Source organism: Solwaraspora sp. WMMD1047 (assembly GCF_029626155.1).
In the GTDB taxonomy this organism is placed as follows: domain Bacteria; phylum Actinomycetota; class Actinomycetes; order Mycobacteriales; family Micromonosporaceae; genus WMMD1047.
Genome location: NZ_JARUBL010000001.1, coordinates 5,732,501 through 5,845,665, shown reverse-complemented (window position 1 = coordinate 5,845,665; position 113,165 = coordinate 5,732,501). Strand labels below are relative to the sequence as shown.

General features: G+C 73.1%; 101 protein-coding genes, 2 tRNA genes, 1 pseudogene and 2 riboswitches (1 of these 106 cut by a window edge). Of the genes and pseudogenes, 65 read left to right on the top strand and 39 right to left on the bottom strand.

Annotated features, from left to right (window positions below):
• A protein-coding gene (locus O7627_RS26635) for a glycoside hydrolase family 43 protein (RefSeq protein WP_278096209.1) crosses the window boundary here: on the top strand, positions 1 to 1,619 show its 3' portion. 46 nt of this gene lie to the left of the window's left edge; 1,619 of the gene's 1,665 nt are visible here — the last part of the coding sequence; its start codon lies beyond the left edge, outside the window; the stop codon is at positions 1,617 to 1,619.
• Between the two features lie 46 nt (positions 1,620 to 1,665).
• On the opposite strand, the gene O7627_RS26630 is transcribed toward O7627_RS26635, so the two are convergent.
• Positions 1,666 to 2,265, bottom strand: a complete 600-nt coding sequence (locus O7627_RS26630) for a helix-turn-helix domain-containing protein (protein ID WP_278096208.1) — start codon at positions 2,263 to 2,265, stop codon at positions 1,666 to 1,668.
• Positions 2,266 to 2,344: 79 nt separating this feature from the next.
• Between O7627_RS26630 and O7627_RS26625 the strand changes: the two are divergent.
• From O7627_RS26625 to O7627_RS26610, 4 genes and pseudogenes are all read left to right on the top strand, one after another.
• Positions 2,345 to 3,274: pseudogene (locus tag O7627_RS26625) on the top strand (NAD(P)/FAD-dependent oxidoreductase); the annotation flags it as partial.
• Between the two features lie 27 nt (positions 3,275 to 3,301).
• Positions 3,302 to 3,925: a class I SAM-dependent methyltransferase gene (locus tag O7627_RS26620; protein ID WP_278098444.1), complete on the top strand. Its 624-nt coding sequence runs from the start codon at positions 3,302 to 3,304 to the stop codon at positions 3,923 to 3,925.
• A 131-nt stretch (positions 3,926 to 4,056) separates the two neighbouring features.
• Complete coding sequence (locus O7627_RS26615) at positions 4,057 to 5,763, top strand: integrin alpha (protein WP_278096207.1); 1,707 nt, start codon at positions 4,057 to 4,059, stop codon at positions 5,761 to 5,763.
• A 107-nt stretch (positions 5,764 to 5,870) separates the two neighbouring features.
• Positions 5,871 to 6,713 (top strand): L,D-transpeptidase family protein, encoded by an 843-nt coding sequence (locus O7627_RS26610; protein ID WP_278096206.1) that lies wholly within the window; start codon positions 5,871 to 5,873, stop codon positions 6,711 to 6,713.
• Here the strand turns inward: O7627_RS26610 and cobF are convergent.
• The 3 genes from cobF to cbiE are packed head-to-tail and all read right to left on the bottom strand — an operon-like array spanning position 6,707 to position 9,545.
• Positions 6,707 to 7,468 (bottom strand): precorrin-6A synthase (deacetylating), encoded by a 762-nt coding sequence (gene cobF / locus O7627_RS26605; RefSeq protein ID WP_278096205.1) that lies wholly within the window; start codon positions 7,466 to 7,468, stop codon positions 6,707 to 6,709. The genes O7627_RS26610 and cobF overlap by 7 nt on opposite strands.
• Positions 7,469 to 7,476: 8 nt before the next feature.
• Positions 7,477 to 8,250: a precorrin-4 C(11)-methyltransferase gene (gene cobM, locus O7627_RS26600; RefSeq protein ID WP_278096204.1), complete on the bottom strand. Its 774-nt coding sequence runs from the start codon at positions 8,248 to 8,250 to the stop codon at positions 7,477 to 7,479.
• Positions 8,247 to 9,545 (bottom strand): precorrin-6y C5,15-methyltransferase (decarboxylating) subunit CbiE, encoded by a 1,299-nt coding sequence (cbiE, locus tag O7627_RS26595; RefSeq protein ID WP_278096203.1) that lies wholly within the window; start codon positions 9,543 to 9,545, stop codon positions 8,247 to 8,249. The genes cobM and cbiE overlap by 4 nt, the downstream gene beginning before the upstream one ends.
• Positions 9,546 to 9,812: 267 nt before the next feature.
• Here cbiE and O7627_RS26590 point away from each other — a divergent pair, with 267 nt between their 5' ends.
• The 13 genes from O7627_RS26590 to O7627_RS26530 all read left to right on the top strand — a co-directional run bounded on the left by O7627_RS26590 (position 9,813) and on the right by O7627_RS26530 (position 23,635).
• Positions 9,813 to 12,128 (top strand): magnesium chelatase subunit D family protein, encoded by a 2,316-nt coding sequence (locus O7627_RS26590; RefSeq protein ID WP_278096202.1) that lies wholly within the window; start codon positions 9,813 to 9,815, stop codon positions 12,126 to 12,128.
• A complete protein-coding gene (gene cobO, locus O7627_RS26585; RefSeq protein ID WP_278096201.1) occupies positions 12,128 to 12,742 on the top strand; it encodes a cob(I)yrinic acid a,c-diamide adenosyltransferase in 615 nt (204 codons plus the stop codon). The genes O7627_RS26590 and cobO overlap by 1 nt, the downstream gene beginning before the upstream one ends.
• The gene (locus O7627_RS26580) at positions 12,739 to 14,316 is read left to right on the top strand and encodes a cobyrinate a,c-diamide synthase (protein ID WP_278096200.1); all 1,578 of its coding nucleotides are present in this window, start codon (positions 12,739 to 12,741) and stop codon (positions 14,314 to 14,316) included. Before cobO ends, O7627_RS26580 begins: the two co-directional genes overlap by 4 nt.
• Positions 14,317 to 14,326: 10 nt before the next feature.
• Positions 14,327 to 16,252, top strand: coding sequence for an Rv2231c family pyridoxal phosphate-dependent protein CobC (gene cobC / locus O7627_RS26575; RefSeq protein WP_278096199.1), 1,926 nt, complete (start codon positions 14,327 to 14,329; stop codon positions 16,250 to 16,252).
• 176 nt (positions 16,253 to 16,428) lie between these two features.
• Positions 16,429 to 17,058: a class I SAM-dependent methyltransferase gene (locus O7627_RS26570; protein WP_278096198.1), complete on the top strand. Its 630-nt coding sequence runs from the start codon at positions 16,429 to 16,431 to the stop codon at positions 17,056 to 17,058.
• On the top strand, positions 17,048 to 17,317 hold the full coding sequence (locus O7627_RS26565) for a glutaredoxin domain-containing protein (protein WP_278096197.1): 270 nt from the start codon (positions 17,048 to 17,050) through the stop codon (positions 17,315 to 17,317). Before O7627_RS26570 ends, O7627_RS26565 begins: the two co-directional genes overlap by 11 nt.
• Before the next feature lie 303 nt (positions 17,318 to 17,620).
• Positions 17,621 to 17,995 (top strand): GntR family transcriptional regulator, encoded by a 375-nt coding sequence (locus tag O7627_RS26560; RefSeq protein WP_278096196.1) that lies wholly within the window; start codon positions 17,621 to 17,623, stop codon positions 17,993 to 17,995.
• Positions 17,992 to 18,834: an ABC transporter ATP-binding protein gene (locus O7627_RS26555; RefSeq protein WP_278096195.1), complete on the top strand. Its 843-nt coding sequence runs from the start codon at positions 17,992 to 17,994 to the stop codon at positions 18,832 to 18,834. The genes O7627_RS26560 and O7627_RS26555 overlap by 4 nt, the downstream gene beginning before the upstream one ends.
• Before the next feature lies 1 nt (position 18,835).
• Positions 18,836 to 19,534, top strand: coding sequence for an ABC-2 transporter permease (locus O7627_RS26550; RefSeq protein WP_278096194.1), 699 nt, complete (start codon positions 18,836 to 18,838; stop codon positions 19,532 to 19,534).
• A 166-nt stretch (positions 19,535 to 19,700) separates the two neighbouring features.
• Positions 19,701 to 20,288 carry a carboxymuconolactone decarboxylase family protein gene (locus O7627_RS26545; RefSeq protein ID WP_278096193.1) on the top strand — a complete coding sequence of 196 codons (588 nt, stop codon included), beginning with the start codon at positions 19,701 to 19,703 and terminating at the stop codon, positions 20,286 to 20,288.
• A gap of 66 nt (positions 20,289 to 20,354) precedes the next feature.
• On the top strand, positions 20,355 to 21,038 hold the full coding sequence (locus O7627_RS26540; protein WP_278096192.1) for a DNA alkylation repair protein: 684 nt from the start codon (positions 20,355 to 20,357) through the stop codon (positions 21,036 to 21,038).
• Positions 21,039 to 21,251: 213 nt separating this feature from the next.
• A complete protein-coding gene (locus O7627_RS26535) occupies positions 21,252 to 23,465 on the top strand; it encodes a carbon starvation CstA family protein (protein ID WP_278096191.1) in 2,214 nt (737 codons plus the stop codon).
• Positions 23,462 to 23,635, top strand: coding sequence for a YbdD/YjiX family protein (locus tag O7627_RS26530; RefSeq protein ID WP_278096190.1), 174 nt, complete (start codon positions 23,462 to 23,464; stop codon positions 23,633 to 23,635). Before O7627_RS26535 ends, O7627_RS26530 begins: the two co-directional genes overlap by 4 nt.
• An 18-nt stretch (positions 23,636 to 23,653) precedes the next feature.
• Here O7627_RS26530 and cobN read toward each other — a convergent pair whose 3' ends face one another.
• A complete protein-coding gene (gene cobN, locus O7627_RS26525; protein ID WP_278096189.1) occupies positions 23,654 to 27,334 on the bottom strand; it encodes a cobaltochelatase subunit CobN in 3,681 nt (1,226 codons plus the stop codon).
• Positions 27,335 to 27,413: 79 nt separating this feature from the next.
• Positions 27,414 to 27,539: riboswitch (cobalamin riboswitch) on the bottom strand.
• Between the two features lie 66 nt (positions 27,540 to 27,605).
• On the opposite strand from cobN, the gene O7627_RS26520 reads away from it, so the two are divergent.
• From O7627_RS26520 to O7627_RS26510, 3 genes are read left to right on the top strand one after another with little or no spacing between them, the layout of a single operon-like run.
• On the top strand, positions 27,606 to 28,928 hold the full coding sequence (locus O7627_RS26520) for a precorrin-3B synthase (protein ID WP_278096188.1): 1,323 nt from the start codon (positions 27,606 to 27,608) through the stop codon (positions 28,926 to 28,928).
• Positions 28,925 to 29,578: a precorrin-8X methylmutase gene (locus O7627_RS26515; protein ID WP_278096187.1), complete on the top strand. Its 654-nt coding sequence runs from the start codon at positions 28,925 to 28,927 to the stop codon at positions 29,576 to 29,578. The genes O7627_RS26520 and O7627_RS26515 overlap by 4 nt, the downstream gene beginning before the upstream one ends.
• Positions 29,575 to 31,224, top strand: coding sequence for a precorrin-2 C(20)-methyltransferase (locus O7627_RS26510; protein ID WP_278096186.1), 1,650 nt, complete (start codon positions 29,575 to 29,577; stop codon positions 31,222 to 31,224). The genes O7627_RS26515 and O7627_RS26510 overlap by 4 nt, the downstream gene beginning before the upstream one ends.
• On the opposite strand, the gene O7627_RS26505 is transcribed toward O7627_RS26510, so the two are convergent.
• Entirely contained in the window at positions 31,125 to 31,973 is an 849-nt protein-coding gene (locus tag O7627_RS26505) for a cobalt-precorrin-6A reductase (protein WP_278096185.1), read from the bottom strand. The genes O7627_RS26510 and O7627_RS26505 overlap by 100 nt on opposite strands.
• A 72-nt stretch (positions 31,974 to 32,045) precedes the next feature.
• Positions 32,046 to 32,219: riboswitch (cobalamin riboswitch) on the top strand.
• Between the two features lie 32 nt (positions 32,220 to 32,251).
• Between O7627_RS26505 and O7627_RS26500 the strand changes: the two genes are divergently transcribed.
• The 4 genes from O7627_RS26500 to O7627_RS26485 all read left to right on the top strand — a co-directional run bounded on the left by O7627_RS26500 (position 32,252) and on the right by O7627_RS26485 (position 34,675).
• A complete protein-coding gene (locus tag O7627_RS26500; protein ID WP_278096184.1) occupies positions 32,252 to 32,446 on the top strand; it encodes a CbtB-domain containing protein in 195 nt (64 codons plus the stop codon).
• Positions 32,447 to 32,461: 15 nt separating this feature from the next.
• The gene (locus tag O7627_RS26495) at positions 32,462 to 33,259 is read left to right on the top strand and encodes a CbtA family protein (RefSeq protein WP_278096183.1); all 798 of its coding nucleotides are present in this window, start codon (positions 32,462 to 32,464) and stop codon (positions 33,257 to 33,259) included.
• A gap of 49 nt (positions 33,260 to 33,308) precedes the next feature.
• Entirely contained in the window at positions 33,309 to 33,674 is a 366-nt protein-coding gene (locus O7627_RS26490) for a hypothetical protein (RefSeq protein WP_278098443.1), read from the top strand.
• 143 nt (positions 33,675 to 33,817) lie between these two features.
• Entirely contained in the window at positions 33,818 to 34,675 is an 858-nt protein-coding gene (locus O7627_RS26485) for a helix-hairpin-helix domain-containing protein (RefSeq protein WP_278096182.1), read from the top strand.
• A gap of 49 nt (positions 34,676 to 34,724) precedes the next feature.
• On the opposite strand, the gene O7627_RS26480 is transcribed toward O7627_RS26485, so the two are convergent.
• On the bottom strand, positions 34,725 to 36,122 hold the full coding sequence (locus O7627_RS26480; protein WP_278096181.1) for an acyl-CoA synthetase: 1,398 nt from the start codon (positions 36,120 to 36,122) through the stop codon (positions 34,725 to 34,727).
• Positions 36,123 to 36,243: 121 nt separating this feature from the next.
• Here O7627_RS26480 and O7627_RS26475 point away from each other — a divergent pair, with 121 nt between their 5' ends.
• From O7627_RS26475 to O7627_RS26450, 6 genes are all read left to right on the top strand, one after another.
• Complete coding sequence (locus tag O7627_RS26475) at positions 36,244 to 37,833, top strand: phospholipase D-like domain-containing protein (RefSeq protein WP_278096180.1); 1,590 nt, start codon at positions 36,244 to 36,246, stop codon at positions 37,831 to 37,833.
• A 75-nt stretch (positions 37,834 to 37,908) separates the two neighbouring features.
• Positions 37,909 to 39,174, top strand: a complete 1,266-nt coding sequence (locus O7627_RS26470) for a serine hydrolase (protein ID WP_278096179.1) — start codon at positions 37,909 to 37,911, stop codon at positions 39,172 to 39,174.
• Positions 39,175 to 39,274: 100 nt separating this feature from the next.
• Positions 39,275 to 40,126 (top strand): polyphosphate polymerase domain-containing protein, encoded by an 852-nt coding sequence (locus O7627_RS26465; RefSeq protein ID WP_278096178.1) that lies wholly within the window; start codon positions 39,275 to 39,277, stop codon positions 40,124 to 40,126.
• A 3-nt stretch (positions 40,127 to 40,129) separates the two neighbouring features.
• A complete protein-coding gene (locus O7627_RS26460; protein ID WP_278096177.1) occupies positions 40,130 to 40,807 on the top strand; it encodes a DUF4956 domain-containing protein in 678 nt (225 codons plus the stop codon).
• Entirely contained in the window at positions 40,807 to 42,420 is a 1,614-nt protein-coding gene (locus tag O7627_RS26455) for a CotH kinase family protein (protein WP_278096176.1), read from the top strand. Before O7627_RS26460 ends, O7627_RS26455 begins: the two co-directional genes overlap by 1 nt.
• Before the next feature lie 117 nt (positions 42,421 to 42,537).
• Positions 42,538 to 42,963: a hypothetical protein gene (locus O7627_RS26450; RefSeq protein WP_278096175.1), complete on the top strand. Its 426-nt coding sequence runs from the start codon at positions 42,538 to 42,540 to the stop codon at positions 42,961 to 42,963.
• Between the two features lie 412 nt (positions 42,964 to 43,375).
• Here O7627_RS26450 and O7627_RS26445 read toward each other — a convergent pair whose 3' ends face one another.
• Positions 43,376 to 44,191 (bottom strand): helix-turn-helix transcriptional regulator, encoded by an 816-nt coding sequence (locus O7627_RS26445; protein ID WP_278096174.1) that lies wholly within the window; start codon positions 44,189 to 44,191, stop codon positions 43,376 to 43,378.
• A 108-nt stretch (positions 44,192 to 44,299) separates the two neighbouring features.
• Complete coding sequence (locus O7627_RS26440) at positions 44,300 to 44,749, bottom strand: protein-tyrosine phosphatase family protein (protein ID WP_278096173.1); 450 nt, start codon at positions 44,747 to 44,749, stop codon at positions 44,300 to 44,302.
• Between the two features lie 234 nt (positions 44,750 to 44,983).
• Here O7627_RS26440 and O7627_RS26435 point away from each other — a divergent pair, with 234 nt between their 5' ends.
• The gene (locus O7627_RS26435) at positions 44,984 to 45,400 is read left to right on the top strand and encodes a thioesterase family protein (protein ID WP_278096172.1); all 417 of its coding nucleotides are present in this window, start codon (positions 44,984 to 44,986) and stop codon (positions 45,398 to 45,400) included.
• A gap of 34 nt (positions 45,401 to 45,434) precedes the next feature.
• Here the strand turns inward: O7627_RS26435 and O7627_RS26430 are convergent, their stop codons facing one another.
• Entirely contained in the window at positions 45,435 to 45,971 is a 537-nt protein-coding gene (locus O7627_RS26430) for a DinB family protein (RefSeq protein ID WP_278096171.1), read from the bottom strand.
• 241 nt (positions 45,972 to 46,212) lie between these two features.
• Positions 46,213 to 47,784: a pectate lyase gene (locus O7627_RS26425; RefSeq protein WP_278096170.1), complete on the bottom strand. Its 1,572-nt coding sequence runs from the start codon at positions 47,782 to 47,784 to the stop codon at positions 46,213 to 46,215.
• Between the two features lie 316 nt (positions 47,785 to 48,100).
• Between O7627_RS26425 and O7627_RS26420 the strand changes: the two genes are divergently transcribed.
• On the top strand, positions 48,101 to 49,051 hold the full coding sequence (locus tag O7627_RS26420; RefSeq protein ID WP_278096169.1) for a ribokinase: 951 nt from the start codon (positions 48,101 to 48,103) through the stop codon (positions 49,049 to 49,051).
• On the opposite strand, the gene O7627_RS26415 is transcribed toward O7627_RS26420, so the two are convergent.
• The 3 genes from O7627_RS26415 to O7627_RS26405 form a co-directional block, all read right to left on the bottom strand.
• Positions 49,048 to 50,949 (bottom strand): ABC transporter ATP-binding protein, encoded by a 1,902-nt coding sequence (locus O7627_RS26415; protein WP_278098442.1) that lies wholly within the window; start codon positions 50,947 to 50,949, stop codon positions 49,048 to 49,050. The two genes, O7627_RS26420 and O7627_RS26415, sit on opposite strands and share 4 nt — an antisense overlap.
• A gap of 98 nt (positions 50,950 to 51,047) precedes the next feature.
• The gene (locus tag O7627_RS26410; protein ID WP_278096168.1) at positions 51,048 to 52,799 is read right to left on the bottom strand and encodes an ABC transporter ATP-binding protein; all 1,752 of its coding nucleotides are present in this window, start codon (positions 52,797 to 52,799) and stop codon (positions 51,048 to 51,050) included.
• A 141-nt stretch (positions 52,800 to 52,940) separates the two neighbouring features.
• Positions 52,941 to 53,423: an Hsp20/alpha crystallin family protein gene (locus O7627_RS26405; protein WP_278096167.1), complete on the bottom strand. Its 483-nt coding sequence runs from the start codon at positions 53,421 to 53,423 to the stop codon at positions 52,941 to 52,943.
• Positions 53,424 to 53,634: 211 nt separating this feature from the next.
• Between O7627_RS26405 and O7627_RS26400 the strand changes: the two genes are divergently transcribed.
• Complete coding sequence (locus tag O7627_RS26400) at positions 53,635 to 54,381, top strand: ATP-binding protein (RefSeq protein ID WP_278096166.1); 747 nt, start codon at positions 53,635 to 53,637, stop codon at positions 54,379 to 54,381.
• Here the strand turns inward: O7627_RS26400 and O7627_RS26395 are convergent.
• Positions 54,349 to 55,476 (bottom strand): SigB/SigF/SigG family RNA polymerase sigma factor, encoded by a 1,128-nt coding sequence (locus O7627_RS26395; RefSeq protein ID WP_278096165.1) that lies wholly within the window; start codon positions 55,474 to 55,476, stop codon positions 54,349 to 54,351. The two genes, O7627_RS26400 and O7627_RS26395, sit on opposite strands and share 33 nt — an antisense overlap.
• A 110-nt stretch (positions 55,477 to 55,586) precedes the next feature.
• On the opposite strand from O7627_RS26395, the gene O7627_RS26390 reads away from it, so the two are divergent.
• On the top strand, positions 55,587 to 56,330 hold the full coding sequence (locus O7627_RS26390; RefSeq protein ID WP_278096164.1) for a GAF and ANTAR domain-containing protein: 744 nt from the start codon (positions 55,587 to 55,589) through the stop codon (positions 56,328 to 56,330).
• An 8-nt stretch (positions 56,331 to 56,338) separates the two neighbouring features.
• On the opposite strand, the gene O7627_RS26385 is transcribed toward O7627_RS26390, so the two are convergent.
• Positions 56,339 to 56,707 (bottom strand): STAS domain-containing protein, encoded by a 369-nt coding sequence (locus O7627_RS26385; protein WP_278096163.1) that lies wholly within the window; start codon positions 56,705 to 56,707, stop codon positions 56,339 to 56,341.
• 259 nt (positions 56,708 to 56,966) lie between these two features.
• On the opposite strand from O7627_RS26385, the gene O7627_RS26380 reads away from it, so the two are divergent.
• A complete protein-coding gene (locus tag O7627_RS26380; RefSeq protein WP_278096162.1) occupies positions 56,967 to 58,172 on the top strand; it encodes a glycosyltransferase in 1,206 nt (401 codons plus the stop codon).
• A gap of 9 nt (positions 58,173 to 58,181) precedes the next feature.
• Here the strand turns inward: O7627_RS26380 and O7627_RS26375 are convergent, their stop codons facing one another.
• From O7627_RS26375 to O7627_RS26365, 3 genes are read right to left on the bottom strand one after another with little or no spacing between them, the layout of a single operon-like run.
• Positions 58,182 to 58,931, bottom strand: a complete 750-nt coding sequence (locus tag O7627_RS26375) for an MBL fold metallo-hydrolase (protein WP_278096161.1) — start codon at positions 58,929 to 58,931, stop codon at positions 58,182 to 58,184.
• A 1-nt stretch (position 58,932) separates the two neighbouring features.
• Positions 58,933 to 59,328 carry a Rid family hydrolase gene (locus O7627_RS26370; RefSeq protein ID WP_278096160.1) on the bottom strand — a complete coding sequence of 132 codons (396 nt, stop codon included), beginning with the start codon at positions 59,326 to 59,328 and terminating at the stop codon, positions 58,933 to 58,935.
• A gap of 16 nt (positions 59,329 to 59,344) precedes the next feature.
• Complete coding sequence (locus O7627_RS26365; RefSeq protein WP_278096159.1) at positions 59,345 to 60,064, bottom strand: GntR family transcriptional regulator; 720 nt, start codon at positions 60,062 to 60,064, stop codon at positions 59,345 to 59,347.
• Positions 60,065 to 60,287: 223 nt separating this feature from the next.
• Between O7627_RS26365 and O7627_RS26360 the strand changes: the two genes are divergently transcribed.
• Genes O7627_RS26360 through O7627_RS26315 form a run of 10 tightly spaced genes read left to right on the top strand, consistent with a single transcriptional unit; the run spans position 60,288 to position 71,066 of the window.
• Positions 60,288 to 61,607 carry a sugar ABC transporter substrate-binding protein gene (locus tag O7627_RS26360; protein WP_278096158.1) on the top strand — a complete coding sequence of 440 codons (1,320 nt, stop codon included), beginning with the start codon at positions 60,288 to 60,290 and terminating at the stop codon, positions 61,605 to 61,607.
• On the top strand, positions 61,604 to 62,569 hold the full coding sequence (locus tag O7627_RS26355; RefSeq protein WP_278096157.1) for a sugar ABC transporter permease: 966 nt from the start codon (positions 61,604 to 61,606) through the stop codon (positions 62,567 to 62,569). Before O7627_RS26360 ends, O7627_RS26355 begins: the two co-directional genes overlap by 4 nt.
• Positions 62,566 to 63,396: a carbohydrate ABC transporter permease gene (locus O7627_RS26350; RefSeq protein WP_278096156.1), complete on the top strand. Its 831-nt coding sequence runs from the start codon at positions 62,566 to 62,568 to the stop codon at positions 63,394 to 63,396. The genes O7627_RS26355 and O7627_RS26350 overlap by 4 nt, the downstream gene beginning before the upstream one ends.
• Positions 63,393 to 64,175: an SIS domain-containing protein gene (locus tag O7627_RS26345; RefSeq protein ID WP_278096155.1), complete on the top strand. Its 783-nt coding sequence runs from the start codon at positions 63,393 to 63,395 to the stop codon at positions 64,173 to 64,175. The genes O7627_RS26350 and O7627_RS26345 overlap by 4 nt, the downstream gene beginning before the upstream one ends.
• Before the next feature lie 11 nt (positions 64,176 to 64,186).
• Entirely contained in the window at positions 64,187 to 65,128 is a 942-nt protein-coding gene (locus O7627_RS26340; protein WP_278096154.1) for a sugar phosphate isomerase/epimerase family protein, read from the top strand.
• Positions 65,125 to 66,723, top strand: coding sequence for an FGGY family carbohydrate kinase (locus O7627_RS26335; RefSeq protein ID WP_278096153.1), 1,599 nt, complete (start codon positions 65,125 to 65,127; stop codon positions 66,721 to 66,723). Before O7627_RS26340 ends, O7627_RS26335 begins: the two co-directional genes overlap by 4 nt.
• Positions 66,720 to 67,937: a M20/M25/M40 family metallo-hydrolase gene (locus tag O7627_RS26330; RefSeq protein ID WP_278096152.1), complete on the top strand. Its 1,218-nt coding sequence runs from the start codon at positions 66,720 to 66,722 to the stop codon at positions 67,935 to 67,937. Before O7627_RS26335 ends, O7627_RS26330 begins: the two co-directional genes overlap by 4 nt.
• Positions 67,934 to 68,803 carry an IclR family transcriptional regulator gene (locus O7627_RS26325; RefSeq protein WP_278096151.1) on the top strand — a complete coding sequence of 290 codons (870 nt, stop codon included), beginning with the start codon at positions 67,934 to 67,936 and terminating at the stop codon, positions 68,801 to 68,803. Before O7627_RS26330 ends, O7627_RS26325 begins: the two co-directional genes overlap by 4 nt.
• Complete coding sequence (locus O7627_RS26320; RefSeq protein WP_278096150.1) at positions 68,800 to 70,032, top strand: pyridoxal-phosphate dependent enzyme; 1,233 nt, start codon at positions 68,800 to 68,802, stop codon at positions 70,030 to 70,032. Before O7627_RS26325 ends, O7627_RS26320 begins: the two co-directional genes overlap by 4 nt.
• Entirely contained in the window at positions 70,029 to 71,066 is a 1,038-nt protein-coding gene (locus tag O7627_RS26315) for a Gfo/Idh/MocA family oxidoreductase (protein ID WP_278096149.1), read from the top strand. Before O7627_RS26320 ends, O7627_RS26315 begins: the two co-directional genes overlap by 4 nt.
• 3 nt (positions 71,067 to 71,069) lie before the next feature.
• On the opposite strand, the gene O7627_RS26310 is transcribed toward O7627_RS26315, so the two are convergent.
• The 5 genes from O7627_RS26310 to O7627_RS26290 form a co-directional block, all read right to left on the bottom strand.
• The gene (locus O7627_RS26310; RefSeq protein WP_278096148.1) at positions 71,070 to 72,059 is read right to left on the bottom strand and encodes a hypothetical protein; all 990 of its coding nucleotides are present in this window, start codon (positions 72,057 to 72,059) and stop codon (positions 71,070 to 71,072) included.
• A 114-nt stretch (positions 72,060 to 72,173) separates the two neighbouring features.
• Positions 72,174 to 73,664 carry a fibronectin type III domain-containing protein gene (locus O7627_RS26305; protein WP_278096147.1) on the bottom strand — a complete coding sequence of 497 codons (1,491 nt, stop codon included), beginning with the start codon at positions 73,662 to 73,664 and terminating at the stop codon, positions 72,174 to 72,176.
• A gap of 141 nt (positions 73,665 to 73,805) precedes the next feature.
• Positions 73,806 to 76,433 carry an ABC transporter permease gene (locus O7627_RS26300; RefSeq protein ID WP_278096146.1) on the bottom strand — a complete coding sequence of 876 codons (2,628 nt, stop codon included), beginning with the start codon at positions 76,431 to 76,433 and terminating at the stop codon, positions 73,806 to 73,808.
• Between the two features lie 3 nt (positions 76,434 to 76,436).
• Positions 76,437 to 77,183, bottom strand: coding sequence for an ABC transporter ATP-binding protein (locus O7627_RS26295; RefSeq protein WP_278098441.1), 747 nt, complete (start codon positions 77,181 to 77,183; stop codon positions 76,437 to 76,439).
• A gap of 59 nt (positions 77,184 to 77,242) precedes the next feature.
• Positions 77,243 to 77,473 (bottom strand): hypothetical protein, encoded by a 231-nt coding sequence (locus O7627_RS26290; protein WP_278096145.1) that lies wholly within the window; start codon positions 77,471 to 77,473, stop codon positions 77,243 to 77,245.
• A 187-nt stretch (positions 77,474 to 77,660) separates the two neighbouring features.
• Between O7627_RS26290 and O7627_RS26285 the strand changes: the two genes are divergently transcribed.
• The 6 genes from O7627_RS26285 (at position 77,661) to O7627_RS26260 (ending at position 84,596) form a co-directional block, all read left to right on the top strand.
• Entirely contained in the window at positions 77,661 to 78,920 is a 1,260-nt protein-coding gene (locus O7627_RS26285) for a sensor histidine kinase (protein WP_278096144.1), read from the top strand.
• Positions 78,908 to 79,567 (top strand): response regulator transcription factor, encoded by a 660-nt coding sequence (locus O7627_RS26280; protein WP_278096143.1) that lies wholly within the window; start codon positions 78,908 to 78,910, stop codon positions 79,565 to 79,567. The genes O7627_RS26285 and O7627_RS26280 overlap by 13 nt, the downstream gene beginning before the upstream one ends.
• Positions 79,568 to 79,677: 110 nt before the next feature.
• The gene (locus tag O7627_RS26275; RefSeq protein WP_278096142.1) at positions 79,678 to 80,025 is read left to right on the top strand and encodes a GntR family transcriptional regulator; all 348 of its coding nucleotides are present in this window, start codon (positions 79,678 to 79,680) and stop codon (positions 80,023 to 80,025) included.
• Positions 80,022 to 81,014 carry a DUF1648 domain-containing protein gene (locus O7627_RS26270; protein ID WP_278096141.1) on the top strand — a complete coding sequence of 331 codons (993 nt, stop codon included), beginning with the start codon at positions 80,022 to 80,024 and terminating at the stop codon, positions 81,012 to 81,014. The genes O7627_RS26275 and O7627_RS26270 overlap by 4 nt, the downstream gene beginning before the upstream one ends.
• A 151-nt stretch (positions 81,015 to 81,165) precedes the next feature.
• Positions 81,166 to 82,368 carry a serine hydrolase domain-containing protein gene (locus O7627_RS26265; protein WP_278096140.1) on the top strand — a complete coding sequence of 401 codons (1,203 nt, stop codon included), beginning with the start codon at positions 81,166 to 81,168 and terminating at the stop codon, positions 82,366 to 82,368.
• Positions 82,369 to 82,481: 113 nt separating this feature from the next.
• Positions 82,482 to 84,596: an alpha-glucuronidase gene (locus O7627_RS26260; RefSeq protein ID WP_278096139.1), complete on the top strand. Its 2,115-nt coding sequence runs from the start codon at positions 82,482 to 82,484 to the stop codon at positions 84,594 to 84,596.
• A gap of 4 nt (positions 84,597 to 84,600) precedes the next feature.
• Here O7627_RS26260 and O7627_RS26255 read toward each other — a convergent pair whose 3' ends face one another.
• From O7627_RS26255 to O7627_RS26220, 8 genes are all read right to left on the bottom strand, one after another.
• Positions 84,601 to 85,818 (bottom strand): ROK family transcriptional regulator, encoded by a 1,218-nt coding sequence (locus tag O7627_RS26255; RefSeq protein ID WP_278096138.1) that lies wholly within the window; start codon positions 85,816 to 85,818, stop codon positions 84,601 to 84,603.
• 46 nt (positions 85,819 to 85,864) lie between these two features.
• Positions 85,865 to 87,904, bottom strand: coding sequence for a beta-galactosidase (locus O7627_RS26250; RefSeq protein WP_278096137.1), 2,040 nt, complete (start codon positions 87,902 to 87,904; stop codon positions 85,865 to 85,867).
• Positions 87,901 to 88,578 carry a hypothetical protein gene (locus tag O7627_RS26245; RefSeq protein WP_278096136.1) on the bottom strand — a complete coding sequence of 226 codons (678 nt, stop codon included), beginning with the start codon at positions 88,576 to 88,578 and terminating at the stop codon, positions 87,901 to 87,903. Before O7627_RS26245 ends, O7627_RS26250 begins: the two co-directional genes overlap by 4 nt.
• An 8-nt stretch (positions 88,579 to 88,586) precedes the next feature.
• Complete coding sequence (locus O7627_RS26240; RefSeq protein ID WP_278096135.1) at positions 88,587 to 90,194, bottom strand: xylan 1,4-beta-xylosidase; 1,608 nt, start codon at positions 90,192 to 90,194, stop codon at positions 88,587 to 88,589.
• A 73-nt stretch (positions 90,195 to 90,267) separates the two neighbouring features.
• Complete coding sequence (locus O7627_RS26235) at positions 90,268 to 91,908, bottom strand: extracellular solute-binding protein (RefSeq protein WP_278096134.1); 1,641 nt, start codon at positions 91,906 to 91,908, stop codon at positions 90,268 to 90,270.
• Between the two features lie 44 nt (positions 91,909 to 91,952).
• Positions 91,953 to 92,882, bottom strand: a complete 930-nt coding sequence (locus tag O7627_RS26230; protein ID WP_278096133.1) for a carbohydrate ABC transporter permease — start codon at positions 92,880 to 92,882, stop codon at positions 91,953 to 91,955.
• Positions 92,879 to 93,871 carry an ABC transporter permease subunit gene (locus O7627_RS26225; protein WP_278096132.1) on the bottom strand — a complete coding sequence of 331 codons (993 nt, stop codon included), beginning with the start codon at positions 93,869 to 93,871 and terminating at the stop codon, positions 92,879 to 92,881. Before O7627_RS26225 ends, O7627_RS26230 begins: the two co-directional genes overlap by 4 nt.
• Positions 93,868 to 96,216 carry a glycoside hydrolase family 3 N-terminal domain-containing protein gene (locus tag O7627_RS26220; protein ID WP_278096131.1) on the bottom strand — a complete coding sequence of 783 codons (2,349 nt, stop codon included), beginning with the start codon at positions 96,214 to 96,216 and terminating at the stop codon, positions 93,868 to 93,870. The genes O7627_RS26225 and O7627_RS26220 overlap by 4 nt, the downstream gene beginning before the upstream one ends.
• Positions 96,217 to 96,605: 389 nt before the next feature.
• Here O7627_RS26220 and O7627_RS26215 point away from each other — a divergent pair, with 389 nt between their 5' ends.
• Positions 96,606 to 97,640 (top strand): LacI family DNA-binding transcriptional regulator, encoded by a 1,035-nt coding sequence (locus O7627_RS26215; protein WP_278096130.1) that lies wholly within the window; start codon positions 96,606 to 96,608, stop codon positions 97,638 to 97,640.
• Between the two features lie 36 nt (positions 97,641 to 97,676).
• Here O7627_RS26215 and O7627_RS26210 read toward each other — a convergent pair whose 3' ends face one another.
• The 3 genes from O7627_RS26210 to O7627_RS26200 form a co-directional block, all read right to left on the bottom strand.
• A complete protein-coding gene (locus tag O7627_RS26210) occupies positions 97,677 to 99,977 on the bottom strand; it encodes an FtsX-like permease family protein (RefSeq protein WP_278096129.1) in 2,301 nt (766 codons plus the stop codon).
• Positions 99,974 to 100,675, bottom strand: coding sequence for an ABC transporter ATP-binding protein (locus O7627_RS26205; protein ID WP_278096128.1), 702 nt, complete (start codon positions 100,673 to 100,675; stop codon positions 99,974 to 99,976). Before O7627_RS26205 ends, O7627_RS26210 begins: the two co-directional genes overlap by 4 nt.
• 66 nt (positions 100,676 to 100,741) lie before the next feature.
• Entirely contained in the window at positions 100,742 to 101,305 is a 564-nt protein-coding gene (locus O7627_RS26200; protein ID WP_278096127.1) for a PadR family transcriptional regulator, read from the bottom strand.
• 213 nt (positions 101,306 to 101,518) lie between these two features.
• Between O7627_RS26200 and O7627_RS26195 the strand changes: the two genes are divergently transcribed.
• Positions 101,519 to 102,637 (top strand): hypothetical protein, encoded by a 1,119-nt coding sequence (locus O7627_RS26195; protein WP_278096126.1) that lies wholly within the window; start codon positions 101,519 to 101,521, stop codon positions 102,635 to 102,637.
• Positions 102,638 to 102,778: 141 nt separating this feature from the next.
• Positions 102,779 to 103,144 (top strand): hypothetical protein, encoded by a 366-nt coding sequence (locus tag O7627_RS26190; protein ID WP_278098571.1) that lies wholly within the window; start codon positions 102,779 to 102,781, stop codon positions 103,142 to 103,144.
• Positions 103,145 to 103,174: 30 nt separating this feature from the next.
• Here the strand turns inward: O7627_RS26190 and O7627_RS26185 are convergent, their stop codons facing one another.
• The gene (locus tag O7627_RS26185) at positions 103,175 to 103,651 is read right to left on the bottom strand and encodes a zinc ribbon domain-containing protein (protein WP_278096125.1); all 477 of its coding nucleotides are present in this window, start codon (positions 103,649 to 103,651) and stop codon (positions 103,175 to 103,177) included.
• Positions 103,652 to 103,871: 220 nt separating this feature from the next.
• Between O7627_RS26185 and O7627_RS26180 the strand changes: the two genes are divergently transcribed.
• Both O7627_RS26180 and O7627_RS26175 read left to right on the top strand, forming a co-directional pair.
• Positions 103,872 to 104,711: a helix-turn-helix transcriptional regulator gene (locus tag O7627_RS26180; RefSeq protein ID WP_278096124.1), complete on the top strand. Its 840-nt coding sequence runs from the start codon at positions 103,872 to 103,874 to the stop codon at positions 104,709 to 104,711.
• On the top strand, positions 104,708 to 104,902 hold the full coding sequence (locus O7627_RS26175) for a DUF397 domain-containing protein (RefSeq protein ID WP_278096123.1): 195 nt from the start codon (positions 104,708 to 104,710) through the stop codon (positions 104,900 to 104,902). The genes O7627_RS26180 and O7627_RS26175 overlap by 4 nt, the downstream gene beginning before the upstream one ends.
• Before the next feature lie 440 nt (positions 104,903 to 105,342).
• On the opposite strand, the gene O7627_RS26170 is transcribed toward O7627_RS26175, so the two are convergent.
• The gene (locus O7627_RS26170) at positions 105,343 to 105,747 is read right to left on the bottom strand and encodes a hypothetical protein (protein ID WP_278096122.1); all 405 of its coding nucleotides are present in this window, start codon (positions 105,745 to 105,747) and stop codon (positions 105,343 to 105,345) included.
• A gap of 63 nt (positions 105,748 to 105,810) precedes the next feature.
• Here O7627_RS26170 and O7627_RS26165 point away from each other — a divergent pair, with 63 nt between their 5' ends.
• Together O7627_RS26165 and O7627_RS26160 are read left to right on the top strand one after the other, a co-directional pair.
• The gene (locus O7627_RS26165) at positions 105,811 to 106,005 is read left to right on the top strand and encodes a hypothetical protein (RefSeq protein ID WP_278096121.1); all 195 of its coding nucleotides are present in this window, start codon (positions 105,811 to 105,813) and stop codon (positions 106,003 to 106,005) included.
• Positions 106,006 to 106,219: 214 nt separating this feature from the next.
• Complete coding sequence (locus O7627_RS26160) at positions 106,220 to 106,606, top strand: hypothetical protein (RefSeq protein WP_278096120.1); 387 nt, start codon at positions 106,220 to 106,222, stop codon at positions 106,604 to 106,606.
• Between the two features lie 57 nt (positions 106,607 to 106,663).
• On the opposite strand, the gene O7627_RS26155 is transcribed toward O7627_RS26160, so the two are convergent.
• Positions 106,664 to 106,737, bottom strand: a tRNA-Gly gene (locus O7627_RS26155).
• A 238-nt stretch (positions 106,738 to 106,975) separates the two neighbouring features.
• Between O7627_RS26155 and O7627_RS26150 the strand changes: the two genes are divergently transcribed.
• From O7627_RS26150 to O7627_RS26125, 6 genes are all read left to right on the top strand, one after another.
• Positions 106,976 to 107,049: transfer RNA gene (locus tag O7627_RS26150), tRNA-Pro, on the top strand.
• Positions 107,050 to 107,093: 44 nt separating this feature from the next.
• Entirely contained in the window at positions 107,094 to 108,440 is a 1,347-nt protein-coding gene (gene tig / locus O7627_RS26145; RefSeq protein WP_278096119.1) for a trigger factor, read from the top strand.
• Positions 108,441 to 108,555: 115 nt separating this feature from the next.
• Positions 108,556 to 109,200 (top strand): ATP-dependent Clp protease proteolytic subunit, encoded by a 645-nt coding sequence (locus O7627_RS26140; RefSeq protein WP_278096118.1) that lies wholly within the window; start codon positions 108,556 to 108,558, stop codon positions 109,198 to 109,200.
• An 11-nt stretch (positions 109,201 to 109,211) separates the two neighbouring features.
• The gene (locus O7627_RS26135) at positions 109,212 to 109,874 is read left to right on the top strand and encodes an ATP-dependent Clp protease proteolytic subunit (RefSeq protein ID WP_278096117.1); all 663 of its coding nucleotides are present in this window, start codon (positions 109,212 to 109,214) and stop codon (positions 109,872 to 109,874) included.
• Positions 109,875 to 110,097: 223 nt separating this feature from the next.
• Complete coding sequence (gene clpX / locus O7627_RS26130) at positions 110,098 to 111,393, top strand: ATP-dependent Clp protease ATP-binding subunit ClpX (RefSeq protein ID WP_278096116.1); 1,296 nt, start codon at positions 110,098 to 110,100, stop codon at positions 111,391 to 111,393.
• Positions 111,394 to 111,419: 26 nt separating this feature from the next.
• Complete coding sequence (locus O7627_RS26125) at positions 111,420 to 112,217, top strand: carbon-nitrogen hydrolase family protein (RefSeq protein ID WP_278096115.1); 798 nt, start codon at positions 111,420 to 111,422, stop codon at positions 112,215 to 112,217.
• Positions 112,218 to 112,409: 192 nt separating this feature from the next.
• Here the strand turns inward: O7627_RS26125 and O7627_RS26120 are convergent, their stop codons facing one another.
• Positions 112,410 to 112,652 (bottom strand): hypothetical protein, encoded by a 243-nt coding sequence (locus tag O7627_RS26120; RefSeq protein ID WP_278096114.1) that lies wholly within the window; start codon positions 112,650 to 112,652, stop codon positions 112,410 to 112,412.
• Positions 112,653 to 113,165: the final 513 nt, after the last annotated feature.

Sequence of the window (113,165 nt, the reverse complement as noted above, 5' to 3'; positions counted from 1 at the left end):
GAGTCCGTTTAATCCGTAATCCGGTATTGCCCGGATTCAATCCCGATCCCGTCATCCTGCGCGTCGGTCCGGACTACTACATTGCCACCTCGACCTTCGAGTGGTACCCCGGCGTTCGTCTGCACCATTCGACGGACCTGGTCAACTGGCGTCCGCTCGGCGGCGTGTTGACCGAGCGGCGACTGCTGGACCTGACCGGAGCCGGCGACTCCTGTGGCGTGTGGGCACCCGACCTGAGCTGGGCGGACGGCCTGTTCTACCTGGTGTACGCGGACGTGGCGAGCTTCGCCAGCGGCTACTGGGACCCGCAGAACTACCTGATCACCGCCCCGGACCTCGCCGGCCCCTGGTCCGACCCCGTTCCGCTGCACGCCCGGGGCTTCGACGCCGCGCTCTTTCACGAGGACGGCCGGAGCTGGCTGCTGGCGATGTCCGCCGACTGGCGCCCGGGCCGGGAACGGTTTGCCGGCATCCAGATCCAGGAGTACGACCGGGCCGCCCGGCGCCTGGTGGGCGCCGAGCAGATCATCTACGGGGGCACCGAGACCGGCCTGACCGAAGGCCCGCGGGTCTACCGCCGGGACGGCTGGTACTACCTCGTCACCGCGGAGGGCGGCACCAGCTGGGAACACCAGGTCACCGTGGCCCGCTCGAAGAGCCTCTTCGGCCCGTACGAGTCGGACCCGGCCGGCCCGCTGCTCACCTCGCGCGGCCGCCCGGACCTGCCGCTGCAGAAGGCGGGCCACGGCAGCCTGGTCCAGACCCCGGACGGCGAGTGGTACCTGGCACACCTGGTGGCCCGGCCGTACACGCCGTTGGGCAACTGTGTGCTCGGCCGGGAGACGGCGATCCAACGGGTGAGCTGGCCGGCGGGTGAGTGGCCGCGTGTCGACGGCGGGGTGCCGGCGGAGCTGGTGCCGGCACCGGCCGCCGCCGCGACCGCCGACCCGGACGACGGCGCCGAGAGCGACGGCACCGCGAGCCACGACGACTTCGACGCCGCGACCCTCGGCCCGGACTGGTCCACCCTGCGGCGCCCGGCCACCCCGGACTGGGTCGACCTGAGCGCCCGCCCCTCGCACCTGCGCATCCATGGTGGACAGTCACCGGTCGGGCGGCAGCGACCGAGCCTGGTCGCCCGGCGGGTGACCGCGCCGAGGTTCGAGTTCGAGGCGACGATGGAGTTCCAGCCTGCGTCGTTCCGGCAGCTCGCCGGGGTGACCGCCTACTACAACACCCGCAACTGGCACTTCGCGTACCTGACCGCCAGCGACGACGGCCGGCGGGTGCTGGAACTGCTCTCCTGCGACCGGGGGGTGCGTACCCCGCACCCCGGCTGCCAGGTGGACCTGACCGGCATCGACCGGATCCGGCTGCGGGTCACCTTCGACGGCCCGGTGCTGCGGTTCGCGTACGCGTCGGCCAGCTCCACCGGTTGGCGGCAGCTGCCGGCCGAACTGGACGCCACCATCCTCTCCGACGAGCACGCCGCCCAGTTCGCCACCGGCGAGCCCGAGGCGTGGGGCTTCACCGGCGCCTTCGCCGGCCTCTGGGTCCAGGACCTCGGCGGCGACGGCGGGTACGCCGACTTCGACTCCGCCGCCCACCGCGCCCACTGACCCGACGCCGTCCCGAGCCCGGACCGGGCGCGGGCCGCGACCCGGGTCACGCGGTCGGGGTGCGGGCGGACCGGACCTGGGCGTTCGCGCGTAGGTGGGCCCGTTCGCCCTGGCTGCCGAAGAGCACGAGGACCTCGGCGGCGGCCGGACCGGCGCTGCCGAACCAGTGCGGGACGCGGGTGTCGAACTCGGCGGCCTCGCCCGCGCCGAGCAGCAGGTCCTGATCCCCGAGGAGCAGCCGGAGCCGGCCGCTGAGGACGTACATCCACTCGTACCCCTCGTGGGACTTCAGCTCGGACGGCTGCCGGCGGACCGGAATGATCAGCTTGTACGCCTGCAGGCCGCCGGCCCGCCGGGTCAGCGGGATCATGGTCATTCCGTTGCGGGCCACCGGCTTCAGGTGGATGCGGGGGTCGCCGGTCGGCGGCGCGCCGACCAGTTCGTCGATCTGGACCCCGTACGCGCGAGCCAGCGGCAAGAGTAGTTCCAGGGTGGGGCGGCGCTGGCCGGATTCCAGCCGGGACAGGGTGGAGACCGAGATCCCGGTGGCCGCCGAGAGGTCGGTCAGGGTGGTCTCCCGCTGCCGCCGCAGCGTCCGCAGCCGGGGGCCGACGGCGGTGAGTACGTCCGCGAGGTCCTCGGTCATCGACCCAGTTTGCCATAACGGCAAGGATGCTTGCCGCCGGACGTCGACCGGCGGATGGTGGTCGCGGAGGTGGTCGCAGATGACCCAGGAACAGTTCGATGTCGTGGTGGTGGGCGGCGGGGCCGCCGGCCTCAGCGCGGCGGTGGTGCTCGGCCGGGCCCGCCGGTCGGTGCTGGTGATCGACGCGGGTTCACCGCGTAACACCCCGGCCGAAGGGGTGCACGGATTCTTGACCCGGGATGGCATCAGCCCCGCTGAGCTGGTCCAGACCGGCCGCAAGGAGGTCGAGCACTACGGCGGGGTCATCCGGGTCGGCGAGGCGGTGGCGGCCCGGCGCGACCAGGCCGGGTTCGAGGTGACCCTCGCCGACGGCGCCCGGGTCACCGGCCGGCGGCTGCTGGTCACCAGCGGGCTCGTCGACGAGCTGCCCGACCTCCCCGGCCTGCGGCAGCGGTGGGGTCGCGACGTGCTGCACTGCCCCTACTGCCACGGCTGGGAGGTCCGCGACCAGGCGATCGGCGTACTCGGCACCGGGGCGTGGGCGGTCCACCAGGCGCTGCTGTTCCGGCAGTGGTCGCCGGACGTGGTGCTGTTCACAAACACCGCGCCGGCGCTGACGCCGGAGCAGACCGAGCAACTCGCGGCCCGCGACATCCGGGTCGTCACCGGGCCGGTCGAGTCCCTGGAGGTGACCGACGACCGGCTGACCGGGGTGCGGCTGGCCGACGGGCGGATCGTGGCCCGGCAGGCGGTCACCGTGACGTCCCGGATGGTTGCCTCCTCGCCCGTCCTGCACGATCTCGGACTGCGCCCCACCCCGCACGAACGCGGCGTCGGCGAGCACTTCGCGGCCGCCGACCCGACCGGCCGCACCGAGGTGCCGGGCGTCTGGGTGGCGGGCAACGTCACCGACCTGATGGCCCAGGTGGTGATGGCGGCCGCCGGTGGGGTGGCCGCGGCCGCCGCGATCAACGCGGACCTGATCACCGAGGAGACCGATCGCGCGGTCACCGAGCGGCGGCAGCAGATCGGGCAGATGCTCACCCGGGAGTTCTGGGACGAGCGGTACGCCTCGTCGGACCGGATCTGGAGCGGCAACCCGAATCCGCACCTGGTCAGCACCGCCACCGGGCTCACCCCGGCGGCGGCGCTGGACGTCGGCAGCGGGGAGGGGGGCGACGCGATCTGGTTGGCCGCTCAGGGCTGGCAGGTGACCGCCGTCGACGTGTCACCGGTCGCGCTGGAGCGGGCCGCCCGGCACGCGGCCGAGGCCGGGGAGGCGGTCGCCCAGCGGATCACCTGGCAGCCGGCGGACGTGCTGAGCTGGGACCCGGGTCGCCAGCGGTACGACCTGGTGTCGGCGCAGTTCGTGCACCTGCCGCCGCCCGGGCTGACCGACCTGCACCGCCGGCTGGCCGCCGCGGTGCGGCCCGGCGGAACCCTGCTGATCGTCGGCCACCACCCGTCGGACCTGGAGACCTCGCTGCGGCGGCCCAGGCTGCCGGAGCTGATGTTCACGGCCGAACAGGTGGCGGCCACTCTGGACCCGGACGAGTGGGAGGTCGTGGTCGCGGCGGCGCCGCAGCGGCAGGTCACCGACCCCGAGGGTCAACAGGTCACCATCCGCGACGCGGTGCTGCGGGCGGTACGCAGGAGCTGACGCCGGCGGGGCAACCCGCCGGCCACGGGTCGGCTAGCCTCGTCCTTCCCGACCCGTCGGGACGGGTTCACACCTGCGCAGGTCTGCGGGGCATCCGCCCGCGCCGGATCTGCCTGACCTGAGGACGTCACGTGAAGCTGGCCCGGGGTATCCGCCTGACCGCCGCCGGAGCGGCCGCCCTGCTGGGCATCCTCGCCAGCTCGGCGAGTGCCGCCACCGCGCCGCCACCGCTGCCCGATCCAACCCGGACGGCCGCTGGCGAGAGCGGACCGTCGGCCGCCGGCCCGGCACCCGACGCGCGGCCCGGCCGACCTGCCACCGCCACCCAGGAGCCGGCCGGCCGGCCGCCAGCGGTCCGTGGACCGGCCGCCGCGCAGGCCGGCCAGCCGGCGGCAGCCGAGCGGGCGCCGGCCCGGTTCGACCTCGACGGGGACGGCCGGGACGAACTGGTGGTCGGCACCACGGTGGAACAGCTCGGCCGGGCCCTGCACGTGCGCTACTCCAGCCGGTCGGCGGCCCAGACCCTGACCGCGCCCACCGGGTCGTACCCGGACTGGCGCTTCCAGTTGGAGTTCACCAGCGGCGACTTCGACGGCGACGGGATCGGCGACCTGGCCGTGGCCGCCGTCCGGACCGTCTCGTCGACGGTCTTCGAGCACGGTCTCTTCGTCTACGAGGGCGGTCCGGCCGGCCTCGACCGGGCCGGGGTCCGGCTGCTGACCGGCCTGACCGTCGGCGCGCTGGCCGCCGGGGACGTCGACGGCGACGGCCGGGACGACCTGGCGGTCAGCGACGGCAGCGCGAACGTCGCGGGGCACCCGCCGTTCCGGGGCTCGGTCACCGTGCTGCGCGGCGGCGCCGACGGGCTCACCCGGACCGGCGAGATCGTGGTACGCCAGGTGCTCGCCGGCTGGTCCGGCCTGGTCGAGGAGTACTTCGGTGGGTCGCTGGCGATCGGCGACTTCACCGGGGACGGCTACGGCGATCTGGCGGTGGGCGGCTTCCGGCGGGGCGCCCGGGAAAGCGACGTACACGGCATGGTCACCCTCTTCCCGGGCTCGGCCGGCGGGCCGGACCCGACCCGGGCCAGCAAGGTGGAGGGGCAGTTCGAGTTGACCGGCAGCCTGCCGGTCGACGTGCTGGCGATGGCCGACCTGAACCTGGACGGCCGGTCGGATCTGGTGCTGGGACTGCCCCGGTACGGCAGTGGCGAGATCGTCTACCTGCCCGGCGCGGCGGCCGGCCTCAGCGCGGCCGGGCACCGGCGGATCAACCAGGACACCCCGGGCGTGCCCGGTGAATCGGACCAGGACTCCACCGGCGGCGGTTTCGGCTTCTCGCTGGCCACCGGGGACGCGACCGGTGACGGCGTCCCGGATCTGCTGGTCGGTGCGAACACGATGAGCGTCGGATCGGTGCCGGACGCGGGTGCGGTCTACCTGCTGCCGGGCACTGCCAACGGCCCCACCGGCGCCGGTTCGTACGCGTACCGCCAGGGCGCCGCGCCGGCGGGTGGCCGCAAGCCGAACCCGCACCACCTCGACCGCGCCGAGGAGAACGACTACCTCGGCGCGTCGGCCGCGTTGCTCGACCTGGACGGGGTCGGCCCGCTGGAGATCTTCGTCGGCTCGGCCCACGAGGACCTGTCCGAGGCGCCGTCGGGTACCTCGATCGGTCTGCTCACCGAGCTGCGGTTGGATCGCGATCCGCCCCGGCGGGGCGAACCGGCGCGGCCGGCACTGGTCCGGCTGGCGGCGGTCACGCTCTACCGCCCGGCCGATCTGCCGGTCGCGGGCGGGCGGATCAGCCGGATCGGCCCGGGCCTGCTGGCCGGCTGAGCGGTGCGGCACCGGTCCCGTCCTTGACGCCGGGCCGGCCGCCCTGAGAAGTTCTCGGGTGTGACACCTGGGTAGGAAGGGAGACCTGGGGTAGGGAGGGAGTTGTGGTGCGGAGAGCTCTGGCCGGCACGGTGGCGCTGCTGGTGGCGGGCACGCTCGTCACCGGCTGCGGTGGCGACGCCTCGGACCAGGCGGGTCCGGGCACGGCCACCTCGGCCCCCGCGACCTCCGAACCATCCGCCGCCGAGCCGACCCCGGCCGGGCCAGGGGCCGATGAGTCGACCGGTCCCACCACCGCCCCGCCGACCCGGCCGGCGCCGTCGAGTCCGGCCGCGCCGACCCCGTCCCCGACCCCGCAGCGGTTGCGGCTCGGCGCCACCGGACCCGAGGTGACGGCGCTGCAGGAGCGCCTCACCGAGCTCGGCTACTGGAACGGCGGCGCCGACGGCAGCTTCGGCTCCCTCACCCAGCAGGCCGTGTACGCGCTGCAGAAGAGCGCCGGCATCGGTCGCGACGGGATTGTCGGCCCGAACACCGAAAAGGCCCTGGACCAGGGGGCACGCCCCAAGGCGAAGAGCCGCAGCGGGTACGTCGTGGAGATCGACCTCAAACGGCAGGTGCTGATGCTCGTCGACGACGGGCGGATCAGCCAGATCTTCAACACCTCGACCGGCAACAACGAGAACTACGAGCAGGACGGCAACACCTACCGTGCCGTCACCCCGCCCGGCAAGTTCACGGTCTCCCGGGACATCGACGGCTGGCGGGACGCCCCGCTCGGCATGCTCTGGCGGCCGAAGTACTTCAACGGCGGGATCGCGGTGCACGGCGCGCACAGCGTCCCGCCGTACCCGGCCTCGCACGGCTGCGCCCGGCTCACAGTCGCCGCGATGAACTGGCTCTGGACCAACGACAAGCTGCCCATCGGCACCCGGATCTGGGTCTACTGACCGTCCCCGGCCCCGCGGCGCAGCAGGTAGGTGTCCATGATCCAGCCCTTGCGGTCGCGGGCCGCCCGCCGGGCGGCCCGGATCCGGTCGGCGACTTCGGCCACCGGCCCGGAGATCAGGATCTCGTCGGGCGTGCCGAGGTACGCGCCCCAGTAGATGTGGGTGCGCTGGTCCGCGAACCCGGCGAAGGCGCACTGCGCGTCCAGCATCACCACCACGTCGTCGACCCCGGGTGGCCAGCCGTCGGCGGCCAGCCGACGGCCGGTGGTGACCTGGAACGGCCGGCCCACCCGGTTCAACCCGATCCGGTGCCCGGCGGCCAGCGTCGAGACACTGCTGACGCCCGGGAACACCGTGTACTCGAACGGGACCGTGCCCCGGGCGAGCAGCTCGTCGACGATGCCGAGGGTGCTGTCGTAGAGCGCCGGATCGCCCCAGACCAGGAATGCCCCGCAGCCGCCGGCCGGTAGCTCGTCGCGGATCAGCCGCTCGTAGACGTCGGCGCGGCGGCGCCGCCAGTCGGCCACCGCCTCGGCGTAGCGGTCCGCGGTCCGGTCCCGGTCCGGGTCGCGGGCCTCGACGATCCGGTACGCGGGCCGCGCGACGTGCCGGCGGAGGATCTCCCGCCGGACGTCGACCAGGTCCTGCTTCTCGTCGCCCTTGGTGAGCACGAAGAAGACGTCGGCGCGGTTGAGCGCCCGCACCGCCTGCACCGTCACCTGGTCCGGGTCGCCCGCCCCGATTCCGATGATCATGATTTGCCTCACCGGGCCGAGTCTGCCCGATCCTGCGGAGCCTGCCGGACCCGGTCGGCGGAGTAGAGGTAGCTGTCCGGGAACTCGCTGGCGGTGAGTACCCGACCGACGACGATCACCGCGGTCCGCCGGATGCCGGCCCGCCGCACCTGGTCGGCGATGTCGGCGAGCGTGCCGCGCAGCACCACCTCCTGCGGACGGCTGGCGTGCGCCACCACCGCGACCGGGCAGTCGGCCCCGTACCGGGGAACGAGTTCGTCGACCAGCTCGGTGATCCGGCCGATCGCCAGGTGCAGCACCAGGGTGGCGCCGCCCTGCCCCAGCGTGGCCAGCTCCTCGCCGGGCGGCATCGGCGTCGACCGGGCCCGGGCGCGGGTCAGGATCACCGTCTGCCCGACCGCCGGCACGGTCAGCTCCCGGCGCAGCACGGCCGCCGCGGCCGCGAACGCCGGCACCCCGGGCACGATCTCGTACGGCACGCCCGCCTCGTCCAGCCGGCGGGTCTGCTCGGCGACCGCGCTGAACAGCGCCGGGTCGCCCGAACAGAGCCGGGCCACGTCCTGCCCGGCGGCGTGCGCGGCGACCATCGCCGCCACGATCTCGGCCAGGGTCAGCTCGGCGGTGTCGATCAGGGTCGCGCCCGGCGGGCAGTCGGCCAGCAGCTCGGCCGGCACCAGGCTGCCGGCGTAGAGGCAGACCGGCGCGCGGGCGATCAGCCGCTGTCCGCGTACCGTGATCAGGTCTGGCGCCCCCGGCCCGGCGCCGATGAAGTAGACCGTCACGCCGGCGCCGCTCGCTTGACCGCCGCCCACTGCACCAGCGGGCGGGCCGGCCGCCAGCCGGTGAAGCCGCCGAGCGGACCGGCCCGCTCGACGCCGAGCCGGGTCAGGTCGCCCCCGCGCCGGGCCGCCTGCTCGGTCAGTACCCGCTCACCCTCGATGGTGACCGCGTGCGCCACCAGCCGGCCGCCGGCCGGTAGCGCCGCCCACGCCGCGTCGACCAGCCCGCTGACCGTGACCCCGCCGCCGACGAACACCGCGTCCGGACGCGGCAGGTCCGCGAGCACGGCCGGCGCCGCGCCGCGCACGACAACCAGATCGGGTACGCCGAGCGCGCCCGCGTTTGCCTCGATCCGGTCCGCCCGGTCCGGTCGGGACTCCACGGCGACCGCCCGGCAGCTCGGGTCGGTGCGCATCCACTCGACCGCGACGCTGCCCGACCCGGCACCGACGTCCCAGAGCAGCTCGCCGGGGAGCGGTGCCAGCCGGGACAGGGCCAGCGCGCGGGCCTCCCGTTTGGTGAGCGCGCCGTCGTGTTGGAAGGCGTCGTCGGGCAGGCCGGGCACGGTGGAGAGCACCCGGGTTTCCGGCGCGGCCGCCACCCGCACACCGACCAGGTTGAGCGCGGCCCCGGGCGGGTGCGCCCAGCCGGCGGCGACGCCGGTCACCCGGCCCTCGTCCGGGCCGCCGACCGACTCCAGCACGGTCAGCTCGCTGGCGCCGAACCCGGCCTCGGTGAACACCGCGGCGAGCGCGGCCGGCGTGCCGGCGTCCGCACTGAGCACCAGCAGGTTCCGGCCCGGATGCAGGGCCCGGCGGACCCGGTCCAGACGGCGACCCACGGCGCTGACCACTGTGGTGCGTTCCACCGCCCAGCCGAGCCGGGCGCAGGCCAGCGAGATCGACGACGGGTGCGGATACACCGTGAGCCGGTCCGGCCCGAGCAGGTCGGCGATCCGGGCGCCGACGCCGAACCACATCGGATCTCCGCTGGCCAGCACGCAGATCCGCCGGTCGGCGTGGGTGGCGAGCAGGTCCGGCAGCGCGGGCAGCATCGGCGACGGCCAGGCGATCCGGTCGACCGGCAGTTCGGCCGGAACCATGGCGAGCTGGCGGCGGCCGCCGAACAACACCCCGGCGGCGCCGATCGCCGCCCGGGCGGCGGGGGTCAATCCCGACCAGCCGTCCGCACCGATTCCCACCACGGCGACCGTCGCGGGCGCCCCGGCCGTCGACGGCACCTCAGTCGTCGGTGGCGTCCCGGTTGTCGACGGCGGCCCGGTCGTCAGGAAGTTCACCGGCGGAACGGTAGCCGACCGGCGCCCGGACTCTGCCACTCCGGCCGCGCCTGTGCGATCATCGACCGCGACAGCGCAGTGAGGAACGCCGGTGAGCAGCCCGCGAGGGCGGCGAGTCCGGGGCGGTCCCGCCACTGTGACCGGGCCGGCGCGAGGCGGCCCGGGAGCCAGACACTCGCGTCGCTGTCGCACGCCGGGCCCTCCTCCCGGCGTGGACATGACCGGTCGCGGGCGTGGACACCCGTGCGAGGTAAAGGGGTTCGCCCGATGGTGCCCTACCCGTTCACCGCCGTGGTCGGGATGGCCGACATGGCCCTGGCCCTCACCCTCTCGGCGATCTCCCCGGCGATCGGCGGAGTGCTGGTCCGGGGCGAGAAGGGCACCGCCAAGTCGACGATCGTGCGGGCGCTGACCGCGTTGCTGCCGCCGGTGCCGGTGCTGGCCGGCTGCCGGTTCTCCTGCGCTCCGGCCGCCCCCGATCCCGGTTGCCCGGACGGCCCGCACCCGACTCCGGCCGGCGGCCGGCCCGCAGGTCGGCCCGATGGCCCGGTCGGCGGTCCGGTCGGTCGGTTGCCCGGGGCCGAGGTCCGGCCGGCGCGGCTGGTGGAGCTGCCGGTCGGCGCGACCGAGGACCGGGTGCTCGGCTCGCTGCACCTGGAACGCGCGCTCGCCGAGGGCGTCACCGCGTACGAGCCGGGGCTGCTCGCCGCCGCGCACCGCGGACTGCTCTACGTCGACGAGGTCAACCTGCTGCACGACCACCTGGTCGACGTGCTGCTCGACGCCGCCGCGATGGGCCGGGCGACGGTCGAGCGGGACGGCGTCTCGGTCTCCCACCCGGCCCGGTTCGTGCTGGTCGGCACGATGAATCCGGAGGAGGGCGAGCTGCGTCCGCAGCTGCTCGACCGGTTCGGCCTCACCGTCGAGGTGGCGGCCAGCCGGGACCCGGCCGTCCGGGCCGAGGTGGTGCGCCGGCGGCTGGCGTACGAGTCGGACCCGGGGGCCTTCGGCGCCCGGTACGCGGCGTCCGACGCGGCGCTGGCCGACCGGATCTCCACCGCCCGCGAGCTGCTCCCGGCGGTGGTGCTCGGTGACCGGGCGCTGCACCGGATCGCCGAGGTCTGCGCGGCGTTCGAGGTCGACGGCATGCGGGCCGACCTGGTCACCGCCCGGGCGGCGATGGCCCATGCCGCCTGGTGCGGCCGGATCAGCGTCTCGGCGGCCGACATCCGGGCGGCGGCCCGGCTCGCGTTGCCGCATCGGCGGCGCCGCAACCCGTTCGACCCGCCCGGCCTCGACACCGACCAGCTCGACCGGGCGCTCGCCGCCGCCGGACTGGACGACGAGAGCGCCGATCTGGACCCGACGGACCGGCCGGTCGATCCGGCCGCCGCCGACCCGGACGACGAACCCGATCCGCCGGGTCCGGGTGGCCCCGGCGGGCCGGGTCGATCCGGTCCGGGTACGGCCGGCGCCGGCGGGACCGACGACGCGGGTGGGACCGACGGCGGTGCGGGCGAGGTGTACGGGACCGGCGGCGGTGCGGGCGGAAACGGCAGCGGTGCGGACGGGGGCGGTGCGGGTGGTGCGAGCGGTGCGGGTGGTGCGAGCGGTTCCGCCGGCCCGGCGGATGGCGATCGCGGGAGCGGCCGGGAGGACCTGTCCGGGCCAGCCGGTCGGGACGCCGAATCGGCAGGCGTCGGTGCCGCCGATCCGTACCGGACCCGGCTGCTGACCGTGCCCGGCACCGGACTGGGCGTCGCCGGCCGCCGGTCCCGGGCCGAGACCACCGTCGGCCGGACCGTCCGCGCCAGCCAGCCCACCGGGGACCGCGCCGGGCGGCCGCACCTGCCCGCCACCCTGCGGGTGGCCGCGCCGCACCAGCGGGCCCGGGGCCGGACCGGTCCCGGGTTGCTGATCCGCCAGGCTGACCTGCGGATGCCGATCCGGGAAGGGCGGGAGGGGAACCTGATTCTGTTCTGCGTCGACGCCTCCGGCTCGATGGGTTCCCGGCAACGGATCCGCGAGGTGAAAGCCGCCGTGCTCTCCCTGCTGCTGGACGCGTACCAGCGCCGGGACAAGGTCGGCCTGGTCACTTTCCGCGGCGGGTCGGCGGAGCTGGCACTGCCCCCGACGTCGAGCGTGGAGGCCGCCGCCGCCCGGCTGGCGTCGCTGCCGACCGGTGGGCGTACCCCGCTCGCCGAGGGGCTGCTGCGGGCCGGCGAGGCGCTGCGGGTCGAGGCGATCCGCGATCCGCGCCGCCGGCCGCTGCTGGTGGTGGTGACCGACGGGCGGGCCACCGCCGGCGTCGAACCGGTCCGGCGGGCGATGCGGGCCGGAGCGCTGCTGGCCGCCGCCGGGTTCCGGGCGGTGGTGGTCGACTGCGAGTCCGGTCGGATCCGGATGGGGCTGGCGGACGAGTTGGCCGCCGCGATGCGGGCCGAGTACCTGCCGCTGGCGGCGGTCGCGGCGACGGCCCTGACCGCCGTCGTCCGGGAGCGCACCGCCGGGCAGCCGGGAGCCCGCGGCACCGGCTCCGGAGCACGCGACGGCGGGGCGCGGCCCGGACGGCGGGCCGCCTGATGCCGCAGGGACAGCCGGAGCGGGTTCCGGATGACGGGCTCACCACCCGGCAGCGGCGCAACCGCCCGCTGCTGATCGTCCACACCGGACCGATGAAGGGCAAGTCGACGGCCGCCTTCGGACTCGCCCTGCGGGGCTGGAACCAGGGCTGGTCGATCGCGGTCTTCCAGTTCGTCAAGTCGGCCCGGTGGCGGGTCGGTGAGGAGTCGGCGATGCTCGCCCTGGGCCGGTTGCACGAGCAGACCGGCGAGGGCGGCCCGGTCGAGTGGCACAAGATGGGCGCCGGCTGGAGCTGGAGCCGCCGGGCCGGTTCGGAGGCCGACCACGCCGCCGACGCTCTCGACGGCTGGCTGGAGATCAAGCGGCGGCTCGCCGCGGGTCGGCACGGGCTCTACGTGCTCGACGAGTTCACATACCCGATGAAGTGGGGTTGGGTCGACGTCTCCGACGTCGTGCGTACGCTGCGCGACCGCCCCGGCCACCAGCACGTGGTGATCACCGGCCGGGACGCCGACCCGCGACTGGTGGAGGCCGCCGACCTGGTCGTCGAGATGACGAAGGTCAAGCACCCGATGGACGCCGGGCAGAAGGGCCAGCGGGGGATCGAGTGGTGACCCGGCTGCCCCGGCTCGTGATCGCGGCGCCCGCCTCCGGCCAGGGCAAGACCACGATCGCCACCGGGCTGATGGCCGCGCTGGCCGCGCGCGGCCTGTCGGTCAGCGGCCACAAGGTCGGCCCCGACTACATCGACGCCGGATACCACGCGGTGGCCACCGGTCGGCCGGGCCGCAATCTCGACCCGCACCTGCAGGGCGAACAGCGGCTGGTACCGCTGTTGCTGCACGGCGCGGCCACCCCCACCCCGGCCGACATCGCTGTGATCGAGGGGGTGATGGGGCTGTACGACGGCGCACTCGGCCGGGCGGGTTTCGCCTCCACCGCCCACGTCGCGCGGCTGCTGGGTGCGCCGGTGGTGCTGGTGGTCGACGTGTCCGGGGCGGCCCGCAGCGTGGCCGCGACCATCCACGGGTTCGCCACCTTCGACCCGCCGGGCATCCTGGCCGGGGTGATCCTGAACAAGGTCGGTTCGGCCACCCACGAGGCGGAGGTCCGTGCGGCGGTCGGGCTGACCGGCGTACCGGTGCTTGGCGCGCTGCGCCGGAACGCGGACCTGGCCACCCCCAGCCGGCATCTCGGCCTGGTACCGGCGGCCGAACGCGGCCCGGTGGCGACCCGGACCGTCCGCCGCCTCGGCGAGCAGGTCGCCGGGGCGCTGGACCTGCCGGCGATCATGGCCGTCGCGGGGCGCGCGCCGGACCTGCCCGGCCCGCCCTGGGACCCGGCCGGTGAGCTCGCGGCTGCCGGTGCCGGCCTGCCCGGCTGCCCATCCCGCGGCCCGTCGTTCGGCCCGGCCGATCAACCCGCGACGGTCGCGGTCGCGTCCGGGCCGGCCTTCACCTTCCGGTACGCCGAAACCGACGAACTGCTCGCCGCGGCCGGGCTCCGGGTCGTTCCCGTCGATCCGCTGCACGCCGAGCGGTTGCCGCCGGCCTGCGCGGGCCTCTATCTGGGCGGCGGGTTCCCGCAGCTGCACACCGCCGAGCTGGCCGCGAACGGCGCACTGCGCGGCGCCGTCGCCAGCGCGGCGGCCCGGGGCCTGCCGATCGTCGCCGAGTGCGCCGGGCTGCTCTATCTCTGCAAGGACATCGACGGTACGCCGATGGCCGGAGTCCTCGACGCATCCGCGCGGATGACCGGCCGACTGACCCTCGGCTACCGGGACGCGGTCGCGACGACCGACACCGTGCTGGCCCCGGCCGGTACCCGGGTGACCGGGCACGAGTTCCACCGCACCGAGGTGTCGACCCGCCCCGGCGGCCGTCCCGCCTGGCGGCTCAGCCGCCCCGCCCCCGCCGCCCCGGCCCACACCGACGACGGCTTCGCGACCGGCCCGACGATCGGCGCCGCGCCCGGTCCGGCGGCCGGATCCGGTCCGGCCGCCGCATCCGGTCCGGCCGCCGCATCCGGTCCGGTTGCCCGGCCCGGTCCGGTGCCGACGGTGCACGCCTCCTATCTGCACGTGCACTGGGCCGGTCATCCGTTACTGGCCGGGCGGTTCGCCGCCGCGGTCGCGATGTTCGCCACCTCCGACGCCACCGCCGGGTCCGCCGGCCGGTCCGGGACCTAGGGTGCTGCCCGTGACCAGCGAACTGCGGCATCACGGTGACCGGGACCTCGCCCCCGGCCTGGTCGACCTCGCCGTCAACGTGCGACTGCCCCGCCCGCCCGAGTGGCTGCGCCGCCACCTCGCCGAGCACCTCGACGAGCTGGCCGGCTACCCGGACGCGACGGCGGCCCGGGCCGCCGTCGCCGCCCGGCACCACCGCCGGGTCAGCGAGGTCCTGGCGACCGCCGGTGCGGCCGAGGCGTTCACGCTGCTGGCCCGCGCGCTGCGGCCCGGAATCGACGTGCGGCACGCGGTGGTGGTGCACCCGCAGTTCACCGAGCCGGAGGTGGCGCTGGCCACCGCCGGGCACCGGGTGCACCGGGTGTTGTTGCGGGCCGACGAGGGATTCCGGTTCGCCGCCTCGACGGTGCCCGAGGAGGCCGACCTGGTGGTCATCGGCAACCCCACCAATCCGACCTCGGTCCTGCACCCGGCGTCCGAGCTGCGGGAGCTGGTCCGCCCCGGCCGGATCCTGCTGGTGGACGAGGCGTTCCTGGACGCCGTACCCGGGGAGCCGGAGTCGCTGGCCGGTGCCGACCTGCCGGGGCTGGTCGTGGTCCGGAGCCTGACCAAGACCTGGGGGCTGGCCGGGCTGCGGGCCGGTTACCTGGTTGGCGACGAGTCGCTGGTGGCCCGGATCGCCGAGCAGCAACCGCCCTGGTCGGTCTCGTCGTTGGCGCTGACCGCGATCACCGCCTGTCTGACCCCGGCGGCGCTGGGCCAGGCGAGCGAGCTGGCGGTGCGGGCCGAGCACGATCGGGGCGTACTCGTGGCGGGTCTGCGGGAGCTGGGGCTGTCGGTGGTGGAACCGGCGCGCGGACCGTTCGTGCTGGTCGACACCGGGCTGGACGGCGACCGGCTGCGGCGGGATCTGCGCCGGGCCGGGTACGCCGTCCGGCGCGGTGACACCTTCCCCGGTCTCGGCCCACGGTGGATCCGGCTGGCGGTTCGCGAACCCGAGGTGACGGCCGGTTTCCTGGCCGCCCTGCGCGCGGTCCTGACCGGGTCGGTCCCGCCGGCCGGCGGGACCGATCTCCGGACTGTCCCGGCTGGTTCGGCCGGTTCCGCTGGCGTCGCGCCGGACCAGGCCCAGCCGGGGCCGGCGGGGGCCGGCGGGGACAGTGTCGCCGGTGGCGGTGGGTCGGTGACCCTGGTCGGGGCCGGGCCGGGCGACGAAGGGCTGATCACGGTGCGCGGGCGGGACCGGCTGGCGGCGGCGGACGTGGTGGTCACCGACCGGCTGGTGCCGCCGGGGCTGCTCGCCGAGCTGGCTCCGCGGGTGCGGATCATCGACGTGTCGAAGGTCCCGCGCGGGCCGGCGACCAGCCAGGACCGGATCAACGAACTGCTGGTGGAGCACGCCTCGGCCGGGCTGCGGGTGGTCCGGCTCAAGGGTGGCGACCCGTACGTGTTCGGGCGGGGGATGGAGGAGGCGATCGCCTGCGCGGCGGCCGGCGTACCGGTGGAGGTCGTGCCCGGGGTCAGCAGCGCGGTGGCCGTACCGGCACTGGCCGGGATTCCGGTCACCCACCGCAGCCGCTCGCAGGGCTTCGCGGTGGTGTCGGCGCATCTGCCGCCGGGCGATCCGGGCAGCACCGTCGACTGGGCGGCGCTGGCCCGGTCCGGTATGACGATCGTGTTGCTGATGGCGGTGCGGACCCTGCCCGAGGTGGCGGGCGCACTGCTGGCCGCCGGGATGGATCCGGACACCCCGGCGGCCAGTGTGGAGCATGGCGGCACCCCTCGGCAGCGGGTGCTGACCGGGCCGTTGGCGCGGATCGCCGAGGTGGCCGCCGAGGGCGGGCTGCGGGCGCCGGCCGTCACGGTCATCGGCCCGGTGGCGGCGTTCGCCGGTCAGCGGGCCGGTCAGCCCTACTCGGTGAAGAGTGCTTCGTAGCGGGCCGGGTACAGCGGCCAGCCACCGTCGTTGGCGACGCCGTCGCTGACGGGTCGGTCTCGACCTGCCAGCGCGGGTCGATGTCCCAGCTTAGGACGACCCGGTCCGGATACTCTTCCTAGTCAGGACAACGGGAGGTCTTGGTGGCATCGTCAGGGCATCCGGTGTTCGCTCGGGTGTATGAGAAAGTCAGCGTCGCCATGGACCGCGCTGGCGCCGCCGAGCACCGGCGGGATCTCGTTGCCGGACTCTCCGGGCGGGTGATCGAGGTCGGGGCCGGCAACGGCCGGATGTTCGCCCACTACCCACCCGAGGTGACCGAGGTCGTCGCGGTCGAACCCGAACCCCGCCTGCGGGCCAGTGCCGGCACCGCCGGGCGCACCGCCCCCGTTCCGGTCACCGTGCTGGACGGACTGGCGGAGGCCCTGCCCGGTGTGGACGGCGAGTTCGACGCGGCGGTTGTCGCACTGGTGTTGTGCACCGTGCCGGACCAGTCGGCCGCGCTGGCCGAGATCCGTCGGGTGCTGCGACCCGGCGGTCAACTCCGCTTCTACGAACATGTCGCCGCCGAACGGCCGGGTGGGCTGCGACGAATGCAGCGGTTCGTGGACGCGACGCTGTGGCCGAGGCTGTTCGCCGGCTGTCACACTTGTCGTGACACCGTGGCGGCGATCAGCACGGCCGGCTTCGTGATCGGGGACCTGCACCGGTTCCGGTTCCCGGCCGAGGGGCCGAGCAGCCCGGCCGCGCCACACGTCCTGGGCCGAGCCCACAAACCGATGCGGGAGGCGGGCGATGAGCGCTGAGGCCGAGCAGTCGCCGGCGGTGACCGTCTACACCAGACCCGGCTGCCCGTACTCCTTTCTCCTGCGCCGGAGGCTGCGCCGCCGGGGCGTACCGTTCGTCGAGGTCGACATCTGGCAGGACCCGCAGGCGGCAGCGGCGGTCCGGGCGGTCGCCGACGGAAACGAGACCGTGCCGACGGTGCACGTCGCCGGGCAGTGGCTGGTCAACCCGTCCGCTGACGCGGTGGAACGACTAGCCAGACCCGGATCCGGCCGCTAGCGGCGAGGGTCAGAAGTCGAGCAGCTCGCGCAGCGGGATCCGGATCGGGAACGGCAGTCGGAGGCGAGCGTCTCGTCCCCCCGGACGACCGCGTGTGGGACGTAGTGCTCGCCGTCCAGCCGGAACAGCCGCAGCACGATCGACTCGTACTCCGTCAGGTCCGGCTCGACGAGCAGGTATCAGCCGATCTGGGGGAATGCTAACGACCCGGCCGCTGGTGCGGCGTGGGTGATCTGTGGGTAGCTGCGGTCGGCCCCTCTGTCTATACTGCGCATAGACAGTATGTGCGCTGGGGGTCCATGAATGCGTGTCGTCGTCTCGCAGGTGTCCGGAGTGCCGCTGTACCAGCAGATCGTGGAGCAGGTCCGGCAGCAGATCATGGCCGGCGAGCTCGCGGCCGGGGCGGCGCTGCCATCGTTGCGGGCGCTCGCCGCGGAGCTGCGGGTCAGCCTGATCACGACGACCCGGGCCTACAACGACCTGGCCGTCGAAGGGCTGATCGTCAACGTGCCCGGCAAGGGCTCGTTCGTCGCGGAGATCGATCCGGCAGCTGCCCGCCGCAGTTCGTTGGAGCGGGCGCGCGCGGGGCTGCGGCAGATCGTCACGCACACCAGGCACACCGGGCTGGTCTCGCTGGAGGAGCTGACCGCCATGCTCGCACAGGAGTGGGAACGATGAACACGACAGAGCACGTGCTGGAAGCCGTCGGGCTCGTCAAGCGCCGGGGGGACTTCACGCTCGGCCCGCTGGACCTCCGGATACCGCGCGGGTTCGTGACCGGGATGGTCGGGGCCAACGGGTCGGGCAAGACGACCACGCTGCGTACGCTGCTCGGTCTCGTCCGCGCGGACGCGGGAACGATCGCGGTGCCGCCGATGGACGAGATCGGGGTCGCGTTCGACCAGCCGTTCGTGCTCCCGTACTGGCGCATCCGCGACGCCGCGGCGGTCTACGCCGCGTCCCGGCCCGGGTGGGACCAGGACTGGTTCGACCGGCTCTGCCGCCAGTTCGGGCTCCGCGCCGAGAAGCGCGTGAAGGAGCTGTCCCGCGGCGAGGGGAACAAGCTGATGATCGCGCTGGCGATGGGTAACCACCCCGCGCTGCTGATCCTGGACGAGCCCACCAGCGGCCTCGACCCGGCCGCGCGCGCCGACCTGGTCGACCTGCTGCGCCAGCACATGCGCAGGGAGGAGGCGTCGCTGCTCTTCTCCACCCACATCACGAGCGACCTGGAACACTTCGCCGACTATCTGGTGTTCGTCGACGGCGGCCGGATCGTCTACTCCGGCGCCCTGGAGGAGCTGGTCGAGGAGTTCGCCCACGTCAGGGGGACGCTGGCGGACCTGACCACGGAGAACGCCCCGCTGATCCGGGGCCTACGCCGTGGCCAGGTCAGCTTCGACGGCATCGTCCGCACCGCCGACTCTGCCGCATTCGGCCCGGACGTCCAGTTCGAGACCCCGACGATCGAGCAGCTCGTCGTCCACCACGAGCGGCACACCGACGAGGAGCACTGACATGCAGGCCATCGCCCGATTCGTCAGCCTGGACCTGAGAACCCTGCGGCCAAACGCGGGGTACATGATCATTCCGTTCGGCCTTGTCGTCGTACCGGTGCTGCTCATCAGCGGCGTGCTCCTGCCCGCGCTGAGCCTGGATTCCGGCGGTGGCGGCGGGTACCTGCTGATCCCCTTCGTCTCCGCCCTCGCGGTGATGAGTGCCCCGCAGAGCTTGTTCAGCTACGACGCGCTCGGCCGCCTCGACACCCTCTACACCGCGCTCTGCATCCCGCGCCGCCGGGTCGTCGTCGGCCGCTATGCGACCTGTCTGCTCCTGCTGTTCGCCCTGACCGTCCTCAGTGTCCTTCTGACTGCGCTCGCCGCACTCGCCTTCGGCTCCGCGTTCGACCTCGGCGTCGCCGCCGCCCTCGCGGCCGGCAGCATCGCCATCCTCGGCGTCCTCCTCGCCGCCCAACTACCTGTCTTCTTCGCCACCGGCCCCGGTCCCATCCGAGTCCTCACGGCCGTTCCTCCCTCGATCATCCTGGGCATCCTCGCCATCGGGTGGGTGACCCCGGACATCCGCACCGTGCTGCTGTCCTGGCTCGGCGACGCGAACCTCGGCTGGCTCGCGCTCGCCTCGGTCGGGGTCCTCGGCATCCTCGCAGCCGCCTCCATCAGGCTCTCCGCGCGCCTGTACGCCCGGCGTGACCTTTGAGCGTGGACCGGACGACCGCGGGCCGCCGGGACCGAGCACGTACGAAGAAGCGCCACCGGCAGATCGGATGAGATCGTTGGTTCGCGGCGTCGCAACGCCGCCCGGCGGGCCGTCCCCAGTCGACGGACCACCGGGTCACCTCCCACCGCGGAAGGGCATCGCGACCATGGCGTATATCGATCTTGGGGTGGACGAGAAGCAGTTTCCCGGCATCATCGGGCCGATGCGGTACCGCCCGGAGACGGCGAAGCCGCTCAACGAGCTGGCCGAGGTGCTGCTGCGGGCACCCAACTCGCTGCCGGCCGGGGAGCGGGAACTGATCGCCGCGTACGTCTCCGAGCGCAACGACTGCGACTTCTGCGCCGCGTCGCACTCGGCATTCGCGGCGGCGCAGCTCGACGCCGGTGCGGCCCTCGTCGAGCAGGTGCGCGCGGACCTCGACACCGCGCCGATCTCGGCGAAGCTGCGGGCGCTGCTGCGCATCGCCGGTGCGGTCCAGGTCAGTGGCCGCAATGTCACCACCGAGCTGGTCGACGCCGCCCGCGCGGAGGGCGCCACCGATGTGGAGATCCACGACACCGTGCTGATCGCCGCCGCGTTCTGCATGTTCAACCGCTACGTCGACGGGCTCGGCACCTTCGCGCCCGAGGGTCCGGACGTCTACACCGAGACCGCCCGGCAGATCCTGGCCGTCGGCTACCAGTCCGCGGCGGTCGAGGTCCGGCCGGTGAGCGGACCGCCAGCGACGTCGTAGGTCGCCGCCGACGTCGTACGCCACCGACGTCGTAGGCTGTCCCGGACGCGAGGGACAGGAGCTGAGGTGGCCGAGACGACCGTGACCGAGGTGCTGGCCGAGCTGGCCGCGCTGGCGGACCCGAAGGTCCGCGCGGCGAACGAGAAGCACGGTGACGATCACGGGGTGAACCTCGGCAAGCTGCGCGCGGTCGCGAAACGGCTGAAGACGCAGCAGGACCTCGCCCGCCAGCTCTGGCGGACCGACGACACCGCGGCGCGCCTGCTGGCGCTCCTGATCTGCCGGCCGAAGGCGTTCGAGCGAACCGAGCTGGACGCCATGCTGCGCGAGGCGCGCGCCCCGAAGGTGCACGACTGGCTGGTGAACTATGTGGTGAAGAAGAGCCCGCACGCCGAGGAGCTGCGGCTGGCCTGGTTGGCCGATCCGGATCCGGTGGTGGCGAGCGCCGGTTGGGCGCTGACCACCGAGCGGGTGGCGCGCCGGCCGGACGGGCTCGACCTGGCGGGGCTGCTCGACGTGATCGAGGCCCGGATGGCCGACGCTCCGGGCCGGCTGCAGTGGGCGATGAACCACTGCCTGGCGCAGATCGGCATCGAGCACGCCGGGTACCGCGCCCGGGCGGTCGACATCGGTGAGCGGCTGGAGGTGCTCAAGGACTATCCGACCGCCCCGGGGTGCACCTCGCCGTTCGCGCCCACCTGGATCGCCGAGATGGTGCGTCGGCAGCGGGAGACCGTCACGGCCTCCTGACCGGGTGGAGGGGCGGCGGCCCGGCCGGCGACGCGACGGGCGACCTGGCCGTGGACCGGCCGCCAGGCGGCCGGATCGACCGCTTGCCGATCGTTCGGGCATTTCGAGTTGCGGCGAAGGCATTCAACGATGACGATCTCAAGCGGAGCGTCACGAGGTTGCCGCCTCCCACGGTGACCAGGCCGGGGCGCTCGCGCACCCCGGAGGGCATCAATGAGCGCAGATGCGGAAACGGCCCCGGAAAGTTCCGACCGCGACCAGAGCCCCGATCTCAGAAAAAGCCCGGACCTCAAGAAGATAGCCGTCTGGACGGCCGTCGCGGTCGCCGGAGCCATCGGGTGGGGCGTGCTCGCGCTCTCCCGCGGCGAGGAGATCAACGCGGTCTGGCTGCTGGTCGCGGCGCTCTGCTCGTACGCGATCGCCTATCGCTTCTACGCCCGGTTCATCGCGGGCCGGGTGCTCGGGGTGAACGACCGGCGGGCCACCCCGGCCGAGCGCCTGGAGAACGGGATCGACTACCACGCCACCGACCGGCGGGTGCTGCTCGGCCATCACTTCGCCGCCATCGCCGGGGCCGGACCGCTCGTCGGTCCGGTGCTCGCGGCGCAGATGGGCTACCTGCCGGGAACAATGTGGATCATCCTCGGGGTGATCTTCGCGGGCGCCGTGCAGGACATGGTGGTGCTCTTCTTCTCGATGCGCCGCGACGGCAAGAGCCTCGGCCAGATGGCCCGGGATGAGATCGGCCCGATCGGCGGCGTCGCCGCGCTGATCGCCGTCTTCACCATCATGATCATCCTGCTCGGTGTGCTGGCACTGGTGGTGGTGAACGCGCTCGCCGACTCGCCGTGGGGCACCTTCTCCATCGCGATGACGATCCCGATCGCCCTCTTCATGGGCTTCTATCTGCGAATTCTGCGCCCCGGCCGGGTCATCGAGACCACCCTCATCGGCGTCTCGCTGCTACTGCTGGCGATCGTGGCCGGCGGCTGGGTGCAGGACTCCAGCCTGGCGGAGGCGTTCACGCTCGACCCCCGTACGCTCGTCATCTGCCTCGCGGTCTACGGCTTCTTCGCCTCCGTGCTGCCGGTCTGGATGCTGCTGGCGCCCCGCGACTACCTCTCCACCTTCATGAAGATCGGCACCATCGGACTGCTCGCCGTCGGTGTCCTGGTCACCATGCCGACCCTGCAGAACGACGCGGTCAGCAAGTTCGCCCTCTCCGGCGACGGACCGGTCTTCGCCGGCAGCCTCTTCCCGTTCGTCTTCATCACGATCGCCTGCGGCGCCCTCTCCGGGTTCCACGCGCTGATCTCGTCCGGCACCACCCCGAAGATGATCCAGAAGGAGTCGCAGGTCCGGCTCATCGGCTACGGCGGCATGCTGATGGAGTCGTTCGTCGCGGTGATGGCCATCATCGCCGCGTCGCTGCTCGATCCCGGCCTCTACTACGCGATGAACGCGCCGGCCGGCGTGGTCGGCAACACCTTCGAGTCGGCCGCCACCGCCGTCACCAACCTCGGCTTCACCATCACCCCCGCCGACCTGGCCGCCGCCTCCGCAGCGGTGGAGGAGGAGACCCTGGTGGCCCGGACCGGTGGCGCGCCCACCCTGGCCGTCGGCATCTCGGAGATCTTCTCCGCCGTCGCCGGCGGGGACGCGTTACGCGCCTTCTGGTACCACTTCGCGATCATGTTCGAGGCGCTCTTCATCCTGACCACCGTGGACGCCGGCACCCGGGTCGGCCGGTTCATGCTGCAGGACACCCTCGGCAACGTCTGGAAGCCGATCGGCCGGGTCAGCTGGCCGCCGAGCATCTGGGCCACCAGCGCGATCGTCGTCGGCGCCTGGGGTTACTTCCTCTACGCCGGCGTCACCAACCCGCTCGGCGGCATCAACCAGCTCTTCCCACTGTTCGGCATCGCCAACCAGCTGCTGGCGGCGGTGGCGCTCACCGTCGCCACCGTGATCCTGGTCAAGAGCGGCAAACTGAAATGGGCCTGGGTCACCGGCGTACCGCTGGCCTGGGACGCCGCGGTGACGCTCACCGCGAGCTGGCAGAAGATCTTCTCCGATGACCCGAAGCTCGGCTTCTTCGCCCAGCGGGAGCGGTTCGCCGAGGCGCTGGACCGGGGCGAGGTGCTGGCCCCGGCGCGCGACCTCGGCCAGATGCGGGAGGTGGTGGTCAACTCGACCGTCAACGGGCTGCTGGCCGCCCTCTTCGCGATCCTGATCATCATCGTGATCGCCGACGGCGCGCGGACGTGCGTCCGCGCCCTGCGGTCGCGGGAGCCGCTGCCCACCAGCGAGGCCCCGTTCGTCGAGTCCCGGATCGTCGCGCCGGCCGGACTGATCCCGACCGCCGAGGAGCGCCGCGAGCTGGCCGCCGCCGGCTCCGGACCCCCCGACGGGAGCGGTCCGCGATGAGGTTGCGGTCCGTGCTGCGTCACCTCCGCTGGTACGCCCGGGAGCTGAGCGGCGAATCAGCGTACGACAACTACCTCGACCACCGGCGGCGTACCCACCCAGGTCAACCGGTGCTGAGCCGGCGCGAGTTCGAGGCGCTGCGTCACCGCCCGACGGTCCGCTGTTGCTGACCCGGCGCGGGGAGCTGCTCAGCGGTCCTCCAGGTCGCCCTCGACGCGCAGGTAGACATCCCGCAGCGCGGCGAGGGTGGCCGGGTCGGGTTTGGCCCACAGACCGCGGTCGGCCGCCTCGGTCAACCGTTCGATGATGTTGCGCAGGGCCCACGGGTTCGAGCGGTGCAGGAAGTCCTGGTTCTCGGGGTCCAGCGCGTACGCCTCGGCGAGCTGCTCGTACATCCAGTCGGCCACGACACCGGCGGTGGCGTCGTACCCGAACAGGTAGTCCACGGTGGCGGCCAGTTCGAACGCCCCCTTGTAGCCGTGCCGGCGCATCGCCGCCAGCCAGCGCGGATTGACCACCCGGGCCCGGAACACCCGGGCGGTCTCCTCGGTCAGGGTCCGGGTGCGGACCGCATCCGGGCTGGTGCTGTCGCCGACGTACGCCCGGGGCGCCTGACCGGTGAGCGCCCGGACGGTGGCGATCATGCCGCCGTGGTACTGGAAGTAGTCGTCCGAGTCGGCGATGTCGTGTTCCCGGGTGTCGACGTTCTTGGCGGCCACCGCGATCCGCCGGTACGCGTTCTCCATGTCCTGCCGAGCGGCCCGCCCGGCCAGGTCCCGGCCGTACGCGAAGCCGCCCCAGACCGTGTAGACCTCGGCCAGGTCGGCGTCGTCACGCCAGTTGCCGCTGTCGATGAGCGGCAGCAGCCCGGCCCCGTACGCGCCCGGCTTGGAGCCGAAGATCCGGATGGTGGCCCGGCGCTCGTCGCCGTGCCGGGCGGTGTCGGCGCGGGCGTGCGCGGCGAGGAAGTTCACCTCGTCCGGCTCGTCCAGGGCGGCCACCGCCCGCACCGCGTCGTCGAGCAGCAGCAGCAGGTGCGGGAAGGCGTCCCGGAAGAAGCCGCTGATCCGGACGGTCACGTCGATGCGCGGCCGGCCCAGTTCGGCGGTCGGGATGACCTCGAAGCCGTTCACCCGGCGGGACGCCTCGTCCCAGGTCGGTCGGACCCCGATCAGGGCGAACACCTCGGCGATGTCGTCGCCGGCGGTGCGCATCGCGGAGGTGCCCCAGGCGGAGAGGCCGACCGAGCGGGGCCAGTCGCCGGTGTCCCGGCGGTAGCGCTCCAGCAGGGACGCCGCCATCGCCTGGCCGGTTTCCCAGGCCAGCCGGCTCGGGATCGCCTTCGGGTCGACGGTGTAGAAGTTGCGGCCGGTGGGCAGCACGTTGACCAGGCCGCGCAGCGGCGAACCACTCGGGCCGGCCGGCACGTAGCCACCGTCGAGCGCGTGCAGCAGCGCGGTGATCTCGTCGGTGGTGCGGGCCAGCCGGGGGACCACCTCGGTGGCGGCGAAGGTGAGCACCCGTGCCGCGTCGGCGGCCCGGGGATCGTCCTCGCCGAGGACGGCCGCGGCCACCGCTTCGGGCGCGTCCACCGCCCAGGACCGCTGTTCCATGGCGAGCACCAGCGCCCGGGCCAGCTCCTCCACCCGATCCACCTCGGCGGTCGCGGCATCTGTTGAAGTCGCGTCGGCCAGGCCGAGCGCGGCCCGCAGGCCCGGCACCGCGCCGGCCTGTCCACCCCAGACCTGCCGGGCGCGCAGGATCGCCAGCACCAGGTTCACCCGGGCCTCGCCGGTCGGGGCGGCGCCGAGCACGTGCAGGCCGTCGCGGATCTGGGCGTCCTTGACCTCGCAGAGCCAGCCGTCGACGTGCAGCAGGAACTCGTCGAACTCGGCGTCGTGTGGGCGCTGCTCCAGGCCGAGGTCGTGGTCGAGTCTGGCGGCCTGGATCAGGGTCCAGAGCTGGCCCCGGATGGCGGGCAGCTTGGCCGGATCCATCGCGGCGATGTTCGCGTACTCGTCGAGGAGTTGTTCCAGCCGGGCGATGTCGCCGTAGCTCTCCGCGCGGGCCATCGGCGGCACCAGGTGGTCGACGATCGTGGCGTGCGCCCGCCGTTTGGCCTGTGCTCCCTCGCCCGGGTCGTTGACCAGGAACGGGTAGATCAGCGGCAGGTCGCCGAGGACGGCGTCCGGGCCGCAGCCGGCGGAGAGGCCGGCGGTCTTGCCGGGCAACCATTCCAGCGAGCCGTGCTTGCCCAGGTGCACCACGGCGTGCGCGCCGAATTCGGTGTCCAACCAGCGGTAGGCGGCCAGGTAGTGATGGGTCGGCGGGAGGTCGGGGTCGTGGTAGATGGCCACCGGGTTCTCGCCGAAGCCCCGGGGTGGCTGGATCATCAACAGGATGTTGCCGGCCCGCAGGGTGGCCAGCACGATCTCGCCGGCCGGGTCGCGGGACCGGTCGACGTACAGCTCGCCCGGTGGCGGCCCCCAGTGTTCGGTCATCGCGTCGCGCAGTTCGGTGGGGAGCGTCTCGAACCAGCGCAGGTAGCTGGCCAATCGGATCCGCACCGGGTTGCCGGCGAGCTGCTCCTCGGTCAGCCACTCCTGATCGTGGCCGCCGGCCGCGATCAGGGCATGGATCAGCCGGTCCCCGTCCGGCGCGGGAGCCGCGGCGTGCCCGTCGGCGGGCGGCGAGTCGGTAGGCGGCGCGTCGGCGGGCACCAGGCCGGGTAGCGCGTCCGGTCCCTCGGTCGGGCCGACGTCGTACCCCTGGGCGGCCATCGCCCGCAGCAGCGCGACCGCGCTGGCCGGGGTGTCCAGCCCGACCGCGTTGCCGACCCGGGCGTGCTTCGTCGGGTACGCCGACAGCGCCAGCGCGATCCGGCGCCGGGCGGGCGGGGTGTGCCGCAGCCGGGCGAGCCGGACGGCGATCCCGGCGACCCGGCCGGCCCGTTCCGGATCGGCCACGTAGCGGGGCAGCCCGTCCGCGTCGGTCTCCTTGAACGAGAACGGAACGGTGATCAGCCGGCCGTCGAACTCGGGCACCGCGATCTGGGTGGCCGCGTCCAGCGGGGAGAGACCGTCGTCGCTCGCCGACCAGGTGGACCGGCTGGCGGTCAGGCTGAGTGCCTGCAGGATCGGGACGTCCAGGGCGGCCAGCGCGCCGACGTCCCAGCTGCCGTCGTCCCCGCCGGCGGCGGCGTCGGCCGGCCGGGTGCCGCCGGCGGCCAGGACGGTGACCAGCAGGGCGTCGGCCCGGCCGAGCGTGGCCAGCAGCTCCGGCTCGGGATTGCGCAGGCTGGCGCAGAAAATCGGCAGCGCCCGGCCGCCGGCGCCGTCGACCGCGTCGGCGAGCGCCTCGACGAAGGCGATGTTGCCGCTCATCTGGTGCGCCCGGTAGTAGAGGATGCCGATCACCGGCCCGTCCGGGCCGGCCGGCTCGCGCGGCAGCAGACCCCAGCTCGGCTGCTCGACCGGCGGCGCGAAGCCGTACCCGGTCAGCAGGACCGTGTCGGAGAGAAACCCGAACAGCTCCCGCAGGTTGTCCGGACCGCCCTGGGCCAGGTAGGCGTGCGCCTGGGCGGCGGTGCCGACCGGCACCGTGGAGCGGGCCATCAGGTCCGCGTCCGGGGTCTGCTCACCGCCGAGCATCACCACCGGTACGCCGCTGGCGCGCAACGCGTCCAGCCCTTCCGACCACATCCGGTAACCGCCGAGGATGCGAACCAGCACCAGGTCGGCGCCGGCGAGCAGGTCGGGCAGGTCGGCCGGACCGCGTTCCAGCCGGGCCGGATTGGCCAGCCGGTAGTCGGCGCCACTGGCCCGCGCGCTGAGCAGATCGGTGTCCGATGTGGAGAGCAGCAGGATCATGCCGTGACCCGGCCGGCAACGATGAGCATGGGTGACTCCTCCCCGGGTCCGCGCCCGTGGTCGTCGTGCGCGCTGGCCGGAGTCTCCTGGCTCCCGGATCGACGCTCGCCCCGACCTTCCGGCTCGGTGTCGAGCCGTGGTCTCGCGTGGGGGTCACTCCCCGGTGACAGTGGCGGGACCGCCCCGGATTCACACCGGGTTCCTCCGTGTCCACCGCGTGCTGCTGGGCCGGCGCGGGGTTGCGCCGGTGGCCCGACTCTACGATGTCGCCATGCCCGACGTCGTGCCGCCTCGCTCCGCCGGTGACCGGTGCCCCGGCGCGCTGCGGGTGCACGAGGCCGCCGACGGCGGCCTGATCCGGGTACGCCTGCCAGGCGGGCAGCTCGATCCGGCGCAGCTGCGGACGGTGGCCGACTGTGCGGCGGAGTACGGCGACGGCACGCTGGAACTCACATCCCGGGCGAATCTGCAGATCCGTGGCATCCCGCCGGGTGGCGCCGCGGCCCGGTTGGCCGACCGGCTCGCCGGCGCCGGGCTGCTCCCCACCGCCACCCACGAGCGGGTCCGCAACATCCTCGCCTCACCATTGAGTGGTCGGGACGGCGCCGGCCGGCCGGACATCCGGGAACTGGTCCGCGCGCTCGACCGGGCCGTGCGGGCCGAGCCGGCACTGGCGGCGTTGAGCGGGCGGTTCCTGTTCGCGCTGGACGACGGGCGGGGTGACGTGGCCGGTCTGGGCGCCGATCTGTGCTGGCGGGCCGACACCGGCGCGTTGCTGCTGGCCGGCCGGGACCATGGACTGCGGATGCCGATCGTCCGGGCGGTGCCGGGCCTCGTCGCCGCCGCCCACGGCTTCCTCCGGCTGCGCGCCACCGAACCGGAGCCGGCCGCCGTGTGGCGGGTGACCGACCTGTCCGGCGGCCCGGCCCGGCTCGCCGAAACACTCGCGGCGGCGAGCGCCGACCGCCCGGCCGGGGCGCTCGCGGCGCCCGCCGGGCGGGTGCCGGAGATCACCGATGACCCGGCGCCGGCTCCGGGGGCGGTGGCCGCCCCGTACGGTCGGCTCTGCGTGGTGGCCGGCGCGCGGCTGGGCCGCCTCCGGGCCGACCAGGCCAGGCTGCTCGCGGAGATTTCCGCCGAGGTGGAGGGTGGGTCGCTCGTGGTGACACCGTGGCGGAGTGTGGTGGCCGACGCCGGGCCGCAACCGGTCATGGGCCTGCTGGCCCGGATGGACGCGGCCGGGCTGATCGTCGAAACCGCCTCGCCGTGGGCCGGGGTCAGCGCCTGCGCCGGCCGGCCCGGCTGCGCGCGGTCACTGGCCGACGTCCGGGCCGACGCCGCCTCGGCGGTCGCCGCCGCCGGCCCGGTCCCGGACGGCCGCGAGCCGACCGGCGGCGAGTCGTTCGGCGGTTCGGCGGCCGGGCGCCGGCTGCGGATGCACTGGGCCGGCTGCGAGCGGCGGTGCGGTCTGCCGGCCGGCCCGGTTGCGGTGGCCGTGGCGACCGGGGACGGCTACGCGGTGACCGCCCCGGGCGGCCCACCGCCGCCCGGACCGCTGGCCGAGCGGGTCGCCCAGGCGAGGACGCCCCGGTGAGCGCCCCACCCCCGGCCGGACCGGACTACGACTACGTCCGCGACGGGGCGGAGATCTACCGCCGCTCGTTCGCCACCATCCGGGCGGAGACCGACCTGGCCCGGCTCCCCATCGACCTGGCCCAGGTGGCGGTGCGGATGGTGCACGCCTGCGGCATGGTCGACCTGGTCGACGACATCGCCGCCGCCCCGGACGTGGTACGGCGCGGCCGGGCCGCGCTGGCCGCCGGGGCGCCGATCCTGTGCGACGCGGCGATGGTCGCCGCCGGCATCACCCGGACCCGGTTGCCGGCCGGCAACGAGGTGATCTGCACGCTGCGACACCCCGACGTGCCGGGGCTGGCCGAGCGGCTCGGCACGACCCGCAGCGCCGCCGCGCTCCAGCTGTGGCTCGACCGGCTCGACGGTGCGGTGGTGGCGATCGGCAACGCCCCCACCGCACTGTTCCGGCTCCTCGAACTCCTCGACGCGGGTGCGCCCCGGCCGGCGGTGATCGTAGGCGTACCGGTGGGCTTCATCGGCGCCGCCGAGTCCAAACTGGCGCTGGCCCGGCACCCCGCCGGGGTGCCGTACCTGGTGGTCCACGGGCGGCGGGGCGGCAGCGCGATCACCGCCGCCGCGGTGAACGCCATCGCGAGCGTGGCCGAGTGAGCGGGCCGGGCACCCTCTACGGGGTCGGCGTCGGGCCGGGCGACCCCGAGCTGCTCACCGTCAAGGCCGCCAGGCTGATCGGCGCAGCCGAGGTGGTGGCGTACTACTCGGCCCGGCACGGGCGCAGCATCGCCCGGTCGATCGCCGCGCCGTACCTGCGTCCCGGACAGGTGGAGGAGGCCCTTGTCTATCCGGTGACCACCGAGGAGACCGACCACCCGGGCGGCTACGAGGCGGAGATCGCCGAGTTCTACGACCGCAGCGCCGAGCGGCTGGCCGGGCACCTGGCGGCCGGCCGGGACGTGGTGGTGCTCTGTGCCGGTGACCCGCTCTTCTATGGCTCCTACATGTACCTGCACGAGCGATTGGCACACCGGTTCCCGGCGGAGGTGGTGCCCGGGGTGACCTCGGTCAGCGCGGCCTCGGCGGTGCTGGGCCGGCCGCTGGTGGAACGCGACGAGGTGCTGACCGTGCTCCCCGGCACGCTGCCCGCCGCCGAGCTGGCCCGCCGGCTGGACGGCACCGACGCGGCGGCCGTACTCAAGCTGGGTCGGACCTTCGGGGAGGTCCGCACCGCGCTGGCCGACGCGGGTCGGCTCGACGAGGCATGGTACGTCGAGCGGGCCACCACGAACCGGTCCCGGCAGCTGCCCCTGGCGGAGGTCGATCCGGCGGCCGTGCCGTACTTCTCGATCGCGATCGTGCCGAGCCCGGCGAGCGCGGCCGCGACCGCCGCGGACGCCGGCCCGGGGAACGCCGCCGTGGCCGCCGGATCGGACGACGCGGCGCCGGCCGGGAAGCCGCCGGACCGCGGCGAGGTCGTGGTGGTCGGTCTGGGGCCGGCCGGTCCCGGCTGGCGGACGCCGGAGGTGACGCGGGCACTGCGGGAGGCCGAGCATCTGATCGGGTACGGGCCGTACGTCGACCGGGTTCCGCGCCGGCCCGGGCAGCACCGCCACACCTCGGACAACCAGGTCGAGGCCGACCGGGCCCGGCACGCGTTGGAGCTGGCCCTGGCGGGGTCGCGGGTCGCGGTGGTCTCCTCGGGCGATCCCGGGGTGTTCGCGATGGCCACCGCGGTGCTGGCCGTCGCGGCCGATGACGATCGGTTCGCCCGGGTGCCGGTCCGGGTGCTGCCGGGGCTGACCGCGGCCCAGGCGGCGGCGAGTCGGGTCGGCGCGCCGCTCGGCCATGACTACGCGGTGTTGTCGCTCTCCGATCGGCTCAAGCCGTGGCCGGTGATCGAGGCCCGACTTGCCGCTGCCGCCTCGGCCGACCTGGTGATGGCGATCTACAACCCGGCCTCGGCGAGCCGGCGTTGGCAGGTGGCCGCCGCCCGTGACCTGTTGCTGCGGCACCGGGCCCCGGGCACCCCGGTGGTGGTCGCCCGGGACGTCGGCGGGCCGACCGAGTCGGTCACCCTGGTGGAGCTCGGCCGGCTCGATCCCGACACTGTGGACATGCGCTGCCTGCTGATAATCGGCTCGTCGACCACCCGGGTCACCCGGCGGCCGGACGGTACCGCCGTGGTCTGGACGCCCCGCGACTACCCCGCCGACGGCCCGGCAGTGCCGGCAGGCGGTCCGGCGGTGCCCGCCGACCGCCCGGCTGTGCCGGATGGTGGCCCGGCCGCGGCGGCCGGCTGAGCGGACCGGGCCAGCCAGTCGAGTGCCCCGGCGACATCGGAGACCACATCGGCCGGCCGGCTGGCCGGGTCCGGCGGTGGCCGGTCGATCATCACCACCGGTAGCGAGAGCTCCCGGGCGGCGGTCAGCTTGCCGATTGTCAGCGAACCGCCGCTGTCCTTGGTCACCAGCACCTCGATCCGGTGCCGGCGGAGCAGTTCGGCCTCCCGGGCGGCGTCGTACGGGCCCCGGGAGAGGAGGACCCGGACGTTGGCCGGGACCGGCTCGTCCGGCGGGTCGACGAACCGGGCCAGGAACGACAGCTCGGACCGGCCGGTGAATTCGGCCAGGTGCTGCCGGCCGGTGGTGAGGAAGATCCGCCGCCCGAGCTGGGGCAGGAGGGCCGCGGCCTCGGCGTAGCCCGGCACCCGGTGCCAGCGATCGCCCGGCTGCGCCGTCCATCCCGGACGTTCCAGCCGCAGGTGGGCGGCGCCCACCTCGGCGGCGGCGACCACCGCGGCGGTCCGGATCCGGGCCGCGTACGGGTGGGTGGCGTCGATGACGGCGGTGATGCGTTGCTCGGCCAGCCACCGGGCCAGCCCCGCCGGACCACCGAACCCGCCGATCCGGACCGCGCCCACCGGCAGCCGCGGATCGCGTACCCGACCGGCCAGCGAGGAGATGATCATCACGTCCGGCCGGGGTACCAGCGTGGCGGCCAGCTCGCGGGCCTCCGCCGTGCCGCCCAGAATCAGGACCCGGGTGCTCATCCGGGCACCATCGCACACCCGTGGGCCGGCGGCCGGGCTGGCCCGACCATTGTGGCGGGGGCTGACCGGCGGCTACGCTGCCAGAGCCGCGGTGTTCGGGAAGCCGGTGTGAATCCGGCGTGGTCCTCGCCACTGTGACCGGGGAGTGCTCGTCCGCTCCGCCACTGGGTCGATGCCGATCTGGGAAGGCTGGACGGGCGCGGTGATCCGGGAGCCAGGAGACCGGCCGCGGCACAGCAAGGTAATCGCCACGAGGAATGGACGAGAGGATTACCGCGATGCCCCCTGTCACCGTGCCCGCCGCGACCGCGCCGATCCGGGTGCCCGCCCTGGCCTGGCTCGCCGTCGCGTTCGCCGTCGCCGTCGTCTACCTGGTGCTCCAGGAGAACGGCGCCGTGCTGGCGAGCTACGCCGAGTACGTACACGAGTTCACCCACGACGGGCGCCACGCGCTCGGCGTGCCCTGTCACTGAGCCCGGGGCGCTCCGATGCGGACTCTGACGCTTGGTTTCGTACTGCGCCGGGGCCTGCTGGCCGGCCTGATCGCCGGGCTGCTGGCTGCCCTCGTCGCCCTGCTCCTGGTCGAACCCGCCATCGACGCTGCGCTGGTGGTCGAGGAGGCGCGCTCCGCCGGCGAACCCGGCGGCCACGAGCATGAGCTGGTCGGCCGTGCCATGCAGGTGGTTGGCGGGATGGTCGCGGCGGTGCTGGTCGCGGTCAGCCTCGGCCTGGTGCTGGCCGTGGTCTTCGCCCGGGTCCGGCACCGCCTGCCGGGCGGCACCGACCTGGCCCGGGCCGCGGTACTGGCCGGGTGCGGCTTCGTGGCCGTCTCTCTGCTACCCGCGCTGAAATACCCGGCCAATCCGCCCGGCGTGGGCGACCCCGCCACGGTGACCACCCGCACCTGGCAGTACTTCAGCCTGATCATCGCGGCGGTCGGTTTCACCTGGCTGGCGTTCCTGGTCCGGGACGGGCTGGCCGGCCGGGGCTGGTCCGGGTCGCACGCCGCCGCCGGGGCGGTGCTGGCCGGGGTGCTCGGCAACCTGCTGGTCCTGGTGGCCTGGCCGGCGACTCCCGATCTGGTGCCGGCGGACGTGCCCGCGGGGCTGCTCTGGGAGTTCCGGCTCGCCTCCATCGCCGAGCTGGCCACCCTGTGGGCCGGTCTCGGATTCGCCTTCGGGCTGTTGCTGACGCCGCGCACGGCGGCCGGCGGCGGCGCGGGTACAGCGACGGACCCGGGCTCGACGCCGGACCCGGCCACGGTGGCCCCACCGGCCGCCGGCTGATCCGGCGGGCGGGGTGGCGCCGCCGCCCGGTCGGCCGCTGGGCTGCGTGCTGACGTTGTGCCGGGGCTGTTGCTGCGGCACCGCACGCAAGCACCCGCAGGTGGACCATGACGGACAGCTCGACCAGTTGCGGCACGGCGTCGGCGCGGCGGACCGGGTGCGGCGCAGCGAGTGCCTGAACGTCTGTGACCGGTCGAACGTCCTGGTGGTACAGCCGACCCCGGCGGCCCGGCGGGCTGGCGCGCGTCCGGTGTGGCTCGCCGAGGTGCTGGACCCGGTGGTCCTGGCGGCGGTGGCGGACTGGGTGCGGGCCGGCGGCCCCGGCGCGGCGCCGCTGCCGCCGAGCCTGCGCCCGCACGTCATGCCGGCGCCGCGGTGGGGACCGTTGCGGGGACGGGGTGGAGCCGGCCGTTGACGCTCGGTGAGCCGGTGTGACCGGTCCGGCCGCCACGGCCCGGCTGCCTGTACGGGTTGGGAGCGGTGTGGCAGGCTGCGCGAGTCTTTCTCGTACAATCCCGCACTTCACACCTGACCGATTCCCCCCTCAGGAGGTCTGCCGTGGCGTGGTCCGCCGGACATACATTGCTGTTCCTACTGGCCCTGCTGCTCGGTCTGGGCGGTGGGTGGTTGCTGTGGGGCCGCCAACCGGCCGGTGCCGCCGCACCCACCGGTGCGGAGGCCGGTGCGCCCGAGGTGAGCCCGGTCCCGCCGGTCGCCGGTGCCCCGACCACTGATCCATCCACTGTGGAGCAACTGTCGGCGCCGGAGCTGGCCGAGCCCGTCGCCCTCACCCCGCCGAGCCCGGCGACGCCGACCGATTCGCTCAGCCCGGCGACGCCGGCCGACCCACCGGGCGGCACGGCCGTGGTGGACCGGCCGGAGCCGGCAGCGGTCGAGGACGAGCCGCCCGCGTCGGCCACCCTGGCGCCGACGCTCGGCGAGCAGCCGGTGGCCCCCGACGCGGCGGTGCTCGACACCGCCGGCGAGCCCGAGCCCGAGCCGGTGCCGGCCGCCGAGCCGGTGGCGCCCATCGCACCGGCCGAGCCGATCGCCGCCGACGAGCCGGCCGGGCCGGCTGCCCCGGTCGCGGCTGCCGAGCCGGTTGCGGCTGCCGAGCCGGTTGAGCCGGTGGCCGTCCCCGAGCCGGTCGCCGCTGCCGGGCCGGGCGAGGGGGCCGGTGACGACCTGCGCCGGATCGAGGGCATCGGACCGAAGATGGCCGCGGCGCTCAACGCCGCCGGCATCCGCACCTACCAGCAGCTCGCCGACCTCGACGAGGCGGAGCTGCGGTCGACCGTCCGCAGCGCGGGCATGCGGGCCGTGGCCAGCCTGCCGACCTGGCCGCAGCAGGCCCGGGTGCTGGCCGGCGGCGGCGCGCCGGCGGCCGCGCTCGACGGCGAGCCCGCCGCCTCCTGACCCGACCTGACGTCCGGTGGGCGGGTCCGGACCGGACCCGCCCACCGGCTCACGGCAGCAGCCGGCTCTTCTGCACCTTCCCCATCTGGTTGCGCGGCAGGTCCGCCACCAGGTGCACCCGGCGCGGCCGCTTGTGCCGCGACAGCCGGGTGGCGACGAAGTCGATCAGCTCCTGGTCCGGCACCGGATCACCGACGACGTACGCCACGATCTGCTGGCCCAGGTCGGGATGGGGCTCGCCGACCACCGCGGCCTCCCGGACGGCCGGGTGGGACAGCAGCGCGTCCTCGATCTCGCCGGCGCCGATCCGGTACCCGCCACTGGAGATCAGGTCGATGCTCGCCCGGCCGACGATCCGGTACTGGCCGTCCGGTTCGAGGATGGCCACGTCGCCGGTGCGGAACCAGCCGTCCGGCGTGTAGGCGGCGGCGGTCGCGTCGGGCCGGCCCAGGTACCCGGTGAACAGCGTCGGCCCGCGCACCTGCAGCTCGCCGATCGACTCACCGTCGGCCGGCACCGGCCGCCCGTCGTCGTCGACCAGCCGGACGCCGACGCCGGACAGCGGCAGGCCGACCCGGCCCGGCGACCGCTCGCCGTCGGCCCGGGTGCTCAGCGTGATCAGGGTCTCGGTCATCCCGTACCGTTCCACCGGCCGGTGGCCGGTCAGCTCCCGCAGCCGCTCGAAGACCGGCACCGGCAGGGCGGCGCTGCCGGAGACCAGCAGCCGGGCGGCGGCGAGCGCCCGCGCCGCCGCCGGGTCGGCCGCGATCCGCGACCAGATCGTCGGTACGCCGAACAGCAGCGTCCCGCCGGCCGCCGCGTACCGGTCGGGGTGGGGTCGGCCGGTGTGCACCAACCGGCAGCCGGTCCGCAACGCGCCGAGGACCCCCAGCACCAGCCCGTGTACGTGGTACAGCGGCAAGCCATGGACCAGCACATCGTCGGGGGTCCACGCCCACGCCTGCGCCAGGGCGTCCAGGTCGTGGGCGATCGCGTCCCGGCTGAGGACGGTGCCCTTCGGCGGCCCGGTGGTGCCGCTGGTGTAGAGGATCAGCGCTGGGGTCGTACCCGATGGTTCGGGGGGTGGCCCGCCGCGGCCGCCCGCCGCCGCGCGGACCGGTTCCACCGGCACCGGCACCGCGTGCTCCGGTGGCCGGTCGGCCAGCAGCAGCGCGGCGCCGGAGTCGGTGAGGATGTGATCGAGTTCCAGCGGCCCGGAGTCCGGTGACACCGGCACCACCGGAACCCCGGCCAGCAGCCCACCGGTCACCGCCGCGACGGTGGCCAGCGTCGCGTCCGCCCAGACGGCGACCGCCGGCGCTCCGGAGATCCGGGCGGCCACGCCGGCGGCGGCCTCGGCGAGCCACAGCCGGGAGGCGGTCTCGTCGCCCACCCGGATCGCGGCTGACTGGTCGGGGGCCGTCGGCCCCAGGGCCGGCAACAGCATCGCGTCTCCCGTCGATGTGACCGGCCACCGGCCGGTAGCCACCATCCTGCCAGCCGTGCGGCGTGCGTCGACGACTCGTACGGTGGGGTGGAACGCCCCCTAGCTGGAGGTTGACCGCCTCGTGCCTGACGAAGACTGGTTGCTGACCGCCGAGGAGCGGGACAACCCCGCGTCGGACATACCGGTCCGGTGCCCGGGGAACCTGGTGACCGCGCACGTACATGGTGTGGCGTACTTCGACCGGCTGGTCGAGGTGGTCGAGACGATGGAACGCGGCGACCGGCTGTTCTTCACCGACTGGCGGGGCGATCCCGACGAGCGGCTGCGCCCGGACGGCCCGACCGTGGGCGAGCTCTTCTCGGCCGCAGCCCGGCGGGGGGTGGTCGTCAAAGGGCTGATCTGGCGCTCCCACTTCGACAAGCTGCAGTACAGCGCCGAGGAGAACCGGAATCTGGCCGAGGACGTGGCCGACGACGGCGGCGAGGTGCTGCTCGACCAGCGGGTCCGCCGGTTCGGCTCGCACCACCAGAAGCTGGTGGTGCTGCGGCACCCCGGCCGGCCCGAGCGGGACGTGGCGTTCGCCGGCGGGATCGACCTGTGCCACAGCCGCCGGGACGACACCGAGCACCACGGCGACCCGCAGGCGGTCCGGATGTCACCCCGGTACGGCGACCGGCCGCCCTGGCACGACGTGCAGTTGGAGCTGCGCGGACCGGTGGTCGGCGCGCTGGATCTCACCTTCCGCGAACGCTGGACCGACCCGACGGCGCTGAGCTGGGGAAACCCGCTCTCCGCGCTCTGGGACCGGCTGACCGGCACCGACGTGACCGCCGACAAGCTGCCGCCCGAGCTGCCGCCACCACCACCGTGCGGCCCGCACACCGTGCAGGTGCTGCGCACCTACCCGAACAAGCCGCGCCCGTACCCGTTCGCGCCCGACGGTGAGCGGACGGTGGCGCGCGGCTACACCAAGGCGATCCGGCGGGCCCGCCGGCTGATCTACCTCGAGGACCAGTACATGTGGTCGACCGAGGTGGCCGATCTGTTCGCCGACGCGTTGCGGGACAACCCGGAGCTGCATCTGATCGTCGTGGTGCCCCGCTACCCGGACGTGGACGGCCGGCTGGCGCTGCCGCCCAACCAGATCGGCCGCAGGCAGGCGATCGAGACCTGCCGGCAGGCCGGCGGTGACCGGGTGCACGTCTTCGACGTCGAGAATCACGCTGGCCGGCCGGTCTACGTGCACGCGAAGGTGTGCGTGGCCGACGACGTCTGGGCCAGCGTCGGCAGCGACAACTTCAACCGGCGGTCCTGGACCCACGACAGCGAGCTGTCCTGTGCGGTGCTCGACACCGAGGCCGACGAGCGGGAGCCGACCGATCCCGGCGGGCGGGGCGACGGCGCCCGGCGGTTCGCCCGGGACCTGCGGTTGACCCTGCTGCGCGAGCATCTGGACCGCGACCCGGCCGGTGGCGAGGACGCCGACCTGATCGACCCGGACAGCGCGGTGCGGGCCGTCCTCGCGGCGGCCGAGGCGCTGGACGCCTGGCACGACGGTGGGCAGGTCGGGCCGCGCCCGCCGGGCCGGCTGCGCCGGCACGAGCCGGAGCGGCTGTCGGCGTTCACCCGGGCCTGGGCGGTGCTGCCTTACCGGCTCCTCTACGACCCGGACGGCCGGCCCTGGCGGCACCGCCGGGACCGGACCTGGTGACGGACGGGATGCCCGGGTGATCCCGGGTCGGGCTGATAATGACGATCTCCGCTCGGCCGGCTAATGTCGGTCGACATGAGCGGACGCGTCCTCGTCGCCTCGTTGGTCACCGCCGTGCTCGCCGTTCCGGGAGTGCAGCCGGCCACCCCGACGGACCGTCCGGCTGTCCGGCCGTGCCCGGCCCCGAAGATCAGCCCGCCCGCGGACCGGCCGCCCCGGCCGAAGCCACCGGCGCCCGACCCCGACAAACCGGTGCTCGGCGGCGAGGGGATGGACACCGCCGGCCTGATCGTGCCGCCCGGCACACCGGCGCCGCCCGCGCTCACCGCGACCTCCTGGCTCGTCGCCGACCTGGACACCGGTGCGGTACTCGGCGGCTGCGGACCACACGAGTACGCCACCCCGGCCAGCGTGCAGAAGCTGCTGCTGGCCGCGACGATGCTGCCGAAGCTGGACGCCAAGCAGACCGTGAAGATCGTCCGCTCCGACCTCGACATCGAGCCCGGCAGTTCGGCGGTCGGACTGCTGGAGGGCGGCCGCTACCGGATCGAGACGCTCTGGCTCGGGCTGATGCTCAACTCCGGCAACGACGCCGCCAACACGCTGGCCCGGCTCGGCGGCGGTGCGGCCGGCGCGAAGGGCGGGGTGGCCGCGATGAACGCCGAGGCGCGGCGGCTGGGCGCGTACGAGACGCACGCCGTCACCCCCTCCGGGCTGGACGGCCGGGGCCAGTTCACCAGCGCGTACGACCTCGCGCTGATCGCCCGGGTCTGCTTCGACCGGGCGGACTTCCGCCGGTACGTCGCCACCGAGCGGGCCCAGATGCCCGCCCAGCCGCCCCGCGACCCGCGTGGCTTCCAGATCCAGAACGACAACCAGCTGCTGCTCAACTATCCGGGGACCATCGGCGGCAAGACCGGCTTCACCAACCTGGCCCGGCACAGCTTCGTCGGCGCCGCCGAACGCGACGGCCGCCGGCTGGTGGTGACGCTGCTCGGCGCCGAGGCCCGACCGCTGCGCAGCTGGCAGCAGGCGGCGGCCCTGCTGGACTGGGGATTCGCCCTGCCCGCCGACGCCGCCGTCGGTGACCTGGTCACCCCGGAACAGATCGCGCAGCAGGAGCGGGCGCAGGAGCAGGCCGCGTCACCGCCGGCCCGCGCGGTGCCGGCCCCGGCCCGGGTACGCGACGGCGGCCCGCTGCTACCCGGCTGGTGGCACCTGGTCGTGGCCGGCCTGGCGGTGCTGCTCGCGGCCACCATGGTCGCGGCGGCGGTCCGGTCCACCCGGCGGCGACGCGGCTACCGGGGCAACCGTCGCCGCGCGACCCGGTCACGGGCCTGACAGCTGCCGTACACAGCGAATTCATTGCTCCTTCAGGGCACGTTCTGAGCTGCGCCCGCTTGTCTCGACCGGGAACACCGTCGAGACGAGAGGGGAGCACGTGCCGCCCGTTGACACCGGCCACGCCCTGCGCGGTCCCAGCCCGTTGCACGCCTTCAACCGGTACGAGATCAAGTACCCGGTCGGGACGGCGGCGGTGCCGGCGCTGCGCGCCGCGCTCGCCGCCCGACTGAGCCCGGACAGCCACTGTGCCGGTGTCGGCTACGGGGTGTGGAGCGTCTACTACGACACCACCCGGCTGCGGTTCTACTGGGAGAAGATCGAAGGGCTGCGGTTCCGGCGCAAGCTACGGATCCGCCACTACGGCGACCGGTTCGACCTGACCGACGACACCACCGTGTACGTCGAGATCAAGCAGCGGGTCAACCGGGTGACCCAGAAGCGCCGGGTGCCGCTGCCGTACCGGCTGGCCCGGCAGCTCTGCGACGGCTGGTCGATGGTCGAGCACCCGCCGGCCCAACGCGCCTTCGTGCAGGAGGTGCTCGGCCTGGTCTCCGGACTGGACCTGCGGGCCACCGCGATGACCGGGTACCAGCGGGAGGCGTTCGTCGGCCGGGACGCCGACCTGGGCCTGCGGGTCACCCTCGACCACCGGGTACGCGGCCGGGACCGCGACTTCCACCTGGGCGCCGACGCCGAGAACCGGTTCATCATCCCGCCGTCCCGGTCGGTGCTGGAGGTCAAGGCGAACGACCGGGTGCCGTACTGGCTCACCGACCTGGCAGCCCGGTCGAACCTCGCCGTGGTCCGGGTCTCGAAGTACTGCCAGAGCGTCGAGGCGTTCGGTCGGGCTCCCCGCTCGGTCTTCCACGTCCCCGACGACGATCCCGTCGGCCCGACCCACCAACCCGCCGGTGTGCGCACGCCGTCCGTCACCCGAAACGAGGCATGACCGATGGACATCCCCTTTGAGGATCTCTCCGGCACGTTCAGCGTCGGCGACATCGCGGCCGCGCTGGCGCTGTCGTTCGTGCTCAGCTCGATCATCGGCTGGATCTACCGGGCCACCCACCGCAACGTCTCGTACAGCCAGTCCTATGTGCAGACGCTGGTCATCCTCGGCATGCTGATCTCGCTGATCATGCTGGTGGTGGGCTCCAACATCGCCCGCGCCTTCGCGCTGGTCGGCGCGCTGTCGGTGGTGCGGTTCCGCAACGCCATCAAGGAGACCCGCGACGTCGGGTTCATCTTCCTGGTGATGGGCGTCGGGATGGCCTGCGGCACCCGGTTCTACACCCTGGCGGTCGTGGCCGCCGTCTCGATCAGCCTGATCATCGTGGTGATGTACCGCTTCAACTGGTTCGCCCTCAACGTGCAACGCCAGGTGGTCAAGGTGCAGGTGCCGCCGGACGCGGACCACACCGGCGACATCTCCGACGTGCTGCTGCGGCTCACCTCCGAGTTCGAGCTGGTCAGCATGGAGTCGATCCGGGGCGGCGCGCTCACCGAGCTGATGTACACGGTGCGGCTGAAGAAGGGCACCGAACCCGGCGAGCTGATCGCGGCGCTGAGCGAACGGACCTACGGCCAGCGGGTGAGCGTGCTCACCGGCTACGACCAGACGGACCTGTGATGGCTGCCCGCGTACCCGATGGGGTTGCGCGCCGACCCGGTCTGGCCCGGCGGCTTCGGCGCCGGATTCCGGTGCGGATCCGGCACCACTGGAAGCTGCTCGCGGTCTGCGTGGCGTTCGTCGTGGTGTTGACCGTGGTGTTCGGCAGCGCCCGGGTCCGGCCGTACGTGACGAGCGGCAGCGACCGGGGCGGCGGCGGGGTCACCGTCGACCTCGCGGGCGACCGGGACCTCTTCGACGCGGGTGTCGCGCACACCATCTCGCTGACCTTCCGGGACGCGGACTACGAGCGGATGCTCGACGGTTTCTTCGACGACGGCGAGAAGGAGTACGTCGAGGCGGACCTCACCATCGACGGGGTGATGGTGCCGAGCGTCGGCATCCGGCTGAAGGGCAACTCGACGCTGTCCGGCCTGACCCGCGACGGCCAGACCCGCCAGCGCACCGGAGCGGGCGGGGCGCCTGACGGCGCCGAGCGCGGCGGCGGCCCGGGGCGGGCCGGGCTGGCCGCCGAGGAGCCGGAGACGCTGCCGTGGCTGATCAGCTTCGACGAGTTCGTCGAGGGCCGCCGGTATCAGGGACACCAGGAGATCGCTGTCCGGGTCGGGGGAATGGGTGGCGGTTCCACAGTGCTCAACGAGGCGCTCGCCCTGTCGCTGCTGGACACCAGCGGCGAACGGACCCAGCGGTACGCGTACTCGTCGTTCACGGTCAACGACCGGCCCACCACCGCGCGGCTCATCGTCGAGCATCCGGATGAGAACTATGCCGAGCAGATGGACGCCACCGGTGTGCTCTACAAGTCACGCAGCACCAGCCAGTTCACCGACCAGGGTGACGACCCGATCGACTACCAGGACGACTTCAACCAGATCAACCTCACCGGCAGCCAGGACCTGCAACCGGTCATCGACCTGATCAAGTGGGTGAACGGGGCCAGCGACGAGGAGTTCGACGCGCAACTCGCCGAACGGGTCGACGTCGAGCAGTTCGCCCGCTACGTGGCCATGCAGAACCTGCTGCTCAACTTCGACGACATGGCCGGCCCGGGTCGCAACTACTACCTCTGGTACGACCTGGAGACCCGGAAGTTCAGCGTCATCAGTTGGGACCACAACCTCACCTTCAGCGGCAGCGCCGACCACGGCCCGCACGACGCGGGCCGGATGGGCGGCCCGGGTGGCATGCGGACGGCACCGGACGGCGAGAACCAGCAGGGCACCCCGCCCGAGGGGTTCCAGCCGCCGGAAGGCTTCGAGCTACCGGAGGGTGCCGAGCCGCCAGCGGGTCTCCAGCGTTCCCGGCCGCCTGAGGGCGACCAGCCGGGTGGTGGGGACCGCCAGGGTGGCATGCGGGCCGGTCACATCCTGAAGGAGCGCTTCCTGGCCAGTGAGGCCTTCACCGACGTCTACGAGAACGCCTACCGGGAGCTGTACCAGGAGCTCTACGGAAGTGGCCGGGCGCTCGCCGCGCTGGACGAGATCACCGCCGTGCTGGCGACCGTCGACGGGTACGACGCGGTGGCCGTGACCGCCGACGCCGAACAGCTGCGCACCCTGGTCCAGCAGCGCACCGAGAGCCTGCGCGACGACGAGGTGATCACCGGAGCCTGACCGACGGCCGTTACCTGCGGCGTAATCGACACCGTGCGGGTCGGCGCGCGATCGTCAAGTCACGATCAGCGCCGGCCGCCACGGGGGTGGCCGGCCTCGACGGAAGGCAGGTTCGCCATGTCCGGATACAGCCAGACCATCGCCGCCCCGGTGGGCGCGGACCGGGTCCGCCTGCTGCGGCTGGCGCTGCGGCTCGACGCGGTCGCCTCGGCCGGGCTGGGCGCGGCGGTGGCGCTCGCCGCGCCGCTGCTCGACGGTCCGCTCGGCGCCCCGACCGCGCTGCTCTGGGCGATCGGCGGCTTCCTGGTCCCGTTCTCCGTCGCGCTCTGGGTCATCGGGTCGCGGGTCCCGGCAAACCGGTCCGCCGTGCGTACGGTGATCGCCGTGAACGCCGCCTGGGTGGTGGGCAGCGTGCTGCTGGTGCTGTTCGGCGGCCTCGACCTGACCGCGCTGGGGGTGGCGGTCGTACTCGGCCAGGCAGCCGCCGTCGCGGTGCTGGCCGAACTCCAGTACGCGGGCCTGCGCCGCGCCAACCGGAGCTGACCGGCCTGGTCCCGGGTCACGTTTCAGATCGGCGGCGGTCGCCAGGCCGGTGGCGACTGCCGTCCGTCCTCGTCGGGCCGCGCGAGACCGTCAGTACGTTCCCGCCGGCTGGCTGCACAACCGGTTCGTCGGCTGGGCTCGCCGGCTGGACCCCGACCGCCCGTCCAACGCGGCCCAGATCCTGATGCGCTCGCGGGAGTTGGCCTTCACCCACGTACCCGACGAAGAGGGGCGATGCCCCGTCTGCGGCGACCCGGCGGACTGCTGGGTCGGACTCCGAGACTGACCACGCCTCGGCCGACATCAGTTCTTATCGCGTATCAGCCGATCGGTGTCGGCCCCGAAATCCACCGTGATCAACAGATGAAAAGGTCCGCTTCCGGGCCGGAAAGCGGTACTTCTCATCTGTTGATCACGGTTGTCGGTCGGCCAGGGTGTGCAGGGCGGTGCGGGTGGCGGGGTCGGCGGGGAAGAAGAGCTCGATGGCCAACTCGGCTACCGTGATGTCGGTTGGGGTGCCGAACGAGGCGGCGATGCCGAAGAGCGCGAGGTCCAACCCGGCCGACCGAACCCGCAGCGGCACCACGACATCGCCCGGACCGGGATGCTCGACCTCGGGCTGCGGCTGGTCACAGGGATAGCCCTGCAGTTCCGCGTGCAGCGCGGTCAGGGTCGGGTCGGCGGTCGTCGACGCCTGGCGGCGCAGCCGGCCGAGCAGGTGGGCCCGCCACTCGCCGAGGTTCGCGATCCGACCGGCCAGGCCGTCCGGATGCAGGCTCAGCCGCAGCACGTTCACCGGCGGGGTGAGCAGGTCCGGCGCGACGTCCCGGGTGAGGCGCAGCAGGCAGTCGTTGGCGTCGACCAGGTTCCAGTGCCGGTCCATCGCCAGCGCCGGGTACGGCTCATGCCCGGTGAGCACCTGCCGGACGGCCGCGCGGATCTCGGCCATCTCGGGTGCGGCCAGGTCGTGCTCGCCGTACACCGGGGCGAAGCCGGCGGCCAGCAGCAGCGGGTTGCGCTCGCGCAGCGGCACCTCCAGGTGCTCGGCGAGCCGGAGCACCATGTCCCGGCTGGGCGCCGACCGGCCGGTCTCGACGAAGCTGAGATGCCGGGTCGAGATCTCCGCCTGGATCGACAGCTCCAGTTGGCTGAGTCGGCGGCGCTCCCGCCACCGGCGCAGCAGTTCGCCCACCGACCGGTGGCCCGTCCGGCTGACCGTGCTCGTCATCGCCCGACGGTACGCGGCAGCCGATCGGCCGCGCCATTACCCGTCAGGTAACGGCGTCGGGACCGGCGCGGCCGGCGGATGGGCGCCGCGACGCCGGTCGGCGTGGCGTCAGATCACCGGACGAGGGCTGGCGAACCGGGCGACGTAACGCTTCTGCCAGGGCGTCTCGACCGCGCTCGGGTGGTAGTGCCGCCGGACGTAGGCGACCGCCTCTGGCGCGGGCACCCCGTCGATGATGGCGAGGCAGGCCAGGGCGGTGCCGGTCCGGCCCCGGCCGCCGCTGCAGGCGATCTCCACCCGCCCGGTGGCGGCGTTCTCCCAGGCGGCATGGAGTGCTTCGGCCGCCTGCGTCCGGTCGGCGGGCAGCCAGAAGTCGGGCCACCGCACCCACCGGCTCTCCCAGGTGACGGCCGGTGGCGTCTTCCCGAGCAGGTAGAGGCCGAAGGTGGGGGTCGCCCCGGACGGCGCGGGCCGGCGTAGTCCCCGACCCCGGACCAGTCGCCCGGACGGCAGACGGAGCACGCCAGGGTCAGTGGCGTTCCACGGCTCGACGGTCATCGCGCCAGCCTAGTGGGGCGGCCGGATGTTGATCGCCCAGAAGCTCGGGGTGAGCCAGCCGACCTGCGGGGGGCATCTGAAGGTGCTGACGCGGGCGGGGCTGGTGCGGGGAAGAAGCCCTGCGTGGGCACCACGTCGGATCGGCGGCTAAGTTCCTGATCATCGTGCGCCCGGCTGCCCCGCGCATCGCCCCGATCGCCGCCACCGACCACCGCACCCCTCGGGAGGACCAGAATGATCGTTGGACTGCGACCGGGCCTGACCGCCCGACTGGAGTATGTGGTTCCGGACGAGCGCACCGTTCCCCACCTGCTGCCGGAGGCCGAGCTCTTCGCGGACATGCCGGCGGTCCTGGCGACCGGCTACCTGGTCGCCATCGTGGAGTGGACCTGCATGCGCGCCATTGACGGGCACCTCCAACCAGGCGAGCAGACGCTGGGAACCTACGTCGACCTCAGCCACCAAGCGCCCACGCCGCCGGGTCGCCCTCTTATCGTCGACGCGGAACTCACCGCCGTCGACGGCCGGCAGCTCACCTTCACCGTGGTCGCGCGCGACGACGCCGCCACCGTCTGCCGCGGCACCCATCGGCGCGCCGTCATCGACGCAGAACGTTTCAACGCGCGGATCAGCGCCCGGGCCACCGGCTAGCGAACCCGACGCAGGGGCCGGGCCGCTGCGCTGGTCAGCCCATCGTCTTCGAGCCGTCGATGGACTCGCGGAGGATGTCGGCGTGCCCGGCGTGCTGGGACGTCTCGGCGATCAGGTGCAGCAGCACCCGGCGCACCGACCAGCGCGCCCCCGGCTCGAACCAGGGGGCCTCGGGCAGCGGGTGGGCGGCGTCCAGGTCGAGGGTCGCCACCAGCTCGTCGGTCTCGTCGGCGACCCGCTGGTAGGCCGCCAGCAGCCCGGCGAGCGTTTCGCCGTCGACCATCCGGAAGCCGTTCTCCCAGTCGGGAGCGTCGGACTGCATCGCGGCGGCGCCGCCCACCATGAACCGGGCCCAGCTCTTCTCGGTGGTTGCCACGTGCTTGATCAGCCCGCCCGGGCTGAGCTCGCTCACGGTGGGACGCAGGGCGGCCTGCTCGTCGGTCAGCCCGCGCACGGTCTGGCGGAGAAACCCCCGGTGCAGCCGCAGGGTCTGCAGCAGGTCGGCCCGCTCGCCCCCGGTTACCGGTGGGCCGCTGGCCGCCGCCCCGTCCATGACCAACTGATCGCCCATCGCATGCTCCTCGCTCATCGCCCGGATGCCGTTCCTCGACGAGGAGATTAGGTGGTACCTCCGACACTTCGGCGCGGCCCGACCCGGTGCCCAGGGGGTGGCGCGGCGGGCCGGCCGAGGCACCGCCCACCGCCGGCCGAACCCGAACAGCGGACGGAACGCGGGGCCGTCGAGTCGACGGCCCCGCGTTCCCGGGTGGCCAGGGGCGGTGGTCCCGGCGGCGGTGCCGGGACCACCGCTGCTATCCGGCGTACGTCTCGAACTCGGCGACCCTCGGTGTGCCGGTCGCGCCGGTGATCTCGAAGTTGATCTTCTTCAACGAGGTCGCGGCGAAGCTGATGGTGCCCGCCCCGTTGCCGGTGGTCAGCACCGCGCCGTTGTCGTTGTTGACCAGCCGCCAGGAGCCGATGACACCGGTCGCGCCGGACGCCTCCCGGATGACGACCCGGGAGACCGTGGTGGCCGAACCCCACTTGACCGAGATCCGACCGGTCGAGCCGGAGGGCGACCAGTAGCTGCCGGTGTCGCCGTCGATCACGTTGCCGTAGCTGGTGCCGCTGCCCTTGCTGGAACCGTCCGCGCCCGCTCCGATGCTCAGGTTGTTACCGCTGGGCGGCGGGGTGGTCGGGTTCGGGCCCGGGGTGGTCGGGTTCGGCCCCGGGGTGGTCGGGTTCGGGCCCGGAGTGGTCGGGGCCGGCGTCTGCGGCGAGCAGGATCCGTTGGAGACCTGGTTGCCCTTGTTGGCGCCGGCGGTCTGGCGGACCAGGTTCGGTACGCAGCTCGCCCCGTCCAGAGAGTAGGAGTACGGGATGCTGACGCTTGTGGTCGACTGCATGTTCGGTCCGGCCGGGTTGGTGTCGCTGCCCGGGCTGGACCAGGTCACCCGGTCGAGGATGTTGCCGCTGACCTGCCAGGTGCCGGCCTCGCTGGTGTAGAAGGTGCCGAGGACGTCCTTGGAGGTCTGGAAGTAGTTGTTGTCGACCTTGGCGCGGGCGCCGGCCCGGGAGTTGATCCCGGACTCGCGCAGGTTCACGTAGTAGTTGTTGTAGATGTGCGCCACTCCGCCGCGCAACAGCGGGGTACGGGAGTCGATGTTCTCGTACAGGTTGTGGTGGTAGGTGATGAAGCCGTTCGAGCGGTCGCTCTCGCTGGACCCGACGAGGCCGCCTCGGCCGGAGTTGCGCAGGATGCTGTAGGAGAGCGTCACGTACTGGGTGTCGTTCTTCATGTCGAAGAGGCCGTCGAAGCCCTCCGACTCGCCGCCCGAGGCCTCCAGGGTGACGTGGTCGACCCAGACGTTGCGGACGCCGCTCTCCATGCCGATCGCGTCGCCACCGTTGGACGTGGGTGAGCCCGACTTCTTGACGTTCCGGACGGTCACGTTCTGGATGATGATGTTGCGGGCCTCGCGGATGTGGATGCCGATCTGGTCGAAGACCGCCCCGCTGCCGACCCCGATGATCGAGACGTTGCTGATCTGCTTGAGTTCGATCACGCCGTCGGCGGTGTTGCAGCTGGAGCCCGAGACCTTGCTGGTGTTGCCGTGGTTGATGGTTCCGGACACCTCGATGATGATCGGGGTGCTGCTGCTGGCCCGGGTGCAGAGCGCGGTGTGGATCGCGGTCCCCGTGCTGGCCCGCACGGTCTGCCCGCCAGCGCCGCCGGTGGTCCCACCGTTCTGGGTCGCGTAGCCGGTGACGCCGCCGGTCGCCGCCGAGGCCTGGGGGGTCGGCAGGGCCACCGCGATCGCGGCCGCTCCGGCGGCAGCCGTGGCCAGCACTGCCAGGAGTCGCAATGCGACTGGTCGTTTCATGCTCGTTCACCTTCGTCGTCGAATGGTGGTCGCCGCTGCCGACCTCGTGGCGCCCGGGGTCACGAAGGCCGCAGGTGCCGCGATGGTCAGCTCGACCGGGACGGTTCGCTCGCACCTGGAAAGCGCTTTCCGTCGAAGGATAGGGAGATGTCTATCACCCTGGCAAGGACCTGTCCGCAATATGGGTTATTGCGCCAGTGGTGCGATTGATCCACCGGGCAGCGGCGACCGCCCGGCCGGCCTACCCAACGTGATCGGTTGCGGACCCGGCGGGTCCGTGTTGAGATCGGCGCATCCACCCGACACCGGACTCCGCGTGACCGCCGCCGGCCAGCCGCCGGCGGCCGGTCCGCTGGTGGTCGTACTCGGAAGCCTGAACCTGGATGTGGTCGTCGCCGCGCCGCGCGTCCCGCGGCCCGGCGAGACGCTGCTCGCGGGCGACGCCCGGTTCCTGCCCGGCGGCAAGGGCGCCAACCAGGCGGTGGCCGCCGCGCGGCTCGGCGCCGAAGTGGCCTTCATCGGCCGGACCGGCGACGACGACTTCGGCCGGCGGATGCGCGCCAACCTCGTCGCGGCCGGCGTCGGGGTGGACCGGGTCGGCACCGTCGCCGGCACCGCCTCGGGAATGGCGATCGTCGTGGTCGACCCGCAGGGCGAGAACACCATCGTGGTGTCGCCCGGCGCCAACGCCGCGATCACCCCCGACGACCTGGCCGAGCACGGCGGGCTGATCGCGAGGGCCGCCATCGGTGTCGTGCAGCTGGAGACCCCGATCGACACCGTGCTGCGGTTCGCCCGGCTCTGCGCCGACCACGACGTCGGCCTGCTGCTCAACGCCGCCCCCTACCGGGAGTTGCCGGCGGAACTGCTGCGGCACTGCCGGTGCCTGGTGGTGAACCGGGAGGAGGTGGCGGCGCTGACCGGCGTACCGGCGGACGACCGGGCCGGGGCGCGGCGGGCGCTCGCCGCCGCCGCCGGGCTCGGGCCAGCCACCGTGATCGTCACGCTAGGCGATCAGGGCGCCCTGGTGCTGCACGACGGGGAACCGTTCGAGATCGACGCCTACCGGGTGCCGGTCGTGGACAGCACCGGCGCCGGTGACGCCTTCGTCGGCGCGCTCGGGGCCGCCCTGGCCCGCAACTGGCCGACCGATCGCGCGGTCCGGTACGCGTCGGCGGCCGCGGCGGTGGTCTGCGGCGGCCTCGGCGCCCAGCGCCCCGACCTCACCCCGGCCGCCGTCGCGGCGGTGCAGGACGGGGCTCCCTAGTCGACGGGGGCGGCCGCGCCGGAGAACTGCGCGTCGTACAACCGGCGGTACGCGCCGCCGGCCGCGAGCAGCTCGGCGTGCGTGCCGCGCTCGACGATCCGCCCGCCGTCGAGCACCAGGATCAGGTGCGCGTCGCGGATGGTGGAGAGCCGGTGCGCGATCACGAAGCTGGTCCGGTCGGCGCGCAGCGCCGCCATCGCCCGCTGTAGCAGCACCTCCGTACGGGTGTCCACCGAGCTGGTGGCCTCGTCGAGGATCAGCAGGGACGGGTCGGCCAGGAACGCCCGGGCGATGGTGATCAACTGCTTCTCGCCGGCGCTGACGTTGCTGCCCTCCTCGTCCAGGACGGTGTCGTAGCCGTCGGGCAGGCTGCTGACGAACCGGTCCACGAAGGTGGCCTTCGCCGCCCGCCGGATCCGCTCCTCGTCCGCGGCCGGGTCGCCGTAGGCGATATTCTCCCGGATCGTCCCGCCGAACAGCCAGGTGTCCTGCAGCACCATGCCGATCTGGCCCCGCAGGTCGGCCCGGCGCAGGTCGGTGATGTCCACCCCGTCCAGGGTGATCCGGCCGGCGGCCAGCTCGTAGAAGCGCAGCACCAGGTTGACCAGGGTGGTCTTGCCGGCGCCGGTCGGCCCGACGATCGCCACCGTCTGCCCCGGCTCGGCCACCAGCGAGAGGTCCTCGATCAGCGGCTGGTCCGGGTGGTAGCGGAAGGACACCCGGTCGAACTCCACCCGGCCGCGTGGGCGGTGCGGCCGCGCCGCCGGCACCGGGTCCGGGTCCTGCTCCTCGGCGTCGAGCAGGTCGAAGACCCGTTCCGCCGAGGCCACCCCGGACTGCAGCAGGTTGGCCATCGACGCGACCTGGGTCAGTGGCTGGGTGAACTGCCGGGAGTACTGGATGAACGCCTGCACCTCGCCGAGGCTGAGCTGTCCGGAGGTGACCCGCAGCCCGCCGACCACCGCGATCGCCACGTAGCTGAGGTTCCCGATGAACATCATCGCCGGCATGATGATGCCCGAGACGAACTGGGCCCCGAAGCTCGCCCTGAACAGTTCCTCGTTCTTGGCCGCGAAGGTCGCCTCCACCTCCGGCTGACGGCCGAAGACCTTCACCAGCTCGTGGCCGGTGAACGCCTCCTCGATCTGCCCGTTCAGCTCCCCGGTGTGCCGCCACTGCGCGACGAACAACCGCTGCGAGCGCTTCGCGATCTGCCGGGTGACAAGCACGGACAGCGGCACCGCGACCAGCGCGATGACCGCCAGCAGCGGTGAGATCGACACCATCATGACCAGTACGCCCAGGACGGTCAGCAGCGAGACCAGCAGTTGGCTGAGGGTCTGCTGCAGGCTCTGCGCGATGTTGTCGATGTCGTTGGTGACCCGGCTGAGCAGCTCACCCCGGGGCTGACGGTCGAAGTAGGGCAGCGGCAGCCGGTGCAGCTTGGCCTCCACATCGGCCCGCAGTTGGCGCATGGCCCGCTGCACCACGCCGGTGAGCAGGTAGCCCTGCAGCCAGGAGAGCAGGCTCGCCACGAGATAGAGGCCGAGCGTCCAGAGCAGCAGCTCGCCGAGGCGGGGGAAGTCGATGCCGGCCCCCGGCACCACCCGCATCCGGGCCAGCATGTCGGCGACGTTGCCGTCGCCGGCCGCCCGGGCCTGGGCCACCGCCTCGTCGGTGCTGAGGCCGGCCGGCAGCCGCCCACCGAGCACCCCGGAGAAGATCAGGTCGGTGGCCTGCCCGAGCAGCCGGGGCCCGATCACCGCGAGCGTCACGTGACCGAGGGCCAGGACCACCACCAGGACCAGAATCCACCGGTACGGGTGGAGCCGGCCGAGCAACCGGCGGGCCGACGGGACGAAGTTCATCGACTTCTCGGCCGGCATGCCGGCGCTCATCCACGGTGGCCCCCCGCCCCGTCGGGCGGCGGCCGGCGGTAGCCGCCGGGGCAGTGTCTCGGCCGGCTCGGCGGTGCGCTGGTCCGGCGCCGGTCTGGTCACGTCGAGGCCCCGACGGTGAGCTGGGACGCCACGATCTCGGCATAGGTGGGGCAGTCGTCGAGCAGGTCGGCGTGCCGGCCGACCCCGACCACGACGCCGTTCTCCAGCACGACGATCTGGTCGGCGTCGATGATCGTGGAGACCCGCTGGGCGACGAGCAGGACGGCGGCGTCGGCGGTCACCGGTCGCAGGGCCGCCCGCAACCGGGCGTCGGTGCCGAGGTCGAGCGCGGAGAACGAGTCGTCGAAGAGGTAGATCTCCGGTTGCCGGACCAGCGCCCGCGCGATCGCCAGCCGTTGCCGCTGACCGCCGGAGACGTTCGTGCCGCCCTGGGCGATCGGCGCCGCCAGGCCGGCCGGCAGCCGCTCGACGAAGTCCCGGGCCTGGGCCACCTCCAGCGCCGCCCACAGCTCCTCGTCGGTGGCGTCCGGCCGGCCGTAGCGCAGGTTGCTGGCGACCGTCCCGGTGAACAGGTAGGGCCGCTGCGGGACCATCCCGATCCGCCCCCGCAGGTCCTCCTGGTCGAGTTCCCGCACGTCGACGCCGCCGACCAGGACCGCCCCCGCGGTCGCGTCGAAGAGCCGGGGCACCATCGACAGCAGGGTGGTCTTGCCCGCGCCGGTGCTGCCGATGATCGCGGTCGTGGTGCCCGCCGCGGCCCGCAGCGAGATGTCCCGCAACACCGGCGCCGCGGCGCCCGGGTACTGGAACGCGACCCGCCGGAACTCCACACCGCCGGCCCCGGGGCCGGCGCCGCGCACCGACGGCGCGGCCACCGGCCGGGTGGGCGGCGCCACCGACGACTCGGTGTCGAGCACCTCGACGATCCGCTCGGCCGAGACCGCCGCCCGCGGCACCATCATCAGCATGAAGGTCGCCATCATCACCGACATCAGGATCTGCATGAGATAGCTGAGGAACGCGGTGAGCGAGCCGACCTGGATCTGCCCGGCGTCGACCCGGCCGGCGCCGAACCAGAGGACCGCCACACTGGAGGCGTTCAGGACCAGCATCACCACCGGGAAGATCAGCGCCTGCAGCCGGCCGGTCCGCAGCGCCGCGGAGGTCAGCTCCTGGTTGGCGGTCGCGAACCGCTGCGTCTCGGCCGGCTCGCGGACGAACGCCCGGACCACCCGGACGCCGGTGATCTGTTCGCGCAGCACCCGGTTGACGGTGTCGATCCGGGCCTGCATCGCCCGGAACAGCGGCACCATCCGGCGCACGATCAGGCTCACGACCACTGCGAGCAGTGGCACGCTCACCACCATCAGCCAGGACAGTCCGACGTCCTCGCGCAACGCCATGACGATGCCGCCGACGCACATGATCGGGGCGGCCACCAGCATCGTGAAGGTCAGCACGACCAGCATCTGCACCTGCTGGACGTCGTTGGTGCTGCGGGTGATCAGCGAGGGGGCGCCGAACTGTCCGAGCTCGCGCGCGGAGAAGCGCCCGACCTGGTGGAAGACCGCCGACCGAAGATCCCGGCCGACGGCCATCGCGGTGCGTGCCCCGTAGAAGACGGCGGCGATCGAGCAGGCCATCTGGACGGCGGTGACGACGAGCATCCAGCCGCCGGCCCGCAGGATGTAGCCGGTGTCGCCGACGGCGATCCCCCGGTCGATGAGATCGCCGTTCAGGCTGGGCAGGTAGAGCGAGGCGATCGTGCCGACCAGCTGCAGCAGCACCACGATGACGATCGGCCGGCGGTACGGCCGCAGGTGGTCACGGAGCAGTCGGATCAGCAATTCTTCCCCCGGTCTGGATCGGCTGTGGCCGTCCAGCGAGCAAGGGTACGCCGCGAACGGCCCGGCCGGGCTCCGCATCGGAGCCCGGCCGGCCAGTGGTGCATCGGACTGTCCGCCGGCCTGATCTCAGGCGGGCTGGTCTCAGGCGGCCTGGTCCGCCGGTCGCTCGTCGGCCGGGCCGGTCACCGCGGCCGGTCCGCTGGTCACGGCGATCCGCCGGGCGTCGGTGCCGGCGTGCGCTCCGGCGACCCGCACGGTCAACACGCCCGCGTCGTACGCGGCGCTCACCGCGTCGGCGGTGACGTGACCCGGCAGCCGGAACGACCGCTGGAAGGAGCCGTAGCGCACCTCACGAAGGCTGCGTCCGCCCTGTTCCGCGGTCCGGGTGTCGCGGCGTTCGCCGCGGACCACCAGCCGGCCGCGGTCGACCTCGACCGTGACGTCCTTCTCGACGTCGAGGCCGGGCAGTTCGACGCGGACCACCGCGTCGTCGCCGTCCCGGGTGACCTCGGCGGCCGGGGTGAAGCCGGCGGGCCGGCCCTGCGCCGGACCGAAGGCGGTACGCACCAGCGCGTCGAACTCGGTGAACGGGTCGCGACGGGTCCACAACGACAGAGTGCTCATGATCTTCTCCCTCGGGTCCTCCTGCCGGTCTGTTCGGGCCGGCATCCAGCTCAACTTGAGTCGACCCGACTCAATTCCTGGCGGAGCTCGATGGATCCTGTCGCGCCCGTCACATCGGGCCGCGAGCCGGAGGTTCGCGATTGTTTCCGAGAAAACTTCGGGGGTAGGGCGCTGACACGGCTGCCACCAGCGGAAGGATGGACGGATCGCCATGTCCCCGATGCGCTGCCACGTCGCCCGACATCCCGCGCACACCGAGGTGCGCCTGGTCGGGGCGCTGGACCCGTCGGCCGCCGCGACGGTCCGGCGGGTCCTGCTGAGCTGCCTCGCCGATCGGCCCGACGCGCTTATCGCCGACCTCGGTCAGCTGCGGTGCGAGACGCCCGCCGCGCTGTCGGTGCTGACCGAGGCGGCCACCCAGGCGGCCCGCTGGCCGCAGATCCCGGTGCTGGTCTACGGCGCGGCCCCGGACGCGGCGGCCTGGCTGGCGCCGCGGCTGGCGGTCTGCGCCACCCGCGCGCAGGCGCTGGCCCGGATCGGCACGGCGCCGACCCGACCCAGCCGGTGCGAGGACCTGCTGCCGGTGGTCGGCGCGGCCCGCCGGGCCCGGGAGCTGACCACCGAGGTCTGCCTGCGCTGGCGAGTGCCCGAGCCGCTGGTCGGCCCGGCCTGCGTCGTCGTCACCGAACTGGTCGCGAACGCCACCGTCCACGCCGGAACGATGATGACCCTCCTGCTGTCCAGCTCCGACGACCGGCTGCAGATCGCACTGCGGGACGGCTCCCCGGCGCTGCCGGTGCTGAACCCGCCCGCGCCGTTGGCCCAGGCCAGCGGGCGCGGCCTGCTGCTTGTCGACGCGCTCGGCAGCGGCTGGGGGACGCTGCCGGTCACCGGCGGCGGCAAGCTGGTCTGGGCGGTGCTGGACCTAGCGGTCGACGAGCGGCGCCAGCCCGGCTAGCCGCAGGATCTGCTCGACCTGCCGGTTCGGCGCGATGATCCGGAAGGCGACCCCGGCGCTCCGGGCCGCCTCGTAGCCCGCCAGCAGCGCCGCGGTGCCCGCCGCGTCGATCAACGGCAGCCGCGCCAGGTCGACCTCGACCCGGTCGACCCCCGCCCGGCCGGCCGACCCCACCAGGGCCCGGGTCAGCTGCCCGGCGTTGTCGCGGTCCACCTCGCCGCCGACCCCGACCGTCAGCACGCCCGCCCGCATCCGCCGGACCAGCGGCAGCCGGTAGGTCTCCGGATCGGGGCGGTAGCCGCTCCACACCGGGGAATGGTCGGTGAGCATCGCCTCCCGCAGCCAGGTCAGGGCCTGCGACAGCAGCCGGGAGACGTGCATCTGTGAGATGCCGCACTGGGCGGCGATCTCGGCCTGGGTCCGGTTGCCGTAGAACCGCAGGCTGAGGATCTCCCGTTCCCGGGCCGGCAGCTCGGTGAGCAGCCGGGCCACGGTGACCCGGTCGTCGACGGACTCCAGGTCGGGATCCCGGTCGCCGATCTCCTCGGCCAGGCTGGCCCGTTCCGGGGTGACCGGAACGTCGAGGGACTTCGGCCGGTAACCCTCCGCCGACCGGCGGGCCAGCAGCACGTCCTCGACGGTCGCGCCGCTCGCCGCCGCCAGCTCCGCCACCGTCGGGCGGCGCGCCAACCGGCCGGTCAGGTCGGCGTCGAAGCGGGTCAGCTCCCGGGACAGGTCACGCAGCCGGCGGGGCACATGCACCCCCCACCCGCGGTCCCGGAAGTGCCGCTTGAGCTCGCCCACGATGGTGACCGTGGCGTACGCGGTGAACGGACCGCGCTCCGGGTCGTAGCGGTCGATCGCGAGCACCAGCCCCAACCGGGCGGTCTGGCGCAGGTCGTCCAACGGCTCGCCGCGGCCCTGGTAACGGCGGGCCAGCCGGTTGACGAACGGCAACGCCTGCCGGGCGAGGTCGTCCCGGGCCGCCGCCCGCCGGGCCGGGGACAGCCTGGTGAGGTCGGCGGCGTACCGCAGGGCGACCGTGTCGAGATCCTCCCGGGCGTCATCGGCGCCGGCGTACGGTGTGGTGGGCATTCTCACTCCTGCCGGTGCGGAGATGTTTGGGGCACCTGCCGGTGCGGAGATGTGGAAGGTGCGGCCGGCCGGATCGATCGGGTCCGGGGGCCGCCGGAGGGGGAGCGACCATGTCCGACACAGCGCCCGATCGCGGCAACGGGCCCGCCGACCCGGCGCCGCTGCTCAGCCGCGACGATCTGGCCGGCCGGTTCGGCGACCTGGCTCGTACGCTGCATGCCGAGACCGACGTCGCGCACACCCTGGACGCGATCGTGCGGGCCGCCGTCGACACCGTGCCGGGTGCGGCGCACGCCGGCATCATGCGGGTGGAGGGCCGGTCGCGGATCACCACCCCGGCCGCCACCGACAAGCTTGTCCAACAGGTCGACCAGGTCCAGTACGAGACCGGGCAGGGCCCCTGCCTCACGGCGCTCTACGACGAGCACACGGTCCGGATGCCCGACGTCGCCCAGGACGGGCGCTGGCCGGAGTTCGCCGTCGGCGCGCAGGCCCTCGGCGTCGGGAGCATGCTGTCGTTTCAGCTCTACGCGGCTGACGACGCCGTCGGCGCGCTCAACCTCTACGCCCCGGCCCCGCACGCCTTCGACGACGGTTCCGAGCACGTCGGCCTGCTGTTCGCGGCCCACGCCGCGGTCGCGCTGGCCAACGCGGAGCAGCACGAGCAGCTGACCGAGGCGGTGCGTACCCGGGACCTGATCGGCCAGGCGAAGGGGATCCTGATGGAGCGCTACAAGCTGACCGGCGAGCAGGCCTTCGCACTGCTGGTCCGGGGCAGCCAGCAGACGAACGTCAAGCTGCGCGACCTCGCCGAGCACCTGGTCCACAGCGGGGAACTGACGGTGCGGGACTGATCGGCAGGTCACGAGGCGTCACCGGCGGACAGCCCGAGCAGCGCCGCGACCCCGGTGAGCTCCAACACCCGCAGCACCTGGGGCCGGGGTCGGACCACGGCGAAGCGGCACCCCGCTTCGGCGACCCGCTCCCGGCAGTTGAGCAGCGCGTGAATCCCGGAGGAGTCGCAGAAGACCAGACCGGACAGGTCGATGGTGAGCGCGTCCGGGGCCGGGTCGGTCAGCAGCGAGTCGACAAGCCGGGGCAGCCTGGCCGCGCTGTCCAGGTCGAGGTCGCCGAGCAGGCGCAGCGCCACGCCGTTGTCCGGTGTGGGGTCGATGTCGATGCGCAGCACGGGTTCGGCGGCATCGCGCAGGGGTGAATAGGCGTCGTTCACGAGAGAGAGCCCGTCTGACGACGCCGATCGCGTTCCCTCGTGGCTGAAGGCAGGGACCGGCCAGCACGAAATATACGCCAATCGCGCCCACTCGCCCACCGCGGCCGCCGACACCGGCGGAAGCGACCTCGGCGAATCCGCCGATGCTCGCGGTTAACCGTCGCCGGGCGGGGTAGCGCCCCGGAGTGAGAGTCCTTGGCATCGATACGCCGCCAGCAGTGGCCGCCGATCAGGCGGCGACCGCGGAGAAGGAGGGCACATGCGGATCGCGCTGATCTCGGAGCATGCCAACCCGCTCGCGGCTACCGGCGGTTCCGGCGCTGGCGGTCAACACGTCCACGTCGCGGAGCTGTCGGCCGCCCTGGCCGACGACGGACACGAGGTACGGGTCTACACCCGGCACGACGCACCCGGACCGCCGACCACCGGCCCGGTCGGCGGCCCGGTCGGCGACGGCCCGGTGGTCGTGCCGGTTCCCGTCGGTCCGCCGCACCCGACCGCGCGGGGTGACCTGCCGGCGTACCTGCCCGAGTTCGGCGCCTGGCTCGGCGACCGGTGGCGCGACGGTGCGTGGCGGCCGGACGTGGTCCACGCCCACTTCTGGACCAGCGGGGTCGCCGCGCTGACCGCCAGCCGGCGGACCGGCGTACCGGTGGTCCTGACCTACCACGCGCTCGGCGTCGCGTTGCGGGACCGGGGCACCGGTCGGCAGCGGCGGATCGGCTACGAGCGGGCGCTCGGCCACGGCGTGCACCGGGTGGTCGCACAGTGCCAGCAGGAGGTCGGCGACCTGATCCGGATGGGAGTTCCCCGGGGCCGGATCAGCGTCGTGCCGCCCGGCGTCGACCAGCGACGGTTCACCCCGGACGGTCCGCGGGCCGCCCGGCACGCCGGGCGGCCCCGCATCCTCACCGTCGGCCGGCTGACCGAGCAGCAGGGGATGACGGACGTCATCCGGGCGATGCGGGCGGTACCGGAGGCCGAGTGTGTGGTCGTCGGCGGCCCGGCGGACGCGACGGTGGCCGACGACCCGTCCGCGCGGGAGCTGCGCTCGCTCGCCGAAGCCTGCGGGGTCGCCGGCCGGCTCCGGCTGGTCGGCGCGGTGTCCCGCGACGAGCTGCCGGCCTGGTACCGGTCGGCGGACCTGGTGGTCGCCGCCGCTCGGCAGGAGCCGTTCGGGTTGCCGCCGCTGGAGGCGATGGCCTGCGGAGTACCGGTGGTGGGCACCGCCGTCGGTGGCCACCCCGACACGATCGTCGACGGGCTGACCGGCGACCTGGTCCCGCCGCGCGACCCGGTGGCGCTCGGCGCCGCGATCCGCCGGCTGCTGCGCGATCCGACCACCCGGTTCACCTACGCCACGGCCGCTCTGGACCGGGTCCGCTCCGCGTATCCGTGGCAGCGCAGCGCGGAGCAGCTCGTCGACATCTACGCGACGGTGGGTGGTCTCCGGGCGGTGGCCTGACCGGGTCGGTCAGCCGGTCAGCACGTTCGGTGGCGGGACGAGCCGGCGGAACGACTCGGCGGCCCGGTCGAGGTCCGCCGCGGCGCCGTCGAGAACCAGGTCGCCGTGGCCGGGAAGCAGGGCGTCGACCTGCCGGCCGGCGAGGTCGACGACGGTCCGGGCGTACGCGTCGAGCCGGCAGTCGTGGATCGCCTGCAGGCTCACCCGGCCGCCCGCGAAGAGGCAGTCGCCGCTGAACAGGACGTGCCGGCCGGCCGTGCGGACCAGCCCGACGAGGTGCCCGTCGCAGTGGCCGGGGGCGGCGACGATCTCGACGCTCAGCCCGCCGGCCGCGACGGTGTCACCGGCGCCGATGATCCGGTCGACCGGGGTGGGGGAGAGCCGGTAGTCGGCCGGGTAGATCCCGGCGGCCCGGGCCACCGCGAGCGAGGTGCGCGTCTCGTCGGCGCTCGCCAGGGCCGCGGCGGTCTCGGCGCTGGCCAGGATCGGCAGGCCGGCCGCGCGGGCGGCGCCGGCTCCGCCGGCATGGTCGGCGTGGTAGTGGGTGACGATCGCGCCGGTCAGCGCGCCCGGATCGCAGACCTCGGCGACGGTGGCCAGCCACGCCTCGGCGCCCAGGCCGGTGCCGGTGTCGACGAGGACGCCGCCGGTCCCGTCCCAGATCAGGTAGCAGTGGCAGTCGTGCGGGTCGGTGCGTACCCCGGGGTGGGTGCCGCTGCCGACCAGCCAGATGGCGTCGGTGACCTGGACGGCGGCCACCTCAGCGCGCCGGCGACCGGTCGCGGCGGACAGCGACCACGTCGACCTCGACCAGGATTCCGGCCAGGGTGCTGCCGACGGTGGTGCGCACCGGGTACGGCGGTTGGAAGCGGCGGGCGTACACCTCGTTGTAGGCGGCGAAGTCGCGGTCGAGGTGTTGCAGGTGGACGGTCGCCTTGACCACGTCGCCGAGGCCCAGTCCGACGGTGCGCAGCGCCCCTTCGACGTTGTCGAGCACCTGCTCGGTCTGGGCGGTGACGCCCGCCGGGACGGCCCCGGTGGCCGGGTCCTGCGGGCCGAAGCCGGCCGTCCAGACCATCGTGCCGGCGTCGACGACGTGGCTGTAGGGGCCGGCCGGGGCGGGCAGTTCCGGGCTGGTGTGTGCGGTCCAACTCATCGGCGTACTCCTTGGCTCATCGTCCGGGGCCGGGGTCGGCGGGCCGGAACAGGTCGGACTGGACCTCGTACCGGTCGTGGCGGTAGCGCGACCGGGACCGCTGCACCGGGCGGCGGCCGGTGTCGAAGAAGAGGTCGACGATCTCCAGGGCGGGCGCGTGTTCGGGCAGGCCGAGCAGCCGGGCGTCGCGGGCCGGGGCGGGTACCGCGCGGACCCGGCGGCGGGCGGCGGCGATGACGATGCCGGCCTTCGCCAGCACCTCGTGCAGCGATCCTTCGAGGTCGGCGTCGTCGAGGACCCGCTGAAGCCGGCTCGGCAGGTGGGCGTCCTCCAGGCACATCGGCTCGTCGTCGGCGAACCGCAGCCGCTCCAGCCGGATCACCGGACTCGCCGGGTCCACGCCGAGGTCGGTGGCGACCTCACCGGTGGCGGTGACCTCCTCGATGGCGATGAGCCGGCTGCTGGGGCGCAGGCCGCGGTTGCGCATGTCCTCGCTGAACGAGGTGAGGTGCGGACCCATGGCGACGGTCGGCCGGCGGACGAAGGTGCCCAGCCCGGGTACCCGTTCCACCCGGCCGTCGGCGGCCAGCGCGTCGAGCGCCTGCCGGACCGTCATCCGGCTGACCTCGAACTGCACCGCGAGTTCCTTCTCGGCCGGCAGGCGGGAGCCGACGGGCAGCTCGCGGCACCGCTCGCGGAGGGCATTGGTGATCGCGACGTGTTTCGGCGTTGACATGACGTGATCATCCCGTATCTCCCGAAGGCGTCTCCAGCCGACCGCGCCTGACCAGGGCGGACGCCGAATTCCCTGGATCTTTCTCTTGACTGGTCTAGACCGCAGCGGTAGCGTCTGGAACATTATCCCAACGACGTTTGACTCGTCTAGCCCGCAGGCGGTGCCGGCGGCTGGACCAGCAGCTATATCCAGCAGTTGACGGCCGTGAGAGGGGTACCACCAGATGAGGTACAAGAAGTTCAAGCGGCTGGCCGCAGCGGCCGCCGTCGTCGTGGTCGGCCTGCCGGTGGCCGCCTGCGGAGGATCGAGCGGAGCCGGCGGCGACGACAAGACGGTCATCCTCTGGCACATGGAGCAGCCGCCGAACCGGGTGGAGGGCTTCCAGAAGCTGATCGACAGCTACAACGCCACCGACCCGGAGTACAAAGTCCAGGCCCAGGTGCAGGACTGGAACCAGATCTACACGAAGATCTCCGGTGCGGTGCAGTCCCAGACCCAGCCGGACATCCTCTTCACCATCCCCGACTTCACCACCTACGTCCGGCCGATCGGCTCGGTCCGGCCGGTCACCTCGCTGGTCGAGGAGCTGGACCAGGCGCACGACTTCGGTGCGGCGGCCGTCGCCCCGTACCAGGACGAGGGCGAGGTCTGGGCGGTGCCGCTCTACGGCATGGTGCAGATGCTCTGGTACCGCAAGGACCTGCTGCAGGCCGCCGGCATCTCCGAGCCGCCGGCCACCCACGCCGACCTGCTGGCGACCGCCGAGCGGCTCACCTCCGGCGACCAGCACGGCATCGCCCTGCCGGCCGGCCGGAACCTCGCCACCGACCAGGTGCTCTACAGCCTGATGCTGACCGCCGGGGCCGGCGACCTCTTCACCGAGTCCGGTGAGGTCAACTTCGACACCCCGGAGACCGTGGAGGCGCTCACCCTCTACCGGGATCTGCTCCAGTACTCGCCGTCGGACAGCGGCAACTACTCCTGGGGTGAGCCGCAGGCCGCGTTCAACAGCGGCGCGGCGGCGATGGCGATCGAGAAGGGGCAGTACCTGGCGCCGTTCGAGGCCGAGTCCGGCCGCCCGGCCAGCGACCTGGGCTGCGCCCCGATCCCGGTCTCCGCGGGCGGCGAGCCCGGCAGCATCTACTACTCCAACGCCGCGATGGTGATGTCCAAGGACGACGACAAGGCCGCCGGGGCCGAGGCGTTCCTGAAGTACATCCTGGAGCCGGCGAACTACGGCACCTTCCTCAACGCCGAGCCGGGGCTGTTCCTCCCGCTGACCGCCGACGGCGCCACGGCCGAGTCCTGGACCAGCAACGAGGTCATCCAGACCTACCAGGAGTGCGTGGACGCGATGCTGGAGCAGTCGGAGACCGGCGCCCTGTTCGGCTTCGTCGACGGCCAGTACGTCGACACCGTCGGAAAGATCTCCGGTCAGAACGTGCTGGCCCAGGTGGTGCAGCGCATCTACAGCAACGGCGAGTCGCCGGAGGCCGCCGCGCGCTGGGGCCAGGAGCAGATGCAGGCGGCGGTCGCTGAATGAGCGCCCGCGACGCGGTGCCGGGTACCGGGGGCCTCCCCGGTACCCGGACCCGGGGGGAGCCGGTGCCGGCGGGCCGGGCCCGCCGGCACCGGCCGTGGCACACCCACCTGCTCGGGTACGCCCTGGTCGCGCCGCTGGTGCTCGTCATGCTCGGGGTCATCGGCTATCCGCTGGTGAACACCGTCCTGCTCAGCCTGCAGAACCAGGGCGTGGTCGGCAGCGAGTCGACCTTCGTCGGCCTCGAGAACTACACCCAGGCGCTGGCCGACACCCGCTTCTGGAAGTCGATCGGCAGATCCGGCCTCTGGCTGTTCGGCAACCTGGTGGTCCAGACCCTGATGGCGTTCGGCACCGCACTGATCATCGGTGGGGCCGGCCGCTGGGCCCGGGCCTCCCGGACCTGGGTGCTGTTTCCCTGGGTGATCCCGACCGTCGCGGTCGCGGTCATCTGGCAGTGGCTGACCAACAGCAACTACGGCATCCTGCCGAAGATCGGCGGCGCGGTCGGCGTCGATGGGCTGGGCAGCCCGTTCGCCGACAGCGCGCTGGCGATGCCGGCCCTGATCCTGATGAACAGCTGGCACTGGTTCCCGCTCGGCGCGGTGGTGATCTTCGGGGCGCTGCAGACCATCCCGCACGAGATCTACGAGGCGGCCCGGGTGGACGGCGCGAACGCCTGGCGGATCTTCTGGAAGATCACCTTCCCGCTGCTGCAGCCGGTGCTGTTCGCGCTCGGCCTGGTCGGTTCGCTCTGGTCGTTCAACATCGTCGACTCGATCTACCTGGTCACCAAGGGTGGACCCGCCGACGCCACGACCACCGCCCCGGTCTTCATCTACAACAAGGCGTTCAGCCAGTTCCAGGCCAGCGACGCCGCCGCCGTCAGCGTGATCACCATCGTTCTGCTGGCCGCCGTCGCCGCCGTCTACATCCGGGCGGCGAGACCGAAGGAGGACGCGTGACCGCCCGCCTGCCGTGGGCCCGGCTGCCCCGACTGGTCACCTGGACGGTGCTCACCGTCGTGGTGCTCGGCCCGCTCTACTGGGTCACCATGTCGGCGTTCAAGGACCGCGAGGAGATCCTGCGGACCACCCCGACGCTGATCCCCACCGACCCGACGCTCGACAACTTCCGCGAGCTGTTCACCGCCACCGACTACCCGTCCTACCTGACCAACAGCTTCATCATCGCCCTGCTCACCGCCCTGTTCACCATTCTGGTGTCGTTCTGCGCGGCGTACGGGCTGTACCGGCTGCGGGTGCCGGGCGGCAACAAGGTGGCCGGGCTCATCCTGGTGGCGTACATGATCCCCGGCACGCTGCTGCTGGTGCCGTTGTACCAGGCGTTCGCCTCGATCCAGTTGATCGACACCCGCAACGCGCTGGTGATCGTGAACGTCGCCTTCACCGCGCCGTTCTGCACCTGGCTGCTGCGCGGTTTCTTCCTGGCCATCCCCCGTGACATCGACGAGGCGGCGGCCGTGGACGGCGCCGGCCCGGTCCGGATGATGCTGCGGATCGTGCTGCCGCTGCTGGCCCCCGGCATCTCCACCGTCGGGGTCTACGCCTTCGTCTTCTCCTGGACCGAGTTCGTGTTCGCCTCGCAGCTGATCGTCAGCGACTCGCTCAAGACCCTGCCCATCGGCCTGAGCGCGATCATGGGCCAGTACACCGTGAACTGGGGGCTGCTGATGGCCGGCACGGTCTGCACGATCGTTCCCGCGATCGTCCCGTTCCTCTTCGCCGGCCGGTACTTCGTCGGCGGACTGACCACGGGGGCGGTGCGATGAGCATCCGGGAATCGACGCCCGCCGGCCGGGCGGCCTGGTCGCCCGCCGACGTCACCGGCGCCCGCTACGCCGAGCGGGTCCGGGCCGTGCTCGACCAGGCACTGAGCGAGGAGCTGCCGGCGGTACGCCGGGCGGCCGAACTCGTCGCCGACTCGTTCGCCACCGAGGGCATCTTCTACGTCTTCGGCAGCGGCCACTCGCACATGTTCGGCGAGGAGGCGTTCTACCGGGCCGGCGGCGCGGCCCGGGTCTGCCCGATCCTCAAACCGGCGCACATGCTGCACGAGGGGGCGGTGCACAGCACGGTGCTGGAGCGGCGCACCGGACAGGCCGAGTCGGTGCTCGACGGCTACCGGCTCGACGGCGCCCGCGACGTGCTGCTGATCGCCTCGAACTCGGGCGCCAACCCGCTGCCCGTCGAGGTGGCGCAGGCGGCCCAGGCCCGCGGCGTACCGCTGATCACGATCACCTCCCGGGGGTACGCGTCGGCGATCGACCGGCCCGGCCCCCGGCTGCACGACATCGCCGACGTGGTCGTCGACAACCACTGCCCGCCCGGCGACGCGCTTGTCGCGCTCGGCCCGGGACTCCCGTCGGCCGGTCCGTCGTCCACAGTGGTCGGCCTCGCCCTGCTCGACGCGATCATCGTCGAGGCGCTCGGCATCCAGCTGCGCCGGGGCGAGACGCCGGAGGTGTTCATGAGCGCCAACATGCCCGGCGCGGCCGAACACAACAGCGAATCGGCCCGCCGGCTGTCCCACCTGATCCCGCACCTGTGAAGGGGAGCACCATGAAGATCAGCTTCGAGGTCTGGCCGAACATGCCCTGGGGCCGGCTGGAGGCGGCCGGCCCGGCCTGGAACTCCTGGGGCGACAAGCCGGCGGCCTGGTGCGTCGAGCAGACCGCCAGGTACGGCTACGACGGCGTCGACTTCATCTTCGCCAAGCTGCTGGAGGCCCCGAAGGGGGAGTACGACAAGCAGCTGCGCGACGTCCGCGCGGCGGCCGAGCGGACCGGCATCGACATCGGCTACCTGGGCCACCACACCACCTTCGTCAGCCCGCGCGAGTTCGACCGGGAACGCGGCATCTCCTCGTTCAAGAAGGCACTCGACGCGGCGGCCGTGCTCGGCGCCAAGTCGGTCTGCACGCTGATCGGCGACGGCTACTACGACCCGCCGCTGAACGTCCTGCTCAGTCGCAAGGACGCCTGGCGGCAGTGCCGGGAGGCGATCACCGAGGTGGCGGCGCACGCGTCCGGCCTCGGCCTGAACGTCAGCATCGAACTGCTGCAGGGCACCATCCTCAACCGGGTCGAGCTGATCGAGCGGATGTTCGACGAGGTCGGCGCGAGCAACCTGCGGATGACGATGGACACCGGCGCGTTCTACGTGGCGGTCAAGCCGTTCATGAACGTCAAGCAGGCGATCAAGCGGCTCGCCCCGTACATCGACATCGTGCAGATCAAGGACGAGGTCGGGCTGCCGACGATCGTGCACAGCAACCACATCTGGTTCGGCGGCGGACTCGTCGACTTCCGGGAGACCTACGAGGCCCTCGCGGAAATCAACTTCGACGGGTACGTCAGCGTGGAGTGGGAGGGCTGGCAGGTCGGCGGCAACATCGGCGTCGGCGAGCCGGCCGGCGTGGGGCTGGCCGACTTCGACCGGGTCGCCGAGGAGTCGCTGGAGTACCTGATGGAGTTCGGCTTCGTCCCCCGGCGGGGGCGGTGACCGCCGGCAGCGCCCTGCTCGTCGGCCTCGACCTCGGCACCACCGGCGCGAAGGCGGTGCTCGTCGACGCCGCCACCGGTGCCACGGTGGCCGGGGCGTACCGCGGCTATCCCTCGGACACCGGCCGGGCCGGCCGGCACGAACAGGACCCCGCCGACTGGTGGGCGGCCGGTTCGGCGGCGCTGCGCGAGGCGCTCGCCGGGGTCGACGCCCGCGCCGTCGCCGCGGTCGGCCTCTCCGGCCACATGCACGCGGTGGCGCTCATCGACGACCGGGACCGGCCGGTGCGCCCGGCGATGACCTGGGCCGACCGCCGGGCCACCGCCGAGGTGGGCCGGCTGCGCGACCACGCCGACCTGGTCGGCGAGCTGACCGGCAACCCGGTGGTGGAGGCGTTCACCGCCCCCAAGCTCGCCTGGCTGGTCAGCCACGAACCCGACGCGGTACGCCGGGCCGTCCGCCTGGTCCAACCGAAGGACGTGCTGCGTCACCGGCTCACCGGCCAGTGGGGCACCGACCGGACCGACGCCGCCGGCACCCTGCTGTACGACGTCCGCGCGGCCCGGTGGGAGCCGAGGCTCTGGGCGCTGTGCGGGGCCGACGACCGGCTGGCACCGCCGGTGGCCGGCTCGGCCGAGCTCGTCGGCACGGTCCGTCCCACCGCCGCCGAGGAGACCGGCCTGCCCGCCGGTGTGCCGGTGGTGGCCGGCGCCGGTGACGTCTGCTGCGCGGCCCTCGGCGCCGGGGCGGTCGCCCCCGGTCGGGTCTACGTCAACGTCGGCACCGCCGCCCAGATCGTCGCGCCGCTGGCCGAGCCGCGCGCCGGCCGGGACCGGTTCGTCTTCGCCCGGGCCGCCGAGGACGGCTTCCTCGGCATGGTCTCCTCCTACGCGGCCGGGCTGGCGATCCGGTGGTGCGAGCGGAACCTGCTGCCCGGCGGCGGCGCCGACGCGCCCGACGGGACGGCCGACCGGCTGGCCCGCGGCAGCGCCCCCGGCGCCGGCGGGCTGACCTTCCTGCCGTACCTGCTGGGGGCGAGCGCGCCGGTCCACGACCCGGACGTGCGGGCGGCGCTGCTCGGCGCCGGCCCGGAACACGGACCCGCCGAGGTCGCCCGGGCCGCCCTGGAGGGTGTCGCCTACGCCTGCGCGGCCGCCGTCGACCAGCTCCTCGACGGCTCACCCGGACCCACCGAGATCCGGGTCGGCGGCGGGGTGACCCGCTCCGAGATCTGGTGCGAGGCGTTCGCCGCGGTCTCCGACGCCCCGGTACGCCGGCTGCGCCAGGACGCCTCGCCGCGCGGGGCGGTGGCGCTGGCCGGCCTCGGCGTGGGCATCTGGCCCGACGTCACCGCCGCCACCACCGCCCTCGACGACACCGCACCGCTGACCGCCCCCCGGGAGCACACGGCCGACTACCGACGGGCCCGGGACCGCTACACCGACGCCGCCGCCGCGATCGCCGCCTTCAGCCCGGCCAGCTCGAACGACCCGGCCAGCTCGAACGACCCGGCCAGCCCGGATGACCAGGCCAGTTCGGACAGTCCGGCCGGCGCGGCCGGGCCAGCCGGCCGAGCCGACGGGGTGGCCCGGTGACCGGGGCGGGCCGGTGGAGCCGGGCGCTCACCGGCCCGATCGACCTCGATCAGGTGGTGGCGGCGGCCGCCCGGCTGATCGCGATCGAAGGCCACCAGGACCACCCCGGCGAGGAGCGGGCGGTCGCCGACCACGTCGCCGGACGGCTGCGCGCCGCCGGCGCCGAGGTCGAGCTGCAGCCGGTGACCGGCGACCGGGCAAACGTGATCGGGCGGCTCCGCGGCGACCGGCCCGGGCCGACGCTGATGCTCAACGCCCACCTCGACACCGTGCCGCCGTACGGCATGCCGGATGCGCTGGCGCCCCGGGTCGCCGACGGGCGGCTGTGGGGCCGGGGTGCCGCCGACATGAAGGGCGCGCTGGCGGCGATGCTGGCGGTGGTGGACCGGCTCGCCGCGCCGGACGTCACCTTCGACGGCGAGCTGCTGCTGACCGGGGTGGCCGGCGAGGAGAACGGCAGCCCGGGAACCCGGGTACTCACGGAGGCGGGCGTCGGCGCGGACTTCGCCGTGGTCGGCGAGCCGACCGGGCTGCGGGTCGGCCGGGCGCACAAGGGCGCGATGTGGGCCGAGGTGACCTTCCGCGGGGTCGCCACCCACGGCAGCGTCCCGGCCGACGGCGTCAACGCCGTCTATCACGCGGCCCGCTTCGTCACCGCGGTCGAGCGGGACCTGACGGCCGTCCTGGACCGGCGTCGGCATCCGCTGCTCGGCCCGGCCACCGTCAACGTCGGCGTGGTGGCCGGCGGCGACCGGCCGCCGATGGTCCCGGCGTCCTGCGTGGTCCAGCTCGACCGGCGGTGGCTGCCCTCGGAACGGCACGACGAGGTGCTGGCCGAGCTGCGGGCCGTCGTCGCCGAGCTGCGACGCGCCGACCCCCGGGTCGACGCGACGGTCGAGGAGATGCCCGGTACGGCGACCTTCGTGCACACCCCGCTGGACTGCCCGCCGGACGACCCGTACCTGCGGATGCTCTGCGCCGTGGCCGCGGACCCGGAGCCGGTCGGACTGCAGTTCTGGACCGACGGTGCGCTGCTGGCGGCCGCCGGCACCCCGGCCGTGGTGTGCGGGCCGGGCGACATCGCCCAGGCGCACTCGCTGGCGGAGTGGGTCGCCCTCGACCAGCTGGCCGACGCGGCCGACGTCTACCTTGCAATGGCGGAGCGGATGCTGGCGGTCCGCCCGCGTGACGTGGACGTCGAGGTAGAGGGATGACGATGGCGAACAGCGAACGGGGACCGGACGGCCTGCGGTCGGTGGAGCGGACCGCGGCGGTGCTCCAGGCGCTCACCCAGACGCCGTCCGGCGCCTCGCTCACCGAGCTGTCCCGGGCGACCGGGATCCCGACCAGCACCCTGCACCGGATGCTCGGCGTGCTGCGCGGCGTCGCGCTGGTCCGGGAGACCGCCGACGGCCGCTACGCCCTGGCCGCCGGCACGGTCACCCTGGCCCGCTCCTACCTGGACGGGCTGGACCTGCGCCAGGAGGCGCTCAAGGTGATGCGGCCGCTGGCCGAGCTGACCGGCGAGACCTGCCACCTGGGCGTGCTCGCCCTGGTCCACGTGGTCTACATCGAGAAGGTCGACAGTCCGTCGCCGGTGCGGATGTACAGCCGGGTCGGGCAGACCAACCCGGCCCTGACCACCGCCATCGGCCGCGCCATCCTGGCCCATTCGCCGGGTCACCTGGTCGACGAGGTGGTCGAGGCGAACGCCCGGCTGGTCGGCGAGCCGGTCGCCCGCGCCGACGTGGAGGCGTTGCTGGCCGCCGTCCGGGCCGACGGGTTCGCCCGCGATCTGCAGGAGAACGAGGTGGGTATCAGTTGTGTGGCCGCCCCGGTGTTCGACCACACCGGACACGTCGTCGCCGGGGTGAGCATCTCGGCGCCGGCCACCCGGTTCGACGCCACCGCCGCCGGCCGGCTCGGCCCGCAGGTCCGGGCCGCCGCCGACGAAATCTCCCAGCAGCTCGGCTGGGATCCGGCCGACCTCGACCGGGCGCCGGCGGGAACCGGCGACTTCCCGGTCCGGCCGCGCGGTGCGACGGATCCGACCCCGGCCCGGCCACCGGTGCCGCGATGAGGGACTTCACCACGCTCTGCGTCCGGTGCCGGCACCGGACCGACTTCCCCGCGTACCGTTGCCCGGCCTGTGCCGGGCCGCTGGTGCTGGAGCTGGCGCCGGTCGCCGCGGCGGACTGCCGGCCCACCGCCGGTCGCGGTCTCTGGCGGTACGCTGGCATGCTGCCCCGGACCGGGCACGCGGTAACCCTCGGCGAGGGCGCCACCCCGCTGCTGCCGCTGCGCCGCGAGGATCTCCCAGCCGGTGCGACCGGTCCGGTGGTGTACGCCAAGCTGGAGTCGGTGAACCCGTCCCTGTCGTTCAAGGACCGGGCGATGGCGTTGGCGGCCTCGGCCGCGCTCGACCACGGGCTCGACGGGCTGGTGCTGGCGTCGACCGGCAACGCCGCCGTCTCGGCCGCGACCTACGCGGCGGCGGCCGGGCTGCGCTGCCGGGTGTTCTGCGCGACCGGCTCGAACGCCGCCGGCAAGCTGGACACCGCCCGGGCGCACGGCGCCGAGGTGGAGCTGGTCGACGGCGACTACAGCGACGCGTACCGGGCCGCCACCCGGGCCGAGGGCCAGGGCTGGCTGAACGTCACCACCACCTACCGGAACCCGTTGCTGGCCGAGGCTTACCGGCCGGTCGCCGCCGAGCTGGTCGAGGAGCTGGGGGGCGTACCGGAGGTGGTGGTGGTGCCGGTGGGCGCGGGTCCGCTGCTGCGCGGCATCTGGCTCGGCTTCACCGACCTGCGTGCCGCCGGGCTGACGCAGACCCTGCCCCGGATGGTCGGCGTGCAGGCGGCGGCCTGTGCGCCGCTGGCCCGGGCCTGGGGAGCGCCGGACTGGGCGGCGTCGCTGCGCGAGCCGGTCGAGGTCGGGCCGACCAGTGCGGCGGCCATCGCCGACGCGCTGCGCGGCTACCAGGACGAGGGCCTGCTGACGCTGGCCGCCGCCCGCGACAGCGGCGGATCGATCGTGGCCGTGACCGAGCCGGCGATCGCCGCCGCGGGTCACCGGCTGGCCCACCAGGGCCTGTTCGTGGAACCTGCCGCCGCCGCTTCCGTCGCGGCCCTGGACAGGGCCGGGCCGGCCTCGGGCGCGGCCGGGTTGGCCACGGGCATGACCGGGCCGGCCCTGGGGGCGGCGTCGCCGGCCGAGACCGGCGGGTCGCCGTCCCGGGTCGTCGCGGTGCTGACCGGGCACGGCGCGAAGGAACCGTCCAGCCATACCGTGAGGAGCCAGACATGACCGAACCCACCGTCGTCGTCGCCGGGGTGGGCCGGTTCGGCGCCCTGCACGTCCGGGTCTGGACCGAGGCCGGCGCCCGGGTGGTCGGGCTGGTCGACCCGGACACCGGGCGGCTCGCCGAGGTGGCCGCCGCGCACCGGGTCGAGCAGATCGGCACCGACCTCGCCGACCTGCTCGACCGGACCCGCCCCGACATCGTGGTGATCGCCTCCGACGAGGCGTCGCACGCCGGGTTGGCGGTCACCGCCCTGGCCGCCGGCTGCCACGTCTTCGTGGAGAAGCCGCTGGCCCTGTCGGCGGCCGACGCCTGGCGGATCGCCGACGTGGCGCAGACGCACCGGCGGCAGGTGGTGGTCGGCCACATCTCCCGGTTCACCGCGCAGATGACCCGGATGCGGGCCGCCGTCGACCGGGGTGCCGTCGGCACGCTCTGCGCGCTGCGGCTGCGCCGGGACTTCAGCCGCGCCTGGTTCCTCAGCTTCGGTGACCGGGTTGATCCGGTGTGGGAGTCGGGCATCCACGACATCGACCTGGCGATCTCGTTCGCCCGTACCCGGGTCCGACGGGTGGTGGCGATGCGCAGCGCCGCCGCTGGCGCGGCGGCGCCCAGCGTGGTCACCGCCCTGCTCGAATTCGACAGCGGGGTGATCGCCACGGTGGAGTCGGCCTGGCTGGTGCCGGCCACCGCGCCGGGCACCCTCGACGACGGGCCGCTGGCGCTCGACGGCGCGATCGTCGGCGAGGCCGAGGTGCTGGGCCTGGCGGGGATACTCAAGCAGCGGCTGGTCAGCGACTCGCTGGTGGAGTGGACGGCGGCCGGGACGCAGGTGCCGGACCTGTCGCTGTGGCCGGAGGAGGACGGCCGGGTCGGCGGCGCGCTGCGGCGCGAGATCGGCTACGCGCTGGCGGTCTTCACCGGCGAGCGGCAGCCGGACGTGATGCCGGTCGAGCAGGCCTGCTGGGGCGTCGAGGTGGCCGAGGCGATCATCGAGTCGCTGCGTACCGGTGCGCCGGTCGAACCGGCCGGCAGGTAGCGGTCAGAACCCCCGGAACGACGGGCTGCCCTGCACGGTGAACATCTGCACCTCCTTGTCGTACCCGCAGGTGACAAGGGATTCCGTGCCGGTGCGGGGAAAGGTCGCCAGGCCGCGGATCCAACCGCACTGCGGTTTGGCGCCGACCAGGCCGCCCCAGCCGACCCAGCCGCCCCCGCGCCCGGTGGCCGGGTTCCACAGCCACACTCCCGGGAAGTCGCCGCCCGAGGCGAGCCAGACGGTGTTGCGGGTACGCACCGGGCAGAGCGCGAGGACGGTTCCACCACCCGCGTTGGTGACCGAGAGGGTGTGCATCGTGGACTCGGGGACCATCGCCCGGACCGGCTCGCCGGCGACCGGGTCCCACAGCCGGACGGCACCGTCGTCCCCGCCGGACGCGACGAGGGTGCGGCCGTCCACCGGCAGCGCACAGACGGCGTGCACCCAGCCCCCGTGTCCGGCCAGGGTGTGCACCAGCTCGCCGGAGGTCGGATCCCAGATCCGTACCAGTCCGTCCAGGCCGGCGCCGGCCAACTGGTGGGTTCCGGCCGCGTCGACCCGGCAGACGGCCTGAACGCCGCTGCCGCCGTCGGCCATCGTGTGTAACGGTTCACCGGTCGCCGGATCCAGAACCATCAGCGCGCCGTCGTTGCCGGCCGAGACGATGAGGTCGCCCTCCCGGCCGCCGGGCAAGGTGCAGAGCGACGTGAGGCGCCCCGCCCGGTGGTGGTCGAACCGGGCGACCTCCCGGCCGGATGTCGGGTCCCAGAGTCGGACGACGCGTTCCACTCCCGCCGAGGCCAGCAGGGTGGTGTCGCCCACCCGGACCGGGCAGAGCGCGTGGGTCGGGCCCTTGACCCGGGCCAGGGTCCGGGTTTCGCCGGCCTGCGGATCCCACAGCCGGATCCGGCGCTTGTCGGCGGAGGCGACGACCGGTCGACCGGCCACCTCGATCCGGCAGACCGTCCAAAACTTCGGGTACAGCGAGAACACGACCAGCCTCCGCCCGCCCCGCCGGGCCACGGGTAGCGCCGGCGCCACGACCATTGTGGATCACTGATTGATACATGACAATCGCTCAGAGTGATCCCAATGGGGTGGTCTGCGTCACGGCGGCGGCAGGAAGGTGGCCCAGGCGGTCACCGACGGGCTGGCCGCCGACTCGTTGCCGGCCGCGTCGACGGCGACCACCGTGTACGAGTGCCTGGTGGCCGCCCCGACCGGAAGCGTCAGCGACGTCGTGTCGGTCTCGCCGACAACGGTGCCGCCCTCGTACACCCGGTAGCCGACGGCCGGTTCGGCCCCGGCGGAGGCCGACCAGGTCAGGGTCAGCTCGGCACCGGACGGCCAGCCGGTGGGGATGTTCCCGGTCACCGCGAGTCCGGCCGGTGTCGCCGGCCGGGCGGTCGGCCCGGCCAGGGTGGTCACCCGGGCCGGCTGGCTGCGGGCGGTCTCGCCGCAGGACTGCGGCAGGGTGGCGCTGACCCGGTAGGAGTGCCGCGAACCCGACGGCAGGCCGGAGACGACCGCGGACGGATAGTGGGCGGTGGCCACGGCCGTGTCCCGGTCGAAGATGGTGTACGACTCGGCGGCGGCCGCAAACGTCCAGGTCAGCCGCACCGACGACGGGGAGAGCGCGGTGGCGGTCAGCTCGACCGGCCGGGGCGGCCGGGCCAGGCAGGTCTCGGTGCCGGCCGACACCGCCGCGGTGTGCGCCGACTCGTTACCGGCGGCGTCCAGCGCGGCGACCGTGAACCGGTGCCAGGTGGCGTGGAACAGTCGGCGCACGGTGGCCGAGGTGCCGCGGGCGACGGCGACCCGGGTGCCGCCGGAGTAGACCGCGTACCGGGCCGGTGCCGGGCCGGCCGGCGCGGTCCAGGTCAGACCGATGGTGGAGTCGGTGCGCCCGGTGACGGTGAGGCCGGTGGGGGCGGCCGGCCGCTCGGCGGTGCCGGCGGCGGTGGTGGCGCTCGTCCCGCCGACCGGTTCCAGACTTCCGGTGCAGCCGTTGCGGCGGTAGAGGCCGATCTGGTGGTCGGTCGCCGGGGCCAGACCGCCGATCCGGGCACTGGTCAGCGAGGTCGTCCCCAGACCGACGCCGTTGACCCGTAGCTCCAGTTCGCCGCCGAGCGGATGCCTCGGCCAGGACAGCGACAGCGCCGACGCGCTGACGTCGGTGACGGTGATGGGCAACGCGGTGGTGGGCAGGCACTCGGGGTTGACCCCGGACAGCCAGGACCGGCCGGTGACCGGGTCGCTGGGCGCGGATTCCCGCCCGTCGCGGTCGACGGCGGTGACGGTGTACGTGTGCGAGGAGCCGAACGGCACGTACAGCTGGGTGGCCGTGGTGGTGGTGCGGGCCACGACCTGGTCGCCCTCGTACACCCGGAAGGAGCTGATCCGCGGCCCGGTTGGCGGCTGTTGCCAGCTGACCGTGATGGCGGTGCCGCTGGTGCTGGCCCAGAGCGCGACGGGAGTCGCCGGTCCGGTGTCTCCGGCGGCGGCCGGGGCTCCGCCGACCAGGGCGGCGGCGAGGGCGGCGGCGAGACTGGCGACGGCCAGGGCGGTGCTGCCCTGCCGGCGGGGTGGTGATGGCACGGGGTCCCTCCCGGAGCGCTGACAATCGATCTATGTCGATCACTTCCAGCAAACTGCCGCGCTGACCCGGTGTCAAGAGGCTGGCACGGTCCGAACAGGAGCAGCCCGGGTACGCCCCCTCGGCGTACCCGGGCTGCTGGCTCAGTCCGCCCGCAGGGCGTGTTCCGGCGGCACCCGCAGCAACCGGCGGGTCGGCAGCTCGACGGCGAGGAAGGCGATCGCGGCCACCACGGCCGCCACCCCCGGCAGCAGCCAGACCGGCCCCGCCGGCCACGGCCGGCCGAGGAAGGCGACGGCGAGCAGGACCAGCGGTACGGCGGAGACCAGCAGGCCGGTGCCGAGCGCCAGGGCGTACCCCAGCGCCGCCTCCCGCCGCATCATCGCCCGGATCTGCCGGGGGGTGGCGCCGATCAGCCGGAGTGCGGCGAGTTCGGTGCCGCGCTGGGTGGTCGACGCAACGAGCTTGTTGGCGATGCCGAGCAGCACGTAGCCGAGCAGGACGGCGAGGACCGCGACATTGATCAGCAGTTCGGGCGGCACCCCGGCCGGACCAGCGGCCACCGGTTCGCCGTCGGTGGCCGCCAACGCCAGCCCCGGGCTGGCGGCGGCCAACCCGGCCAGCCGGCGGGCGGTCGCGTCCGTGCCGTCGGTACGGATCAGGATTCGCTGGTCCAGGCCGGTGCTGGTGTGCCCGGCGACCAGGTCCCGGGAGAGCACCACCGGACCGAAGCCCAGGCCGCGGGCGTAGCTGGCCACCACCCGGGCGTCGGCCCGGGTGCCGTCGCCGAGGATGAGGTGCACCTGGTCGCCGACCGACAGGTTCCGGGACCGGGCGGTGTCGGCGTCGACGGCGACGGTCGGGCCGGCCAGGTCGGCCAGGCTGCCGGCCCGCACGCCCAGGTCCAGCACGTCCACCGCCGCCGGGGTCAGCACCAGCGCCGGGCCGGACTCAACCTCGTCCTCACCCAGCAGCCGGTACGGCCACAACACCGTGGTGTCGTTCACCGGCGCGGCGGCCCGGACGCCCGGGGTCGCCGCGACGGCGGCGAGCAGCCCGTCCGGTATCCCGCCCAGACCGGGCGCGGCGAGGCTGAACTGGGCCACGGTGCCGGCCCGGACGTCCTCGGCGGTGGCCCGCAGCAGCGTGCTCTGGCTGAGCCCGTAGGTCAGGGTGAGCACCACGGCCATCGCCAGGGTGGTGACGGCGCCGGCGACGCGCAGCGCGTACCCCCGGGTGTTCGACACGGCCAGCCAGGTCGGTGCCGGCACCGACGCCGGCAGCCGGCGGGCCAGCGCGCGGCTGACCCGACCCACCAGGGCCGGACCGGCCAGGGCCAGCCCGATCGCGGCGACGATGCCGGCCATCGCGGTGCCGGCCGCCCCGATCTCCGACCGGTTCAGCAGCGGTGTCACCGCCAGGCTGTTCGCCGCCAGGAGCAGAAGCAGCCCGGCGTACGCCCGGACCGGCGACGGGGTACGGGGTTCGGCCCGCGATTCGGCAACCGCCTCGGTGGCCGGCCGGCGGGAGGTACGCCAGGCGGCACACCAGGCCGCCACCCACACCACGGCGGCCAGCAGCAGCACCGCGCCGATCGCCGGCAGCGGGCCGATCCGCAGCGGCAGCTCGGCGGGGAGCAGGGCGGCGTCGACGAGCAGCCGACGGAACCGCTCGGTGAGCAGGTAGCCGAGGGCGACGCCGGGCGCGGCCACGGCCAGCGCCACGATGCCGGCCTGGGTGGCGGCCAGTCGGCGCACCTGCCGGGGGGTGGCGCCGACGGCGCGCAGCAGGGCGAACTCCCGCCGCTGCGCGCCGATCGAGACCCCCAGCGCGCCGGCCACGATGAAGCCGACGATCAACAGGGTGATGCCGGCCAGCGAGCCGGCGATCAGCAGCAGCACGCCCCGCCCGGCGGCCGCGCCGGGCGCTCGGACCTCGCCGCGCGCCGACCCGGTGGAGACCACCAGCCCGGTGTCGCGGACTGCCTCCCGGACCCGGTCCGCGACCGCCGGTCCGCTGCCCGGCTCGGCCCGGACCGCGATCAGATCCACGGTCCCGCCACCGGCACTTCCCGTCCCGTCGGCGGCGCGGGTCGCGGAGCTGTCCGTTGTCGCGGTGTCGGCCGCGGTCGGGGGGCCGGCCGCGGTGTCGGCCACCGTGGTGCTGTTCCGGGCCGCGAGACGGCGGGCCGTCTCATCGTGGAACCAGATCCCGGGCTCGTCGGCGGCGACCATCGCCGAGACGCGGTAGTCGGCGGTCCCGCCGGCGGCGACGAGCGTGATCGGGTCGCCGGGCGCCACGCCGGCCGCGGCGGCGGTCGCCTCGTCGAGGCCCACCTCGGTCGGGCCGGCGGGCGCGGTGCCGGTGAACCGGTCGAGCAGCGCGGTGGCCGACCAGCCGTGCCCGGCGAACCGGGGGTCGCCGGCCGGTACCACCCGACCGCCGGCGTCGACGACCGCGGCGGGAAAGCTCACGTCACCGACGGCGGCCGTCACCCCGGGCAGCCCGGCCAGCCGGTCGACCAGGTCGGCCGGGATCCGGGCCCGCTCCGGCAGCGCGACGGCCAAGTCGCCGGCCGGCCGGGTGTGCTGGCTCGCCGAGACGACGACGTCGGCCCCGGCGAGCCGGCCGGCCGGCAGTTCGGAGCGCAGGCCCGATTCGGCGAGCACCCCGACCGCGGTGACAAGGGCCACGCCACCGAGGGTGGCGAAGGCGACGGCCAGCAGCGCGGCGATCCGGTACCGGGCCATCCGGAAGCCGAGATACAGCATCGTTTACTCCGTCTCCGGTCGGCCGGGTTCCGGCTGACCCGTTCGTATCCGGTCGAGGTCCAGGGTGGTGATCCGGTGCGCGAGATCGGCGGCGGCGGGCGCGACGAGCGTGTCGACGATCCGGCCGTCGGCCATCACCAGCACCCGGTCGGCCCGGGCCGCGACCAGCGGGTCGTGGGTGACCAGCACGACGGTCTGCCCGAGCCCGCCGACCAGCTCCCGGAGCAGGTCGAGCACCTCCCGGGCGGTACGCAGGTCGAGCGCCCCGGTCGGCTCGTCGGCGAAGACCACGGCCGGCCGGGACACCAGCGCCCGGGCGAGCGCGGCGCGTTGCTGCTGGCCGCCGGAGAGTTCGGCCGGCCGGTGGCCCAGCCGGCCGGTCAGCCCGACCCGCTCGACCAGGGTCCGCACCCAGGCCACGTCCGGCGCGGTCCCGGCCAGCCGCAGCGGCAGCGTGATGTTGTCGGCGACGCTCAGCGACGGCAGCAGGTTGTAGGACTGGAAGACGAAGCCGACCCGCTGCCGGCGCAGTTCGGTGCGGCGGGCCTCGCCGAGCCGGCCCACCTCGACCCCGTCGATGTGGACGGTGCCGCCGGTCGGGGTGTCCAGGCCGGCGGCGCAGTGCATCAGTGTGCTCTTGCCCGAACCCGACGGCCCCATCACGGCCACGAAGGCGCCCCGTTCGACCGTCAGCGAGACGTCGTCGAGCGCCCGGACCCCGCCCGGGTAGGTCCGGCTGACCCGCGCCAGCCGGACCGCGGCGTCGGGTCCGGTCGCCGGGGTGCGGCCGGACCCGACGGCCAGCGCCGTCACCGGCGGTGCCGGCGGTGCTGCACCACCAGCGCGACGATGCAGGCCAGCGTCAGAACCCCGAACCCCACCCCGAGGTACGGATTGACAAGCGAGGTGGCCGCGTTGAGGATCGCGCTGATCACCAGCGCGGTCCAGAGCAACGGGCGGATAAGCCCACCTCGGCGCTGCCCGTCGGCGGCCGGCTCGGTGCTCTCGGTCGGGTCGTAGACGCGGTACGGATCGGTCATGGCGGACTCCTCAGGTAGGTGTTCCTGTCCCCACCGACGCTACGAACGGTGATCGCCGGTGACGATCCAGCCAGCGAGCCGACCCGGGTACAGCAGGCTGTACTTCCGGCCCGACACCCAGCCGGTGGGCCGCCCGGTCGCCTATGGTCGCTGGGTCATGGAGGTCGCTGGGTCTATGGAGGTACGCATGCCGACCCGTCGCTTCACCGCGCCCGACCGCCGGGGAGTCGTGGCGTGGGTGCACGGCACCCTGGACGCCCTCGAACACCTCGTCGGCGGGCTCGGCACCGCCGTGCTGGCGCTGCTCGCCCTGGCCTGGCTGCTCGTCACCGCGCTGACCAGCCTGGTCGGGGTGGGGCTGCTGCTGGTCCCGTCGGCGCTGTCGGCGCTGCGGGCGGTCGCCGACCGGGAACGCGCCCGGCTCTCCCGCTGGGGTCCGGAGATCATCGGCCCGGGTGCCGCGCAGCCGAGCCTGCGCCGGGCGGTCGCCGACCGGGCCACCCGGCGGGAGGCGGCCTGGCTGGTCACCCACGCCGGCTTCGGGATGCTGCTGGCCCTGATCGGCCTCACCCTGCCACTCAACGCGGTCCGCGACCTCACCTTCCCGTTCTGGTGGCACCTGCTGCCGGCCGAGGACGCCGGCACCGCCTCGCTCGGCCTCTGGGCCGTGGACGGCCTGCCCGGCGCGCTCGGCGTCGCGCTGCTCGGCCCGGCCTGGCTGGCGCTGGCAGTCGGCCTGACCCCGACGCTGGCCCGGCTGCAGGCGCTGCCCGGCCGGCGGCTGCTGGCCCCACCGGCCGGCGCCGACCTGGTGCTGCGGGTGGCCCAGCTCACCGCGACCCGGGCCGCCGCGCTCGACGCGCACGCCGCCGAGCTGCGCCGGATCGAACGCTCGCTGCACGACGGTACGCAGAACCGGATCGTCGCGGTCACGGTGCTGCTCGGCGCGGCCCGCCGGGCGGTGGTCCGCGACCCGGACGCCGCCGCGGCCATCATCGGGCAGGCCCAGGACGCCGCCGAGCAGGCGCTCGCGGAGCTGCGCGGAGTGGTCCGCAGTATCCTGCCGCCGGTGTTGACCGACCGCAGCCTGCCCGACGCGTTGACCGGCCTGGCCGCCGCCAGCCCGGTGCCGTGCCGGGTGGACGCCGACCTGCCGGGGCGGTGCGCGGCCTCGGTCGAGGCGACGGCGTACTTCGCGGTGGCCGAGGCGTTGACGAACATCGCCCGGCACAGCGCCGCCCGCGCTGCCGTCGTCACCGTCCGCCGCGCCGACGACCGGCTGCTGGTGCGGATCCGCGACGACGGGGTCGGCGGGGCCGACGAGCGCGGCGGCTCCGGGCTGGCCGGCATCCGCCGCCGGGTCGAGGCGCACGACGGGACCTTCACCCTGGCCAGCCCGGCCGGGGGACCAACCACAGTGGAGGTGAGCCTGCCGTGCGGATCGTGATCGCCGAGGACGACCCGTTGCTGCGGGAGGGACTGGCGCTGCTGCTGCGCGCCGAGTCGCTGGACGTGGTGGCGACGGCCGACGGCCCGGAGACCTTCCTGGCCGCCGTGGACACCCACCGTCCCGACGTCGCGATCGTGGACGTCCGGATGCCGCCGACGCACACCGACGAGGGGATCCGGGCGGCCGTCGAGGCCCGGCGGCGGCAACCCGACCTGGCCGTGCTGGTGCTCAGCGCGTACGTCGAGCAGGCGTTCGCGACCGACCTGCTGGCGCCCGGGAGCGGGCGACTCGGATACCTGCTCAAGGAGCGGGTCGGCCGGGTCGAGGAGTTTCTGACCGCGCTGCGCCGGGTCGCCGACGGCGGCACCGCGATCGACCCCGAGGTGGTCGCCCAGCTCTTCGCCCGGACCCGGTCCGACACCCGGCTGGACCGGCTCAGCGCCCGCGAGCGCGACGTGATGGCGTTGATGGCCGAGGGGCTGGGCAACGCCGCCATCGCCGGCCGGCTCTTCGTCACCGAGGGCGCCGTGCACAAGCACATCCGCAGCATCTTCGCCAAGCTCGATCTGGCACCCACCGACCAGACCGACCGGCGGGTGACGGCCGTGCTGCGCTACCTGGAGGACGCCCGGCGCCGGGCCTGACCGGCGCGTTGCGGTTCCGCCGGGCCGGCGACGACTCCTCCGGCGTCATGTTCCTCGGGTCACGCCGTCGGCGGCTCGATGGAAATAATGATGCTAATTTAAGTAGCACCATGTTGCTTCGTCTCGACCCTCGCGATCGGCGCCCCCTCCACGAGCAGGTGGCGTCGGGGCTGCGTCGTGCCATCGCCGCCGGTGACTACCCACCCGGTGCCCGGCTGCCACCGGCCCGGGACATCGCGGCGGTACTGGATCTCAACCCGAACACCGTCCTGCGGGCGGTGCGCGATCTGCGCGACGAGGGTCTGCTGGAATTCCGACGCGGCCGAGGCATCACCGTGCGAGCCGGGATGGACAGCCACTCCGCGTTCCTGGAGCGGCTGCGTTCCTTTCTCCGTGACGCCGACCGGGCCGGCTACCCGCCACCGGAGATCATCAGACTGATCGAGGAGATGACATGACGAATCCACGCCGCTGGTACGCGCTCGCGGCCGGCTGGGTCGGCCTGGTGGCGGCGTCGGTCGTCGTGGCCATGCTGGCGGCGCAGGACCGGATGCCGGACCCGCTGGCGACGCACTGGGGGCCGGGTGGGGTGCCAGACGGTCGGATGCCGTTCGGCCCTGCTCTGTTGGCGTTCGTCGGGTTGTGGGGCACCGTCGCGGCCCTGCAACTGGCAATCCTGTCCCGCGGCGGGATGCTGACGCATCGCGCCTACCGGTCCGGCCTGGCAGGCATGCTGGCCGGCACCGGGATCTTCCTTCTCGGGTTGGCGGTGACCACCATCGGCGCGAACCTGGACCGGGCGACCTGGCGTGACGCCCGGTCGATCGGGCCCGGCCAGGTGGCCATCGTGTTCGCTCTGGCCCTGGCCGTGGGCGCTCTGGCCGCAGTGCTGGCTCGCCGGGGTCCACACACCGACCCGGCGCAGCCGCCAAGCGAACCCGGACCACTGCCGCTGGCCGCCGACGAGCACACCGTGTGGGTCTCCCGGGTCACCAACCGCTACCTCGTGCTGGCCGGAGCCCTGCTGCTGTCGGCCGCGGTCGTCATGGCGGCGGCCTCGTGGGTGGCGTTGCCGCGCTGGTGGCTGCCGGCGGTCGCGGTGCCGTTGGCGGTCGTCGCCGTCGCCGGGGCCCTGGTCGCCAGCGTCCGGGTCGAGGTTGACCGGCGCGGGCTCACCATCGGCTACGGCCCATGGGCCTGGCCGCGACGGCATTTCCCACTGCGCGACATCGTGGCCGGGTGGTCCGAGCGGCGGGCTCCGGCCCAGGTCGGTGGTTGGGGATATCGTGGTCTACCGGGTGGGAACACCACCCTGATGGTCCGTTCCGGGGCCTGCCTGGTGATCCGTCGCCGTTCCGGCGCCGAGTTCGCCGTCAGCGCCGACGACGCCGAACACGGCGCCGCCCTTCTCGACACCCTGCGGCGGCGGCATGCCGAGATCGACTGACCGCCGGCGGCCCGGGATGTTAGCCGGTGACCGGCGGGCCGGCAATGCCGTAGGCGGCACCGGATTCCTCCAGCGCGCGGGATCGAGGTCGGACCCGTAACTCGGAATGCTGATCCCTGTCAGTCGTACCCCGACCAGCAGGGAGAATCCGATGTCCGAGCACCATGTCCACTTCGCACCGGCCGGCGACCGGCCGGCCGCGCGCCGGTGGGCGCCGGCGCTGGCCGCGCTCACGGTAGCGGTCTGCCTCGCATTGGCCGGCGTCCTGGTCGCCCCCGCCGCCGCCGGGACCGGGCGTCCGACCGACCGGGCCGTGCAGCGGGCCCTGGACGGACTGGTTGGCACGGACGGTTTCGTCGGCGCGCTCGCGGCGGTTACCGGCCGCGACGGGCGGAACCGGCACTACACCGCCGGGGTGGCCGATCGCCGCACCGGCGCCCCGGTGCCGGTCGACGGGCGGGTCCGCATCGCCAGCAACACCAAGATGTTCGTCGCCACCGTGGTCCTGCAGCTGGTGGGGGAGGGCCGGGTGGAACTCGACGAGCCGGTCGAGGCGTACCTGCCAGGGCTGCTGACCGGCTTCGGTTCGGCTGGCGACGAAATCACCGTACGGCAGCTGCTGCAGCACACCAGCGGCCTGCCCGACTACGTCCTGCCGCTGGTCGACGGCAACTTCGCGGCGAACTACCCCGCCGTCCGGCACACCTACCGGGAGCCGAGGGAGCTGGTCGACGCCGGGCTCGCCGCCGAGCCCACCACCGCCGCCGGCAGCTTCGGCTACAGCAACACCAACTACATCGTGGCCGGTCTGCTCGTCCAGCGGGTCACCGGCCGCCCGCTCGGGGAGGAGATCACCCGGCGGATCATCGACCGGGTCGGGCTGCGCCACACCTACTGGCCGGCCCTGGGCGACCAGCGGATCCACGGGCCGCATCCGCGCGGCTTCTTCGAGTCGGCCACCGGCGAGCTGATCGACGTGACCGAGCAGGAGCCGTCGATGGCCTGGGCCGCCGGAGCGCTGGTCAGCACGCCGGGCGACGTGAACCGGTTCCTGACCGCGCTGCTGGCCGGGCGGCTGCTCGGGCCGGCCCAGCTCCGGCAGATGCAGACCACAGTGGACGCACCCGGGTTCGACACCGTCGGCGGCTCGCGCTACGGGCTCGGGCTGGCCACCTTCAAGCTCAGCTGCGGCGGGTTCGCCTGGTCGCACGGTGGCAACGCGCCCGGCTACACGACGGTGAACGGCGCCACCCCCGACGGCCGGGCCGCCACCGTCGCGGTCACCCAGCTTCCGTCCACCCCCGACCAGGTCGAGGACCTGGAGCAGGCCCTCGACACCGCGCTCTGCCACTAGCCCGAACCCACCGCGGGACGGCACGAAGATCTCGTGCCGTCCCGCGGTGCTGACCCTTCGTGATCACGCGGTGCGGGCCGCTGGGGATCCGGCCAGGCTCGTAGGGTGGACCGGTGACCGCCGCCCGCCACCCCGCCTGGTTGCCGCCGACCGCGTGGCGCCCTCTCGGCTCCCGCCGCTGCCTGCTCGCCACCGCCGGTCCGCCCGCCACCGCCGGTCCGCTCCTCGACACGGTGTCGGACGAACTCGTGCGGGCCTGCGCCGAACACGGCGGCGTACTGCGCCGAGCGGCGGGTGACGCGGCGCCACCGGACGGCGGCGACGAGCCGTACGACCTGGTGTTGGCGCTTGTCGATGCGCCGCTACCGGCGGCAGCGGCGCTGGCCGAGCTGCGTCGCGCCGCCGCGGCCGGACCGCTCGGTGCCGAGGGGTTCGCGCTGGCCCGGCGCGACGGGACGACGGTGGTGCTGGCCGAGCGGCCGACCGGGCTGCTGTACGGGCTGTTCCAGGTGGTCCGGCTCGGCGAGTCGGCGTTCGGCCCGGCCCGGCCGGTCGAGGTGCACCGCCCGGCGAGCGGGATTCGGATGCTCGACCACTGGGACAACGTCGATGTGCATCCGGTGATGGGGCAGGTCGAGCGCGGCTACGCCGGCGGGTCGATCTTCTGGCGGGCCGGCGCCCCGCGCGGCGACCGGGAGCTGATCCGGGCCTACGGCCGGCTGCTGGCCGCCGGCGGCCTGAACGCGGTCGCGGTGAACAACGTGAACGTGCACGGCACCGAGGCGCGGCTGCTCACCGACCGGCTCGGTGACGTCGCCGAGATCGCCGACACCCTCCGCCCGTACGGCATCCGGGTGCACCTGGCGGTCAGCTTCGCGGCGCCGATGACCCTGGGCGGCCTGCCCACCGCCGATCCGGTCGACCCCGAGGTACGGGCCTGGTGGACCGCCACCACCGCCCGGGTCTACGAAACCATCCCGGACTTCGGCGGGTACGTCGTCAAGGCCGACTCCGAGGGGCAGCCCGGCCCCTTCGGGTACGGGCGCAGCCACGCCGACGGGGCGAACCTGCTGGCCGACGCGCTGGCCCCGCACGGCGGGGTGGTGCACTGGCGGGCCTTCGTCTACAACCACCGGCAGGACTGGCGGGACCGCGGCACCGACCGGGCGCGGGCCGCGTACGACCACTTCGCCCCGCTCGACGGGCAGTTCCGGGACAACGCCATCCTGCAGGTCAAGCACGGCCCGATGGACTTCCAGACCCGGGAGCCGGTCTCCCCGGTGATCGCCGCGATGCCGGCCACCCGGTTGGCGGTGGAGTTGCAGGTCACCCAGGAGTACACCGGCCAGCAGCGGCACGTCTGCTATCTGGCTCCGATGTGGAGCGAGCTGCTCGGCTTCCGGCCGTGGGGTGCGGACGGGCCGACGGTGGCGGAGCTGGCCGCCGAGGAGCCGGACCGCTCGGCCGGCCGGCGAACGGCCCCCGGAGCCGGTCTGGTGGCGGTCTCCAACGTGGGCGACGACCCGTTCTGGACCGGGCATCCACTGGCCCAGGCCAACCTGTACGCCTTCGGCCGCCTCGCCTGGGCGCCCGATTCGGACCCGGTCGCCCTGCTCGACGAGTGGATCGGGTTGACCTTCGACCCGGCAGCCACCGCCGACCCCGGACTGCTCCGGGACACCCTGCGCGAGATCATGACCGACTCGTGGCGCACCTACGAGAGCTACACCGCGCCGCTGGGCGTGGGCTTCATGGTCCGGCCCGGCCACCACTACGGCCCGGACGTCGACGGGTACGAGTACACCTCGTGGGGCACCTACCACTTCGCCGACCGGGACGGCGTCGGGGTGGACCGCACCCGGGCCACCGGCACCGGTTTCACCGGCCAGTACCCGGCGCCGTGGCGGGACGTCTACGAGTCCCGGGACCGGTGCCCGGACGAACTACTGCTCTTCTTCCACCACGTGCCCTACGGGCACCGGCTGGTCGGCGGGACGACGGTGATCCAGCACATCTACGACAGTCACTTCGACGGGGTCGAGCGGGTGGCGCGGATGCGGTCGGCGTGGCAGCGGCTGACCGGACTTGTCGACCCGGACCTGGACGCCCGGGTCCGGGACCGCCTCGACGAGCAGCTGCGCTCCGCGCAGGAGTGGTGCGACCAGATCAACACCTACTTCTTCCGCAAGTCCGGGGTGCCCGACGCGCACGGCCGGCACATCCACTGACCGGCTACCGGGCCGCCACCGCCAGCGGGTCGGCGAGCAGGTCGGCGAAGCCGAGTTCGGCGGCGCCGACCAGGGTGGCGTCGTAGCCGAGCGCCGCGGTGCGCAGCTGCACCCGTTCCCGGGAGACCGGGAGCACGTTCGTGGCGATCCGGGCGCGGACCTGAGCCGCCGAGCCGCGGTAGACGTCCCGCAGCATGCCGCCGAAGATCACCACGCCGGGGTTGAAGAGGTTGATCAGGTTGGCCACCCCGATGCCCAGCCAGTCGCCGATCCGCGCCACCGCCTCCCGGGCCGCCGGCTCGCCGTTCTCCGCCGCCGTCACCACCTCCCGGACGGCGTCGTGGCCGATCAGGTCGGCCGGCCGGCCGGCGGTGTCCAGCAGCGCCCGCTCGCCGACCTCGGCCTCCAGACAGCCTCGCGAGCCGCAGAGACAGGGCCGGCCGTCGTACGGGTTGATCACCATGTGGCCGACCTCGCAGCCGTACCCGCCGTCGCCGCCGAGCAACCCGCCGCCGACGATGATCCCGCCGCCCACCCCGACGTCCCCGTGCAGGTAGATCAGGTTCTGGAAGCCGGTCCCGGCGCCGCGCTGCTGTTCGGCCAGGGCGCCCAGGTGGGCCTCGTTGCCGACCGGCACCGGCAGCCCGAGGCCGAGCTGGCGGCCCAGCTCCGCGCCGAACGCCTGGTCCACCCAGCCCAGGTCCGGGCCGTACCGCACCATCCCGTCGCCCGGCCTGATCATCCCGCAGTACGAGGCCGCGGTCCCGACGCAGCGGGCCTGCGGGTCGGCCGCCCGGCGCAGTTCCCGGCCGAATCCGGCGAGCACCCCGACCACGGTCTCCAGGTCGACGCCGGCTCGGGGGCGGACCGCCTCCCGGCGGTCCAGGATCGCACCACCCAGCGCGACCCGGGCCGCGACCACCCGGTCCACGGCGACGTCGAAGGCGAGCACGTACCACCGGTCGGGCTCCGGCCGGACCACCAGTGACGGCCGGCCGGCCCGGCCGGTCTCCCGGGGCCGCTCCTCGCGGACCAGCCCGGCCGCGGTGAGCTCGGCGGTCAGCGCCAGGATGGTGCTGCGGTTCAGACCCATCCGTTCGGCCAGCTTGGCCCGGGACAGCGGTCCGCTCAGATGCAGGTGGCGCAGCAGGGCGCCGAGGTGGTGCCGGCGGATCTCCTCCGGGGCACGCCGGGACTCCGGCGTCGTCCGGCTGGTCAGCATCGCGGGACCTTGCTGCTGGGGGCGGGGTCAGGAGCCCAAAGATACGTCAGCCGGTCGGGTCCGCACGGATCACCAGCACCGCGTACGGGTCGAGGCAGAGCCGCCGACCGGCCTCGATCCGGTCGCCGGTGAGCAGGTCCAGCCCGTCGACGCTGGCCGCCACCTCGACCGCCTCGTCCCGGTGGTTGAGCAGGAAGTGCAACCGGTCGCCGTCCGGACCGACCCGCACGGCCGTCTCCAGGTCGGGCACGTCGGGGTACGGCCCGAGCAGCTGATGCCGCTCCAGCACCCGGCGGACCACCCAGGAGACACCGGCCTGGTCCAGCCCGGCGGCTACGTACCAGCCGTGCCCGGCGCCGAACGCGTTGCGGGTGACCGCCGGGGTGCCGGCGTAGAAGTCGGCCAGGTAGCTGCCGATGACCTCCGCGCTGGTCGGGATGACCAGCTCGAAGATCAGCCGCGATTCGACCTCCAGCCGGTGGTCGCCGGACCGGAGCCGGACCGGGTTGACCACCTCCGGCCCGCGGGCGTCCCACTCGTCGATCCGGACCCCCATCAGCGGCCCGAGCGGGCCGGGTACGTCGGTCAGGAAGGCGTTGTCGTTCTCGTCGACCCGGCCGGACAGGAAGGTGGTGAGCACCGATCCGCCGCGCCGGGCGACCGCCGCCAGCCGCTCCGCGACATCACCTTTGATCATGTGCAGGGCCGGCGCCAGCACCACGTCGTACCCCGACAGGTCGGCGGTCACCGCGACCACGTCGAGATCCACCCCGGCGTCCCAGAGCGCCCGGTGGTAGCCGAGCACGACCTGCTGGTAGCGGACCAGCCGGGACGGCCCGTCGGAGATGTCCAGCGCCCACCAGGAGTCCCAGTCGAACAGCAGCGCCACCCGGGCCGGGGTGCGCGCCCCCAGCACGGCGTCGCCGAGCCGGTCGAACTCGGCGCCCAGCTCCGCCACCTCCCGGAACACCCGGGTGTCCTGCCGGCCGGCGTGTCCGATCACCGCGCCGTGGTACTTCTCGGAGGCTCCCCGCGAGGCCCGGAGTTGGAAGAAGAGCACCGCGTCCGCGCCGTGCGCGACGGCCTGCCAGCTCCACAGCCGCAGCAGCCCGGGCCGCTTCAACGGGTTCACGTCGCGGCAGGCGGTGACGCTCGGGGTCTGCTCCATCAGCCAGAACGGCGCTCCGTCCTTGAGGCCGCGCATCAGGTCGTGGGTGAACGCCATCCGGGCCTGCGAGGTGTCGTCGGGCGGATAGTTGTCCCAGGACGCGAAGTCCAGGTGCGGCGCCCACCGGTGGTAGTCGATCGGCCGGTACATGCCCATGAAGTTGGTGGTCACCGGCAGGTCCGGGCTGGACTCGCGGATCGCCGCCTTCTCGTCCCGGAAGTTGGCGAGCATCGCGTCGGACATGAAGCGCAGGTAGTCCAGGGTGATGCCCGGGAAGGCGGTGTGGTCCGGCCCGCGCCAGTGCTCGGTCAGCGCGGACGGCGGCTCGATCTCGCCCCAGTCGGTGAAGGTGTGCGCCCAGAAGGTGGTGTACCAGGCGGTGTTGAGCGCGGCCAGGCTGCCGTACCGGTCCCGCAGCCAGCCGCGGAACGCGGTGCCGCACAGCTCGCAGTAGCAGGCCCCGCCGTACTCGTTGCCGACGTGCCAGGCGACCACCGCCGGGCGGCCGGCGTACCGGCGGGCGACCCGGCGGGCCAGCTCGGCCGAGAGCCGCCGGAACACCGGCGAGCTGGGGCAGGAGTTGTGCCGCTGCCCGAACCGGTGCCGGCGCCCCTCGAAGTCGGTGCGGCAGACCTGCGGGTACGCCCGGGCCAGCCACGGCGGATGCGCACCGGTACCGGTCGCCAGGCAGATGTTGCGGCCTTCGGCTTCGGCCCGGTCGACGATCCGGTCCAGCAGCGTGAAGTCGTAGACGTTCTCGGCGGGTTGGGTGAGCGCCCAGTCGAAGACGCCGAGGGTGACGGTGTCGATCCGGGCGGCGTCGAAGAGCCGGTAGTCCTCCTCCCACACCTGTTCCGGCCACTGCTCCGGGTTGTAGTCGCCGCCGAAGAGCACCTTCGAGGCGGTGGGCAGGCTCATTCGGTGAACTCCGCGCGCACCTTGTCGATCATGGGCTGGCAGACCCCGACCAGCAGCAGGAGGAAGACCGATCCCAGCAGCGCCGGGATGACCTCGGTGGCGTACACCGTGAGCCCGGCCGCGGCGGCCAGCAGGCCGGCGGTGCCGAGCGGGACGACCGGCACGGCGCCGAGCAGGTGCAGCGCGAGCCGGGCGACGTCCCGGGTCCGGAACGCGAAGAGCGCGGTGATCACCAGCGCGTTGATCCCCCAGAGGGTGGCCCCGACCGCGATCCCGACCAGCAGCGCCGCCCACCAGGCCGGGACCCCGGCGGCGTCGAAGTTCGCCAGGCTGATCCCGACGACGGTCAGCCAGGCCAGCAGCGGCACCCAGAGCCGCAGGACGGGTCCGACGTTGAGCCGGTAGCCGCGCCAGAACTGGGCCGCCGGTCCCAGGTCGGTCAGGTCGGACCGCCGGTGGTGCAGCGCGTACACCGCGGCGGCGGCGGCCGGGCCGAGCGGGACGGTGCAGAGCGCGTAGAGCGGCAGGTTGCTGGCGTCGCGATCCAGCAGCATGAGCGCCACCAGCCCCGGCAGGCTGGTCGCCAGCAGCAGCAGCTCCACCACCAGCAGGGTGTAGATCAGCGCCGCGGCCCGGGACAGCGGCCCGGTCCCGAAGTCAGCGGGTGCCCGCACGGATCCCCTCATTCCCGGTCCTCACCGCCGGACTGGTCCCTACCGCCGGCCCGGTCCTCGGGGCCGGTCCCGGCCGGGGAGCCCGGCCGGTCGGCCGGCTGGCCGAGGAGTCGGCCCTCATCCCACCACGGCGGGGTCTCGTCCGTCACCGCCGTCAGCTCGACCAGGGTCACCTCGTGCCGGGCCAGCGTCAGGTCCAGCGCCACCCGCCCCGCGACGACCGGCAGCGCCTGGTGACTGCGGGTCGGCTCGGCAGCCTCGCGCAACGCGTCGAGCTGTGAAGGCCGAGGGGAGTGGGGCCGACCCATCTCGCCCCACGCGGTGAAGACGTTGCCCGCTTCCTCGCTCACCGAACTACGCCGCAGATACGCCGACCCGGTCGCCGGCGCGGCCCCGAGGGGGATCGACAGCCGGATCTGGTGCCCGTCGACCGGCGGGGTCGTGCCGGTGTGGTCGACCGGAGCCCAGGCCAGCACCGTCACCCGGCCGTCGGTGTCCCGGGTGACCAGGTGGTCCGCGCCGCGGGCCAGCACCTGGTCGCCCATCCGGGCGAGGAAGGCGTACAGGTGGTAGGTGGGTTTCTTGAGCTGCCGGTGGGTGAGCAGGCCGAAGCCGCCGTGCAGCGGCGAGGTCGGTATCCCCACCTCCTCGAACACGTCGCAGAACGTCCAGTACGCGAACGAGTCGACCAGGTCGCCGCCGGCGGCCAGCACGGGCGCCAGGTACGCGGCGTGGAAGGCGGTGTCGTGGATCGGGTTGTCCGGCCGGTAGGAGGAGTTGAACTCGGTGATGTGTACCGGCAGGCCGGCCAGCGCGGTGTCGCGCAGCGCCCGGCGGGGCTGGGCGAACTGGTCCAGCAGCGCCGCCGCCGGGGCCAGCGTCTGGCGCACCCCGAACGGCAGGTGCCGCGCGGGCCCGGCGCTGTAGGCGTGCCGGCTGACGAAGTCGACCGGCACCGACCGGTCGGTGACGAACTCGGCGAAGGCGCGCAGCCAGTCGTCGGCGTCGGAGCCGGGGGAGATCGCCGGTCCGCCGACCCGCAGCTCGGCGTCGACCTCCTTGACCGCGTGCGCGGTCACCTCGTAGAGCCGGTGGTAGGCGTCCCGGTCGGCGCCGACCCAGAACTGTTTGAGGTTGGGTTCGTTCCACACCTCGATCGGCCAGCCGCGCACGTTCTCGACGCCGTACCGGTCGACCAGGTGCCCGACGGTGGCCCGGACCAGCTCCGCCCACTCGGGCTCCGACCGGGGCGGGGTGACGTTTCCCCGCCACCAGAACACCGTCTGGTCGCCGGAGGCCAGGCCGGACGGCATGAAGCCCAGCTCGACGAAGGGTGCGATGCCCAGCTCCAGGTACGCGTCGACGACCTGGTCGAGGTAGGTGAACGAGTGCCGGACCCGGCGCTGGCCGGCGTACTCGTAGGGTTGGTGGACGCCGACCCCGTCGCTGAGCAGGCCGTGGCCGCGGATGTGCCGGAAGCCGATCTCCCGCTGGACCAGGGCCAGCGAGTCCTGGTAGTCGCGCCGCAGGGCCAGGTCGAACCGGCCGGTCCCGACGGCGAAGCGCCACGCGTCGCCCAGCCGCCCGACGGGCCGGTCCGCAACGGTGATGCGCATGTCCCGCCTCAGGGTGCTCGGGGTGATGGCCGGGCCCGGCCGCGTGAACGCGACCGGGCCCGGCCATCGTGGATCAGCCGTTCTTTTCCTGGTAGCGCTTGTACGCCTCGTTGACCGTCTCCAGGTAGGAGTCCATGTTCTTGGACTTCAGCTCCGCCACGTAGGCGTCCCACTCGGCGAAGTCCCGCTGGCCGAGGGCGAACTGCAGGGTGGCCTGGTAGACGTGGTCCTTGAGCGGGGTCGCCCAGAGCGACACCTGCTCGCGTTCCTCGTCGCTGAGCGGGTACGGCGGCGGCACCGCCTTCGCCGGACGGGCGTTCATCACCTGCTGGAACTCCTGCTCCTCCTCGGAGAAGAACGCCTGCACCAGCTCGGGCTTGCCGCCGTAGGCGAAGACGCCGTTGTAGAAGCCGAAGTCCTTCTGCAGGTGCTTGGGCGCGCCCGGGTTCAGGCCGATGACGTCGACCTCCGGCGCGAGGGTGTGCTTGCCGGAGGCGTCCTTGACGAAGGTGGTGCCCTCGACGCCCCACTTGGCGAACTCCTGGCCCGCGTCGGAGTACCAGAGCCAGTCGACGAACTGCATCATGGCCACGAAGTTCTCGCTGTCGCGGGCCTTCGATGAGATCATCATGCCGTTCTCCAGCCGGCTGGCCGGGTTGATCTCGCCGGCCGGACCGATCGGCAGCGGGATCTTGGCGATCGTCGCCTTCGGGTTGGTCGCGGCCAGGTCGGGCCGGTAGTCGTTCACCACGGCCTGCGCGTTGGCGCCGATCACGAAGGACTTGCCGTTGGCGAGCTTCTGCCGGGCCAGGTCGTCGGTCTGGGTGAAGCTCTCCGGGTCGAGCAGCTTCTCCGACACCAGCTTGTTCAGGTACTGGAGCATCTGCTTGTACTGCTCGGTGGCGCCGGTGTACTCGAACTGCTCCGCCTGCGCGTTCCAGGTGACGTGCTGGAAGTTCCAGCCCGCGCCCTCCAGCCCGTACGACACGGCCAGCAGGTTGAGCAGGTTTCCGGCCGGGTTGGGCTGGCTCCACCGCTCGGAGAACGGGTAGACGTCCGGGTACGCCGCCTTCATCGCCTTGAGCATCTCGTAGACCTCGTCCCAGGTCTTCGGGATCTCGAGGTTCAGCTCTTCGAGGATGTCGGTGCGGACCGCCAGCGAGTAGTCGTGCCAGGGCTTCTCGTGCATGCCGGGCAGCAGGTAGAACTTGCCGTCCTCCTGCCGGAGCGTGTCGATCTCCGGCTTCATGTTCCACTTCTCGATCTTGTCCTTGAGGTTCGGCATCAGATCGAGGTAGTCGCTCACCGGCAGGATCGCCCCCGAGGCGACGTACGCCTGCACGTCCGGCGGGTAGGTCTTCGGGATGAGCAGCGGTGCGTCGCCGGCACCGATCAGCAGGCTGCGCTTCTGGTTGTAGTCGCTCAGCGGCACGGCGACCTTTTCGAGGCTGACGTTGGTCCGGGACTTCAACTCCGTCCAGAACAGCCAGTCCTCGTTGAGCGGGTAGTTCGGGTGGTTGTTGTAGAGGACGGAGAAGGAGAGCGGTTCGGTGGCCTTGAACTGCGTGCCGGCGGCGTAGTTCTCCATCGCGCCGACCCGGTTCTCCGACAGGTCCTCGCTGTCGGAGGAGTCGTCGCCACAGGCGGTGACCCCGGTCAGGGCAAGCAGCACGGCCGCTGCCGCGGCCGCGTGACGCCACGATCTGCGGAACATGGCGGATCCTTTCAACTGGGTGGTGGCAGGGGTTCGCACGCTGGTCAGCCCTTCACCGCGCCGAGCATGATGCCCCGCACGAAGTACCGCTGGACGAAGGGGTAGACCAGGAGGATCGGCAGGGTGGTGAGCACGATCGTCACGGCCTTGAGCGTCGCCTCGGCCTGTACCTCGTTGGCCTCGGTGATCGCGCCGACGTTCTCCGCGCCGGTGGCACCGGCGATCAGGTTGCGCAGATAGACGGTGACCGGCCACAGTTCCTGCCGGTCCATGTAGAGGAACGCCGCGAACCAGGAGTTCCAGAAGGCCACCGCGTAGAAGAGCACCATCGTCGCGACGATGGCCTTCGACAGCGGCAGCACGATCCGCAGCAGGATGCCGTACGTGTTGAGGCCGTCGACGGCGGCGGCCTCCTCCAACTCGGTGGGCAGACTCTCGAAGAACGCCTTCATCACCAGCAGGTTGAACACGTTGATGGCGTTGGGCAGCGCGATCGCCCACACGCTGTTCTTCAGGCCCAGGCTGGTGACCAGGACGTAGTTGGGGATCAGGCCGCCGCTGAAGAACATCGTGAAGATCGCGACACCGATCAGGGCGTTCCGCCCCTTGAGGTCCTTCTTCGACAGCACGTACGCGTAGGAGGTGGTCAGCACGATCGAGATGACGGTGGCGGTGACCGTGTAGAACACCGTGTTGCGGTAGTTGGTCCAGAACAACGAGTCGGACATCAGGAACCCGTACGTCTCCAGGGTGAAACCGCGCGGTACGAGGTTCACCTGGCCGGCGATGATGTACGCCTCGTCGCTCATCGAGCGGGCCACGATGTTGACGAACGGGTAGAGCGTCACCACCACGACGATGGTCAGGATGATCCCGTTGACCACCTGGAACACCCGGTAGCCGCGGGTCTGCTGGATGCCGCGGCGCCGGCGGGGCTTGATCTTGGTGGGCCGTTCGGCCGCGTCGACGGTCACCACAGGCTCGTCCCTACCGTGCGGCGGGCGATCAGGTTCGCCGAGAAGACGAGGATCAACCCGATCACCGCCTCGAACAGCCCGATCGCCGCGGCGTAGCTGAAGTTGCTGGACTGGAAACCGATCCGGAACAGATAGGTGGAGATCACGTCCGCGGTCGGATAGGTGAGCGGGTTGTAGAGCAGCAGGATCTTCTCGAACCCGACCGCCATGAAGGTGCCGATGTTGAGGATCAGCAGGGTCACCATCGTCGGCCGGATGCCGGGCAGCGTGACGTGCCAGGTCTGCCGCCACCGGTTGGCCCCGTCGATCCGGGACGCCTCGTAGAGGTCGTCGTCGATGGTGGTGAGGGCCGCCAGGTAGAGGATGGTCCCCCAGCCGAGGGTCTGCCACAGCTCGGAGGAGACGTAGATGGTCCGGAACCACTCTGGCCGCTGCAGGAACGGAATGGGGTCCCCGCCGACCGCGCTGACGAACTGGTTGACCGTGCCGTCCAGCGAGAGCAGCTGCATCACCATCGCCGCGACGATCACGATCGACAGGAAGTGCGGCAGGTAGGAGATGGACTGGACCAGCCGTTTGATCCGCTGGCTGCGCAGCTCGTTGAGGAGCAGCGCCAGCACGATCGGCAGCGGGAAGCAGACGATCAGGGTCAGCGTGCCGATCCAGAGCGTGTTGGCGAACACCGACCAGAAGGTCGGATCGTCGAGGAACAGCCGCACGTAGCGCAGCCCGACCCAGTACTCGCCGAGGATGTTGCCGCCCGGCTGGAACCGGCGGAAGGCGATCACGTTGCCGATCATCGGCAGGTACCGGAAGATCGCGAAGAACAGCAGCGGCAGCAGCGCGAGGCTGTAGAGCTGCCAGTCCCGGCGCAGGGCCCGCCGCCAGCTCCGCTGGCCGGGCCGGGACCGCCGCTTACCGGCCATGGGCCGGCCCTCCTGGATGACCTTCACGTCGGGTGGCGGGCCCATCGTGCTGGTGCTCATTCTCCTACCCCCTGCGTCGCGGCCCCCGGCGTGCTGACCCCCGGCGCCGTGGCCGGGTCCGGGCGGCTGATCCGGGCCGGCGCCAGCAGTTCCCGCTGGTGTCCCACCTCGCGCTCGGTGCCGACCAACCGCAGCGGCAGGCCGGCCACCATTTCCGCGCTGGAGCGGCCGAACCGCAGCTCCACGTCGCCGGGCTCGACGATCCGGCGCCCCCGCAGGCCGGTGAACGAGGTGACGTCGGCCGGCACCAGGAAGCTCACCCGCGCGCACTCGCCGGCCGCCAGCGGCACCCGGGCGTAGCCGACCAGCCGGACCACCGGCCGGGTCACCTGCGCCACCGGGTCGTGCAGGTAGAGCTGCACGACCTCGGTGCCGGGCCGGGAGCCGGCATTGTGGACGGTGATCCCGACGGTCACCGCCCCGTCGACGGGCCACTCGACCGCTCCGTCGGCCCCGGCGCCCGCCGGATCGAGCACCCCGGCGTCCGCCGGATCGAGTATGGCGGCGTCGCGCCACTCGAACGTGGTGTAGCCGAGCCCGTGCCCGAACGGGAACGCCGGGGTCGGATCGACCGAGGAGACGTCGGAGCGCCGGCCGAGCGGCGGTGCGAGGTAGGTGGCCGGCAGCCCACCGGCGTCCGCCGGGACGCTCACCGGCAGCCGGCCGGACGGTTCGACGGCGCCGGTGAGGACCTCGGCGAGCGCCTGCCCGCCGAGCTGGCCGGGGAAGAACGCCGCCACGACGCCGGCCGCGCCCTCGACCTCGGGGCCGAGCGCGTACGGCCGGCCGGCCAGCAGCACCAGGACCACCGGGGTGCCGGTGGCGAGCACGGCCCGGACCAGTTCGGGCTGCACCCCCGGCAGCCGGAGGTCGGTGGCGTCGCAGCCCTCGCCGGAGGTGCCCCGGCCGAACAGCCCGGCCCGGTCGCCGACGGCGAGGACGCAGACATCGCTGTCGGCGGCGGCGGCGACGGCCGCCTCGATGCCGGACCGGTCGTCGCCGGTGATCTGGCAGCCGGCGGCGTACCGAAGGTCGGGGAGGAGCCGGTCGAGCGATTCCCGCAGCGACGGGATCTCCAGCCCCAGCCCCTGGTCGGGGTGCTTGACGCCGACGTGCGCCGGGAACGAGTAGCAGCCCAGCATCGCCATCGGGTCGTCGGCGACCGGGCCGACGAGTGCCACCCGCCGGCCGGTCGCGAGCGGCAGGACGCTGTCGGCGTTGCGCAGCAGCACGATCGACTGCCGGGCCAGCCGCAGCGCGATGTCCCGGCCGGTCTCGTCGTCCAGCCGGACGTCGTCGATGCCGTCGGGCAGCCCGCGCCAGTCCTCGTCGAGCAGACCCAGTTCGGCCTTCTGGGTGAGTACCCGCAGCAGGGCCCGGTCGACCAGATCCTCGGCGACCGCGCCGGAGCGAACCGCTTCGACGAGCGGGGCGCCGAACCCGTCCGGGTCGGGCAGCTCCACGTCGATGCCGGCCCGCAGCGCGATCCCGGCCGCCTGGCCGGCGTCGGCGGCGACCCCGTGCAGGGTGTGCAGGAACCGGACCGAGAAGTAGTCCGACACCACCGTGCCGTCGAAGCCCCACTCGTCGCGCAGCAGCGCGGTCAGCAGCTCCGGGTCGGCCGCCACCGGGACGCCGTCGATCTCGGCGTACGAGTTCATCACCGATCGGGCGCCGCCGAGCCGCAGCGCCATCTCGAACGGCGGCAGGATGACGTCGGTCAGCTCCCGCCGCCCCATCGGCACCGGTGCCAGGTTTCGGCCGCCCCGGGAGGCCGAGTAGCCGGCGAAGTGCTTCAGGGTGGCGACCACCCCGGCCTGCTCCAGCCCGCGCACGTACGCGGCGCCGACCGTGCCCACCAGGTACGGGTCCTCACCGATGGTCTCCTCGGTCCGCCCCCACCGGTAGTCGCGGGTCACGTCCAGCACCGGCGCCAACCCCTGGTGTACGCCCACCGCCCGCATCGACCGGCCGATCCGGCTGGCCATCTCCTCGACCAACTCCGGGTCGAACGAGGCTCCCCAGCACAGCGGGGCCGGGTAGGCGGTCGCCCGGTACGCCGCGAAGCCGGTCAGGCACTCCTCGTGGACCTGGGCCGGGATGCCGAACCGGCTGGTCGCCACGATCTGCGCCTGGGCGGCGGCCAGCGACCGGGCGCCGAGGACGGGATCGACAGGTGCGGTCCCGAACGGCCGGGTCAACTGGCCGAGGCCGGACCGGATCAGGTCCTCGAAGGGCAGCCCCTTGCCGGTGATCTCGGACTGGTAGGGGGCGACGTCACCGCCGGTCGCGTCGGCGCCGACCCAGACCCCGACGAGCTGGGCGATCTTCTCCTCAAGCGACATGAGCGGGATCAGCGCGGCCGCCCGCTCGGCCGGCGGCAGGGACGGATCGTGCCATCGTCCGGTACCCGTTGACGGGATGGACGCATCGACCGGAGTATGGCCTCTCATGCCACCCCTTCATCGAAGAAGGGCAACACCGTAGGCGAGCGCGGTGGCTCGGATGACGGCGTACCCATCGAAAGTTTCCGCAATATCGACGTTACATACGGCGGAACCTAGGCTTGCCGACCAGCCCGTGTCAAGGGGTGCCAAGCCGTGCCTGTCCTGGGGTATCGTCCTGGTGCCACAACCGGGGGTGGTGCAAGTGCGTCAATTTATCCGGATCGGTCTCGGGCGGTCCTGGTTCGACTATCACGCCGAAACTTCCGGTCGTGACGTGGGAGAGTTCGATGGCAGCTCCATCGCCGGGCAATCAGCCCAGCTCCGCGACTATCGCGACCATCGCCGGTGAGGTGGGCGTGTCGGTGACGACCGTCTCCAAGGTCCTCAACGGGCGTTCCGATGTCGCCCCCGGCACCCGGGCCCGGGTCGAGGCCAGCCTGGAGCGGCACCGGTACCGGCGCCGTGGTCGCCGGGCGGCGCCCGGCGGTGAGCAGCTCGACCTGGTCTTCCACCAGTTCAACTCCGCGTGGACGATGGAGATCATCCGCGGCGTCGAGAACGTGGCCGCCCCGGCGAAGATAGGGGTGCTGCTCTCCCAGCTCGGCGGCGCGCACCGGCCGCAACGGGAGTGGTTTGACGCGGTGCTCACCCGCCGCCCCCTCGGGGTGCTGCTGGTGCTGGCCAATCTCACCCAGACCCAGCGGCTCCGGCTGCAGCGGCAGCGGATTCCCGTTGTGGTGATCGACACCGACAGCGCGACCGCCGCGTCGGTACCGACCGTCGGTTCGAACAACTGGAACGGCGGCCTGCTGGCCGCCCGGCACCTGTTGGACCTGGGCCACCGCCGGATAGCGATCATCTCCGGTCCGGAGGACGTGTTGTGCAGCCGGGCGCGGGTGGCGGGTTTCCGGTTCGCGCACGACGAGGCGGCGGTTCCGGTCGATCCGGACCTGGTGCGGTATGGGAACTTCTACGTGAACGCGGGTTACGAGCACGGGTTGCGGCTGCTCAGCCGGCCGGACCGGCCGACCGCGATCTTCGCCGGGTCGGACATGCAGGCACTGGGGGTGTTGCAGGCGGCCCGCCGGCTCGGCATCGAGATCCCCCGGGACCTGTCGGTGGTCGGCTACGACAACATCCCGGTGTCGGCCTGGACCGGCCCGGCCCTCACCACCGTGAACCAGCCGCTGGAGGACATGGCCAGCACCGCGACCCGGATGCTGCTGGACCTGGCCCGCGGGGTGGACCCGCCGACCAGCCGCATCGACCTGGTGACCGAACTGGTGGTCCGGGAGAGCACCGGGCCACCGCCAGCAAGCTGACGGCGGCCCGGCGGGTGCGTGCCCGGCTGCCCCCGGTCACTCGGTGCGCAGACCGCCCGGTCGGGTCAGCCGCCACAGCAGCGGCAGGCTTGCCGAGGTGGTCAGCAGGACCACCGCGGCCGCGGCCGCCGAGGTGACCCCGATGCCCACCCAGTCGAACCGGACCGGCGAGTTGGCGGCGGTCTGCAGGATCGCCGCCAGCCCGGTCCCGGTGGCGACGGCCAGGACCAGCCCGAGTGACACCGGGATCGCCACCTGGCACAGCACCGAGCGGGTCAGCACGCCACGCCGGGTGCCGAAGGCGACGAGTACGGCGAGCAGCCGCCGCCGTTCGCGGAGCTGCTCGGCCACGTTGATCAGCATGCTGGTCCCGATGAGCACCAGCAGCGCCACGGCGCCGACCAGCAGCGTCTGCCGGATGTTGACCAGGACCCCGGCGATGGTCCGCCGCTCGATCCGGTCCACCATGGCGGTCGGGTCGACCTGGGCGGTCTGGTTCCGGAGCCGGTCCAGGGCGTCCGGGTCGGTGGGGTCCAGCGCGACGTAGACGTCCACTGAGGAGGCGACCGGCCGGACGCCGGCCAGCGCTGCCGGGGTGGCCAGGATGCCCCCGGCCGTCGTGAAGATGCCACCACTGGCGGGGACGGTGCGGGCGGTCGCCGGCAGGGTCCAGGGTCGGGCGGTCTCACCCAGCGCGTAGTCGCTGCCGGGCTCACCAGGCATCTCGTACCCGCCGGAGACGACAAAGGTGTCACCGTCGGCGCAGGTGCCGATCTCGGCAATCTGCCGCAGCACGGCGCAGTCACCCACATCCATGAAGGTGTAGCTGCCCGACGGGTCGTTGACCGGGGTGGCCCGCACGCTGGTCAGGGCTCCCACCGCGTCGACCCCGGGCGCGCCGGCGAGCGCGGCCGACCAGTCCTCGTCCGGGTCGGAGGCCCGGGGCAGCACCAGGGCCTGGAACTGGGTGTTGTCCCGCGCGGTCTCGGCGGTGTACTGGGCCTGGACGGCGGCGAGCAGCCCCTGCAGCGCGATCACGCCGGCCACCGAGACGGCGATGCCGGAGACCGCCCGCACGGCGGTGCCGCTGTCGAGCTGCAGCCGGCGTACCGCGAGCTGCCAGGCGACGCCGCCGCCACCGAGCCGGCGGACGGTCGCCTCCACCACCCAGGGCAGCAGCAGCGCGACCCCGACCAGCAGCGCGGTCACCCCGGTCAGCACCTGGAACTCCAGGAACGCGCTGCCCTGCTCGGGCAGCCCGCCGAGCAGCGGGTAGAGCAGCGCCAGCCCGACCACCGGCAGGATCAGCCGCCACCAGAGCCGGCGGTGACGGTCCCCGCTGAGCCGGACCACGCCGAGCGGCTCGACCGCCACCCGCCGCAGCGCGGAGAGGGTGACCAGCACCGCCACGACCGGCACCAGCACCACGACCAGCACGGCCAGCACCGGAACCGGCCGGTAGTCGGCCAGGAAGTAGCTCATCCCGGCGGGTACGAACCGGCCGGCGACCAGCCCCACCAGCAGGTAGAGCAGACCACCCACGACGAGCCCCAGCAGCGCGCCGACAAGCGTTTCGCTGGCGGCGATCCGCCGGGTCATCGCGGTGTCCGCGCCGACCAGCCGGACGGCCGCGAGCTGCCGGTCCCGCGCGTCGCCGCCGAACCGTACGGCGGTGGTCACGAAGATCACGATCGGCACCAGCAGCACCGCCAGTGCGACCAGGCCCAGCAGCAGCAGGGCCGGGTCCATCGCGCCGCCGCCGGGATTGATCCCGAAGGACCGCAGCCGGGTGCCGGTCTCCTCGGTGAGCCGGTCGGTGCCCAGGTAGAAGGCGTACTCCCGGGGGCCGGCAAGGCCGGCGTCGCCGATCGTGCCGACCACCCGTTCACCCCACCGGCCGCGCAACAGCGCCCCCTCGTCGCTGTCGAGCAGCCGGGCCAGGGCCGGCGATGCCACCATCTCGCCCGGGGCGAGCTGCCGGGTCACCCCCGGCGGCAGCGGGGCCCGCCCGCCCTCCGGCTGCACCAGCCGGCCGTGGATGGTCCGGTCCCGGTACTGGGAGTTCGCCTCGGCAATGAGCACCGTGTCGTCGGCGCGCGGCAGCTCCGCGCTGGTGTCGTGCGCCCGGTTGGCGAGCCGGTCGCTGCGGGCCGCCGACAGCGCCGGCACGGTGACGGCGACGAAGAGCATCGCCACCCCCAGCCCCACCCCGGCCGAGATCATCGCGAGTCGGGCCCAGCCGGAGCGCCCGCCGGCCACGCTCATCCGCAGGCCGAGCGCCAGGTCGGTCACCCACCGCCCGGCCGTCCCGCGTCGCGGTGCGTCGCCGGCCGTCATCGGGCGAACTCCTGCTCGCGCACCCGGCCGTCGCGGACCACGGCCTCCCGATCCGAGTACGCGGCCACCCGCGCCTCGTGGGTCACCAGCACCACCGCCGCGCCGGTGTCCCGGGCGGCGGCGATCAGCAGCTCCATCACCCGCTCCCCGTTGAGGGAGTCCAGCGCCCCGGTCGGCTCGTCGGCGAAGACCACCCGCGGGCTGGTGACAAGCGCGCGGGCCACCGCGACCCGCTGCCCCTGCCCGCCGGATGCCTGCCCGGGCCGCTTGTTCGCGACGTCGCTGACCTCCAGCCGGGCCAGCCACTCGGCGGCCCGGCGCTGCGCCTCGCGGCGGCGGTGCCCGGCCAGCCGCAGCGGCAGCGCCACGTTCTCCAGGCAGGTCAGTTCGGGCACCAGCTGCCCGAACTGGAAGACGAACCCGAATTCGGTACGCCGCAACGTGCTGCGCTCCGCGTCCGACATCGCCGACAGGTCCCGGCCGGCGTAACCCACCCGGCCGGAGTCCGGGGTGAGGATGCCGGCCAGGCAGTGCAGCAGCGTCGACTTGCCCGAGCCCGAGGGGCCCATCAGCGCCAGCACCTCACCGGCGTACACCCGCAGTGACGCGGACTTAAGCGCCTCGGTAGGGCCGAAGCTCAGGTGCAGGTCGTCTGCCGTCAGCAGCGGTTGGTTCGGGTCGTGCGCGGGGTAGACCATAAGGTCTCCTTCGAGAGCAGGGGGTACGCCCCGGCCGGCGACGTACCGGCGGGTCGGTGGATCCGGTCAGTGGGCGGGTCGGGCCAGCGAGTCGGCGGGCGGACCCGGTTGGGGGTGGACCCGGCGGGCGAGCTGATCCAGCCGCGCGGCGGTGAGTTCCAGCCAGCGCAGGTCGGCCTCCAGGTGGAACAGGGCGTGGTCGCAGATGAGCTGGTCGGCCAGGTCGCCGTCGGTCTTGCGTTTGGTCAGCTCGCGCATCAGCCGCAGGTGCTCGGCGCGCTGGATGTCGAGCAGGTCGGCGGCATCCCGGCCGGTGAGCAGCGCCAGCAGCACCTTGGTGAAGAGCGTGCTCTGCAGGTACGGCTCGGGCTTCTCCGGTCGGGCCAGCCAGTCGGCCACGTCGGTGACGCCGGCCTCGGTGATCGCGTACCGCTTGCGGTCCGGCCCGGCACCGGGCTCGGCCTCCACCTCGACCAGGCCGTTCTTCAGCAGCCGGGCCAACGTCGCGTAGACCTGGCCGTAGTGCAGGGCCCGGCCGTGGCCGAACCGTTCGTCGTACAACCGCTTGAGGTCGTACCCGTGGGCGGGGCCGGCTTCCAGGAGCCCCAGCAGAGTGAATCCAACGGACATGCGAACCACTATACACACCGGCTATACACCGTGTGTCTAATCCCCGGGGATGGTTGCCGTGGAGGCGGCGGAATGCCAGGCCAGGGCAGGTGGGGATGGTGGGCGCCGGCCGATCGGCACAACCCATGTCGCGGCCGTAAGGGGCTCGTAAGATCCTGTGGCGGTCCCGCGGCCGATCATTGACGCATCTACAGATTTCACGAGGGGCTGTCGATGAATCGGTTACTCAGAGTCCTGTCCGGCCTAACGGTGGTGGCCGTCTGCGCGGCGACCACGCCCGGTGCGGCGCTCGCCGCCGCGCTGCCCACTTACACCTTCGTCGACCTGGGCACCATCGGTGCGCCCAGCACCGGCTACCCGCCCAGCAGCGACGCGTACGCGCTGAACGACGCCGGAACCGTGGTCGGTGTCTCCACCATCGACGGCATCTACGGCCACCACGCGTTCGCCTGGACCGACGGAGAGATCACCGACCTCGGCACCCTCCACGACAGCCCCTACAGCGCCAGTTCGGCGCGGGGCGTCAACGACCACGGTGTGATCGTCGGCCACACAAACGTCAACGCGACGGACCCGCCGCACGCCTTCCGATACGCCGACGGCGTCCTGACCGACCTCGGCACCGGCCACGGTGCGGGCAGCGGCAGCGCGGCGTACGACGTCAACGACGCCGGGGTGGTGGTGGGCAGCCGGATCGAGCGGCAGGACGCACCGACCCGCGCCGTCGTCTGGCGCAACGGCCGGATCATCGACCTCGGCACCTTCGGCGGGCAGGCCGGCCGCTTCGGCACCGACAGCATCGCGTACGCCGTGAACGACGCCGGCCAGGTGGTCGGCGGCGCCATCACCCCGGACGGCCCGCTGCACGCGTTCGTCTGGAAGGGCGGGGCGCTGCGTGACCTCGGCACCCTGGGCGGCGTTACCGAGTCGACCTACGCCCGGGACATCAACGACCGGGGTCACGTCGTCGGCGCCTCGCAGAACACCGCTGGCGAGGTGCACGCCACTCTGTGGCGCAACGGCACCATCCGCGACCTCGGCACGCTCGGCGGCAACTACTCGGAGGCCCACGCCGTCAACGATGCCGGCCAGGTGGTCGGCTCGGCCCGGATCGTCACCACCGACTACTACAGCGAGCGGGCCTTCCTGTGGCAGGGCGGCCGGATGGTCGACCTGAACAAGCGGGTCCCGGATCTGCCCCCGACGGCGACCCTGCGGTCCGCCGCGGACATCAACGAGGCCGGCGTCATCACCGGCTACTTCTGCCCCTTCTCCTGCGACGAGGGCGGAAACGCGGCCCGCCGGGCCTACCTGCTGGTCCCGCAGACCTGACGAGGACGGCCCGGCCCTCGGCGATCGCCCAGGGCCGGGCCGCCACGGTGGCGATCCGCGGGGCATCGACCACGAGCGTTGCGGCCGTACTCTCGGGTGGGGAGGTCCGCAGGGGGTGGGCCGTCCCTGGTGGAGGCGTCGATGAGGGTCTTCGGAGGGGTGTTGTTCGGTCTGGGCTGTGGCGTGGCCGTGGCCGGGGCGTCGGGCATCAGCCTGCTTTGGCCGGCGGTGGTCGCGATCGTGGTTGGGCTCGGCCTGCTGATGGTCGGGTCCAGCGACGGGCCGGAAACGATCGACGGCACCGGACCAACACCGGAGCAGCGGCTGTCATTCAAGGATCTCGGTCCCGCAGTCGAGCAGATCCTGACGCTGAGCGAAGAGCAGGCATCAGCCATCGTCGCGTCGGCCCAACATGAGTCGGAGAGGATCCTGGCCGCCGCACGCGCCGAGGCGGCCGAGATCCGCGCCAAGGCCGGCGAACGCCCGACCCCCACTGGCGACGCTTGACGGGCACTGTCGCCGGCCTCCGCGTGGCGCTCAGGTACGCCAGATGAGGTCCAGGTCCTCGAAGCTGGCGCCGATGCGGACCTCGGCCAGGAAGCGCCGGAACACCCACGCCGGGTCGCCCCGCTCCGCCTCGACGACCGCGGCCGGCTCCCGGGTCGCCACCGCGTCGAGCACCAGCCGTTCCAGGATCTCGGCGGCGATCACGGTGAGCCGGCAGCCGCAGGGCGAGCCGTATGCCCGTCCGCCGAGCATGTCGACCGGGTCGAGCGGAAGCTGACACGTCGCGCAGCGCAGCAGCCCCGCCAGCGGATAGTGCGACCCGCCCGACCCGCCCGCCGCGCCCAGCCCTCCGAACCCACCGCCACCGCCGCCACCCGCCGCGCCGCCCGGCCTGCCGTTGCCCGGCTCGCCGCGCCGTACCCCGAATTGGTGGGGCGTGTTGCCGCTCCGCGCCCGCCGGACCATCGCCGGGTCGCGCCCGATCGGCATTCCTCGCTGCAGTCCCATCGTGACCTCCAGGGCCGGTGAAATGATCACGCGATTTGTGAAATCCCCGCTGGACGCGAGTCACATTTCCAGCCCTGATCAGGGACAATCAATGGCGACAACCACCCGCCATCCACAGTGTTCCGAACATTCCCGCCGCGACCCGCGCCGACCGTTTCCCCGTGAAACACTCCGGCGCCCGCGACCGGGTTACGGGGCCGCGGTGAGAGGAAGGTGAAAGATGCCGGTAACCGGACCGACAGTGGTCCGCCGCCAGTTGGGGCGCCGCCTGCGCCGACTGCGTGAGCAGGCTTCACGTACCGAGCAGGAGGTCGAACGGGCGAAGGTCTGTTCGCGTACGACGCTCTGGCGCATCGAGAGCGGAAAAGGCCCGGTCAAGATGACCACCGTACGTGGGCTCTGCTGGTTCTACGGCGCGGACCCGGAGGTCACCGACGCGTTGACGCGGCTCGCCAACGGCACCGACGAGCACGGCTGGTGGGAGTCGCACGGTGACGCCGTACCCGATTGGTTCCGGCTCTATGTCGGCTTGGAGGCCGCCGCCAGCGACATCCAGATCTATGACCCGGAGCTGATTCACGGCCTCCTGCAGACCCCCGAGTACGCTCGCGCGGTTTTCCGGGCCGCCGAACCGGCCGCCCCCGTCGAGGCGATCGAGCGCCGGGTGAACCTGCGGCTGGAGCGGCAGCTCGCCTACTTCGACCGCGCCGACCCCGCGCGGATCACCGCCGTCTTCGGCGCCGGGGCGCTGCTCCGCGAGGTCGGCGGCCCGGAGGTGATGGCCGAACAACGCGACCACCTGGCCACCCTCGGCCAACGCGTCAAGGTCTCCATCCGCGTCCTCCCCTTCGCCGCCGGCGCACACGCCGCGATGGTCAGCCCTTTCATCCAGCTCGACTTCGCCGACCCGGAAGACCCGGACATCGTGTACGTCGAATCTCACCTCGGCGCCCACTATCTTGAGCGTCCGGGCGAACTTGCGGAGTACCGCCGGATCTTCGATCTGATCCAGCGGCAGTCCACCCCCATCGAGCAGTACGAAAGCGAGGAGTACCGATGAGCCCGGACACCCCCTGGGTGAAGTCGAGTCGCAGCGGCGGCAACGGTGGAGCCTGCGTCGAAGCCCGCCGGCACGCCGGCCGCACCGAGGTCCGTGACAGCAAGGACCGCACCGGCCCGACCCTCTCCTTCGGCCCCACCTCCTGGTCCGCCTTCACCACCGCCCTCCGCACCGAAACCCTCACCCCGTAGCCCCACCCCACACCGATTTGGCCGGAGCCGCCCCCACGGCTCCGGCCAACTCTTCACCACCGCCGCCTCCGCACGACTTCGCGACTGACCACTTCGCGATCTGGAACTAACGTGCTGTCCATGCCGATCGATGCCACGGTCCCGCAGATGTTCTTCGCCCTGGTCATATGGCTGATTGGACAGGCCGTCCTGTACCTCGTGATCCGGACAACCGTGCGCCACGCCATCGAGGACGGGGATCGTCGGCGAGCGTCAGAGCAACGCCGATAGAGGTACACGCAGGTGTTGAGACGCTGCATTGTCGTCCTGGCGACCACGAAGCGTCTCAACGTCGGTGTTGGGAGTGGCGTCGGCTCATAGTGGCCCGGACCACATGCATCAGGGCAAATCCGCGCAGCGATCGCCCCGACCTTGACGACGTCCGACCGCCCTCGCGATCGTCACGGCCCGGACGCCGCTGTTACGTCCGGTTGGCCGGCGGGTGTGATCTCGACGTGTGCCCACGTGAGGCCCGGAACCAGAAAGCGACCGTTGGCGTTCACAGCGCAGATCATCTCGAAAGACCAGCGTCCATCCCCGTGAGTGTTCGGCCCGGCCACCATCCAGCCGGCCCCCAACCGCTGCGCGTCCGTCAGCGCCTGAAACACCGCTCCCGCCGGGGTCGTAGCCTCAAGCGCGGTGGTGAAGACGATGGAGAACTGCCCCGGGACCTTCCGGGAACGCCCGATGACTCGATCTCCGACGGTGTCACCGACCGTGGCGCACACCCGATGTAAGACACGCTGAGCCGCGCGTTCGTCCTTGGCCGTGACAATCAGGTGCCAAGTGAGCGGCGTGACTTCCACGCCCGGGACTGTACTGCGCTCCTGAGTCCGCCTACTTCCCGTCGAGGCCGGTAGCGTGGCGGCGTGGATTCTCAGGCGCGCCGGGTCGCTGGCACACGGGTGCTCGGCACCCTGGCGATCCTCGTCGGACTCTCGATCTCGCTGCTGACGATGGCCGGTGACGGGAGTTCGGTCGAGCCGCACGCGTTCGCGCTGCTCGTCGTGCTCACCGGAATCGGGCTGCGCGTCGAGGCGGCAATCAGAACGCCGCACGCATAGCCTCTTCCCGGGTTGTCATGCGTCGAACGGCTGATGATCTGAGCGCTACTGCTGTTATCGGCGAGGTTTAACAGCAGTAGCGCTCAGATCATCGCGAGGGTCGCGGTGCGGGCGGGCCGGGGTATGGCAGCTGTAGGCGTTGCCGTGCCCACCAGCGGAAGGGCGTTGCGCTGCGATCGGCAATTTCATCGGGCTCGGAGGTGAGGTTCGGGCTGTGGTTACTTCCTACGAACCGATGAGCCTGGCCACGTTGGCGACCCACCTCACGTCCGCGGACAGCGATCGGATCCGCTGGAAGCTGGTGTGGGAGTTCCTGGAGGAGTACCGGTGGGAGCCGGTCGACACCAGGGTCGGTCTGTTGCAGGACGAGCCTGGACCGACCGGGGACGCACGGTGGGATGCCCTGCTGGCGGCGCTCGCGGAGCACCTGCTCGCCCAAGCGGATCTTGCTCCACCGACGTGGGCCGAGACCCGGGTGCTGCGCCGGGCTTGGTTCCCAGCCGAACTGGCCATCCATCGCGCCGATGCCCTGGCATGGGCGCCGGCCGGGTTCCGGAAACACGGTGTGTACCTGTCGGTGCATGATCTGGCGGCCGCATGAGCGGGCCGTACGGTGTCCTGATGGGGCGCGCGGAGTTGGACGCGCTTCCGGAGGGTGTGGAGCGGGCGACGGGAATCGAACCCGCACAATCAGTTTGGAAGACTGAGACTCTGCCATTGAGCTACGCCCGCGCGAGGGCCGGTTGCCCGGTCCTGCGACCGACAGCGTACCGGGTCCGGCGGGGGGTCGGGCAAGCGGCGGGCCGGAGTGCCCGGCGGGGGGCGGTCGGGCTGTCCGCGTACCTGGGAATGATCTTGGTGGGTGGGGGCGGCGGGGGGCGCGGAGGGGGAGTGGTGCGGACGCCGGGTGCGGCGACGGGGGAACCGAGCGGCGGGCCGGGTCGCGGACGGCATACACTTCTGGACGCCACGGGGTGTGGCGCAGCTTGGTAGCGCACTCGCTTTGGGAGCGAGGGGCCGTGGGTTCAAATCCCGCCACCCCGACTGTAGTCCGCAGACAAGTGATGAGATCCGCAAGGAGTACGCCTGTGAAGAGCACCGTCGAGACTCTGAGCCCGACGCGCGTGCGGCTCGCCATCGAGGTGCCGTTCGTCGAGCTCGAGCCGAGCCTCAGGAAGGCGTACCGGGAGATCGGCCAGCAGGTCACCATCCCCGGCTTCCGCAAGGGCAAGGTGCCGAGCAACGTGATCGACCAGCGGGTCGGGCGGGGCGCGGTGCTCAACGAGGCGGTCCAGGAGGCCATCCCGCAGCAGTTGCTGGCGGCGGTCCGCGAGCACGAGGTGAAGACCCTCGGGCGGCCCGAGGTGGAGATCACCGAGCTGACCGACGGCGAGCTGCTCAAGTTCACCGCCGAGGTGGACGTGCGGCCGGAGATCACCATTCCCGACCTGTCCGGCGTCGAGGTGACCGTCGACGAGGTGCAGATCGACGAGACCGAGATCGACGAGCAGGTCAAGGGGCTGCGCGAGCGGTTCGCCACGCTCAAGACCGTCGAGCGGCCGGCCGCCGAGGGTGACTACGTGCAGATCGACCTGGCGGCCACCGTCGACGGCGCCGAGGTGCCGGGCGGCTCGGCCAGCAACATCTCCCACGAGGTGGGCAGCAAGCAGCTCCTGCCCGGCCTGGACGAGGTGCTTGTCGGCCAGGCGGCCGGCGACTCCACCACCTTCGTCACCCAGCTCGTCGCCGGCGACTTCGCCGGCCGCGACGCCGACGTCGCGGTCACCGTGCGCACCGTCAAGGAGAAGGAACTGCCCGAGCTGAACGACGAGTTCGCCCAGCTCGCCAGCGAGTTCGACACCCTTGAGGAGCTGCGCGGCGACCTGCGCGAGCGGGTGGCGAAGTCCAAGCGGCTGGAGCAGGTCTACGCCGCCCGAGACAAGGCGCTGGCCCAGCTCGTCGAGGCCGCCTCCATTCCCGCGCCGGAGGGCGTGGTACGCGAGGAGGTCGACCACCGCAAGCAGGCCATGGTCGACCAGCTGGAGCGGATCGGCGCCTCGCTGGAGGAGTACCTCGCCGCCGAGGAGAAGACCGAGGAGCAGATCGACACCGAGCTGACCGAGGCGGCCACCGAGGGCGTCAAGATCCAGCTCCTGCTCGACACCCTCGCCGACGCCGAGCAGGTCCAGGTCACCGACGACGAGTTCGGCCACGAGATCATGCACCGGGCTCAGCGCGCCGGGATGGCCCCGCAGCAGTACTACGACCAGCTCGTCCGCTCCGGCGCGGCCACGGCGATCTTCGGCGACGTCCGGCGCGGCAAGGCGCTCTCCACGGTGATGGAGCGCATCAAGATCACCGACACCGCGGGCAACCCGGTGAGCCTGGACGAGCTGCGCGCCGCCAGCGAGGAAGAGCACGGCCACGAGCACTGACCGCCGGGTCGCCGGGCCCCTGCGCTGAGAGCGAACAGTGCGCGGAGCGACCCGCTGTGGCCCCGGTAAGAGGTTAGTGTCGGGCCTAAGACGGTACGGAGAGCGAAGGGCTGCCATGACTGTTTCGAACGATCCAGCTATGCCGCTGCGGGTGCTCCAGGCCCGCGGTGGTGACTCAATGAATGGCAACCTCGACGACTCGGTCTACAACCGGCTGCTCAAGGAACGGATCATCTTCCTGGGCAGCGAGGTGACCGACCAGGTCGCCAACCGCATCTGCGCGCAGCTGCTGCTGCTCGCCGCGGAGGACCCCAGCCGCGACATCAACCTCTGGATCAACTCGCCGGGTGGTTCGGTCTACTCCGGCATGGCGATCTACGACACCATGCAGTTCATCGACAACGACGTGTCCACCACCGCGATGGGCATGGCCGCGTCAATGGGCCAGCTGCTGCTCTGCGCGGGCACCCGGGGCAAGCGGTACGCCCTGCCGCACGCGCGGATCATGATGCACCAGCCGTCCGGCGGGATGGGCGGCACCGCATCCGACATCGCCATCCAGGCGGAGCAGATGCTCTACACCAAGCGGATGTTCCAGGAGCGGGTGGCGCACCACACCGGCCAGAGCCAGGCCCAGATCGAGGCCGACTCGGACCGGGACCGCTGGTTCACCGCCGCCGAGGCCCGGGACTACGGCTTCATCGACAAGGTGATCACCGGAGCCAATCAGGTTCCGGAAGGCGCCGGGACCCTGAGCTGAGGAGCTTGACGATGACTGACCTGACTCTCCCTCCGCAGCTCGCGTCGGTGCACGCCCGCTACGTGCTGCCCTCCTTCGTCGAGCGCACCTCGTACGGGGTCAAGGAGTCCAACCCGTACAACAAGCTCTTCGAGGACCGGATCATCTTCCTCGGCGTCCAGGTGGACGACGCGTCGGCCAACGACGTGATGGCCCAGCTGCTGACGCTTGAGGGGACCGACCCGGACCGGGACATCATCATGTACATCAACTCGCCCGGCGGCTCGTTCACGGCCATGACGGCGATCTACGACACGATGCAGTACGTCCGGCCGGACATCCAGACGGTCTGCCTCGGCCAGGCCGCGAGCGCCGCCGCGGTGCTGCTCGCCGCCGGCACCGCCGGCAAGCGGATGGCCCTGCCGAACTCGCGCATCATCATCCACCAGCCGGCCACCGAGGGCGGCTACGGTCAGGGCTCGGACATCGAGATCCAGGCCCGCGAGATCCTCCGGATGCGCAGCCAGATGGAGGAGATCATCTCCCGGCACTCCGGCCGACCGACGGACCAGGTCCGCCGGGACGTCGACCGGGACAAGATCATGACGGCTGAGGAGGCCCGCGACTACGGGCTGGTCGACACCATCCTCACCAGCCGCAAGAAGGGTCTGCTCGCGGCCAACGCCGCGAGCTGAGCGCGTTCAGGTCAGAGGTCGGCCGGCCGGATCCGGGGGCGGATCCGGCGGCCGACCTCTGACACACCCGTTTTGGGGGTCGGAGAAACCCCCGGCAGCGGGTAACGTCGGTCCTGCACCGCTCAGTCGGTCACGACCGGCGGGGGATCGACACGGACGAGGCCGGCAGCGGCCTCCGGGCCAGGGCCGGCGCGACCGGCCGACGAGTGCAGGGAGAACGTAGGTGGCACGGATCGGCGACGGCGGCGACCTACTCAAATGCTCGTTCTGCGGCAAGTCCCAGAAGCAGGTCAAGAAGCTCATCGCGGGGCCCGGGGTCTACATCTGCGACGAGTGCATCGACCTCTGCAACGAGATCATCGAAGAGGAACTGGCCGAGTCCGGCGAGGTGAAGTGGGAAGAGCTTCCCAAGCCGATGGAGATCTGCCAGTTCCTCGACAACTACGTCGTGGGGCAGGACCAGGCCAAGAAGGCGCTCGCCGTCGCGGTCTACAACCACTACAAGCGCATCCAGGCCGAGGCCGCCGGCGCGCCCGGCTCCGGTAACGACGCCGTCGAGCTGGCCAAGTCCAACATCCTGCTGATCGGCCCGACCGGGTGCGGCAAGACGCACCTCGCGCAGACGCTGGCCCGGATGCTGAACGTCCCGTTCGCCATCGCGGACGCCACGGCGCTCACCGAGGCCGGCTACGTCGGCGAGGACGTCGAGAACATCCTGCTGAAGCTCATCCAGGCCGCCGACTACGACATCAAGCGCGCCGAGACCGGGATCATCTACATCGACGAGGTCGACAAGATCGCCCGCAAGTCGGAGAACCCGTCGATCACCCGGGACGTCTCCGGCGAGGGCGTCCAACAGGCCCTGCTGAAGATCCTGGAGGGGACCACCGCGAACGTCCCGCCGCAGGGCGGACGGAAGCACCCGCACCAGGAGTTCATCCAGATCGACACCACGAACGTGCTCTTCATCTGCGGTGGCGCGTTCGCCGGCCTGGACCAGATCATCGAGTCGCGCACCGGGCAGGGCGGCACCGGCTTCGGCGCCCACCTGCGGGCCGTCTCGGAACGCTCCACCGACGACATCCTCGGCAAGGTGATGCCGGAGGACATGCTCAAGTTCGGCCTGATCCCCGAGTTCATCGGCCGGCTCCCGGTCATCACCAACGTGCGCAGCCTCAACCGCGAGGCGCTCGTACGGATCCTCACCGAGCCGCGCAACGCCCTGGTCCGGCAGTACCAGCGCCTCTTCGAGCTGGACGGCGTCGAGCTGGAGTTCGACCCGCCGGCGCTGGAGGCGATCGCCGACCAGGCGATGCTCCGCGGCACCGGTGCCCGCGGCCTGCGCGCCATCCTCGAAGAGGTCCTCCTCTCGGTGATGTACGAGGTGCCCAGCAACCCCGACGCCGCCCGGGTGCTCATCACCCGCGACGTCGTGCTGGAGAACGTCAACCCGACGATCGTCCCGCGCGAGTTCACCGGCCGGCGGGCCCGCCGCGAACGCGAGGAGAAGTCGGCCTGAGCCGGGCGCGGCCGTAGGCTACCGGCATGCGCGTAGCCGTCTGCCAGCTCAACGCCCGCGACGACCGGAAGGCCAACCTGGCCGCCGCCGCCGAGTTGCTGACCCAGGCCGCCGCCGGCGGCGCCGACCTCGCGGTCCTACCCGAGTACGTCGACTACCTCGGCCCGTCCGCCGGGCTGCCGGCCCCGGAGCCGGTCGACGGGGAGTTCGCCAAGTTCTTCGCCGGCGTCGCGCGCCGGCTCGGCATCTGGGTGCACGCCGGCTCCTTCCACGAGGCCGGCCCCGACCCCGAGCACACCTACAACACCTCGCTGGTCTTCGACCGCACCGGCAGGCTCGCCGCCACCTACCGGAAAATCCACCTGTACGACGTGGAGATCCCCGGCCGGGTCTCGTACCTGGAGTCCCGGAACGTGGCGCCCGGCGCCGAACCGGTGGTGGTGCCGGTCGACGAGATCCGGCTGGGTCTCTCGATCTGCTACGACCTGCGGTTCCCCGAGCTGTACCGGCGGCTGGCGGTGGCCGGTGCGGCGGATGTGCTGGTGGTGCCGGCGGCCTTCATGCTGCACACCGGCCGGGACCACTGGGAGGTGCTGCTGCGGGCGCGGGCGATCGAGAACCAGTGCTACGTCCTGGCGGCCGCCCAGATCGGCGATCACGATCCGGGCCGGACCTGCTTCGGCCGCAGCATGGTGGTCGATCCGTGGGGCACGGTGCTGGCCCAGGCGCCCGACGTGCCGGGGGTGGTGTTCGCCGATCTCGATTTGGAGCGGCTGCGCACCATCCGGGCCGAGCTGCCCAGCCTGGCCAACCGCCGGCTCTAGTGTGCCGCCGCGCCGGCGCTGGTTGCGTGCCTGGCTTCGGGTGTCGGTCACGGGTGTCGGTCACGGGCGGTCGTTCCGGGAGCACTGCCCGCGTGGCAGGGACGCGGGGTCGACTGCCTCGATTGTCGATTGCCGCGATGGCCGGTGGTCTTCGCGGGCCCGTGGTCATCGCGGGTCAATGGCCTTCGCGGGTCAACGGCCTTCGAGGAGGACGCCGATCACCGCGAGGCCGACCACGGCGGCTCCGCTGACGAGCAGGCCCGTCGTCATCCGGGACGGACCGCGACGGGCCAGCCGGCCGACCGACATCACCAGCACGAAGAGCACGAAGCCGCCGATGACCAGCTGCCAGAAGGGCAGCAGGAGCCCGAACAGCGCGTCGGACGCCATCGCACCCTCGTCGACCACCTGGTCCGGAGCCGCTGTCACCGCCATGGTTGCCACTCTGGCACGCCGGCCGGCCTCCGCGCTCGCACCGAGCCGGCTGGATCTGGCCGACCGAGCTGGGTGGGTACGGCTCGGCACCATGGTGGAGGTGGGTAGATCGGGGCCGACTGCGAGGTCGCAAGACAGTGATGGACGCTGATTTGTGCTTCCAGCGGACGCCGGGTAACTTTCTCTCTGCACGCGGAACACCGGACAAAACGGCCGGAACCGCAAGCGCCAGGCTCGGGGCGGGACACCGCCGAGCGAGGCTGGCTCCGGGTGGTGCGCTCGACCGGTCCAGGCCGACTTGAGAACGCGAAGCCAACCGGGTAGAGTGTTCGAGGCCGGCAGGAGCCGGGCGGATGGGTCACGAAAGTGACCATCGGCCGGTCTGCGGGTTTCCCCCGACACAAGCACCCACCAGGGATCTGGTGGCGCGAGCGCGGGGACACTCGGGCGAAGCAGCAGAAAGACGAAGTTCAGGTCTTGACACTGCGAAACCGACCGGGTAAGTTAGAGGAG

Excerpts from the sequence above, each read along its gene's own strand:
- O7627_RS26315 (WP_278096149.1), top strand. The coding sequence starts at position 70,029 with ATGACCGAACCCACCGTCGTCGTCGCCGGGGTGGGCCGGTTCGGCGCC.
- O7627_RS26520 (WP_278096188.1), top strand. The coding sequence starts at position 27,606 with ATGCCCGACGTCGTGCCGCCTCGCTCCGCCGGTGACCGGTGCCCCGGC.
- O7627_RS26255 (WP_278096138.1), bottom strand. The coding sequence starts at position 85,818 with ATGCTGACCAGCCGGACGACGCCGGAGTCCCGGCGTGCCCCGGAGGAG.
- O7627_RS26415 (WP_278098442.1), bottom strand. The coding sequence starts at position 50,949 with ATGAGCGCCGGCATGCCGGCCGAGAAGTCGATGAACTTCGTCCCGTCG.
- O7627_RS26300 (WP_278096146.1), bottom strand. The coding sequence starts at position 76,433 with ATGCTGTATCTCGGCTTCCGGATGGCCCGGTACCGGATCGCCGCGCTG.
- O7627_RS26390 (WP_278096164.1), top strand. The coding sequence starts at position 55,587 with ATGTCCGACACAGCGCCCGATCGCGGCAACGGGCCCGCCGACCCGGCG.
- O7627_RS26235 (WP_278096134.1), bottom strand. The coding sequence starts at position 91,908 with ATGTTCCGCAGATCGTGGCGTCACGCGGCCGCGGCAGCGGCCGTGCTG.
- O7627_RS26135 (WP_278096117.1), top strand. The coding sequence starts at position 109,212 with ATGACTGACCTGACTCTCCCTCCGCAGCTCGCGTCGGTGCACGCCCGC.
- O7627_RS26340 (WP_278096154.1), top strand. The coding sequence starts at position 64,187 with ATGAAGATCAGCTTCGAGGTCTGGCCGAACATGCCCTGGGGCCGGCTG.
- O7627_RS26370 (WP_278096160.1), bottom strand. The coding sequence starts at position 59,328 with ATGAGTTGGACCGCACACACCAGCCCGGAACTGCCCGCCCCGGCCGGC.
- O7627_RS26205 (WP_278096128.1), bottom strand. The coding sequence starts at position 100,675 with ATGGTCTACCCCGCGCACGACCCGAACCAACCGCTGCTGACGGCAGAC.
- O7627_RS26320 (WP_278096150.1), top strand. The coding sequence starts at position 68,800 with ATGAGGGACTTCACCACGCTCTGCGTCCGGTGCCGGCACCGGACCGAC.
- O7627_RS26120 (WP_278096114.1), bottom strand. The coding sequence starts at position 112,652 with ATGGCGGTGACAGCGGCTCCGGACCAGGTGGTCGACGAGGGTGCGATG.
- O7627_RS26530 (WP_278096190.1), top strand. The coding sequence starts at position 23,462 with ATGAGGTTGCGGTCCGTGCTGCGTCACCTCCGCTGGTACGCCCGGGAG.
- O7627_RS26440 (WP_278096173.1), bottom strand. The coding sequence starts at position 44,749 with ATGACCGTCGAGCCGTGGAACGCCACTGACCCTGGCGTGCTCCGTCTG.
- O7627_RS26250 (WP_278096137.1), bottom strand. The coding sequence starts at position 87,904 with ATGAGCCTGCCCACCGCCTCGAAGGTGCTCTTCGGCGGCGACTACAAC.
- O7627_RS26555 (WP_278096195.1), top strand. The coding sequence starts at position 17,992 with ATGAACACGACAGAGCACGTGCTGGAAGCCGTCGGGCTCGTCAAGCGC.
- O7627_RS26140 (WP_278096118.1), top strand. The coding sequence starts at position 108,556 with ATGACTGTTTCGAACGATCCAGCTATGCCGCTGCGGGTGCTCCAGGCC.
- O7627_RS26325 (WP_278096151.1), top strand. The coding sequence starts at position 67,934 with ATGACGATGGCGAACAGCGAACGGGGACCGGACGGCCTGCGGTCGGTG.
- O7627_RS26220 (WP_278096131.1), bottom strand. The coding sequence starts at position 96,216 with ATGTCGCTTGAGGAGAAGATCGCCCAGCTCGTCGGGGTCTGGGTCGGC.
- O7627_RS26590 (WP_278096202.1), top strand. The coding sequence starts at position 9,813 with ATGGTGCCCTACCCGTTCACCGCCGTGGTCGGGATGGCCGACATGGCC.
- O7627_RS26470 (WP_278096179.1), top strand. The coding sequence starts at position 37,909 with ATGAGCGGACGCGTCCTCGTCGCCTCGTTGGTCACCGCCGTGCTCGCC.
- O7627_RS26450 (WP_278096175.1), top strand. The coding sequence starts at position 42,538 with ATGTCCGGATACAGCCAGACCATCGCCGCCCCGGTGGGCGCGGACCGG.
- O7627_RS26455 (WP_278096176.1), top strand. The coding sequence starts at position 40,807 with ATGGCTGCCCGCGTACCCGATGGGGTTGCGCGCCGACCCGGTCTGGCC.
- O7627_RS26265 (WP_278096140.1), top strand. The coding sequence starts at position 81,166 with ATGTCCGAGCACCATGTCCACTTCGCACCGGCCGGCGACCGGCCGGCC.
- O7627_RS26495 (WP_278096183.1), top strand. The coding sequence starts at position 32,462 with ATGCGGACTCTGACGCTTGGTTTCGTACTGCGCCGGGGCCTGCTGGCC.
- O7627_RS26405 (WP_278096167.1), bottom strand. The coding sequence starts at position 53,423 with ATGAGCACTCTGTCGTTGTGGACCCGTCGCGACCCGTTCACCGAGTTC.
- O7627_RS26630 (WP_278096208.1), bottom strand. The coding sequence starts at position 2,265 with ATGACCGAGGACCTCGCGGACGTACTCACCGCCGTCGGCCCCCGGCTG.
- O7627_RS26285 (WP_278096144.1), top strand. The coding sequence starts at position 77,661 with ATGCCGACCCGTCGCTTCACCGCGCCCGACCGCCGGGGAGTCGTGGCG.
- O7627_RS26435 (WP_278096172.1), top strand. The coding sequence starts at position 44,984 with ATGATCGTTGGACTGCGACCGGGCCTGACCGCCCGACTGGAGTATGTG.
- O7627_RS26200 (WP_278096127.1), bottom strand. The coding sequence starts at position 101,305 with ATGTCCGTTGGATTCACTCTGCTGGGGCTCCTGGAAGCCGGCCCCGCC.
- O7627_RS26565 (WP_278096197.1), top strand. The coding sequence starts at position 17,048 with ATGAGCGCTGAGGCCGAGCAGTCGCCGGCGGTGACCGTCTACACCAGA.
- O7627_RS26395 (WP_278096165.1), bottom strand. The coding sequence starts at position 55,476 with ATGCCCACCACACCGTACGCCGGCGCCGATGACGCCCGGGAGGATCTC.
- O7627_RS26355 (WP_278096157.1), top strand. The coding sequence starts at position 61,604 with ATGAGCGCCCGCGACGCGGTGCCGGGTACCGGGGGCCTCCCCGGTACC.
- O7627_RS26430 (WP_278096171.1), bottom strand. The coding sequence starts at position 45,971 with ATGGGCGATCAGTTGGTCATGGACGGGGCGGCGGCCAGCGGCCCACCG.
- O7627_RS26545 (WP_278096193.1), top strand. The coding sequence starts at position 19,701 with ATGGCGTATATCGATCTTGGGGTGGACGAGAAGCAGTTTCCCGGCATC.
- O7627_RS26125 (WP_278096115.1), top strand. The coding sequence starts at position 111,420 with ATGCGCGTAGCCGTCTGCCAGCTCAACGCCCGCGACGACCGGAAGGCC.
- O7627_RS26480 (WP_278096181.1), bottom strand. The coding sequence starts at position 36,122 with ATGCTGTTGCCGGCCCTGGGGCCGACGGCCCCCGACCAGTCAGCCGCG.
- O7627_RS26210 (WP_278096129.1), bottom strand. The coding sequence starts at position 99,977 with ATGACGGCCGGCGACGCACCGCGACGCGGGACGGCCGGGCGGTGGGTG.
- O7627_RS26175 (WP_278096123.1), top strand. The coding sequence starts at position 104,708 with ATGAGCCCGGACACCCCCTGGGTGAAGTCGAGTCGCAGCGGCGGCAAC.
- O7627_RS26195 (WP_278096126.1), top strand. The coding sequence starts at position 101,519 with ATGAATCGGTTACTCAGAGTCCTGTCCGGCCTAACGGTGGTGGCCGTC.
- O7627_RS26425 (WP_278096170.1), bottom strand. The coding sequence starts at position 47,784 with ATGAAACGACCAGTCGCATTGCGACTCCTGGCAGTGCTGGCCACGGCT.
- O7627_RS26225 (WP_278096132.1), bottom strand. The coding sequence starts at position 93,871 with ATGAGCACCAGCACGATGGGCCCGCCACCCGACGTGAAGGTCATCCAG.
- O7627_RS26240 (WP_278096135.1), bottom strand. The coding sequence starts at position 90,194 with ATGCGCATCACCGTTGCGGACCGGCCCGTCGGGCGGCTGGGCGACGCG.
- O7627_RS26270 (WP_278096141.1), top strand. The coding sequence starts at position 80,022 with ATGACGAATCCACGCCGCTGGTACGCGCTCGCGGCCGGCTGGGTCGGC.
- O7627_RS26550 (WP_278096194.1), top strand. The coding sequence starts at position 18,836 with ATGCAGGCCATCGCCCGATTCGTCAGCCTGGACCTGAGAACCCTGCGG.
- O7627_RS26505 (WP_278096185.1), bottom strand. The coding sequence starts at position 31,973 with ATGAGCACCCGGGTCCTGATTCTGGGCGGCACGGCGGAGGCCCGCGAG.
- O7627_RS26500 (WP_278096184.1), top strand. The coding sequence starts at position 32,252 with ATGCCCCCTGTCACCGTGCCCGCCGCGACCGCGCCGATCCGGGTGCCC.
- O7627_RS26460 (WP_278096177.1), top strand. The coding sequence starts at position 40,130 with ATGGACATCCCCTTTGAGGATCTCTCCGGCACGTTCAGCGTCGGCGAC.
- O7627_RS26345 (WP_278096155.1), top strand. The coding sequence starts at position 63,393 with ATGAGCATCCGGGAATCGACGCCCGCCGGCCGGGCGGCCTGGTCGCCC.
- O7627_RS26290 (WP_278096145.1), bottom strand. The coding sequence starts at position 77,473 with ATGACCGATCCGTACCGCGTCTACGACCCGACCGAGAGCACCGAGCCG.
- O7627_RS26190 (WP_278098571.1), top strand. The coding sequence starts at position 102,779 with ATGAGGGTCTTCGGAGGGGTGTTGTTCGGTCTGGGCTGTGGCGTGGCC.
- O7627_RS26400 (WP_278096166.1), top strand. The coding sequence starts at position 53,635 with ATGTCCCCGATGCGCTGCCACGTCGCCCGACATCCCGCGCACACCGAG.
- cobN (WP_278096189.1), bottom strand. The coding sequence starts at position 27,334 with ATGATCCTGCTGCTCTCCACATCGGACACCGATCTGCTCAGCGCGCGG.
- O7627_RS26360 (WP_278096158.1), top strand. The coding sequence starts at position 60,288 with ATGAGGTACAAGAAGTTCAAGCGGCTGGCCGCAGCGGCCGCCGTCGTC.
- cobO (WP_278096201.1), top strand. The coding sequence starts at position 12,128 with ATGCCGCAGGGACAGCCGGAGCGGGTTCCGGATGACGGGCTCACCACC.
- O7627_RS26215 (WP_278096130.1), top strand. The coding sequence starts at position 96,606 with ATGGCAGCTCCATCGCCGGGCAATCAGCCCAGCTCCGCGACTATCGCG.
- O7627_RS26445 (WP_278096174.1), bottom strand. The coding sequence starts at position 44,191 with ATGACGAGCACGGTCAGCCGGACGGGCCACCGGTCGGTGGGCGAACTG.
- O7627_RS26365 (WP_278096159.1), bottom strand. The coding sequence starts at position 60,064 with ATGTCAACGCCGAAACACGTCGCGATCACCAATGCCCTCCGCGAGCGG.
- cobF (WP_278096205.1), bottom strand. The coding sequence starts at position 7,468 with ATGATCATCGGAATCGGGGCGGGCGACCCGGACCAGGTGACGGTGCAG.
- O7627_RS26275 (WP_278096142.1), top strand. The coding sequence starts at position 79,678 with ATGTTGCTTCGTCTCGACCCTCGCGATCGGCGCCCCCTCCACGAGCAG.
- O7627_RS26380 (WP_278096162.1), top strand. The coding sequence starts at position 56,967 with ATGCGGATCGCGCTGATCTCGGAGCATGCCAACCCGCTCGCGGCTACC.
- O7627_RS26560 (WP_278096196.1), top strand. The coding sequence starts at position 17,621 with ATGCGTGTCGTCGTCTCGCAGGTGTCCGGAGTGCCGCTGTACCAGCAG.
- O7627_RS26620 (WP_278098444.1), top strand. The coding sequence starts at position 3,302 with ATGCTCACCCGGGAGTTCTGGGACGAGCGGTACGCCTCGTCGGACCGG.
- O7627_RS26535 (WP_278096191.1), top strand. The coding sequence starts at position 21,252 with ATGAGCGCAGATGCGGAAACGGCCCCGGAAAGTTCCGACCGCGACCAG.
- O7627_RS26185 (WP_278096125.1), bottom strand. The coding sequence starts at position 103,651 with ATGGGACTGCAGCGAGGAATGCCGATCGGGCGCGACCCGGCGATGGTC.
- O7627_RS26180 (WP_278096124.1), top strand. The coding sequence starts at position 103,872 with ATGCCGGTAACCGGACCGACAGTGGTCCGCCGCCAGTTGGGGCGCCGC.